Origin of the sequence: Halorhodospira sp. 9628 (genome assembly GCF_022228075.1) — a bacterium.
In the GTDB taxonomy this organism is placed as follows: Bacteria; Pseudomonadota; Gammaproteobacteria; order Nitrococcales; family Halorhodospiraceae; genus Halorhodospira; species Halorhodospira halophila_A.
In genome coordinates, this window is record NZ_JAJNRF010000003.1 from 112,657 (window position 1) to 227,999 (window position 115,343).

Here is a 115,343-nt window from a genome sequence, read left to right on the forward strand (position 1 = left end):
GATGCTCTGCGCAGCCGTCAGCCCCTTCTGGATGGTCGCGTTGACAGCGACCAGGGACTTGAGCGGCGGATTCAGCAACAGGATAGCGCCGGCAAACGAGACAAAAGTACCCACAGTTATGGTCTCAACCACCGCATCGACGGTGACAAGGTAGATCACCACCGCCAGGGCGATGCCGGCAACCAGGCGGATCAGCGGAACCGAGGCGTACTTGGTGGCCATGAATTTCATGAACTGCTTGCGGTTGCGCTCGTTCACGCGCTCGAAACGCTGCCGCTCGCGATCCGCCTGCCCGAAGGCCTTGACCACCTGATAACCGTGCACGCTCTCTTCGGCCACGCTGCCCACGCCACCGACGGCGTGGTGGATGCGCTTGCTGATCTTGCGGAAGCGCTTGGTGATGTAGGCGATGATCCCACCGACCACGGGCAGAACCCCGAGCACGATCAGCATCAGCCACGGTGAGAGGTAGGTCATGTAGCCCAGCAGAAAGACCACCCGCGCGCCGTCCTGGATTAGGCTCAAGACGGCACGCGTCACCGCACCGGCCACCTGCTCGGCTTCATAAGTGAGCTTGGAAACCAACCGGCCCGAGGACTGCTGGTCGAAGACCCAATTCGGCATGACCAGCAGCCGGTCGTGAACGTCCAGCCGCAAACGCTTGACCAGCTGGCGACCGATCCAGGTCATCAGATAGTGGGAGGTGAAGTGAGCAACGCCCTGGAAAACGATGAACACGATCAGCAGCAACGCATAAAAGCGGATCGTGGCTGCATCCTGCTCGACGAAACCGTCATCGAGCAGCGGCCGGATCAACGCCACCACGCCGGTCTGCGTGCCGGCAAGCGCCAGCATCGCCAGGATCGCCACCACTCCCACCTTCCAGTGCGGTAGGACGTACCCGACGAACAGCCGACGGAACGTCGGCCACGTCCGGCGATCCAGCTTGCGCGTCTGAGCGCTGTCGGGCAGTGGCTGCCCAGGGGCTTGTGCTTGCGTGCTCAAACCGTCTCCCTCACGGGTCGTCGGAGCGTTTGGTGGCGATAGAAACGCGATCGATACCGACCCGGCCGGCCCCATCGAGCGCACGGACCACGGCCCGGTGCGGAGCATCAGCGTCGGCGCGGACCACGATTCCGGCAACGTCTCCGGCCTCCCGCGCCTCCTCCAGTGCCCGGACCAGGGTGTCGATCTCCCGATTGACCAGGGGGCTGCCGTCGACGAAGTACTCCCCTTCGGCGCTGATGCCGATCTCGAGCAAACGGGGCTGCGCTTCCTCGGTCTCCTGTTCGGCCTCGGGCAGTGTGATGTCGAGGCCGACCTGATCGACGAAGGTGGTGGTCACCATGAAGAAGATCAGCAGCAGGAAGACGACGTCGATCAGCGGCGTCAGATTGAGATCTGGCTCGTCCCGGCGTTGGCGGCGTCGCAGGTTCAAGCTGTCCCCCGATCGCGCTGTGCCGAGCGCTCAGGATCGCTGGCCTCTAGCAGCAGCATGGCCTCCTGTTCCATCTCGACCACGCGGTCATCCACCAGCCCGCGCAGATAGCGGTACGCCATCAGCGCCGGAATGGCCACCGTCAGCCCGGAGGCCGTCGTGATCAACGCCTCGGCGATACCCCCGGAGAGCGCCTGCATGTCCCCAAGCCCCTCGGCACTGATCGCACCGAACACCTTGATCATCCCGATCACGGTACCCAGCAGGCCCAGCAGCGGGCTGATCGCAGCGATCGTGCCCAGTGTATTCAGGTAGCGCTCGAGACGGTGCGCCTCGTGTCGGCCGGCATCCTCAATAGCCTCGGCCATCACACTGCGGCCGTGGTGCCGGTTGGCCAGACCGGCCGCCAGGATCCGGCCCAGCGGTGAACTCTCCTTGAGCGTCTCTAGGTGATGGGCCTCGAGCTCATGCTCCTGCGCCAGGCGCCAGGCCCGACCGCGCAGCGGCTGGGGCAGGATCCGCCGCTGCTGCAGGGTCCAGAAACGCTCGATGATGATGGCTAGGGCGAGCACGGAGCCGATCAGGATCGGCACCATCAGCCAGCCGCCGGCCTGGATGAGCTCAAGCATGATCACTCCCCGGGGTCGGTCAAGGGCGCGCAGTCCGGAAACGGGTGGGCGTGGCGGCGGATTCTAAAGCATCCCGCCCGCCGACGCAGCCGCACCGCCCCGATGATAGATCCGGCCACTGCGCTGCAGCTCGCTGCGCAGCTGCCATGTGCGCCCATCGTCGCTAAGGATTAGTGCCCCGTGCTCGTCGGTGCGCAGCATCCGGCCATCCTCTGGCGCGACGGCCGCGCTGCACGTACCTCGGTCCTCGGCGCAGCCAGCCGCCCCCACGACCCATCCGGCAGTGTCGGCATCGAGTTCCGGTCGCAAAGACAGGTCATCCGCCCTGCCCTCCACATCGAGCCCCCATGCCCCTTCGTCGAGGGGCGTGGCCCGCAGCGTCAGACTGCCCAGGGTGATGGACCACCCATCGGTCTCCGCCTCGCGCCCGGCTCCCAACCACTCGGCGTCCGCCCAGCGCTGCCGCGCTTCGGCCACGGCCCCGTCCCAGGGGGACTGCTTGCGCGGTACCAGCCACGCTTCGAGGGTTAGCCCCCGGGCCTCGAGAAACGGCTCCACGGCCACGCTCGCCGCATCGAGCCCTCCGCCGGGGCCGCCGCCATAGACCACCGCGCGCTCCCCGTCGCAGAGCAGCGCGGTCAGCCCGGAGCCGGTGTCGAAGACCACCACCCGCGCAGTCTGCCCACCCCCGTGGTCGCCCGGGCCGAGCAGCAGCAGGGCTAGTAACGGACCGGCCAACCAGCGCCCGGGCAAGGCGTGCGGACCGAGCACCAGCGCCACCCCGAAAACCGCCAGAGCCACGGCGCCCGCCGAGGGGGCAGGCACCTCGACGGCCCCGAAGGCCTGGGCCATCCAGCCGAGCACCGACATGAGCAGGCCAAGCGAGGCCTCCGCGGCCTGCCACAACCAGCCGCCCCAGGCAGGCACCAGGGGATGCAGGGCGATACCAGCCAGCACCGGGGGCACTACCAGCAGGCTGACCCATGGCACGGCCAAGAGATTGGCCAGCGGCGAGAGCAACGGCAAGTGCCCGAACCAGACGGCAGTCGCGGGCAACATGCCGATGCCCACCAGCGTCTGGATGCGCAGCCAGGGCAGCGGGCCGCGCTGCACCGGCCGACCCGTCGTAGCCGCCAGGATGATGGCCACGGCCCCGAATGAAAGCCAGAATCCGGCCCCGAGGGGCGCCCAGGGGTCGACGGCCAGGACGGCGGCCGCGGCCACGGTGAGGCTGTGCCAAGGGCTCAGGGGGCGGCGCAGGGCGAGCGCCCCCGCGAAGACCAGCACCATAACCAGCGCGCGCTGGGTGGGCAGGGTGAAACCGGCCAGGGCCGCGTAGCCCGCAGCAGCCAGCGCTCCGGCCAGGGTGCCGGCGCCCACCGCCGGCACCCGGCGAACCAGTGGCGGGATCCAGCGCCAGAGCACGCCAGCCAGCATCCCGGCCAATCCGGCGACCAGACCGATGTGCAGCCCGGAGATGGCCAACAGATGGGCGGTCCCGGTAACCGAGAGCACGTCCCACTGATTGTCGCTGATTCCGGCGCGCACCGCGACGCCGAGCCCTTGGACCAGCCCCAGATACCGCGAATCGCCGAGCCGCTCGGCCATCACCTCGGCAATCCGCGCTCGGAGCCGATCCATCTGCCAGCGGCCAGCCAGGCGCTCGGCGCGATCCGCATCCCGCACGTAGCCCGTGGCACCGATGCGGTGCTGGAATAGCCAGCGCTGGTAGTCGAAACCCGCCGGGTTGAGGAAGCCGTCCGGGGCGCGCAAGCGCAGGCAGAGGTGCCAACGTTCCCCGGGGCCCGGCTGGCCCTCCCCCGCACCGTACCAGTCCACGCGAACCCGACGCGGCAACGGATCGGTCAGCTTGCCCTCGACCTGCCGCTCCGGACGGAACTCGAAACGCGTTCGATGACTCTCAACCTCGGGGATGGAGACGATCCGCCCTTCTAGGCAGGCGTCCGTACCATCCAGGCCCGGGTCGAGTTCGTGGGCCAAGAGCCAGCAGGCGCTGAGCAGGGCCCAAGCGCAACCCAGCAAACCGGCAGCCGGCCAGCGCCAACCACGCGGGGCGATCAGGGCCCACCCGAGCGCGGTGGCAGTCGCCGCCACGACCGACAGGACGCCGGGGGGCTCCCGTAACAAGCTCACGACCAGTACGATTCCGGCCGCGAAAGCAAGCGATCCGGCTCGCATCAGCCATCCTTGGCGTATGCGTGGTCGGTCAGGCTAGCTGAGAACCCCGCCGGGGCGCCAGCGCCCCGGCTTGGACAGCGGCCCGGTCAGGCAGGTATCGAGGAACATTCATGCGACGGTGGCTCAAGGGAACGTTACCGGATCTGCAGCGGCTCAAGCAGCAGGGGCGCTTCGGCTTCCTGGGCCGACTGCTTGAGGATCCGTTCCTGTTCCACCTAAACCGCCGCTCGACGGCCGGCGGTGTCGCGATCGGGGTGTTCGTGGCCTTCCTGCCCATCCCGCTGCAGATGCTGCTGGCCGCGGTCATCGCCATCCTGGTCCGCGTTAATCTGATCCTCGCCGTGATTCTGGTCTGGGTGAGCAATCCCCTGACCATGGGGCCGATGATCTACGCCAGCTACCGCACTGGCGCGTGGCTGCTCGGCGCGGAGTTTGAACAGTTCGACTACGACAACACCGTGCAGTGGTTCCTGGGCAATCTGAACCAGGCCTGGCAGCCGGTGCTAACCGGATCATTGGTGCTCGGGGCGCTTGCCGGGGTCATCACCTACATTGCGGTCCTGCTGATCTGGCGCTACGCCGTCCACCGCGAGCGCAACCAGCGCCGGATCCGCATCGCTCACCGACGCCGTAGTATCACCGCGCAGGAGCAAGGCGGCGACAAGCGTTGACCGCTAGCCCGACGCCGGCTCCTGCGACCGCCCCTGCTGCGCCAGCAGGTGGCCGTCCTCAAGTTTGTAGACCCGCTCGGTGCGGTGCGCCAGGTCCAGGTCGTGGGTCACGAAGACGAGCGCGGTACCGAGTTCCTCGTTAAGGCTCTGCAGCATCCCGAACACGCGCTCGGCCGTATGACGATCCAGATTCCCGGTAGGCTCATCGGCGAGGATGCACTTCGGTCGCGTCACCAGGGCGCGCGCAATGGCCACCCGCTGCCGCTCACCTCCGGAGAGTTCCGACGGGCGGTGGCTCATGCGCGCTTCCAACCCGATCCGCTCGAGCAGCCCGGCCGCCGTGGCACGCGCCCGTGCCGCTGGCTCGCGCCGGATGAGAAGCGGCATGGCAACGTTCTCCAGAGCCGTGAACTCCGGCAGCAGGTGGTGAAACTGGTAGACGAACCCCAGCGCCTCGTTGCGTAGGCGCCCGCGGGCCGCCTGCTTAAGGTCGTAGATCCGCTGGCCGGCCACGTGGACCTCGCCGGCGGAAGGGGTGTCAAGACCGCCGAGGATGTGCAGCAGGGTGCTCTTGCCGGAGCCGGATGGCCCGACCACGGCCACTTGCTCACCGGCGCGCACGCGCAGATCCAGACCGCTGAGGACCTCGATCTCCTGCGGCCCCTCGCTAAAACGCTTGGCCACCCCCCGACAGTCGATGACCACCTGGGCATCACTCATAGCGCAACGCCTCCGCAGGCTCGGTGCGTGCCGCCCGCCACGCCGGGTAGAGCGTGGCGACCAGGGACAGCACCAGCGCCAGTGCCGTAATCCGCCCCACGTCCTCGCCACGCAGTTCGGAGGGCAGATCGCTGATGTAGTAGACATCGGCGGGCAGGAACTCGAAATTGAGCAGCTGCTCCACCGCCGGGACGATGTTCTCCACGTTGAGCGCCAGTGATACACCTCCGGCGACCCCGAGCGCGGTCCCGACGACGCCGATCACCGCCCCCTGGATGATGAACACCGCCATGACGCTGCCGGGGCTCAGCCCGACGGTGCGCAGTATGGCAATATCGGCCTGCTTATCGCGGACGACCATCACCAACGTCGAGACGATGTTGAAGGCCGCCACCGCCACGATCAGCGCCAGGATGACGAACATCACCGTTTTCTCGGTCTGCACCGCCCGGAAGAAATTGGCGTGCTGGCGGGTCCAGTCCACCACCCGGTAGTGCCCCGGCAATTCGTTGGCCACCTCGCGGGCCAGCCAGGGCGCGGCCATCATGTCGTCGAGCTTGAGCCGGATGCCGCTGACCGCGTCGCCCATGCCCTGGACCCGCGCCATATCACCGATATGGGCGATGGCCAGGGTCCGGTCGTACTCGTGCATCCCCACCTCGAAGATACCGGTCAGCGTGAAACGCCGCATGCGGGGGGTAATGCCGGCGACAGAGACACGGGCCTCCGGGGTGATCACGGTAATCCGGTCGCCGATCCGTGCGCCGAGCTCGCGCGCCAGGGCCGAGCCCATGATCAGCCCGAACTCCCCGGCTTCCAGTTGCGCATCCCCGGCGATGACCTGATCCAGCACATCGGAAACACGAGGCTCCCGATCCGGATCCACGCCACGGATCAGCGTCCCGCTAACCTGGCCGCCGCGGGTCACCATGACCTCTCCGTCGATGAACGGCGCGGCCCCCACCACACGGGGATGTTGCTCGGCGCGTTCCAGCACCCCAGGCCAATCATCCACCTGGCGCTGAGCGCCATGCACCTCGGCGTGCGAGACCATGCCGAGGATCCGCTCGCGCAGCTCACGCTCGAACCCGTTCATGACCGAGAGCACGGTAATCAGGGCCGCCACGCCCAGTGCGATGCCGATCATCGAGGTCATGGAGATGAACGAGACGAAGTGCCCCCGCCGGCGGGCCCGGGTGTAGCGAAGGCCGATGAACAGCTCTACAGGTCGGAACAACGGACTACGGCTCCTCTTGATGATGGACCGGCAGGGGACAGTCGGGGCGGATCCCGGTGGCGCTCGGATGCAGCCGGATCGCCCGCAGGTCGACGCCCGCCGCTGCGGCCTCGCGCAGCGCCTCGGCATAGCGCGGGTCGATCGACTCGGCCGGACGCACCTCCAGCGCATCGCTGCGCTGCACGCAGAAGATCAAGGCGGCACGGCCACCACCGCGGACCCAGTCGGCAAGGACCTCCAGATGCCGCCGCCCGCGCTCGGTGACCGCATCCGGGAACAGCGCCCGGCCGTGCTCCACCGCCGCTGTCACGTTCTTGACCTCAACAAAGCACGGCGGTTCCCCGCCCGGATGGTCCTCCAGAAGCCAGTCGGCACGCATGGGGGCGTCCGGCACCCGGACCTCGCGGCGACGCGTGGCGTAAGCCGACAACCCGGGCAGCAATCCGGCATCCAGCGCCTCGCCGACCAGCGCGTTGGCGCGCCCAGTGTGGACCCCCACTACGATCGACCCCGGCAGCTCGACCAGTTCCCAGGTGTGCGCATACTTCCGACCGGGGCGCGCGGAGTGGCTGAGCCACACCCGCGAGCCAGGCTCGGTGCAACCGAGCATCGAGCCGGTATTCGGGCAGTGCACGGTCCACTGTCGGCCGCCAGCGTCCTCCACATCGGCAAGAAAACGCCTGTAACGGCGGACCAGTCGCGCCTCCGTCAACCCCTGCTCGAATTCCACGACACGGCTCCCCCGGGCTTGATCCGCGCTCAGTCTACGCGTCCGCGGCACATCGCTCATACCCTTTACATGACTCGGTGATCGGGTATAGTCCGTGTCGCCTTTTCGGGATCCGACCAACGCCATGTCCGCGCCCGTTCACCCCGATTGCCAACATCCGCGCCTCCCCGCCGAATGGGAGCGCCAGGCAGCGCTGATGTTCACCTGGCCCCACTCCGGCGGCGACTGGGGCGAACACCTCGCCGCCGCCGAGGCTAATCTCGAGCGCCTGGCTGCGGCTGCGGCGCAGTACCAGCCCGTACTTGTCGTCTGTCCCGACAGCCGAACCAGTGGCCGCGTGCGCAACCGCCTGCGCTCCGCGGGGGTTCCGGCGCAGCGCCTGATCTTTAGCGAAGCGCCTTCCGACGATGTCTGGGCACGGGACCACGGCCCGATCACCGTCCTGCGCGCGGGCGGCCGGGCGCAGCTGCTCGATTTCCGCTTCAACGGGTGGGGCGGGCGCTATGCCGCCGCCGAGGACGACCGCCTGACGCGGAGACTCACCGAGGAGGGCGTCGTCGGGGGGGAGTCCTACCGGCGCATCGAGTGGATCCTCGAAGGCGGCAGCATCGACAGCGACGGCGCCGGCACCCTGCTGACCACCTCGCGTTGCCTGCTCAACCCCAATAGAAACAAGGATTCCGGGCGCGAGGAAGTGGAGGCCCAGCTCCGCGCCCGCCTCGGCGTCCGCCGTGTACTCTGGCTGGAGTCGGGCTGGCTCTGCGGCGACGACACCGACGGCCATGTCGACATGCTGGCCCGCTTTGTCGACCGCCACACCATCGCCCACGCGGTCTGCGAGGACCGCGATGACCCGCATCATGCACCGCTGGAGGCGCTGCGCGCCGAGCTGAGCGCCGCACGCACCCTCCACGGCGAGCCCTACCGGCTGATCGAGCTGCCCCTCCCGGCCCCGATCCATGACGAAAATGGCAACCGCCTCCCCGCGACCTACGCCAATTTCGTCTTCATCAATGGCGCCGTGCTGGTGCCGGTCTACGACGACCCTGCGGATGCAGTGGCCTGCGCGCGGCTCGCCCAGGCCTGCCCGGATCGCGATATCGTCCGGGTGCCGGCGCGGGACCTCATTCGCCAGGGCGGCAGCATTCACTGCGCCACGATGCAGCTGCCGGAGGGCGTCATCGTCGATGGTCTGGCCGCGCCAACTGCGGGCGCAGGGAGGGTTCACGAGGCATGAGCCGCCAAACCACGCTCGGTCTGGTCCAGCATCCGTGCAGTGCGGACCGGCAAGAGAACCTGGAACGCTCGGAGGCGGGGATTGCCCGCGCCGCCGAGGCGGGGGCCGATGTGGTCCTGCTTCAGGAGCTACATTGCGGGCACTACCCGTGTTACGAGGAGCACCCGGCCCATTTCGACGCAGCTGAGCCCATCCCGGGCCCGGGGACCGAGCGGCTGGGCCGGGCGGCTGCTGAACACGGCGTGGTGGTCATCGGCTCGCTCTTCGAACGCCGGGCGGCCGGGCTCTACCACAACACCGCGGTGGTGCTCGAGCGCGACGGCACGCTGGCCGGCACCTATCGTAAGATGCACATTCCGGATGACCCGGGCTATTACGAGAAGTTCTACTTCACCCCCGGCGATGGCGGCTTCACCCCCGTGGACACCTCCGCCGGGCGGCTGGGCGTGCTGGTGTGCTGGGATCAGTGGTTCCCGGAGGCAGCCCGGCTCATGGCCCTCGCCGGGGCCGAAATCCTGCTCTACCCCACCGCCATCGGCTTCGCCCCGGAGGAGCCCGCCGATGAGCAGGCGCGGCAACTCGAGGCCTGGGAGACCATCCAGCGCGGTCACGCCATCGCCAACGGCCTACCGGTGGCAGCGTGCAACCGGGTGGGCACCGAGCCGGCCGCCCGTTTCTGGGGCCGCAGCTTCGTCTGCGGCCCACAGGGCGAGATCCTTGCCCGCGGCGGCGAGGAAGAGACCGTCCTCGTTGTCCGCCTCGACCTCCACCGCACCGAGGAGGTCCGGCGCATGTGGCCGTTCCTGCGCGACCGGCGCATTGAAGCCTACCAAGGCCTCGCCCGGCGCTACCTCGACACCCCGGGAGACGCGTAGGACGGCGCCGCGCCGGGCTGGTAATATGCTCAGCCTCTGGTATCCGCTAGTGTGAGGCGAACCGATGCAAGAGACGGAAAACGGCCAGCAGCCGCCCGCCGACACGCCCCCCGGCGTCGCCCCGTGGGCGGTCTACATCCTTCACCTGGGTAGTCTGTTCATCGGCCTGACGGCGGTCATCGGGGTGATCATCGCCTATATGCAGCGCCGTGACGCAGCGCCTTGGGTCCAGAGCCACTACCAATTCCAGATCAACACCTTCTGGATCGGTCTGCTGATCTTCGCAGTGGCCATCATCACCATGCCCCTTTACGGCCTCGGTTTCCTGCTCGGCGTGTTCCTGACCATCTGGCTGCTCGTACGCTGTATCTACGGCATGCGTCAGCTCAATGCGCGCGAGCCGATCCCCGACCCCGAGACCTGGCTGTTCGGCTGGAGCCGGAGCGGTTAGCGGCGTGTTGCTCGGCGATCTGCCCCTACCCCGACGCCCCGCCGAGCGGCGGGACTGGTCCGGGCTGCTCGGCGCGGCCCAGCCGCTAGCCATCGCGGAAGCCGCCCGGCAGCATGACGGACCAGTCATCGCAGTTACCGGAACGCCGCAGCAGGCCGCCGCCCTGCAAGAGGCGCTCGGTTTTTTCCTGGGAGACGACGCGTCCGTGCTCGGCTTTCCGGACTGGGAAACCCTGCCCTACGACGTCTTCTCCCCGCATCAGGACATCATCTCGGAGCGTCTGCTCGGGCTCTACCGCCTGCCGGGGATGGACCGCGGCGTTCTGGTGGTTCCGGTGGCAACCCTCATGCATCGCCTGCCGCCGCGCGGCTGGCTCGAGGGTCGATCGCTGATGCTGCGTCCCGGCGACCAGCTGGAGATCGAATCCATGCGCCGACGTCTGGAGGCCGCCGGCTACCGATGCGTCCCCGAGGTCGGCGAACACGGTGAATTCGCGGTCCGGGGCGCCCTACTCGATCTCTTCCCGATGGGAGGCGAAACGCCCTATCGCATCGACCTGTTCGACGACGAGGTGGAGAGCCTGCGCCGCTTCGATCCCGAGACCCAGCGCACCACCGAGAAGGTCGACGCCATCGAGCTACTGCCGGGCCGGGAGTTCCCCACCGACGAGGACGGGGTCACCCGCTTCAGACAGGCATTCCGGGCCGAGTTCGAGGGCGATCCGGGGCGCAGCTTCCTCTATCGCGCCGTCAGCGAGGGCCGCATCCCCGGGGGGATCGAGTACTACCTGCCGCTCTTCTTCGAGGGGACGGCCACGCTGTTCGACTACCTGCCGGAAGGGACCCTGTCTGTGCGTCTGGAGGGGGTCGACGAAGCGGCGGACAGCTTCTGGCGGCAGGTTCAGGACCGTTACGAGCAGCGCACTGGCGATATGGACCGTCCCCCACTGCCGCCCCGTCGAGTCTTCCTCGACGGGGACGAGCTACGCGCCGGCCTCAACCGCTGCCCCCAGGTGGCGCTGCACACCGAACCCGGGCGCGGCGCCGAGGCCGAAGTCAGCGCCCTGCCCGAGCTGGCCGCCCGGCCCCAGGCGGAAAGACCACTGGAACGGCTCGAGCACTTCCACGCCGGACACAACGGACGGGTCCTGTTCACTGCCGAGAGCGCCGGACGCCGCCAGGGGCTGCAGGAACGGCTGACCCGAGCCGGCATCGAGGCTGAGCCGGTGCGTGGCTGGCGCGAATTCCTCGACGGCGACGCGACGGCGGCGATCACCGTCGCCCCGCTGGAGAGCGGCGCGCGCATTGACGGGATGGCTATCATTCCGGAGAGCGCGCTCTACGGCGAGCGCGCCCGGCAAAGCCGGCGCCGGCGCTCCAGTGCCTCCACCGACCCGGCGGCGGTGATCCGCGACCTCTCCGACCTGCACGAGGGCGCCCCGGTGGTCCACGAGGACCACGGGGTCGGCCGCTATGTCGGCCTGCAGAGCCTCACCGTCGGGGACGTTACCACCGAATTCCTCACCCTCGAGTACGCGGGCGGCGACAAGCTCTACGTCCCGGTTTCCGCGCTGGATCGGATCTCGCGCTACACCGGGGCCGACGCCGATGAGGCCCCGCAGCACCGCCTGGGCAGCGATCAGTGGGATAAGGCGCGGCGCCGGGCGGCCAAGCGCGCCCGCGACGTGGCCGCCGAGTTGCTCGACCTCTACGCGCGGCGTCAGGCCCGGGCCGGCGATGCCTGTCTGTTCGACGACGAGGCCTATGAGGCCTTCGCCGCCGCCTTCCCCTTCGAAGAGACACCGGACCAACAAGCGGCCATCCAGGCGGTCCTTCAGGATCTGCGCTCGGATCAGCCCATGGACCGGGTGGTCTGCGGCGATGTCGGCTTCGGCAAGACCGAGGTGGCCATGCGGGCCGCCTTCGCCGGTGTGCAGTCCGGGCGCCAGGTGGCCATGCTGGTGCCGACGACCCTGCTGGCGCAGCAGCACTACCAGAACTTCGCCGACCGCTTCGCCGACTGGCCGGTGCGCATCGAGTCGCTGTCGCGCTTCACGGGCAAGAAGGGCAACGAGCAGGCCCTGGATCGGATCGCCAACGGACAAGCCGACATCGTCATCGGCACCCACAAGCTGCTCGGCAGCGAGATCCAGTTCAAGAACCTGGGGCTGGTGATCATCGACGAGGAGCAGCGCTTCGGCGTCCGGCAGAAGGAACGGCTCAAGCGCCTCCGCGCCGAGGTCGATGTCCTGACCCTGACCGCCACGCCCATCCCGCGCACCCTAAACATGTCCCTGGCGGGTATCCGGGACCTGTCGATCATCGCCACGCCGCCGGAGCGACGCCTGGCGGTGAAGACCTTTGTCCACGAATGGAACGACGGCCTCATCCGCGAGGCCTGCCAGCGGGAACTCCAGCGGGGCGGGCAGGCCTATTTCCTCTACAACGACGTCAAGACGATCGATCGCACCGCCAACCATCTGCGTGAGCTGATGCCGGAAGCGCGGATCGGTGTTGCCCACGGCCAGATGCGCGAGCGGGAACTCGAGCAGGTGATGCTCGACTTCTACCACCAACGCTTCGATATCCTGGTGTGTACCACGATCATCGAATCGGGGATCGATATCCCCACCGCCAATACGATCATTATCCATCGGGCCGATCGTTTTGGGCTCGCCCAGTTGCACCAGCTTCGCGGCCGCGTCGGGCGCTCCCACCACCGGGCCTACGCCTATCTGCTCGCGCCGCCGCCGAGCGCGATGACCGCCGACGCGCTCAAGCGTCTGGAGGCTATCTCTCAGCTCGAGGACCTCGGCGTCGGTTTCGCGCTTGCCTCCCACGACTTGGAGATCCGCGGCGCCGGTGAGCTGCTCGGCGATGAGCAGAGCGGACAGATCCAGGAGGTCGGGTTCACGCTGTACAGTCAGCTCCTCGAGCGGGCGGTCAAGGATCTCAAGGCCGGACGCGATCCGGCACCGGAGGCCGAGCTGGAGAGCGGTGTGGAGGTGGACCTGCGCCTTTCCGCCCTGCTCCCGGCCGACTACCTGCCGGATGTCCACACCCGCCTGGTGCAGTACAAGCGGATCAGCAGCGCCCGCAGCGACGCCGACCTCGAAGAGCTCCAGGTGGAGATGATCGACCGCTTCGGCCTGCTGCCCGATGCAGCACGCAACCTCTTCCGGACGGCCGCCCTCAAGCTTCGGGCCGAGGCGCTGGGCATTCGCAAGATCGAGGCCGGCCCCTCCGGCGGGACCATCCAGTTCGGCCCACAGCCCCAAATCGATCCGGCTCGCCTGGTTCAGATGGTTCAGCAGGAGCCCGACAAGTACCGCCTGGACGGGCAGCAGCGTCTCCACGTCCGTGCCGATCTCAGCGATGAGCAGACCCGCTTCGAAGTGATCGAGCGACTTCTGGAGAGGCTTCACGCCAGCGAGGAGGTGGCAGGATGAGAGGGGTGACTCCCGGCACGCGGAGACCGCGGCGCGGGCTTGCGGGCGTGGTACTGAGCGCGACGCTTCTGCTCACCGGGGGCGCGGGCGTGTCCGTGTCGGCACAGGCGGCCGAGGCGGATGAATGGTACGAGGTGGAGGTCATCGTCTTCCGGCAGTGGGAACAGGGCGGGCGCCACGCCGAGCGCTGGCCAACCCGCGCCGACCTCCCCCATTACCCGCTCTGGCAGATTCCGGCCGGATGTGGAAGCGACCAGGCGAGCCGGCGGGAACTCGGCATCGAGGACGACCCGGCCTCGGCCGAAATCGAGACCGACGATCTGGACGCCCAAGAGACCCGCCTACACTGCCTGCCCGCCGAGCGGCGGCGGTTAACCGCCCACTGGGGAGCCCTGACCCGATCCGACGCCTACCAGCCGCTGTACCACCTCGCCTGGCTGCAGCCGGGCGTCGGGCGGGACCGGGCCGTAGCGGTCCCTGTGCCCTACCACTGGACGCCGCCCACCGAGGCCGAGGCCCGGAACCAGGAACTCCGCGACCCACAGTATCAGCCCCCGGCCTTCGGGCTGATCCGCATCTATCGGGAGCGCTTCCTCCACGCCGCAGTCGATCTGCGTCTGCACTGGCGAGCGGTCGGGCGGGAGATCGATGAGGCCGAGCAGATTCGGGCCCCGCTCCACCGTATGCAAGAAAACCGCCGCATGCGCAGCGGCGAGCTCCATTACCTGGACCATCCAGCTCTGGGCGTGCTCATCATCATCCACCCAGCCGACCAACCGCCCGACGGCTGACCGAAGGCGCCCCGTTCGGGGGCCGACCGGCGACGCGTTGCGCGTCGCCGGCTTCCGTCTGGGCCGGTCGTCTAGCTCAGCGCCGCGATGATCCTGCGCACCGCCTCCATGCCGTGGAGGAGGTGATCGCGGATCTCGTCCATGGACAGCTCCGCCCCGTCGCCCATGCCGGCGGCCCAATTGGCCACCACGGCGCAGTGGGCGTAGCGCAACTCGGCCTCGCGCGCCAACGCCGCCTCCGGCATGCCGGTCATCCCCACCAGATCGCAGCCGTCCCGGCGCATGCGGCGGATCTCCGCAGCCGTCTCCAGGCGCGGCCCCTGGGTGGCGCCGTAGGTGCCGCCATCGATCGCATCGACGCCGGCCTCGCGCGCGGCGCCGAGCAGCCACTCCCGCACAGTGCCGTCGTAGGGATAGGTGAAATCGATGTGGGTAACGTGATCCAGATCCTGGTGGTAAAAGGTGGCGATACGCGAGTGCGTGTAGTCGATGATCTGATCCGGGATCGCGACCCGGCGCGGCGCGTACTCCTCCCCCAGGCCACCGACCGCCGCGACGGCGATCACCCGGTCGACGCCGACGTGACGCAGGGCCCAGATGTTGGCGCGATAGTTGACCTGGTGCGGCGGGATATTGTGGCTGTGGCCGTGGCGCGCCAAGAAGGTGACATCGTGGCCACGGAATGTGCCGTGGATCAATGGCGCCGATGGCTCGCCGAACGGAGTCCGGACCACCTCGCGACGGGTGATTTCCAGCCCCTCGAGGGAGGTCAGCCCGGTCCCGCCGATAATGCCAACACTCATCAACGCTCCTCCGTATCCGGTTCCTGTTGCGACCTTGCGGCCTGCTCGGTGCGGGCATCGATGGCGTAGATGCCATCGGCGTTGCGCCCCAGCCCCCGGCAGTCCATCCCGGCGCCGAAGACGTAGCGGTCCTCCACTTCGAGCCCGACGTAGTCGGCGCACAGCCCCTCGAACTTGCGATCGTGGCGCTTATCGACCAACACGGCGGTTCGCACCGAGCGCGCCCCGCCGTTGCGGAAGGCCTCGATGATCCCGGCCAGCGTATGGCCCTCATCCAGGATGTCATCGACGATCAGCAGGTCTCGCCCCTCCATCGGCGTCGTGGGTAGCGCATGCCACACCAGATCCTGGCCGCTGAGTTCGTTGCGGTACCGGGTGGCGTGGACATAGTCGACCTCGAGCGGGAACTCCAGGCGCGGCAGCAGCCGCCCTGCCGGGATCATCCCGCCGATCATGACGCCCAGGATCAGCGGGTTGCGCCCGCCGAGATCCTCGGTGATCTCCGCGGCCATGCGGTCCAGGGCCCGCTCGATGGCCCGCCGGTCATGGATCAGTTCGGCCCCGCGCAGATCCGGGGCATCGTCCCAAGGCATCGCAGCCCTCCTGGTACCGTTGTCTTTTACCGTTGTCGGTTTCGATGGACTCACCCCGGCGCCTCGAAGCCCGGGATCCCCTCAGTCAGCTCGCGGACCGCTGCCTGATAGGCGGCATCCTCCTGGAGTTCGGACCATGCCGGGGCCGGCCGACCATGCATACGCACCATACGCAGTCCGGATGCAGGTTCCAGCCAGCGGTCTGCCGCGACCTCGCCGAGCAGCGCCTCGGCCTGCGGCGGATCGCAGACCAGCGCTGCATCGCAGCCGGCCCCGAGGCACGCATCCACCCGTTCCAGCATGGTGCCGGCCGTCTCCGCCCCGCGCATACCGAGGTCGTCACTGAAAACGGCCCCGAGGAAGCCCACGCGACGACGCAGGATGTCACCGATCCAGCGCCGGGAGAACCCGGCGGGCCGGTCGTCCACCTCGGGGTAGACCACGTGCGCCGCCATGATCCCCGGCAGCCCGGCGGCGGCCAGGCGCTGAAAGGGTACCAGATCCCGGCGCGCGATCTCTGCCAATGGCCGCCCATCGCACGGCAGCGCAACGTGACTGTCAGCCTCAACCGAGCCGTGCCCCGGGAAGTGCTTGCCTACCGCCGCCATACCCGCCTGGCGCATACCGCGCATCCAGGCATGCCCCAACCGCGCCACCGTGGCCGGATCCCCGTGCAGGGCGCGCGCGCCAATGACGCGGCTGATCCCGCCATCGAGATCCAGCACCGGCGCGAAGCTCAGATCCACTCCGCAGGCGCGGAGCTCCGCAGCCATGACCCACGCGGTCCTCTGTGCGGTCAGCCGAGCCTGATGCGGGTCGAGATCGTTCAGGCGACCCAGCCAAGAAGCGGGGGGAAGCGGCGTGAACCCCTCGCGGAATCGCTGCACGCGCCCACCCTCCTGATCCACCGCGATCAACAGCGGCGGCTCGCGCACGGCGTGGATGTCCCGCGTGAGATCATGCAGTTGCTGCACATTCTGAAAGTTGCGGGCAAAGAGGACGACGCCACCGACGGCCGGGTGGCGCAGGAGTTCCCGCGACTGCGCGGGGAGTTCCACCCCCTCGATACCGATCATCAACGGGCCCAGCATGGCGTGCCCCTCCCTGTCGCCCCGAATCAGCCGCCCCGGGTCGGCATCGGCCGGCTCGGCCAGCGCGAACCGATCCAGACCGGGGTGCCCGCATCCACCGCGTCGAACAGCTCGATCACGTCCGCGTTGCGCATGCGGATGCATCCGTGGGAGCACGGCACACCGACAGGCTCGCTGTCCGGGCACCCGTGGATGTAGATGAACCGCTTCATGGTATCCACCGCACCGAGGCGATTCACCCCGCGCTCCAGGCCGGATAGCCACAGGATACGACTCAGGATCCAGTCACGCTGCGGGTGCTCTCGGTGCAGGGCCGGTGTCCACACCTCGCCGGTCGGGCGCCGGGCCACGAACACCGCCCGGCAGGGCTGATCGGCGCCGATGCGGGCCCGCACGGAGTGCCAGCCGCGCGGGGTCCCGCCACCGCCATGGCGCTCCCCGGGACCGCGGGCAGCCGTGGCCACCGGGAACACGCGCAGCGCGGCCTCCCCCTCGTGGAGGGTCAACCGCTGCGCCGGCAGATCAACACGCAGCCAGCGTTGCGGCAGGGCACGGCTCACCGCGCGGCCCATTGCGAGTAGGGGTTCTGGATGAGGCAGACGTTGTAGTAGCGCGGGTCATCGGAGACCTCCTCGCCGACCCAAGGGGGGCACTCGAAGTCCTCATCGGCATCGCCGAGCTCGATTTCAGCAACCACCAGTCCCGCGTTGTCGCCCTCGAAGACATCAACCTCCCACGTATGCCCCGCCCACGGCACCTCGTAGCGCACCTTCTCGATCTGCGGCCGCTCGCAGAGCTCCGCGAGCATCTCCTCGGCATCCCGCAGCGGGATCGGATACTCGTACTCACGGCGTTCCACTCCCAGGGTGGCGCTCTTGATGTTCAGCCACGCCTGCTCTCCGGCGACGCGCACACGGATCGAGGCGCGCTGCGCCCCCACCAAATACCCCTGGCGCATGCGCTGTCCGGTATCGGCATGCTCACGCCAATCATCGCCGCTGAGCAGAAACTTGCGCTCGATTTCTTGCGCCACTTCATCCTCCACTTGAACCACGTGAATGGCGTTACCATACAACCCGTAGCGTGCGCCGTCACAACGGCGCCCCCCCCTCGCCGAGGACGGCCCGAGGCATTACACTATCGGCCCTTTCCGTCACGGAGGGTGTGAACCTGATGCCGAAACTCGTTCTACTGCGTCACGGCCAGAGCATCTGGAATCTCGAGAACCGGTTCACGGGCTGGTACGACGTCGACCTGAGCGATCAGGGGATCGACGAAGCCCGGGAGGCAGGCGTCGCCCTACGCGAGGCGGGGATCACCCCGCAGGTCGCCTACACCTCGGTGCTTAAACGGGCCATTCGCACCCTTTGGTTGAGCCTCGCCGAACTCGACCGCATGTGGATCCCCGAGATCAAGGACTGGCGGCTGAATGAGCGCCACTACGGTGCACTCACCGGCCTGAACAAAGCGGAAACGGCCGAGCAGTACGGCGACGAGCAGGTCCACATCTGGCGGCGCAGCTACGACACCCCGCCCCCGGCCCTGGAGCCGGACGACGAACGCCACCCGCGCCACGATCCGCGCTACGCCGATCTGGATCCGCAGCAGCTGCCGGGTACGGAGTCGCTCAAGCTGACCCTGGAGCGCGTGCTCCCCTGCTGGGAGCGCGAGATCGCACCGGCGCTGCGCCAGTACGACTGCGTGCTCATCGCCGCCCACGGCAACAGCCTGCGTGCGCTGGTCAAGCACCTCGACGGGCTGGCTGATGACGCGATCATGAAGGTCGAGATTCCCACCGGACGGCCGCTGGTCTACGAGCTAGACGACAACCTGGGCGTGCAGCGCAGCTACTACGTCCAGGATTGACCGGAGCCCCCGCCGAGGAGGCACGCCCATGGGCGACGGGTCTGGCCACAAGGATCAAGCCGCCTCACCGCTGCCCCACCTGACAGGTAGCGGCGAGGCGCACATCGTCGATATCGGCGATAAGGCGGCCACGCGACGGGTGGCCGTCGCCGAGGGCTGGATCGCCCTGTCGGAATCGGCCTTCTCGGCCTTGGAGGCCGGCAACCTGAAAAAGGGCGACGCCTTGGCCACGGCCCGCATCGCCGGGCTGATGGCCGCCAAGCGCACGGCAGAACTCGTCCCCCTGTGCCACCCCGTGGCGTTGAGTCACGCCGAGGTTACGTTGACCCTGCAGGCGGAAAGCCACCGGGTCCATTGCCGCACCCGGGTTGAAACCACCAGCGCCACCGGGGTGGAGATGGAGGCGCTCACCGCGGTGCAGACAGCCCTGCTGACCGTCTACGACATGTGCAAGGGGCTCGACCGCGGCATGGAAATTGGCGGCGTCCGTCTCGTGCACAAGCGAGGCGGACGCTCCGGGCACTGGGGCGACGATCCGGACTAGGCGCCCAGGGCATCGACCTTGGCGGCGAGGATGAAGTCGTTCTCGTGCAACCCCTCGATCTTGTGCGTCTGGATCTGCACCTCGGCGTAGCCGTAGCCGAGGAGGATGTCCGGGTGGTGATCCTCCGCCTCGGCCACTTCCGTGACCCGATTGACGAAGGCCAGGGCATCAATGAAGTTGCGGAACTTGAAACGCCGGTAGATCATCCGGGCATCGGCATCCAGGGACCACTCGGGGACCTGCGCCAGCATGCCCTCCGCCTGCTCCCGGTCCATGGGCGCCACGCCGCCCTGGCACGGCACGCACGTCTTCTCGGTCAGACTCATCTCGACTACCTCCACGGTTGACCACGGTCCTTCCCGTCCAGTGTAGGTCCCCTCCCCGGAACCGGGACACCTTAAACGGCCCGCGGGATTTGCCTACGGGACCAGGAGCGCGCGGAAGTCGTTGACGTTGGTCAGCGTCGGCCCGGTGTGCAGCAGCCCCCCGACGGCCTCAAAGAAGCCGTAGCTGTCGTTCTCCGCCAGGTGCGCCCAGGCGTCCAGCCCTTGGGCACAGGCGCGTTCCAGGGTGGCCGGATCGACCAGCGCGCCGGCGTTGTCTTCACTGCCGTCGATGCCGTCGGTATCGGCGCAGAGCAGGTGGAAGCCCGGGATCCCGTCGGCAGCCAGGGCCGCCGCCAGGGCCAGCTCGGTGTTGCGACCCCCCCGGCCCGAACCGCGCACGGTCACCGAGGTCTCGCCACCGGAGAGCAGCACACAGGGCGGCGGCACCGGCGCGCCCCAACGCCGGCAGGAGCGACCCATGCCAATCAGTACGCGCGCCACCTCGCGGGCCTCGCCCTCGATGGTGTCGCCCAGTACCAGCGGGGTCACACCATCCGCCCGGGCCGCCTGCGCCGCGGCCTGCAGGGCTGCCTGAGCCCCGGCGACCACATGGCATGACACGCGCCGCAGACGCGCATCATCGGGCCGCGGGGGTGGCTGCGCCTGCTCCAGCGCTGCGGTGACCGAGGGGTCGCAGGGCACTTGATAACGATCCAGGATTCGGCGCGCATCCTCCGGTGTCGAAGTATCCGGGCTGGTGGGGCCGGAGGCGATGGTCGCCGGATCGTCTCCCGGCACGTCGGAGATGAGCAGAGTGACGACCCGTGCCGGGTGGGCGCGCGCAGCCAGGCGCCCGCCCTTCACTGCCGACAGGTGACGGCGGACGGTGTTGATGGCATCGATCGGTGCACCGCTGCGCAGCAGGGCCCGGGTGGTCGCCTGCTTCCCAGCCAGGGTCAGCGGCGGTGCAGGGGCGGTCAGCAGCGCCGACCCACCCCCGGAGAGCAGCACCAGGACCAAGTCGTCCGACCTCAGGCCGTCGAGCTGGCCGAGCAGCTCCTGCGTCGCTTCAACACCCGCCTCGTCCGGCACCGGATGGCCGGCCTCGCGCACCACAATGCTGCCGGTAGCCATGGCGTGTCCGTACGGCACGATCACGGTGCCGCTCAGCGGGCCAGTCCAGTTCGTTTCGACGGCTGCTGCCATCGAGGCAGCCGCCTTGCCAGCGCCCACAACCACCGTCCTGCCCGCCCCGGGCTCCGGGAGCATGGGGGGCAGACAACGGGCCGGATCCACCGCCGCCAAAGCCGCCTGGAACCAACGCTCAAGCCACACCCGAGGGTCCTGGCGCTCCGCTCCCATGGCAACCTCCGCTTCCTGCAGGCCCTAGGGGGCATCTTTGCACACCTGATCCGCAAATGCTCTAATGCGGCTCAAGACGGAAGCGGGGGTGCCCCCCGGCCAGCCGGCCGGGGGGCTGAGAGAGTCCCTTGGAACCTGATCCGGTTCGTACCGGCGTAGGGAGCTTCCGGGTGGTGCGCGCCAGCCTCGGGCTGAGCCCGCACGCTCTACACCCGCCCCGCTCCGTCTCCAAACGGCCAATGACAAGGGAGATGGAGCCTTGAACGAGATGGATTCCGCAACCACCCGTCCGCCGACCCCGGATCAGACCCGCGACACCAGCAACTGTCCGCTCAGCCAAGCCGTCCGCGAGCGTGCCTGTGCAGCCGCCGGCCCGTTCCCGGCTTCGCACCGGGTCTACCTGCAGGGAAGCCGGGAGGATCTCCGGGTGGCCATGCGCGAGATCGTCCAGAGCCCGACCCAGACCAGCGACGGGCCGCGCGAGAACCCGCCCCTGCGCGTCTACGACACCGGCGGCCCCTACACGGATGCCGAGGCCAAGCTCGACCCCGCCCGGGGCATCCACCCCGTCCGCGCTCCCTGGATCGCCGAGCGCGGCACCAGGACCCCCACCCAGCTCGACCATGCGCGTGCCGGCGTCATCACCCCGGAGATGGAGTACGTCGCCCTGCGCGAGGGCCTGTCGGCGGAGTTCGTGCGCGACGAGATCGCCCGCGGCCGGGCCGTGATCCCGGCCAATCATCGCCACCCCGAGGCGGAGCCGATGGCCATCGGCCGCCATTTCAAGGTCAAGGTCAACGCCAACATCGGCAACTCGCCGCTGAGTTCCGGCATCCCGGAAGAGCTCGAGAAGCTCATCCACGCCGTGCGCTGGGGCGCCGACACCGTCATGGACCTGTCCACCGGCGAGGCTATCCACGAGACCCGCGCCTGGCTGCTGCGCAACTCGCCGGTGCCGATCGGCACCGTGCCGATCTACCAAGCGCTGGAGAAGGCCGGACGCCCGGAAGACCTCACTTGGGAGGTGTTCCGCGACACCCTCATCGAACAGGCCGAACAAGGGGTGGACTACTTCACCATCCATGCGGGCGTACGCTACAACCACGTCGACCTGGCCCGCGGCCGTCTGACCGGGATCGTCTCCCGCGGCGGATCGGTCATGGCCAAGTGGTGCAGCCACCACCAGGCCGAGAGCTTCCTCTACGAGCGCTTCGACGAGATCTGCGAAATCCTGGCCCGCTACGACATCACCATCTCCCTCGGTGACGGCCTGCGGCCGGGCTCCGTGGCCGATGCCTCGGACGAGGCACAGCTGGCCGAGCTGCGGACCCTGGGTGCGCTCACTGAACGCGCTTGGGCGCGCGGCGTGCAGGTCATCATCGAGGGACCGGGGCACATCCCGATGAACCAGATCGAGGAGAACATGCGCCTGCAGAGCGAGACCTGCCTTCAGGCCCCGTTCTACACCCTCGGCCCCATCGTCACCGACATCGCGCCGGGGTACGACCACATCACCTCGGCCATTGGCGCGGCACAGATCGGCTGGCACGGCACGGCGATGCTCTGCTACGTCACCCCGAAGGAGCACCTGGGGCTGCCCAACGCCGATGACGTGCGCACCGGCATCGTCACCTACAAGGCGGCCGCCCACGCGGCGGATGTGGCGCGCGGCCACCCGGGGGCACGCGATCGGGACGATGCGCTCTCCCGCGCCCGCTACGAGTTCCGCTGGGAGGACCAGTTCAACCTCTCTCTGGACCCGGAGCGGGCCCGTGCCTATCACGACGAGACGCTGCCGAAGGCCTCCCACAAAGAGGCGGCCTTCTGCTCGATGTGCGGGCCCCGCCACTGCGCCATGGCGATCAGCCAGGAGCTGTGAGCCGGACCGCGGCGCCCCAATAGGTTTGTGCTATCACAGCGGTTCAGATTAAAGACTGTACGCATCGGGGCGCGATGCTTAAGGTAGGAACCGTAACGTTCGAGCTATCGCCAACGGTCCTCCGCAACATCGGCGGCCGCCCCCAGCCGCCACCAGCGTTTCCGACTCCACATGACGATGACGTTCGCCGCCCTCCGGGGCGGCTTTTTTTTGTGCGCCCTCACCGGCTGCCGCCTAGCCGAAGTCCTCGAGCATGGCCCGCAGGCCACCGCCACGCACCGTACGCTGGCGCACCGCCGCCTTCAGGACGCCCGGTTGCGACTCCAGCAACGTGAACCACTGACTGGCCCGGGTGATGCCGGTGTAGAGGAGCTCCCGGGTGAGCACCGGGCTGGGCCGATCCGGCAGCAACAGCGCCGCGTGGCGAAACTCCGAGCCCTGGGCCTTGTGCACCGTCAGGGCGAAAGCCGTCTCCACCGACTCCAGCCGATGGGGCGGGATCCAGCGGATCCGCCCGCTGCCATCGGCGGCGCGGAAGGCAACCCGCAGCACCGCCTGTCGGTCCTCTTCGGCGCCCTGCGCCTGGGGCCCCTGCACCAGCGAACGCGGGACCCGAAGGGCGATGCCGATATCCCCGTTGATCAGCCCCAGGCCATAGTCGTTGCGGGTGACGATCACCGGCCGCCCCTCGTACCAGGCCCCCTCCCCGTGGATCAGACCACGCTGGCGCAGCGCTGCCGCCAGGCGCTCATTCAGGGCCTCGACCCCGTACGGTCCGCGCCGCAGTGCCGCCAGCAACTGGAACGCCCCGTGCGTCCCCAGCACCTGCGCGGCCCAGTCGGCGTAGGCCGCGGCGGACGCATCCCGGTCCGGCCGCAGCGCCTGGATCTCCTGCAGGTAGGCCGCATGCCCGACCCCGGTCTGCCCGCCGTCCACCGCCCAGTCGATCAGCGCCGGATCGTGCTCGGCGTCGCTGAGCTTCACCCGCGCCAGGTCGCCCTCGTGCCCATAGCCCCAGGCCTCGACCGCCGCCTGGTCACCGGCATTCACCGCCCGAGCCAGGCGGCCGATGCCGCTGTCGGCACCGAAACGGTGACTGTGCCGCAGCATGACGACGTGTTGGTCGATCCCCCCGCCGTCGAAATCGATCAGCGCCGGCGGGATGCGCTGACCGCTGACCGCCTCCAGCCACTCGGCGGTCTCGGGCCGATAACCGCCCTGATCCGCCCGGGCGCAGAGCTCGCCTAGGATGGCGCCGGCCTCCACCGAGGCCAACTGATCCTTGTCGCCGAGCAGCACCAGCCGGGCCCCATCCGGCAGGGCCTCCAGCAGCGCCGCCATCAGCTCCACATCGATCATCGACGCCTCATCCACGACCACCACATCGGCGGCCAGGGGCTCCCCGGCGTGGTGGCGGAAGCGCCGCCCGCCGCCTGCGCCCAGCAGCCGGTGGACCGTCACCACCTCGGTGGGGATCCGCGCGCGCAGCTCAGCGCCGCCCTCCAACGCCTCCAGGCCCAGCCGGTCCACCGCCCCGGCGATGCTCGCGTTCAGCCGCGCCGCCGCCTTGCCGGTGGGCGCCGTCAGACGGATGCGCAGGGCCCCGCCGTGGAGCCCCTGCAGCAACGCCAGCAGGCGCAACACCGTCGTGGTCTTGCCGGTCCCCGGTCCGCCGGTGATCACGCTGAAACCGCCCCCGGCGGCCACGGCACAGGCGACCCGCTGCCAATCCGGGCCACCGTCCGCCGGCGCGCCGAACAACCCATCCAGCCAGCGCCGGACCGCGGCCGGGTCGAGCTGCGCGCGCCACTGCGCCGCTGCATCGACGCGCTGGCGCACCGCCTGGGCGATGGTGCGCTCGCAGGCCCAGTAGCGGCGCAGGTAGAGCCTCGGTCCGTCGCGCACCAGCGGTGTGGATCCGGGGCCGCTGCCCACCAATTCCGGGCACGCCAGCTGCCGCTCAAAGGCATCCCGACCGCCGGCGGCGGCCAGGAGCTCCCCGGGAGGCCTCACCGGCTCGGGGGTTTCGGCGGTCTCCGGCGGCAGGCTGAGGACCGGCTCGGCCCGCTCCCAGAGTTGATCGAGATCCAGGCAGACATGGCCACGGCCGGCCTGATGACTGGTCAGCGCCGCGGCCAGCAGCAGCAACGGCGGCGCATCGGGCACCTGCTCACGCAGGAACTCCGCCAGGGCCCCGTCCAGCGGGCGCAGCCAGCCCAGCGCCTCGGCCTCGCGCAGCCACTGGAGGATCGCCTGCTGATCGAAGCGCTCGCTCACGACGCCTGCTCCTGCTGCCCATCCGGCCCGTCGCGCAGCCACCCATCGAGCTCCTCGATCAGGGCCCGCGGCGGACGGGCGTGGAACACGCCCTGCCCCGGCGCCTGTACGCCGCGCAGAAAGAGATAGAAGCCGCCACCGACGTGGCGGTCGTAGTCGTAATCCGGCAGGCGGGCACGCAGGAGTCGGTGCAGCGCCAGGGTGTAGATCACCAGCTGCAGGTCGTAGCGGCGCTCCAGCACCTCGGCCTCCAGGTGCTCCGGGGCGTAGTGTCCATCGCCACCGCCAAGCCAGTTGGACTTGTAGTCGGCGACGTAGTAGCGCCCCTCATGGCAGCAGACCAGGTCGATGAAGCCCTTGAGCATGCCGTTGAGCCGCGCCGGGGCCACCGGTGGACGGGCCCGGCCCGGCAGCAGGTGCTGGCACACCCGTTCATCAAGCCGCTCGGCGCGCAGCGGCTGGGTCTCGATCAGGAACTCCAGTTCCGCCTGATAGGTCTGCAGCCGTCCCAGCGCGAGGGGCGTCTGCGCACCGGGCAAGGAGAGCTCGGCAGCGAGCAGCGCGCGCAGCCAGCCCTGCACCGTCGCCGTGTGATCCTCCCAACCGCGAAAGCGGCAGCGCCGCTCCACCTCGGCATCCAGCCCTTCGGGCTGCGACCCGGCCACGGCCAGCCCCAACTGCGTCGCCGCCCACTCCAGAAGGTTGTGCAGGAAGGTGCCGGCATCCGGACCGCGTGGGAAGCCGTGCCAAGAGCCGGCCGTCCCCCCGGCCTCCTGGGCCGGCGCCTGCCCCGACTCCTCGCGCAACACGTCCTCGGCCGCGCTCGCCGGCGCCGGGTGGGCGCTCCCGCCGGTATCGTGGCGGACCAGGGCGCTGTAGCTGGCGATCCACCAGGCATCCGCGGCCCGCCGCCGGGGCCGACACGGCTCGCCGAGCGGCGGCAGCGCCGGATCCCCGACGAAACGACTCGGGGCATCGAGCAGCGGCTCGCTGACAGTGATCCCCGGATCGACGGCCGCGACTCGCTCCAACACGGTCTCAAGGCCCCCGGGTTCCACCCCATCCGGCCCGGCGAGCAGATAGCCCGCCGCGCTGCGCTCGAGCAGGCTGCGCTTGTTGTTGCCCTGGGTGATCGGCGCCATGCCGACCCAGCAGGCGTGCTGGGCGCGGGTCAGGGCGACGTAGAATAGCCGCAGGTCCTCGGCCAGGCGCTCGGCATCGGCCACCTCGACGTCCTCCGCATCGAGCTCGAAACGCCAGCGCAGCCGCCCATCCCGATCCGGCACCCGGCGGGGCGCGTCCCCCGCGCTGACCGCGCGGAAGGTGCAGGCAAAAGGCAGGAAGACCAACGGATACTGCAGCCCCTTGGACTTATGGATGGTCACCACCTTGACCAGGTCCTCGTCGCTTTCCAGGCGCAGGATCTGATCCTCGACGCCGTTGCGGGCCTGCTGGCGCAGCTCCACCAGGTGGCGGATCAGCGCCTGCTCACCGTCGTGCTCCCGCGCCCACTGCTGCAACAGCTCGGCGAGATGGAGCAGATTGGTCAGCGAGCGCTCGCCGCCGCCGGTGGCCAAGAGCCGCTGCGGCACGCCGAAGTCGTGCAGGAGGCGGTGGAGCATCGCCAGCACCCCGCGGCTGCGCCAGAGTCGGCGATACCCGCCGAACTGCTCGATGCGCCGCTCCCAGGCCAGCTCATCGGTGACCAGCCGGTCGAGCTCGCTCAGCGCCAGCCCGAGGGTGGGCGTGGCCAGGGCCGCCCGTACGAGGCCCTCATCCGTCGGCTCGGCACAGGCGCGCAGCCAGCGCACCAGATCGTCGGCCTCGGCGGTGGCCAGCACCGAGTCGTTATCAGAGAGGTAGACACTGCGCACATCGCGGGCGGCCAACGCCTCCTGGATGGCGCGCGCCTCGTGGCGATCACGCACCAGCACCGCCATATCCCGCGGGCGCACCGGCTCCAGGCGACCATCCGGGTGGCGGAACCCGGTGACGGCCGGCCGCGCCGCACCGCCGTTGAGCAACGCCACCATGCGCGCGGCACACGCCTCGGCGTAGACCGGGAGGTAGGCGTTCTTCGCCACCGACACGCCAGGGTCGTGGCACCAGAGGTTCAGCGCCGGGTGCTCCGTTCCCGCCTCCTCGAAGCACTCGGCGCGCCCCTGGGCCTGCACCGGGTGGAAGGGCAAACCGCCCCCGGGGCCGCCCCGGAAGGCGAAGGCGCCCGCCGGCCAGTTCCCCTCGGCGCGCGCGAAGAGCTGGTTGACCGCGCCGACCAGCGCCTCGCTGGAGCGGAAGTTGCGCGGCAGCGTGTAGTGCCGCCCCGCGGTGGCCGCCCGGGCGCGCAGGTAGCTGTGGATGTCCGCCCCGCGGAAGCCGTAGATCGCCTGCTTGGGATCCCCGATGAGGAACAGCCCCAACTCCGGGTCGTTGTCCGTGATCCGGTAGACCGTCTCGAAGAGCTCGTACTGGACCGGGTCGGTGTCCTGGAACTCGTCGATGAGCGCCACCGGGAACTGGCTGCGGATGGTCTGCGCCAGACGGGCGCCGCCGGGGCCGCGCAGGGCATCGCGCAGCCGGGTGAGCAGATCCTGGAAACCGAGCTGCGCCCGGCGGCGCTGCTCGGCCTGGAAACGCCGGGTGATCCAACAGGCGGCGGCGCGCAGGATCGCCACCCCGGGTGCATCCAGCTCCGCGTGACGATCCAGCGCCTGGAAGGCGCGATGGAGCGAGGCCGGCAGGCTCTGGCCCTTCTTGTGTCGCGACGGGTCCGCCAGGCCGGCGGCGCTCATGCGCTCGAGCAGGCCCGGGTCGGGCTTGCCCTGATCATTCAAAGGCACCGGTTGGGCCGGATCGTCCGCCCAGGCCGCCATGCGCTCAAGCAGCTGCTGCGGTTTCCTGTACTTATTGCCGTTGAGCACCCGGCGGTGCAGATCGAGGAACTCGGCCTCCACCGCCTCGCGCTCCTCGCGCCAGGGCGCCTTGATCGCCTCCAGCGCCTCGTGCCAGGCGCCCAGGCGCTCGGCCAGACCGTCGGGCTCGAGCAGGCGGCCGTCCGCGTCGTCGACGAGCTCCTCATCGGCGCCGATCAGACGCGACAGCGCCCGCTGCAGGGCCTCCGGGTCCGCCGCCCCCACCGCGTGCCGGAAGAGCTGGAAGGCCGCCGGGTCGAGGGGATAGACGAAAGTCCGCCAGTAATCGCGGACCGATTCGGCGAGCAGATCGCCGGGGTCGGTCTCCAGATCCTGGGTGAAGAGACTGCCGCTGTCGAAGGCGTGCTCGCGCAGCATCCGATAGCACCAGGCGTGGATGGTGGCCACGGCCGCCTCGTCCATCCACTCGGCGGCCAGCTCCAGCACCCGGGCGGCCTGGGCCCGTTCCGAGTGCTGCGGATACGCCTGCAGCAGCCCATCGAGGAACGGATCCACCTCCGCGGCCTGCTCCGGATCCCGGAAGACCGCGGCCGCCTCCGCCAGGCGGCTGCGTATGCGCTCGCGCAGCTCGCGGGTGGCCGCCTCGGTGAAGGTCACCACGAGGATCTGCGGCGGGGTCAGCGATCGCCCGAACGCGGCCTCACCCCCGTGGTTGAGGACCAGGCGCAGGTAGAGCGCGGCGATGGTGTAGGTCTTGCCCGTCCCGGCGCTGGCCTCGATCAGGCGCGACCCGTGCAGCGGGAAGCGCAGCGGCTCGAGCGCGCTGGCGTCGTCAGCCGTGCCCATCGCCGTCCTCCGTGTACGCCTGGACCGCCCGCCACAGCGGCGCGTAGAGCGCCTCGCGCCAGACCGGGAAGCCCTCATCCTCCAGCCAGTCCGCCGCCCGCGGGAAGGCGCGCAGGTCGTGGGCGTCGGCGGCCGCCCAGGTGTAGTTATCGCCGACGTAGACCCGTTCGGCCGCGGCCGCCGGATCACCGCGCTCCTCGTCCTGCGCGGTCAGCCAGGCGCAGGTTGGCTGGCAGGGCACCGGCAGCGGTCGGCGCTGCGCCTGCGCCCAGCCAGCAAGCAGCTGGCTCAGGTGCTCACCGGCCTGCCCCGGCTCCAGCGGCGCCAGGGCCACGTCGAGGTCGTGCCCGACGATCACGGTCGTCAGGGGCTCGCCGGCCGCGTTGGCCATCAGGTGGGTGACCCACGGTGCGGCCAGCAGGTCAAAGCGCCAGCGCACCTCCCGGCGGTTGACCGCCAGGCGGCTGAGGTGGTGGGTCAGGCGCACACGCCGCTGCCCGTCACTGCGGATCCCATCCACCCCGCCCTCCAGCTGCCAATCCCCGTGGCGGTGCGTCAGCCGCTGCAGCGGCTCCAGCTCCTGGGCGAAGGTGGCCAGGTGCCGGTGGTAGCGCTCCAGCTGCTCATCGGCCTCGAGCTGGAGCGTCTCGGCCCAGACGGTGCCGGCCGGGCCCAGCGGCAGCGCGCCGGTACGCTGCAACCGCTGCGCCTCGGCGGCCAGGCGTTCGCGGCGCATCTCGGGATCGCCGGCCGCCTCTCGCCCGGCCAGAAAGAGCGCCTCGCGCATCTGCCAGCGGGTCAGCCCGTCGAGGCCGAAGGGCTCCTGGTCCTCACTGGCCAGCGGATCTTCGTCGAAATGGACCCCCAGACGACGGTTGAAGAAGGTCTTCACGGGCTGCTTGAGCAGCGCCCCCAGGGTTTCGGGCGTAACCGGCGCCGGCGGCTCCTCCACCGGCCGCTCGGGCAGCGTCGTGACCAGAGGTTCGGACTCGCTCTCATCGCCCTGATGGGCCGCCCACCACTCGCGGGCGTAGGTGAAGTGGCGCGCCGAGGGGTCGGTCTGGAAATTCTGGCGGCTGAACGGCTGCAGCGGGTGCTCGACGGTCAACGCCTCGAGCAGACCGCCGCCGTGCCCATCGTCGGCCAGGCGCCAGCCGGCGGCCAGGTGATCGCGCAGCTGACCGACCAGCACCGAGGGCGGACGCGGCTCGTTATCGCGTACGCTGCGTCCGATCCAGCTGATGTAGAGCCGATCCCGGGCCGAGAGCAGCGCCTCAAGAAAGAGGTAGCGATCGTCCTCGCGGCGCGAGCGATCCCCAGGCCGGTAATCGTCGGCCATCAGATCGAAATCCAGGGGCGTGGGGCTGCGCGGGTAGTCGCCATCGTTCATCCCCAGCAGGCAGACGTGGCGGAAGGGGATCGCGCGCATGGGCATCAGCGTGCAGAAATTCACCGCCCCGACCAGAAAGCGCTGGCTCAGTCGCGTATCCTCCAGCGCCTGCAGCCAGTGCTCGCGCACCACGTTCAGCGGCAGCGGCTCGGCGAACGCCCCGCTCTCGCAGTCCCGCTGCCACTTCTCCAGGGCATCGCGCAGCCGCTCCAGGGTCAACGACTCCCCCTCGCCGGAGGGCTCGAAATAGGTCTCCAATAGCCGCTGCAGCCGCTCGCCCCACTGCTGTGGGGTGGCCTCCGCGCGCAGCTCGCCCCAGGTGGCCTCCAGCGCGCCGACCAGCCGTTCCAGACGCCCGACGAGGGCGGCGTCGAGCCCGCCCACCTGCGCATACGGCTCGATCCCGGACCACGCCTCGCCGGCACCGACGGCGTAGCCGAGCAGCATACGGCGCAGGCCAAAGCGCCAGGTGTTCTGCTCCAACCCCTCGGGCAATTGCAGCCCGGCGCGCTGATCGCGGTTGAGCCCCCAGCGGACCCCGGCCTCCTCCGCCCAACCGTGCAGGGTGGCCAGATCCGCCTCGGTGATCCCAAAGCGCCGGCGCAGCGCCGGCGCCTCCAGCAGATCGAGCAGGTCACTCAGCCCGCAGCGCGACTCGGGCAGGCTCAGAAGCTGCTCCACGGCGATGAGCAGCGGATCCAGCCCCCGCTCGCCCTGGTCGGCCACCGTATAGGGGATATGGCGCGCATCGCCGGCATCAAAACGGCCGAAGACGGCCTCGATGTGCGGGGCGTAGGCGTCGATATCCGGCACCATCACGATCACATCGCGCGGGCGCAGCGACGCATCCTCCGAGAATGCGGCGAGCAGCCGGTCATGGAGGACCTCGACCTCGCGCTGGGCGCTGTGGGCGAGATGGAACTGCAGCGACGCATCCTCGCGCCCGACCGCCGGCCAGACCTCCCGGGTCTCGGCCAGCGGCCGCAGCTGGAGGATATCGTCCTGGAGCTGGCCGAGCAGCGATCCGGTCTCCGGGTTACTGAAGAGATCGATGCGCTCGCCCGCCTGGGCCAGGGCCCGGTGGGGATGGGCGTGGGGGTCTTCGTGGGCGTCCAGCAGACCGATGTAGTCGCGGCCCTGCTTGCCCCAGGCGGCGAGCAGGGGGTGGGCGTGGTTGTGCAGCTCCTCCGCCTCCAGCACCTCGGGCATGCCGGCCTTGCGCGGCCGCCGCCCGGGGCCGGCACGCAGCAGATCCTTATCGGCGATGATATCCGCCCAGTAGAAGGCGCAGGGGTTGTGGACGAAAACGAGCACCTGGGCGAAACGCGAGAGCTCCTGCAGCGCCTCCAGGGTCTGGCGCGGCAGCGACGAGATGCCGAAGACGATCACCCGCCGCGGCAGACCGGCCGGCGCGGTGTCCAGGCTTGCGATGCGCTCGCGGTAGAGCTGATGGACCGTGGCCTGGCCCGCCTCACCCGCCACCTCGGCCAGTTCCGCGCACACGGCGCGCCAGAGCGAGGCCTGCCAGCGCTGCGTCTCGGCCAGATCGCGTGCCTGTCCACGCGCATCGCGGCAGACGTCTTCGCCCCGCGACCAGTCCGCCAACCAGTCCGCACGGTAGACCTGGTACTGATCGAAGAGATCGGCGATGCGTGCCGCGAGCTGGTAGCGCTTGCGCCCATCCGGGTCGTCGGCCAGGAAGCCGCGCAGCGGCTCAAACCCTGGCTGATCACCGAGTGCGGGGAGCAGGCGGGCCAGCCGCCAGAGGAGCGTATCCTTACCGAAGGGCGATTCGCGCGGGGCGCCCTCCGGGCCGAGGACCGCGCGGTAGACCGACCAGAGAAAGCGCGCCGGCAACTGCATCGAGACCGCCGCAGCGATCCCACAGCCGCCCTGCTCCGCCTCCGGGTGTCGCGCCAGGGCCAGACGCAGCCACTGCGCCATGCCATTGCTCTGGACCAGGAAGACCTCGTCCTCGAGTGGCGCCAGCGGGTGGCGCTGCACCCACTCCACGGCCACCTGCCGCAGGTCCTCCAGGCGATTGCCATGGATGGTCAGAAAACCAGGTTCGATGGGCTCCTCGGCCGCCAAGCGGGGCTCCTTTCCGCCGGAGTCTGGACACGCACCCGCGCCTGCCCTACCCGGGTGCGGTCCAGGCCCCTGCGCCTAGCGGCAGTCCCCCTGCACCGAGCAGCTCCGGCTGTAGCGACGGCGTGCGTACCAATCGTAAAGCGGCTCCATGGGCCTGACCAGCCCCAGCCCGCGCACGATCCGCGACGCCCAACGCCAGTAAGGAAGATAGGACCAGACCAGGGCAAAGGCATCCACGCCGCTGCGCATCACGCCATCGGCGTCCCGGCAGTGGAAGCGCTGCATGGCCTGATCCCAGGTCAGCTCGGTGTCGTCGAGCGCCCCCGGTGCGTGCAGATCGCGCCACTCCACCGCCCCGGCGGTATCCAGGCGCTGATAGAGGCCGATCTCGCGGCTGCAGACGGGGCACTGCCCATCAAAGAATACGACCGGTCGTGCGGTGGATGAGGTCATCGCGGGCTCCTCGCCGTGTTTGTCTGGAACGATTCTAGATCGCAGTCTAGCATCAGACAGCCCACAAAAACCGGGGCCTCTACCGGCCCGCCACGCCGAGGGCCGCCGGGCCACCCTGGCCATCGGTGACCCCCGCGGATAAGCTGAAATCAACGTCGCGGGCCGCCGGCCCGCAGTCAGCCCCGGAAGGAGCCTGCCATGTCCGGCACGGAATCACCCGCCGCCTATCTCCTGGACGACTTCACCGCCGCGGACGGCCGGGCGGCGATCGGCACCGCCTGGCAAGGGTTTACCGACCGGGTCATGGGCGGGCGCTCGGACATGCACGCCGGCATCGTCGAGACGGACCGGGGGCCAGCCCTCCGGCTCAGCGGCCAGGTCCGGCTCGAGAACAGCGGCGGGTTCATCCAGAGCCGATTGCCCCTCGCCCCGTCCGGTGAGCGCTTCGACGCCTCCGCCTGGTCGGGTTTCGGCGTCACCGTGCGCGGGACCCCCGGCCCCTACTACCTGCACGTGCGGAGCGCCGACACCCGCCAACCGTGGCAGCACTACCGCGCGCCCCTGGAAGTCACAGAAGACTGGCAGGAGGTCGTGGTCCCCTTCACGGCCTTCGAGCCGCGGGGACTGCAGGCGGCGCTCGATCCGGCCCGGCTCACGTCGGTGGCGGTGGTGGCCTACGGGGAAGCGTTCGAGGCGCGGGTGGAGGTCGCCCGGCTGGAGCTCAGTGCGGCCCACCCCTGAGCCGCGGCGGGCGCCCGAAAAAAAGGAAAGCCCCGAGCCGGATACCGGCTCGGGGCTTTGCGGAGGACTGTATCGCCCTGCTTGTTTGGTGGAGCCAGGCGGGATCGAACCGCCGACCTCCTGCATGCCATGCAGGCGCTCTCCCAGCTGAGCTATGGCCCCGTTGCGTTATGGGTGCGTATTCTAGGGATGGCTCCGGGGGTCGTCAACACCCCCTGGCGCCAATTACCCCACATTCTCCCGAACCCACTCCACGGCCGCGCTGAGCCGTGCCACGGACTCCTCGCGCCCGAGCAGCTCCAGCGTGGCATCGATCGGCGGCGAGACGGCACCACCGGAGACCGCCACCCGAATCGGCTGGGCCACCTTACCCATCTTCACCTCGAAGGCCTCGGCCGCCTCGGTGACCACCCCGTGGATCGACTCGGCATCCCAGCTCGGCAGCCCGGCAAAGAGGTGCTGGCAGTGCTCGAGGATCTCGGCTGTGCCCTCCTTGAAGTTCTTGCGCGCGGCCTTCTCCTCGTAGGCCTCCGGGCGGCGGTAGAAGAACAGGCTGTTGTCGGCCATCTCCACCAGCGTCTTGGCGCGCTCCTGCTGGGTGCGCACCACCGCCTCCAGGGACGGCCCCTCGGCAGGGTCCACGCCCCGCTCGGCGAGGAACGGCCCCAGGTGACGGGCGATGTGATTCGGCGCCGCGCGCATGATGTGCTGCTGGTTGAGCCACTGCAGCTTGGAGGGATTGAAGGTCGACGCCGAGTGGTTGACGTCGTTGATGTCGAAGAGCTGGATCAGCTCCTCAACGCCGAAGACCTCCTGATCGCCGTGGGACCAGCCCAGCCGCACCAGGTAGTTGAGCAGCGCCTCGGGCAGATACCCCTCGTCGCGATACTGCAGCACGCTGACCGAGCCGTGGCGCTTGGACAGGCGCTTGCCGTCCTCACCCAGGATCATGGGCACGTGGGCGAAGCGCGGCGGCTCGACCCCCAGGGCCTGGTAGAGGTGAATCTGGCGCGGCGTGTTGTTCAGATGGTCATCACCGCGGATGACATCCGTCACCCCCATCTCCAGGTCATCGACCACCACGGTAAAGTTGTAGGTCGGCGAGCCGTCGCCGCGGGCGATGACCAGATCATCGAGCTCCGAATTGAGGAACTGGACCTTGCCGCGGATGGCGTCCTCCACCACCACGTGACCTTCCAGCGGCGTGCGGAAGCGGATCACCGGCTCATCGGCGACGTCCTCGGAAGGCGGCCCATCCAGATCCCGGCACCGGCCGTCGTAGCGCGGTTTCTCCTTGCGCGCCTGCTGCTCGGTGCGCAGCCGCTCCAGCCGATCCTTGGTGCAGTAGCAGTAGTACGCCTGCCCGGAGTCGAGCAGCGTCTGCAGGTGCTCGCGATACCGGTCATAACGCTCGGTCTGGTAGAAGGGGCCCTCGTCGTAATCGAGCCCGAGCCAGGCCATGCCCTCGAGGATGGCGTTGACCGCCTCCGGCGTGGAGCGCTCGCGATCCGTGTCCTCGATCCGCAGCACGAACCGGCCCCCGTGACGGCGGGTGTGCAGCCAGGAGTAGAGAGCGGTCCGGGCACCGCCGATGTGCAGGTAGCCTGTCGGGCTGGGCGCGAAACGCGTGCGGATCATGGTCATGGTGGCCTGTCTTCCTTCTTCTCCCCGTGCTGGAGGCGCGTATGCTACCAAATGCACCACCGCGCACGCGCCCCATTTGACGCAGGGAGACGGCCCCGGTACACTGGGCAGCTCAAGAGTTGGGCGGCTAGCTCAGCGGGAGAGCACTGCCTTCACACGGCAGGGGTCGCTGGTTCGATCCCAGCGCCGCCCACCAATCAAATCAGCAGCTTAGCCCACCTGCACACCCCCCTCTACTCCCCCATAGGTCCGTTTGTCACACCTATGTCACAGTGGGAGTAGATCACCATGGCAACGATTCGAAAGCGCCCAGGGCCCTCTGGGCGAAATGTCTATCAGGTGCAGGTGCGCGTTAAGGGGTATCCCCTGCAAAGCGCCACCTTCGATCGCAAGGCCGATGCTCAGCAGTGGGCCCTCAAGACCGAGTCTGAGATGCGGGCTGGGCGATACATTGATACCCAGGCCTCATCCTCGGTGCTCCTTGGCGAACTCTTCGCCCGTTACCGGAAGCAGGTTTCGCCCCAGCACAAAGGAGCCGAACCCGAGTCCTACCGGCTGGCCGCTTGGGAGCGCCGCCATCCGCTTCGAAATATCGCGCTCGCTGACTTGCGCAGCTCGGACATTGCCGCCTGGCTCGAACAGCGGGCCCTCACTGTCAAAGAAGACACGGTGCGCCGCGAACGAGGGCTCCTGCAGCAGGTCATCGAACATGCACGCAACGAGTGGGGTTACACGCTCCCGGAGAACCCGGTGGCTCGGGCAAGGCGACCTAAGCGCGGCAACTCAAGCAACGCCCGCACGCGCCGCCTGTTGCCCGGTGAAGAAGAGCGCATCCTCGAAGCATGCCGCCCGACTCCGCAGCGAGGCCGATACAATGTCCCCACCCGCAATGCCTATCTTGAGGCGGTGGTCATCGTTGCCCTCGAAACCGGTATGCGCCAGGGCGAAATCGTCAAGCTGACCTGGTCCACGATTGATCAAGACACCCGGGTTGCGACCATCCTTGACTCGAAAAACGGCGAGTCACGATCCGTTCCTCTCTCCCCGCGGGTCATGAGCACCCTTGCCACCATCCCCCGGACGAGCAAGGGGAAGGTCTTCCCCTTTGGCGGTGAAACCATCAAGAAGGCTTGGAAGAGAGCTTGCAAGCGAGCGAGAACCAATTACGAGTTCGATTGCGCCGCCTCGGGGATCACCCCTGATCCGCAGATGTTTCATGACCTGCGGTTCCACGACCTGCGCCACGAGGCCACATCCAGACTCTTCGAGCAAGGCTTCACGATGATGGAAGTCAGCAGCATCACGGGTCATAAGGATCTTCGAATGCTCAAACGCTACACCCATATGAACGCAGCCGCACTGGCAGAGCGGATGGCCGCCCCTGATCCGAAGCTCAGTAGAGCGGTGGAATCCAGTCAGCCAGAACAGACTCTCAGCGCCTGAGCGGAGAGTTGCTGTACCGCGTTGCGCATCCCGCCGCACAGGATCCGGGCCGCGGCGGGATGCACATTTTACGCTTAAAACGCCGTTGACTCGGCACGGTGACCACCCGCCTCGCGACTGGCTCTCCCCTGAAGCCGGCCATCACCCTCTACCACCCGCTTCGCATCAACACATCAAGGTCACGCCGGGAGAGAACGCGCACGCACGCTCGCCAGGCATCTTCCTCAGTATCGAGAGTCTGGTTGTAGCGCAGATCGAAGCCGTTGACCTTCTCCTGCTGCTCGATGTACTGCTGGATCTGCCTCTCCAACTCCTCCTCGTCCTCGATCCACTCATCCTCGATGGTGTCGGGAAGTGAGCCGAAGATGTCATAGCGATCGCGCATGCGCTCAGAGAGTCGGTTGTAGATCGTTTCATCAACCGTGCCCTGATAGACCAGGTTGAGCATGTCCACATCCGAGCGGGTTTGGCCGAAGCGCTTGATCCGCCCGATCCGCTGTTCCAGACGAACCGGGTTCCAGGGCAGATCCACGTTGATCAGCGTGCCGAGCTTTTGCAGGTTCAAGCCCTCACAGGCAGCATCCGTTGCCACCATCAGCCGCAGCGCCCGGTTCTGAACCTGCTGTTTGAGCGATTCCCGCTCCGCACTGCTCTCCTGATCACCGAGCAGGAGCAGGCTCTTACCTGCGCCGGCATAGAGCCCAACCGGTTGTTCGGGGTACAGCTGCGCGACCTGCCGGGCGATCCAGTGTGCGGTGTCGTAGTACTGGCTGAAGATGATGCAGCCATGGTGCTCGGCCCACCCCTCATTGACGAGATAATGGCGCCCCGCCGCCGACTTGGGATCCTCCCCGCGCATTGACTCGTCCTCGAAACCCCGTTTGGCCTAGACACCTGTCCGGGGGCATAGTCAGCGTACCCTGAGTGCCTCAGCTGCCCCCGCCTGAATCAAGACGGAGGCGTCAGATGACCAGAAACCAGAAAGAAGGCCAGGAGCAACCAAGACAAGAGCACGAATTAGTGGAAGGCATTACTCATGCGCATTGACGTAGCCCTGAAACTCGAGGCCGAGGATGACACAGCCCTTCCCCAGGTGGTGCGGCTGATGGCCGGGCGTGGTGGTTACCGGGACCGCCAGCGCAAGGCGCGCGCGCAGACTATCCAAACCGGATTCCAGCGCATTGAGGACATCGCCCGGGGCTACCAAAAGGCCCGCGCGGCGGTGCTAGGCGAACAGCGACCTCCCTGATCACGTCCAGACGACTTGCGGGGAGGCGCCAATTTGGTGACAGAGGAAGTACCGGCTGATGAATGATCTTTCGCCCAGCGACCTGAAGACAATTCTTCACTCGAAACGCGCCAACATCTATTACCTGCAGCACTGCCGTGTCTTGGTCCATGGTGGCCGCGTCGAATACGTTACGGATGAGGGCAAACAGTCCCTCTACTGGAATATACCCATCGCTAACACCACCACGGTCCTGCTGGGTACGGGAACCTCGATCACCCAGGCGGCCATGCGCGAGCTGGCGAAGGCTGGCGTCCTGGTGGGGTTTTGCGGCGGCGGCGGGACGCCTCTGTTCAGCGCCAATGAGGTCGACGTTGAGGTCGCGTGGTTCAGCCCGCAGAGCGAGTATCGGCCGACCGAGTACCTCCAGGACTGGGTTGCTTTCTGGTTCGATGACGCGCTGCGGCTGGAGGCAGCTCGCCGCTTTCAGCAAGCCCGCTTGGAGCGGATCCGGACCAACTGGCTGGAGAACCGTGCCCTGCAGGATGCCGGATTCGAGGTCGCGGGTGAGCGCTTGGGGCAACTCATCGATGCAACCCGCAGCTCGGTGGACTCGGTTGCCACTAATCCCGACCTGCTGACCCTGGAGGCGCGCCTCACCAAGGAACTCTTCGGAGTCGCAGCGCGTACCGTGGGCTATGGCGAGTTCGCGCGGGCGAAGCGGGGGAGCGGGACCGATCCAGCCAACCGCTTCCTCGACCACGGCAATTACCTGGCCTATGGCCTCGGTGCGACGGCGACCTGGGTGATGGGGATACCCCACGGCCTTGCCGTTCTCCACGGCAAAACACGACGGGGTGGGCTGGTCTTCGATGTTGCGGACCTGATCAAGGACGCGGTGATTCTGCCGCAGGCCTTCATTTCGGCCATGCGGGGCGATGACGACCAGGAGTTCCGCCAAGCCTGTATCGAGCAGTTGACGCGAACGGAATCGCTGGACTTCATGATCGATACCCTCAAGGCCGTGGCACAGGAAATGGGGCATAAGGCGCGATGAATATCCTGCTCGTTTCCCAATGCAACAAGAACGCCCTCAAAGAGACGCGACGGATCCTGGACCAGTTCGCCGAGCGCATCGGCGAGCGCACTTGGCAGACACCCATCACCCGGGCCGGCCTGGATACCCTGCGGCAGATGTTGCGACGTACCGCGCGAAAGAACACGGCGGTGGCCTGCCACTGGATCAAGGGGCGCGGCCATAGCGAGCTCCTTTGGGTGGTGGGTAACACCAGCCGATTCAACGCCCAAGGTGCTGTGCCTACCGAGACGACCACACGCGATATCCTCCGCCAGGATGATGAGAACGACTGGCACACCGGAGAGGACATCCTGATCCTGGCCAGCCTGGCCGCGTTGTTCCACGACCTGGGGAAGGCCTGCGCTGCCTTCCAGGCCAAGCTGCGGGGTCAGCGCGGTAACCGTGCAGACCGTTACCGGCACGAATGGATCAGCCTGCGCCTGTTTCAAGCTTTTGTCGGCGACGACGAGGATCATGGCTGGCTTCAGCGCCTGGCCCAGTTCTCAGCCGAGGATCATGACGAGTGGATCAAGGGGCTCCTGCGGGATGGACTGGATTCCGATGCGGATGCCCCGTTCCGGAATATGCCACCTCTGGCCGCGGCCATTGGTTGGCTGGTGGTGACGCACCATCGTCTGCCCCAGTGGCCGAGGCAGGGACGGGAGGAAGGTTTTCGCAGCGACCATCTTGAGGCTTTCCCCGCAGTCATATCGGCCGACTGGAATCAGTTGCTCCGCGAACGGGCTGAAGAGGATGTCCTCAACGACTACTGGCGCTTCGAGGGCCCGCTACCCGTGGTCACCGAGCGCTGGCAGCGGCGAGCCCATCACCTGGCAGAGCGTCTCATTAGCCGGCTGAGGCATCATGCCCAGTCGTGGTTGGATAATCCCTACATCATGCACCTTGCCCGCATGTCCCTCATGCTGGCGGATCACCACTACTCGAGTCTGACCGCGTCCGATCGGCGTCTGCGCGGCGAAACCGGGTATTCCCTTTATGCCAACACAGACCGTGAGACCCGCGAGCTCAGCCAGCCCCTGGATGAACACCTGCTGGGAGTCGAGGCGGACGTGCGCGCCATTACGCGCTCACTATCGACCATGGATCGTGCCCTCCCGCGTCTGGCTCGCCACAAAGGGTTCCGCAAGCGCAGCGCCGACCGACGCTTCGCTTGGCAGGATCACGCCTTCGATCTGGCAACTTCTCTTCGAGAATCGGCGGGGCAGCGCGGTTTCTTTGGCGTAAACATGGCCTCCACCGGCTACGGCAAGACCCTGGCCAACGGCCGGATCGCCTATGCCCTGTCTGATCCCGGGCGTGGCGCGCGTTTCTCGGTGGCTTTGGGTCTGCGGACGCTGACGCTCCAGACCGGTGAGGCCTTCCGCGAACTGCTCGGCTTGGGGGAGGATGAACTGGCCATCCGGGTCGGGGGCACTGCAAGCCGGGAGCTGTTCGATTTCTTTGCTGATCAAGCCGCCGAGAGCGGCTCGGCCTCAAGCCAGGCGCTCATGGACGAGTATGGCCACGTCTATTTCGAGGGCGATTTCGAGAATCACCCCGTTCTGCGTCGGCTCCGTCATGACCCTGGGGTGCGCAAGCTATTGTCGGCGCCGGTCCTCGTCTCCACCGTCGATCATCTCGTGCCGGCCACCGAGGGTACGCGGGGCGGTCGCCAGATCGCGCCCATGATGCGGCTGATGAGCAGCGACCTGATCCTGGACGAGGTGGATGACTTCGGCCTGGAGGACCTGCCGGCTCTTTCCCGGCTGGTTAACTGGAGCGGGATGCTGGGCGGGCGGGTTCTGCTGTCATCGGCCACGCTGCCGCCTGCCCTGGTCGAGGGGCTTTACCGTGCATACCGGGCAGGGCGGGCGATCTATCAGAAAAATCGGGGCGAACCCGGGGCGCCCGTGGATATCCCCTGTGCCTGGTTCGACGAGCACGACCGTCGGCATGTCGATTGCGCGGACCAAGAGCGCTTCCGGTCTGCTCATCAGGACTTTGCCGTCAAACGACAGCGGCGCCTCTCTCGCCACGAGGCGCGTCGCCGCGCCGCCATCGTCCCGGTATCCACGCAGCCAGGGAAGTCTCAGGAGCAGATCGCGACGGAGCTTGCAGACGTGCTTTTGGAGCAGTCCAAGGAACTCCACGAATGCCACCGTAGCCTGGACCCGAGGACCGGCCGACAGGTCAGCTTCGGGCTCGTACGCATGGCCAACATCGAGCCATTGACGGCTGTTGCCCGGGCGCTCATCCGCAATGGGGCGCCGGCGGGTACGCGTATCCATCTCTGCGTCTACCATTCCCAGTTTCCAAGCCTGTCGCGCTCGGCCATCGAGAGCCACCTGGACAGCGTATTGGATCGGCGGGAGGAGTTGGCCGTCTTCGAGAAGCCGGACATCCGGGCCGCCATCGATGGTCATCACGAGGCGAACCATATGTTTGTTGTCCTAGGTTCGCCGGTCACCGAAGTCGGGCGCGACCACGACTATGACTGGGCCATTGTGGAGCCCTCTTCCATGCGATCTCTGATCCAGCTTGCGGGGCGGGTTCGGCGTCACCGGTCGGAGCCCTGCAAAGTGCCCAATATCCATCTCCTCCACACCAATGTCAGGGCGCTGAGACAAACCGAAGGAGCCGCGTTCACGCGGCCCGGTTTTGAGGGTGCGGGCCGCTGGCAACTGAACAGTCATGATCTGCGAGAGCTACTGCGATCCGAAGAATACGAGGTCGTTGACGCCCGTCCCCGCGTGCTGCCGCCCGAGGAGCTTGCCCCTAATGACTTCCTCGTGGATCTGGAGCACGCCCGCCTAGCGGATACCCTGCTGCCGCAGGCTGCCTCTCCGGGGGGTGATGCGCAGCGCCGTGGCCCGGCTCGCCGAGCCGTACGGCAGCGGTCGGTGCCGCGACTGAACGCCTCCAGCTGGTACGAGCTGCCGCGGGCCACTCTGAGCGGGGATCTTCCGCGCCAGCAGCCCTTTCGCCACCAGGATCAAGAGCAGGTTGAGTTGGTTCTTATGCCCGATGAGGCTGGCGAGGACTGGTTGCCGAAGAAGCTCTGGTATCAACGCGGCAAGCGCACTCCGGAAGCCCTGGTCGATGCCTCGGAGGAGGTGCGCAAGCTTGATCTGTCCGAGGAAATCGGGCAACGGATCTCCCCTTGGGCGGTGGTGGACTACTTGGAGAAGCTCGGTGAGCTGGCCGAGGCGCGGGGTGCATCTCTTGAGGCCTGCGCCCACTCCTTCGGGCTCGTCCAGGTCCCGCAGAGGAAAGAGGGGACTCGGGGCTGGCAGTGCCATCCCTGGCTGGGCTTCTTTCGCTGGGCATGAAAGAAGGGCCGGCCGGCCGGGGTGGTTACTTCTGCCTGCTCGGCAGCGAACGTTGTGATCACTAGGTCTAATTTCTGAGCTACCTGCTCGGTAGGCGTCGGTCAATGTATCACCCTTGTTCAGTTACGCGAAAATTATTTGTAGTAATAACTAGATCTAAGGGTTGCAACATAGCGGCGGGCGGTCTAGGCTGGGTGCCAATGGTCGTGTAGGCACCATTGGCAGAAATTGGCTGTAGGCCGCACGGGGGCTTCCTCTCCGCGCCGCAGCGGGTAAGGGGGTGAGTGTGGCTGGCCGTCAACGTGTGTCATCAATGCTTGTCCCTCGGGTGCCGTCAGTAGGCCCGCGGGACGCTGCGGGCTTGCTGACGCCAAGTCCGCAGCCGTCCAGGTGCGCGCCCTCCTTTTGGACTTGCCCAGGAAAGGACTAAACGATGCAGGATCAGAATGTTCAGGCTCTCCGGCAACGAATAACGGAGTTCCTAGACGAGCGCCTGGAAGCCAAGCTCAGCACCCTGAAGGCTGATGCCCCCCAAAGGGCCGCCAAGGAGCAGGCGCTTCGCGATAAGTTCGAGCGTGAGGCCTGGGTTGAAGATGCCGCCCGCCGTGTGTCGCAATTGCAGCTCGTCACCCACCCAACAAAAGCTACACACCCCGATAGCAAGGCGACCAGCCTCTATACACCCCCCCATGAGCTGCCGAAGCACAGCCTGGTGGGCAGTCATGTCCTGGGCGAGGACTTCCCGACCGATGTTGTCGGTAATGCCGCCGCCCTGGATGTGTTCAAGTTCCTGAAAATCGAGCATGATGGTCGCACCATACTGGCCCGGGCCCTGGAAGGGGACACAGAACTGGCGCGTGCCCTCAGTGATGATGTGGATCAGGGTGAGGCGTGGCTTCGGAGTTTTGCCGGAATCACTGAGGCCAGCGATTCGACCAAGGCCGATCCCCGGATCAAGCAGCTCTACTGGCTGGTTGTGGACGAGCCAACCCGGGATGAGGAGTTCCACCTGCTTGCACCACTCTACTCCACCGTGCTCGCCCACCGTATTCACTCGGCTATTAGCCACGCGCGATTCAGCGAAGAGGCTAAGGCGGCCCGCAAGGCTCACTGGAACGGGGAGTACAGCGAGCACGAACATCGAGAATACCCTGGTGTAGCCGCTCAGAGCTTTGGTGGATCTAAACCGCAGAATATCTCCCAGCTCAACAGCGAGCGTGGCGGCACGAACTATCTCCTCAGCTCCCTGCCACCCAACTGGCGCTCGGCCGATGTAAAACCCCTACTACGCACGAATTCGGCGTTGCGCACGTTCGGGCGGCGAGAGAGCGTGCGCCAGACGCTGCGCGAGCTGGAGCGCTTTCTCGTCGCGGACCCACGCCCGAACCAAGAGACCCGCCAGCGACGCGACGCCCTGGTTGCCGCGCTGGTTGATGAGCTGCTCCTCTTCGCCGCGGAGTTACAGGAACTGGAGCCAGGCTGGAGTGCCGATCCGGCCTGTGAGCTTCCTGAAGAAGAGGCCCTGTGGCTTGACCCGGAGCGTGCCAGCATCGACCCGGAATTCGCGCAGCGCCGGGAAAGCCTGGACTGGGTGAGCGAGGTTCGCGACCGCTTTGCGGCCTGGCTCAATCAGCGGTTGCATAAGAGCCTTCCGGTAGGGGATGCCGAGCACGATCACTGGGAAGAGCAGCTCAAAAACGAGACCGCCGCGCTGGAGGAGATACTGACCCATGCATGAGATCCCCTACCTCCTGGAGATCCCGCGGCTGCGTATCCAGAACGCCAACGCCATCTCCAGCCCGCATACCTGGGGCTTCCCGGGCATGAGCGCCTTCGTAGGCCTTATGCACGCTTTGGAAAGGCGTCTCCACGCGGAGGGTGTCGAGCTGAACCTCGATAGCGTCGGCGTGATCTGTCACCGGCATGAGCCTCAGGCGAGTCGGAACGGCTCTGTCCACGCCCTGCATCTCACTCGTAATCCGGTGGGCAAGAAGGGCGATACCGCTGCCATCGTGGAGGAGGGGCGGACCCACCTGGAGATCACCCTGGTCTTTGCAGCCAGCGGTGCCGGTGCCGATGCCCACAAGCAGGGAAGCGGTCCTGACATCGAGGAGTCTATTGCCGAGATCCTGCCCACCCTTCGCGTAGCGGGCGGGACCATTCAGCCTCCTCTGAACCGGCGGGGCACAACCCCCCGGCCCCAGCTCATCTCGGTTGCCGAGACCGAAGAGGAGCAGGCAAAGCAGGCCCGGTGGCTACTGCGCCGGTGGCTGCCGGGATTTGCGCTCCTCGGTCGGGATGACCTCCTCCATGACCACCACTCCGAGCTCCAAAAAACCGATCCGCAAACCGATCTTCTGGATGCTTGGCTGGACCTGGTCCGATTCAATTGGGCCGCCCGCAGTGAGGGCCCGGAAGCGGGAAAAGAGGGGAAGGTCCACTGGGAGCGGCGCGGCCCGGCCCGAGGCTGGCTCGTCCCCATTCCGGTGGGATATGGCGCCCTCGGCCCGCTCCACGAGGCAGGAGCTGTGGCGGGTGCTCGCGATGATCGCACGCCCTTTCGCTTCGTGGAGAGCCTCTACTCCATCGGGGAGTGGAAGAGCCCTCACCGCCTAGAGAGCCCCGCCGAACTGCTCTGGTACGTGGATAACCAAGAGTCCGACGGCCTCTACCGCCTTCGCAATGACTACGCCCGCATCATCGACTGAAACGAGAAGGAGCCTCGAACATGGCTGAAAAGACCGACCTTAAGACCGCTTCCGTCCTCGCCTTCGAGCGCAAGCTGGACCCCTCCGATGCCCTCTTCCGGGCCGGCAACTGGGAAGAGCGGGAGCAGGCCAGCGAATGGGTGGCCATCCCCGTTCGCGAAAAGTCCGTCCGCGGGACGATCAGCAACCGGCTCAAGACCAAGGATCAGGACCCGGCCAAGCTGGATGCTGCCATCGAAAATCCCAATCTTCAGACGGTCGATGTCGCGGCGCTGCCGAGTGATGCCGACACGCTTATGGCCCACTTTACCCTCAAGGTCCTTGGTAATGTGGGGCGCCCTTCTGCCTGCAACAACGCCGCCTACAAGAAGAGGCTGCAGTCCCTGGTGCAAAGCTATATCGACCAGGAGGGCCTCGGCCCTGTGGCGTACCGGTACGCGCAGAATCTGGCTAATGGCCGTTTCCTTTGGCGCAACCGCATGGGCGCGGAAGATGTGGAGGTGCGGGTGAGCCGCCTGGAAGGCGGGGAGCCGGTGGAAAGCTGGACCTTCGACGCCTTGGATGTCTCTCTGCGGGAGTTTGGTGCCGAGGGTCAGGCCGCCTCGGATCTGGAAGCCCTGGCTGAAGCGATCCGCCAAGGCCTCAGCGGGGAACGGTTCGTCCTGCTGGAAGTCGTCGCTTTCGCCCGCATGGGTTGCGGCCAGGAGGTCTTCCCCTCCCAGGAGTTGGTCCTGAATCGCAGCAGAGGTGACAAGAGCAAGACGCTCTACGCCGTCGATGGCGTGGCCGGTATTCACTCCCAGAAGCTCGGTAACGCCATTCGGACCATTGACACCTGGTATCCGGCGGCCAGCGAAGCGGACAGTCCCGGGCCCATTGCCGTGGAACCCTACGGCTCGGTCACGACTCAGGGCACTGCCTACCGCCAGCCTAAGGAGAAGATCGATTTCTACTCTTTGCTGGATAACTGGGTTCTCAAGGACAAGGAGCCGGAGCGGGACCAGAAGCATTTCGTTATGGCTACGCTCATCCGTGGTGGCGTCTTTGGTGACAAGGTGGACTGAGGCCATGGATCACTACTTAGATATACAGGTCCGTCCCGATCCCGAATTCCCTGTGAACACCCTGCTGGGGGCGCTCGTCAGCAAACTGCACCGTGCGCTAGTCGAACTGGAGGCCGATGACCTCGGTATCAGCTTTCCCGAGCACGAGAAGGAGCCGCCTTTGGGGAAGACCCTCCGGCTCCACGGCACTGACACGCGCCTGGGGGCATTGATGGAAACCGAGTGGCTGCGGGGGATGCGGGATCACCTGGAGGTCGGTGAGGTCCAGGCGGTGCCGGCCGAGGTTGCCCACCGCGTTGTCAGGCGGAGGCAGTATAAGACGAACGCTGATCGCCTTCGGCGGCGTCGCATGAAACGCCATAACCAGAGCTATGAAGAGGCGGCCAGCCACATCCCCGACAGCGTGGAGCGGAAGGTATCGACTCCCTACGTCAGGGTCCGGAGCCAGAGTTCCAGGCAGGCTTTTAGCCTCTTCATTGAGCATGGCGAATGCCAGCAGAAGCCGGTGGCCGGAGTCTTCAGCGCATACGGTCTGAGCCAGGAGGCGACCGTCCCCTGGTTCTGACCCTTTTTGCAGAGGCCATCGTACCGCCCTTATTATCAGTACCTTATAGAGCGTCTGATGAAGAGGGTGGCGGTGACCTCGCCGTTCTTTGTTCTTTAAAAATCAGGAAGGTAGCCGACAGAGGCTGTAGTTCGCTGCCGCGTAGGCAGCTCAGAAATCCCGGCGGATCTTCGCCCGCCATCGCTTCCCGTTCGCTGCCGCGTAGGCAGCTCAGAAAACTTTCACGACCTGCGAGCGAAGGCGCTCACCGTTCGCTGCCGCGTAGGCAGCTCAGAAATCCACAGTAAGCTCGCATTCAGAAATCGACGGGTTCGCTGCCGCGTAGGCAGCTCAGAAATGTGCAGGCGATCCGCTGGCCATCTCCGTCGAGTTCGCTGCCGCGTAGGCAGCTCAGAAAAGTAGTGCATAGCCACTTCGCAGATGATCGGCGTTCGCTGCCGCGTAGGCAGCTCAGAAATCTAAGACCCCCCGCCCGAAGGCGGGGGGCGGGTTCGCTGCCGCGTAGGCAGCTCAGAAATCCCACAACGTGCCGTTCTCCGTTGCGTAGACGTTCGCTGCCGCGTAGGCAGCTCAGAAAACCACGGCCCGATCAAGGAGATCGAATCATGAGTTCGCTGCCGCGTAGGCAGCTCAGAAATGTGAAGTCCAGACTCCAGCTACCCGCAAACAGTTCGCTGCCGCGTAGGCAGCTCAGAAATTGAGGCTGTTGCCCGGCTCGCCGTTCACGCTGTTCGCTGCCGCGTAGGCAGCTCAGAAAATCTCGCTGGACGGGCGCCGAAACACCGTGGCGTTCGCTGCCGCGTAGGCAGCTCAGAAATCCACCTCGCCCTGCAGCAACTCCGGGTCCGCGTTCGCTGCCGCGTAGGCAGCTCAGAAAACCGCGGCTTCATCGTCAAAGACGAGTGCCTAGTTCGCTGCCGCGTAGGCAGCTCAGAAAATTGGCCTAACGGCGCTGACTGGCACCTCCATGTTCGCTGCCGCGTAGGCAGCTCAGAAAATGCAGAGCGAGACAAGCGGAGTGAAGCGGACGTTCGCTGCCGCGTAGGCAGCTCAGAAAATTTTGCCCTCATTCTCGCTTGCATCGGGCAGGTTCGCTGCCGCGTAGGCAGCTCAGAAAACTCGAGGTCGGCCTGGAAGGGCCGGCGCCCCGTTCGCTGCCGCGTAGGCAGCTCAGAAATATTCTAGTTCTCCGCTCTCGCCACCAGTACCGTTCGCTGCCGCGTAGGCAGCTCAGAAAACTGTCCGCGTGGACGGTATCGAGTACGAAGTGTTCGCTGCCGCGTAGGCAGCTCAGAAACGGATGCCATCGGCAAGGTGATTGACACCGACGTTCGCTGCCGCGTAGGCAGCTCAGAAAAGTTCAGCGCGTAGTTCCTCCGCCGTGGCATCGTTCGCTGCCGCGTAGGCAGCTCAGAAAACCTTCATCGTAAGGATTCTGCGGCGGGTCGTGTTCGCTGCCGCGTAGGCAGCTCAGAAACGTCTTCCCGCGGGCTTTCCCCGATGACGCTCTGTTCGCTGCCGCGTAGGCAGCTCAGAAATTCTTCGCCAGCCGGTGCGCGAGCTGATACGCGTTCGCTGCCGCGTAGGCAGCTCAGAAAATTGTTCGCGTTGGCGTTGGGTGCCGGTCATTGTTCGCTGCCGCGTAGGCAGCTCAGAAAACTCCTTGTGCGTGCGCAGACCGCAATGATACGTTCGCTGCCGCGTAGGCAGCTCAGAAATCTACGCCGAGGAAGGCGACCACCAGGCCGGCGTTCGCTGCCGCGTAGGCAGCTCAGAAATGTTCCTGATTGGCCGCCAGCATCCTGAGCAGGTTCGCTGCCGCGTAGGCAGCTCAGAAAAGCACCTTGTGCAGCTGCTCCTGATCCTCGCTGTTCGCTGCCGCGTAGGCAGCTCAGAAAAATTGTAGATACCATTACCCACGCCAGCCAATGTTCGCTGCCGCGTAGGCAGCTCAGAAAGGACGGCGGCAGCGATAGCAAGAGTGCGCCCGGTTCGCTGCCGCGTAGGCAGCTCAGAAATTCGTTCTCCAGGGCCTCCCGGGCCAGGTAGAGTTCGCTGCCGCGTAGGCAGCTCAGAAAGTTAGCCTTCCAGTAAGCGATACCCGAAACCTGTTCGCTGCCGCGTAGGCAGCTCAGAAAATCGGTATCCCGCGCGAATCGTGGTCGCGGCAGTTCGCTGCCGCGTAGGCAGCTCAGAAATTCGACGGAGCCTTGTCGCCAGTGCCGGCAAAGTTCGCTGCCGCGTAGGCAGCTCAGAAAGTCGAGGACATCCCGAACGTCGCCCTCGTAGTGTTCGCTGCCGCGTAGGCAGCTCAGAAATGGATCCGATGGCAGCGACCTGGCCCCAACTCGTTCGCTGCCGCGTAGGCAGCTCAGAAAGCCGTGGCCGGCAAACCCGACCACGACGTTTTGTTCGCTGCCGCGTAGGCAGCTCAGAAAGATGCCGAGTCGATGCACGATGAGTGCCTAGACGTTCGCTGCCGCGTAGGCAGCTCAGAAAGGCCCCACCGCCCGCTCGGTATGGGGTGTTGAGTTCGCTGCCGCGTAGGCAGCTCAGAAACAGCTGTCTCGCACTCAGGGAGGCGCCGGCCCGTTCGCTGCCGCGTAGGCAGCTCAGAAACGTGATCTGCGAAGTGGCCAACGCTTATTGGCGTTCGCTGCCGCGTAGGCAGCTCAGAAATGGATTGGCGGGCCTTTCCACTCACACAGGAGGTTCGCTGCCGCGTAGGCAGCTCAGAAATGCCGCCTTACTCAATCTTCGCCTTGCACTCATGTTCGCTGCCGCGTAGGCAGCTCAGAAATCGTCGAGATCAAGTGCCCCGCTCCGCACACCGTTCGCTGCCGCGTAGGCAGCTCAGAAAATTGCGGTCGGGCCTACCCGTGAAACTTCGCCATTCCATCTGGATTGACTCTACACCGTGCATGGTCATGCTGGAAGGTGCAGAAAGCCGCAGAGTCTCCTATACGCTCGCGGGTCGAGGCATTCCCAGCTGCCTCAGTCACCGACTTGGGCTGCCCAACGAGAACCACCAGCCTCCGGGCTCGCGTGATGCCGGTTCGGCCCGGCTTGCCCCTGATCACCTTCCTGGCCAGTTACGGCAGCGAGTCCCAGCGCGTGGCGGCGCTCGACAAAAGGCGCTGACCCACAGGACTTTGTGTGCTCGCGCTGTGGCGGTAGCCACCCCCGCACCTTCCGGCACCGTGACCAGCCCTGCTGGCTGTGCCAGGGTGCCTCGCCTTAGGGCCACTGGCCTTTGCCGTGGCTAATCGGCCACCCCCCGGGGGCGGCTTCGGGCGCGGTGACTGCGATCAGGTCAGACCACCGAGGCTCCTCCCTTCCCTGGCGGGGCCAGAAGCGGACTGCCCACTCGGGCTCCGACTTCGCCCAGCGAAGCCCAGCTCGTGGCAAAAATCCGATGATTCAATCCATGCGCATCGATCGAGGATCACGTGCCCAGGCACTCTATAACCCCGCCAGGAACGCAGCGCGCCAGGAGGCTGCGATACCCCACCCCTCGCGTTCATGGGCAGGCAGCAGAGCCCCGATTTTACGATCCGCGGCAAGCGCCCCGCGCACTACTGCGGCTCATGCGGCAGACCGCGAAGGGTTCTGCTATCGGTAGAGCATTCGCAATAGATTGCCCCAGTCTATCGGCGCATAAGAAAGCTGATGCGGAATACCCCCCTTTCGAGAGAAGGCGGCGAACGGCACTTGCTTTCCCGCGGGGGTGCTCTAGGATTCGTACACCTCCCACTCGATCGGGGGCGGTCCACCGGAAAGGAACCCGTGCTGGGCTGTTTGCCGCACACAACAGGGGGTGTCATGTTCCGCCGTTTCCTTACTTCCCCTGTTCTGCTTTCTCTTGTGTTGCCACTGCTTGCTTCCCCGGCGTATTCCTCCGAGGCCATGCGGCTATGCCAGGCGGCCTCCTCTGAGGTCAATCGAGGTCTGCCCACTCAGGTGGACAGCCTCACGATCATCCAAAGCACCTATTGCACGCAGACGGGACCAACCCCCACGTTCATCTACTCCGCGCAGATGCTCGTTGATGGGGCTGATCTTTCGGTAGCGCGGTTTCGCAATGAGGCCATCCCCTTTCAGCGCAACTTCCTTTGCACAGACCCTGACACTAGATATCTTCTCCGATACTTTGATGTCGAGTATCGTTACCGGGACATCAATGGGCGGTTCGTCACCCGGATCCAGCACTCTCAATCCGGTTGCCGGTGACGGTCAGGTAAGACACCCCAAGGGCTAGCAGGGTGCTGAGAAACTCAGTGCTCGAGGCCGTTGGGGCCCCGGAATGAGGCCGCTCGTAGACGATTATCGACGAGGTGAAGGGTGCCGGCAGGGAGGATGCCCTGCCTCCGCGCCCGTTGGGCGCCTGCGTGCAAGGGGTGGAGGCACACCACCCCCATCTCAGCAGGCCCCGAGTAGCTTCGGCGTGCGGACCAGGTTGTAGGCCAAGGCATGGAAGCTGAACTCCCACCCCACCCGGTCCGGGCCAATGAACCTTGTCTTGCGCAGGCTACCGACCGTCTTGGACCAGCCGAAGAACTCCTCGACACGCTTGCGGATGCGTTGACTGACCTCGTACCCCGGATGACGCGTCGTGCGCTGGTCGATGGCATTGAAGCGGCGTTTCTGGGCGACATGGGGCGTAACCTCGCATTGGCGCATGCGGCGGACGAACTCCCGGGTGTTGTAGCCGGCATCGGCGGCGAGTGTCAGACGGCCTCTTTCCGAGGGGATGTTGCGAATCATCTCCAACGCCGACTCGCGCTCGGCGGTGCCACTGGCCCGGGTCAGCCGCGTGTCCACGATCAGTCCGTTGCGGTTCTCCATCAGCGCATGGCCGATATAGCACAGCTGCGCCGGCTGCCCGTCCGCCTTGCGGTAAAGGCGAGCATCCGGGTCCGTGCTCGAGGCGTGGGTGTCGTTGCTCCGCTTTTGGCCGCGGAAGTTCACCGTCGGATTGCGCCCGCCGCCTCGGGAGTCACCATCGCCTGGATCCTCATCATCACTGCTGACCGGCTTGAAACTCTTCATCGAGGCCCAGGCATCGATCAGCGTGCCGTCGACCGAGAAATGCTCATCCGAGAGCAGCGGGCGGACCTGCGGGATCTCCGTGAACGCCTGAAGCAGCCGCTGCGCAACGTCTGCTTCGATCAGCCGGTCGCGATTCTTGGTGAAGGTAGTCGGATGCCAGACCGGGTCATCGATCTCGAGCCCGACGAACCAACGGAACAGGAGGTTGTAGTCGAGCTGTTCCATGAGCAGCCGCTCCGAGCGGACGGAGTACAGCGCCTGGAGCAGCAGCGCCCGGACCAGTCGCTCAGGCGGGATCGAGGGTCGACCCGTGTACGAGTACACCGCGTCCAACTCTTCCGAGACGGACTCAAGCAACTCGTCCACCAGCGCGCGGATATGGCGCAGCGGGTGGTTGGCAGGTATGCGGGATTCCAGGCTGACATAGCTGAACAGGTGCTGCTGACCAACGTCTTCACCGCGCATCCGTCTACCTCATGCACGGCTTCCAACGACCCCGCCTATGATACCGGGACACCGGGTTTTTCAGCAGCCTGCTAGGCGTAAAGCCTTCTGCGTCCGGCCGATGATCGCACCACGGTGCGCCTGCACAGCTCCCTCTAGTCGAGTCAACAATCAACGACCAGAGCGAGAGCGAACATGCGCCAGGCACTTGCACGGCTTCAGGGGTGGGAGTTCCTCCTTTGCCTGGCGGCCTACCAACTCCAGCGCCCGCGGCTCTCGCGCTGCGTCTTTGTAACCAGCCAGCCGACTCTATGACGGACCGATCTGGGGGGCTCTGGTTCTGGGGATCCTGGCCGCCGGCAACTATGCCGCGGTCCTGCATGGCCCCACGTATGGCAGACTAGGCAACGCCACGCGGAGAGGTTGCTCGCTCCGCTAGACCAAGAAGCTAACAAGGGCACCGCTACCGCGCGGAGGTTTACAGTACCTTCTGTGATGCCGTCTCGCGTTGGTGCATCCGCCATGCGGCATAGATCACTCTGAGGAGGAGCGATCCTCCGGAGCCCGGGAGGCATCGTTTGGCCCAGCTTGCTCGGCAGATGCTTGGTCGAGGCGGGACCACTGCCTCGGCCGAGACCCCCGATCTGATGATCGAGCCCCACCATGCTTGAATTTAAGGGTATCCTCATCACCATGTTGACGATCACACGGCGACCGTCGCCCCCGCCTCACCGCCAGGCAGGTGATCCTCCGGGGATCCGGGCTTCGCGGCCACGCCGACCACCTTTATCGGTTCTGCCTTTGACTGGCCGCAGTTTCTACGGGTCATTGCACTACATAAATCTTTTAGCCGCCCAAATAGCGGCCTGAAAGACCTAGGCCCCGATCATAATCAACGGAATGATAAAACATGACAGATAAAAAAAAGAAAAATCCTCTCAAAAATTTCGGGCGCTTTTTGACCGCGGCGTGGGACAACCCACAAGAAGCGAAACAGCGGGCAACTGAGCGTTTCAAGGAGACAACGCACCGCGCAAGAGATATAGTTGACGGGGCCTCTGAATACGCCCGAGAACAATTCAATAACCAAACGTCTCTAATTGCGACCGACAGCGTCAAAAAAATACGCCACTCCGACAATCCGCTTGTTCGACTCGAAACCCAAAACGTACCAAGCCATGTCCGTGCCGCACTCGTATCCGGCCTCGCTGCTACCGGCGTGTTTGCCAACTCAGACGAGATCTCTCAATTCACTCGTGCTTACATGGATCACGACCATGCCGCCCTTCAGAACCTATTAAGAAATGTCTTTGACCCCGATGAGGCACAGGCAATAAGCCTTTGGATGGACACGGATCCTTCCAGCCCCATTGCGGGAGGCTGGGCGCACCGTGTCCACCACGGCCATGACCTCAATGCAATGATGACCCTGATGGACGAACATGGACATATCGGAGTCATCGAGTGGGCCAATCACGTATGGCTACGGGATTTTTGGACGCCTCATGGAGTCCCATACCTACCAGCTGGCTCTGGCAGCGTATATGACTGGCTGGTTGAACGAGGTGTTTCCCCCTCCACAGCAATGGGACTTTTGACGGTCAACGCTGCAGAAGTGACTTCTGGCCTGCTCGCTCTGTATAGCGGAAGACGCCTTCTAAGGGGTATCGATAAAATAAGAAGCGCTCGGCTTTATAAAAAAGCGCTCGACGAAATCGAAGCCTTATCAGAAGAAGGAAGCGAAGAAGCCGCACTGAGAAGAATCGATGAGACCGAAGCCTTTTCCAGCACCGAGCCGGCGCCACATCTCCGTCTTCACCTTGCACTGTTTTGCCTCGGGAAATCGCAAACCACCAGCGCAGAGAGCGCCACCGAGTGGGGAGTGCGGGCTTTCAGTATCGCCGCTGACTTATGCCGATCTTCGTCTCACCTTCCCGCGGAGGTGCCTTACCATGGGGGAACCCAAGTAAGTTTCCAGGGGATCGCTGCTACCGTCATGGCGTCAGCATGCTCCGCTCATATACAAAGCTCTCAGCTGAGACCGAGCTATATTTCTAATAGAATAAACTTTGGAATCAAAAGATTCCTAGAAATCTCTGAGCGTCAGTGCAGGCCAAAACGCCTAGAAGTCCAAGGAAAGCCCGCTTGGGGTTATCGACCATTTTCGGCGCTCACAAATCAATTGCTAGCCCTTGAACTCGCTCTTGCCCAAGGCAGCCTATACTCCATCGACGTGAACCCGCTCACCATCAGAAGAAAACTGAATGAACTCCTCCATCAGCTTCAGACTGATAGCGGCCCAAGCGCATCTTTAGCAGAAAACATCGAAAGCAACGTCCTAAGACTTTACCCGATAAGATCTTAGAGGGCCCCCTTACCTCTCTAATCCCGCGGCCCACCAAAGAGGAGTTCGGCATGAAGCTCAAGGACGCTAATATTGCCAATAGTATATTCCCTGGCCTCAACGACCAATACGGGATTATGCTATGTGGCTATGAATGGGGCTACGCCAAGGCAGACCAAGAAGCCGACCAAAGTCAGTCTGCTCGTGTAGAGTTCGATACCGAAACCAAAGTCACCTTCGCCAACAAAGCACCAAAGTACGGCGATAGCGCCCTGCGCTGGCCCTACGACAACGAGATAATCACTTGGTTTAGGTTGTGGGGACACCCCCTCGATAGGGAGCAGCCAGGTGATTTCGAAAAGAGCATCATTCAGACCAACTGGTGCAGGTCACAAGGTCACGACATGGATGGCGAGGCCAAGAAAAAGATAAAAATGGATGAACACAAGAAAAATTTCTTGGAGCACATAGAGGCTTTTAAGCCAGCAATCCTGTTCTTTTTCGGATCTGAAATGATTAAAGCCCTGCAAAGGCAAGACATACTAAAAGGCTTTGAATCCGTGATGGGAGCGCACGGCCGGCTTGTCACCAAACAAAAAGAAGGGCTGGGAACAAGATTCGTCATATCCTTTCAGAAGTTTGAACAATGCGATGTTATATCGCTACCGCACCCGAGCGGTTCCCAGGGGATTCGGCATGATTATATTGCATCCTTCAAGGATGATATAGGCGGCATCATTTCTGCGTACCGCTCTAAACGAGGTATTTAGCGACTTCCACCTTCGCGCTCATTGATCGGCAAGGACTATGCGCTGTTCGTAGCCTAGCTGGCATCGTGGGGACCGCGCGTATCCTGAAGGACGAAAGACGAGATCGCCAATCAAGCCGAAGCAAACATTCTTTATTCTTCTGCGCCATCTCCTCGCACACGCCGAGGCACACGACAGTTTCGAGGCGCCCCCTGGCCGATCTGATTCGGCCTCGCTGAGACAAAGAAAACTTCATGCCCTGTAAAGGCGCAGAGTGAGTTCGAAATGGCTGGCAAGAGCGCCGGAAGGGGCGGTGCATGCTGGGCAATGGGTTCGCTCATCCCCAGCCTGCTTTGGAACCGGTCGCGCCCAGCCAGAAACCACGGTTACGTTCGTGCTGGATGCACACCTGCTCCTGGCCCCGGCTATGGATTAATTGTTCTGAGCCGTTGAGAGCCGTTACCTTTCCTTGTTGGGGGTTGCGGCCTTGGGGCACCCTCCGCCTCCCGTTGGCCATGAGGCGGAGTACGCGCAAGGCACCGGGCGGCGGCGGCAGTGACCAGTAGTGGGCGTTCAGCGTGGGCGATGCGCCGGCAAGCACGTCGCCGGCGTTGGACGAGAGTCTGTCTATGAAGGAGGTGCCGTTCTTGTGGCCCCCGCCACGAACGCGGCCCGCGCGGAGGTGCGGATGCCCCACCCCCTGGACTCATGGCCCAGCAATAGAGGCCCCTTCGCGGATCGTGTGGGTGTCAGCGGCTTGTAGTGGGGTAGCCGTCCGCCGGCGTGACCCTATATGTTGTGCCTCGCCGTCTTGACCAAGCGAGGAGTTGCCATGGCCACCGAGCACGCCCTGTTCACCGCCGCGCTGGGGCTGAGCGCGCCCTGGGAAGTCAGCGACATCCGCTTCGATGCCGAGGCCAAACGCATCGACTTCGATGTCACCTTCGCCAGCGGCAGCCGCTTCGCCTGCCCGGCCTGCGGCGCTGAGAGGCAGCCCGTCCATGACACCCGTCAGCGTACGTGGCAGCACCTGCATTTCTTCGAACACCAGGCCTACATCCACGCCGCCGTGCCGCGGGTGTGCTGTCAGGACTGCGGGAAGACCACACAGGTCGAGGTGCCCTGGGCGCGACCGGGTAGCGGGTTCTCGCAGCTGTTCGAGGCCATGGCCGTCACGCTCTGCCGCGAGATGCCGGTGCGCAAGGTGGCCGAGTTGCTCTGCGTCGGCGATGACGCGCTGTGGCGGATCCTCGATCACTATGTCGGCGCTGCCCGGGCCCAGGAGGACTACAGCGAGGTCCGCGCCGTGGGCATCGATGAGACGGCCGCGCGGCGGGGACAGGACTACATCACCATCTTCCAGGACCTGGATGCCCGCCGGCTGCTCTTCGCCTGCCCGGGGCGCAGCCAGAGCACGGTGGCGCGCTTTGCCGAGGACCTGCGGCAACATGGCGGCGAGCCGGAATCGATCGAGGCGGCCTGTATCGACATGAGCAAGGCCTACATTGCCGGCGTACAGCGCCACCTGCCGCAGGCGGCCATCACCTTTGATGCCTTCCACATCGTCAAGCTCGCCAACGAGGCTGTCGACGAGGTCCGCCGCGCCGAGGTGCGCATCGTGCCGGTGCTCAAGGGATCGCGCTGGCTCTGGCTCAAGGACGCCTATCGCTTCTCCATTCGTCAGATCACGGAGCTGCACCACCTCTCGCGGATGCGCCTGAAGACCGGTCGCGCATGGCGGATCAAGGAGATGCTGCGGGACATCCTGACCAAGTCCCGCGACCGTAACGAAGCCGAGCGGGCGCTCAAGAAGTGGTACAGCTGGGCCCGGCGCTGCCGGCTGGAGCCGTTCAAACGCTTCGCCCTGACCGTCAAAGCCCACTGGCAGGGCATCCTCAATCGCTTCGACTCGCGCCTGTCGAACGGCGCTGTCGAGGGGATGAACGCCCAGATCCAAGCGGCTAAGGCGCGTGCCCGCGGCTTCCGTCATCTGCGGAATCTGATCACGATCAGCTACCTGGTCTGCGGCAAGCTCACCCATCTGCCGGCCTCACCCTATCGCACAACATCTAGTGCTGCCGCGGCCTGACCTGATGAAGCCGTCACCCACACAGATTTGGATAGCGCCGCAATAGAGGCATGACCTTTTCCAGATGAAGGCCACCGATGGCTCAGTTAGCCCCCTGCCCTCTTGCCACAGCCCCGGGCTACGAGAACAATCCCAGTCACCCTGCTAGAGGGGGCCTAGGAGCTCATGGAAGTACCGCAGCAAGTGACCCCAAGCCACGGGTGCGTACCCGCCACGCCCCCCCCTAGAGCACGGGCCCCTCTCCAGTAGACACTCAGTCGCCCAGAGACCCAATAGTGCTAGACTCACTGTGCCGTGAGATGGAGTATTCGATATGGAAATGGTGATTGTGTTTGCGTTGGGCGCCGTGATCTTCACCGTAGCCTGGTTTGCTGTCCGAATTTTCAAATCCATGACTGGTGGAGACCCAAAAACCACTGCTGTTGGATTTCTTGTTCAAGATCTATCTAACTACGGCATTGACACAAAAAAATACCGCGAAAGCTCCTCGAGGACGATGCGGAGTGGGCTATTTGGATGACTGAGATCGAAACGGGAAGTTCGCGCTACGAACGAGGAAACTGGGAGCAGTGGAACGCCCTTATGCAACACTACATTCGTTTTTCATCCGCCGGTATCGCGATGCACGTGAAAAATCCCGACAAGACTGACGAAAGGCAGCGCGAGCGTTATTTAAGCTACGGCTTGATACCAGAGAATGAAAAATGAGATGTACTTTTGAGATCAATCATAAATGTCATTTTTGAACCAATGCGATGAGCCCCATGCGTGGATCAAGAATGATTGGACTGGTCAGCAACACCGACCGCCACTGGGCTTACCCCCTGACGCGCTCGTTGAGGTTGAGTTGCGCGATGGCGAGCGCGAGACAGACATAGCCACCCGTTTCGTTTGGGGATACATGGGAAGCCACGTGGATATCATCAGATATAAGAAGCTTGCGCCACGCTGACATGTCGCTCTCGGGATTCCTCGCGCTTTCGTAGAAGCCTTAAAATTTTCTATTTTGGACTTTCCTAGAAACAAACCTCCGATTCAACTCCCCGCATCAGCGGCATGGGGGCGCCAGCGACCCTGTACGCTCGAAGCAGATGTCAGAGGGCTACCCAAGTAAGCGCTTCGCCAACCAAGTCGCCGAAACCCCAAACAACGGTGCCGGTAATCGAAATACCGATGCCGGCCATTACCCGGCGACCGAGCCGCCGGTGTTCCTCCGTGGTCAGTATCGGGCGCTGCTTTTCATCGACATCGACCAAGACGCCCGCGAAGGCTCTCAAGGCCACTCGTTATCACACGGTCCCTTTCCATGTGCGGAAGGGGCACGCGCAGCCCCCGCCCCCAGATTGAAGGTGCCGGATCACGGCGCGTACGCTGTGGCCGGAAATAAAAAGAGGGCCAGCGTCTCCAACTGGCCCTCTAGCCGCCCGTAGGGCGGGAAACTACTTCTTTAAGCCGCCCGTAGGGCGGGAAACTTCATCTTCCAATATAACACAAACCCCTACTGGCGCAACCTTCTGAAGTGGTCGTCTTGCTACTTTAAAATGGACAACGCTTAGCGCTGCGAGTTCCGGCGAACGTGACCGCTCATTCCGGCACCGTGACCAGCGATTCCGCAAACCACCTCGGAATCGGTCAAGTTCAGCCGGAAAACGTGGCCTCGATCGTCCGGAATACGCAATTGGCCTTGGATTGCTTCCTCCTGTTTTCGACTCGCAACAACCGTGGCCGCTGGATCCTCTGGTGCTGATCACACTCCTGCCCCCATCACTCCTGACCGACTCGTCGGTATCCGTTAAACCCTGAGGGCCTTTCCGCCCTCCCCAACAGCAGGTGCCCCACGACCCATCAACATCGACCACCGACCTTGGTCGGGGCTACGGCACTCGCCCCGGCGCCATGCAACCGCCCTTGCCCGCTAACGGGCAGACCCCAGCCTCATCCTCCCCGCTAGGGCGAAGCGTGCCCACGAGCCGGTGAGACATGGCTCAGCAGGCGCTATACTTAGAGTACGACTGCAGTGCAGATGCCGACTCCCCCGGCTCGCAGCCCGCCCACCATGGCAGCAAGCCAGCAGCCGCGCGCCGGCGGCGCCTGACCAAGAATTTGTCCCTTTTTCCGAAACCAACCCCGTGCATTCAGAAGGTTGCACCACCCTTTAGATGGCTTCTAACCTCAGCAGCCCAGCCATAAGTTGGATCTTGACGGACACGACATCTACCAGCAGATCGAGAATTCAACGAATAATCAGGATGATATAGTAACCGAGCGCACAACGAGCCAACGGATTGCCCGATCTAGACCGCGGGGTGGGCCGGTTAATAAAGGGACAGATTCTGTGTTCTGCCGTGATGAAGTGCCCTGGGTACTCGCAGACACCGGGGAAGAGATCTATCGGGCGGCGAGCTGCAGCGCGGTTGGCAAGGGCCTCAGAAGGGGCTTCAAAGGGGCTTTCAAGGGCCTTCAAAGCGGCTTCCGAGGGGGCTTACAAGGGCGCAAACCCCCTCGGAAGGGCCTTCGAGGGGTGTGCATGCAGGGCGATAGATTCGCTCTTCCCCAGCCTGCTGGCGGAACCGGTCACGTTCAGCCAGATAATGCGGTCATGACCGCGCGCGGAATGCGCGCCTGCTCATGGCCCGGCGCTATCGATTGTCGGAGCGGGTGAGAGCCGCCCCTCCTCTCCTGGCGGGGCCAGAGGCCGACTGCCGCCCTTGGGCTCCGAGTTCGCCCAGCGGAGCCCGGCTCGTGGCAGAAGACCCGTTGATTCGACCTATGGGCATCGAACGAGGCTCACGTGGCTGGGTACTACTGGTTGAACTCCCCGGAATAACGCCCCAGCACAGGAGACAGGAGGTCAATCGAGCCCCCGACATAGTCCGAGTCGATACCAGGCGAGGCCTGAGAGGTGCTCGAGGTTCGCGCGCAAGCTTACGCCGCTGGCTCGCACCGCCTCAATGGCCAATTGGTGGCTCGTACTTGCCCGCGCCCACCATGGGATGTTGCTGAGCGGACCATTCCTTCGCCTCCAGCGTTGGCGCCCGCCCCCCCCAAAATGAATTGCCCACAAGCCACCAAATCCTTTAAGGCCTTAACAGAAGTCATATCACCATTCCTGAATAGGTGATCAGTTTCTTCGGGCTACGCCCCACGACAGGATGCCACCGGGGGTGGGGCCGAGCAGCCCAAGGACCTTCAAGCGCTGGAAGACCTGGGCGTCGGAGCTGCTCATGCTTACCCCGCGTGATGCCAGCTTGGCCGATAGGACACGGATCAGGGAACTGAGTCAGCCATCCCGCGTTCGGCGAATATTGATGAGGCGTTCGGCTCACCAAAGATGGACGGAAGGACTCGCGTACCAACGGCCATCACTCCCGCACCCTTCGGCCATCGAATGCACAAACTCGAGCACTCGCTGACCATCATCCGGCCCGCCGACTCGGGTCCGAACACACCCGCCGCCAAGGCTCCCAGCTTCCAGCCCGAAGCTGCGCCCCCGAGCCAAAGACTCCGGGCCACCGGCCCAGTCAATGCCAACGGCCGATCCGCCGTTGGCCATTTTTTTTGCCAAGACAGCCAGATTTTCTGCACAGCCTCACCTAGTCCCTACAGAGCTCCAAACAGCTCGACGAGGCCTCAAGCATGAACACAGAACCGAGGGATCTACCAAATGACTAGGAGCAGGCAAAACGATGACGCAGGTACAGATACAGCACCCAACAAGCGAAGCACCAAGCAATCCATCTTGGACGCAGTCTTCTAAGACCAACAGGGAAGATGTTCTGCGCATGAAGGCCATCCGTGGGAACCCACCTTTTGGAGGTTGACAGCGCAGAGAAACGCTTTCTATGTTAAATCAAATGGCACAAAAAAGAAAACGCCTACCTTGCTCGCAAGGTTCTATTCTCTAGAAGCGGAAGTGTGGAGTTGCATGATTTTGCCACCCCATGGGTGGTTAAGGTGTCTCTTCAAAATTCGGAAAATGATAGAGGGTTTTTTATGAGCAATGAAATCAAAGTTGGTCGATCGGGTTCGTTTTATGTTCAAGAAGATGGGTGCGCTGTCCTTTCTCTTGAGATTAAGTACTGGTCGGGTAGGCCGAAATTAGAGCGTTTTATCGAATATGATAAGAAGGTCACAGTAAGTCCGCATTCGTGTCCTCGAAGCAACAGCGGAAACGGTATTGACCAATATACGCTAGAGCAATTCGGAGTCTATGTCGCGCGTGGCGTGATCGCGACGAGCCGTGATGTGGCCACTAAATACCTTCTTTTTAATGAAGACGGTGTCGAAGAGCTGAGCGATCAAGACCTGGACGATGTGCTAAGAGATCAGTTTCCGGCGTCAGCTCAAGCTTATGAGCACGAAGTAGCGCGCAGGAAACGTCTTGAGGAAGAGCGGAAGCGCTTGGAGCGTGCGATTGTTGAAGAGCGCGATCAGTTCGAGGAAGTGGTTTCTGAAGAAGGCTATACAGCAACTCCGGAATTTCCACAAATACCGGCAAACATAGCGGAGCGGCAGGAGGATGAGGAGGAGTTGGTTGTAGAGTTTGGAACGCCAAGCGCGTACGTTGTTAACACACCGTGCTATGCTTCTGAAAAAACGGCGGAAGAGGCCATAAAAAAGGCACGCGAGAAATATCAGCAGCGCGAAGAGAATATTGCGAAATCAAAAGAGATCGCGAAACAAAAGAAATGGCCGAAACTGAAGGGCTCGAAGAGGCAAGTCCGGTGGGCTGAGCAAATTCGTGTTATCGGTTTCGAGAAAGGGTGTGTGAGTGAGGATGAGCTAAAGAATAAAAAGGAAGCGAGCTTCTGGATTGATAGTTATAAACACCTAACAAGGTAGCTTACTAAGATTTCAGCAGGTATTGTCATGCCCGAGCATATTGGCACTCCGGTTGACGGAAAAACGACTGAATCAAGGCGGGTAGCTTTTGGAGGCGCCAGAGCGCCGAGAGGGCCATGCGCTTCATCCGCTCGATGTTCTGAACCCCGCGGCGGCCGATATCCCGCTTGACGTGGGCCCAGACCTGCTCGTCCGGATTGAGCTGCGGGGAGTACGGCGGCAGGAAGAAGAGCCTGAGCATGCCGTCGGTCGAGTCCACGAACTCGCGGACCAGCTTCGCCTTGTGCGCGGGATGACCGTCCACGATGACGAATACCGGACGCTCCGCGCCGACGAGCAGTCGCCTGAGGAACTCGCGGAAAACTCGGGCGTTCACGGTGCCCTGGTGGACCATGAAGCGCATCTCGCCGCGTGGGCTGACGGCGGAGATCATGTTCACCGCAAAACGCCGGCCGGTGGCTTCCACGACCGGGGTCTCGCCAACAGGCGACCAAGTGGTGCCGGTGTGGTAATCCGAGCGCAACCCCGACTCGTCGGCGAAGTAGATGGTCGCCCCCTCGCGCTTGGCCTGTTTGCGGATCTCCGGATAGGTCTCCGTCTCCCACTGACGAACGAGTTCGGGATCCCGTTGCCACGCCTGGTACAAAGGCTTCTGCGCCGAGAAGCCCAGCGTCTTCATCAGGTTGTGGACCGACGCGCGGGAGAGCTTCTTGCCCAGGTGGCGCTCGATCAGCTCCTGGATCAGCGACAGTGTCCAGAGCGCGTACGGCAGTTTCAGCTGCTGCGGGGTCTCGTCGCGGACGGTGCGGGCGACCCAGCGCATCTGCTCCGGGGTCAGCTTCCGAGGCCGTCCAGACTTGGGCTTGGAATGGAGCGCCTTCTGACCCCCTTCGGCGTAGCGCTATAACCAGCGGTACAGGGTGCGCTCATTGACCCGAAGGCAGCGGCTACATCAGCGACCGTTCGACCATTGCGCACCGCCTTGATCGCCTGCATCCGCAGGGCGTGCGCCGCCGACTTGTCTATCGCGCGGCCATCGTTCGAACGTTTACATTTCATCTAGGCAGGCTACCACATACTGGCAACACTTTCTCGACTGTTAGTAACTCTACACGGGGCTCCGTCACGCCGGAAGACGCAATAGATCGCGCAGCCTTGTATAGCGCTTGCGGCTCGAGGCATTGCGCGCCGCCATGGCCACTGCCTTGGGCTGGCCAACCAGAACCACCAGCTCGCGGCCTCGCGTGATGCCGGTGTAGAGCAGGTTGCGCTGGAGCATCGGATAGTGCTGGGTGAGCACCGGGATGACCACCGCCGGGTACTCCGAGCCCTGGGACTTGTGAATGGTCGCTGCAAAGCCGGGGACGACCTGATCGAGTTCGCCAAAGCCATAGGCCACCGAGCGCCCCTCAAAGTCGATGGCCACCTCCTCCTCATCCGGATCCACGGACTCGATCCGGCCCATGTCCCCGTTGTAGACCTCCTTTTCGTGGTCGTTCTGCGTCTGCATGACCTTATCGCCGGGGGCAAAGCGCCAGCCGAAACGCTCTACCGCCGGCTGCCCCTCGGCGGGATTGAGCACCTTCTGAAGCTCCAGATTCAGTGAGCGCGCGCCCACGCCACCGCGATTCATCGGGCATAGCACCTGAATACCATCGATCGGGTCGAACCCGAAGCGCCCGGGGATGCGGTTTTTGACCAGCTCCAGGATCTTCGTCCCCGCCTCTTCAGGCTCGGCGGCCGGGACGAAATAGAAGTCCGACTCACCTCCCGGCGGATCAAGGTTGGGGATCTGGCCCTGGTTGACCCGGTGCGCGTTGGTGATGATCTGGCTGCGCGCAGCCTGGCGGAAGACCTCGGTCAGGCGCACCACCGGGACCGCCTCGGACTGGATTACATCAGCCAGGACTTGGCCCGGCCCCACCGATGGGAGCTGATCGATATCACCGACGATCAGAAGTGCTGCATAATCCGGCATCGCCCGCAACACCGACTGCATCAGCCGCACATCGACCATCGAGGCCTCATCGAGCACGAGCAGGTCGCACTCTAGGGGATTGTCCTCGTTTCGTTTGAAACCACCGTGACTTGGGTCGATCTCCAGCATCCGATGGATGGTGGTCGCCTCCCGCCCGGAGGTCTCGCTCATACGCTTGGCCGCCCGGCCGGTCGGAGCGCACAGGAGCATCTCGACTCCCTTGGCAGCAAGGATGGCGAGGATGCTATTGACCAGCGTGGTCTTCCCCACGCCCGGGCCGCCGGTGATCACGGTCACCTTGCTCTGGAGCGCCTGGCGCACGGCCTGCGACTGCTGCTCGGCCAACGAGAGCCCGGTTTTGGCCTCCACCCAGGGCAGCGCCTTATCGGCATCGATCTCGGGCCAGTTCGGCGCGCCCACGCAGATCTGGCGCAGCCGCTCGGCGATCACCTCCTCGGCACGGAAGAGCGCAGCGAGAAAGACACAGCGCTTATCCCCCAGCGGCGCTTCAATCACCTCGCCCTCGTCAATCTCCAGCGCCAGCGCCTCCTGCAGACGCTCCTCATCCACCTCCAGCAGCTCAGAGGCTTTCGGTAGGAGTTCGCCGACCGGCAGACCGCAGTGGCCCTGATCCGTAGCTTCGAGCAAGGCGAAAGCAATCCCCGCGCGCAGCCGGATGAGTGCATCCGGCTCAATGCCCAGGCGCATGGCGATGGCATCCGCGGTCTTGAACCCGATACCGCGGATGTCCCGGGCGAGCCGGTAGGGGTTCTCCGACATCTTCTCCACCGCATCCACCCCGTAGGTCTTGTAGATGCGCACGGCCCGGGCGGTCCCCACCCCGTGGCTGTGGAGGAACATCATGATCTCGCGGATGACCTTCTGATCGGCCCAGCCCGAGCAGATGCGCTCGGCGCGCTTAGGACCGATGCCCTCGATCTCCTGAAGCCGCTCGGGCGTGTTCTCGATGACCTCGAAGACGGCCTCGCCGAAAGCCTCCACGAGCTTCTTGCCGTAAACCGGGCCGATGCCCTTGATCATCCCGGAGCCGAGGAACTTCTCGATGCCCTCTGCCGAACTGGGGGCGGAGACGCGCAGAAACTGGACCCTGAACTGCACCCCGTGCTTTCGGTCGTTGAACCACTCGCCGGAGGCGGTCACCCACTCGCCCGCCGAGACATTGGCCGCATGCCCGATCACGGTCACCAGATCCCTCTGCCCGCGCGCCTTAACGCGCAGCACGCAGAAGCCGTTTTCCGCGTTGTGGTAGGTCACCCGCTCAACCGAGCCGGCGAGCACCTCGCGGTGGGGCTGCGTTTCCGGAGCCGATTGGCCCATCGGTCAGTCCATGCTCTCCATCTTCCTCGCCCACCGCGGCCAAGAGCCAGCCGAGGTCCTGCGGCCTGGTTTGTGCCATTTCCAAGCCCCGCCCCGCCAAGGAGAGCGGGTTCAGCCGCACGGCTCGGCCCGATAACCCGCCGAGTCCGGGGCTCTCAGCGCTCAGATCAGGCCGGCATCAACTCCGCTCCAGCTTCCTTCGAACAAGCGTCACCCATCATCAGCCGGCCGTTTTGCGTACCCCGGGCACCCATCAACTGCCCCCGAGAAAAGCTCATCAAAGGACACATCCAGCAGGGTCACGTCATCACGAACCTCACCGGCACCACGCCATGCGGTCACATCGCTACACAGTGCATCGAAGGCCTCTTCCGGCGGCACCCGCTCGAGCGTGGCCTCCGCATTGCCCTCTCCGAACTGCTCCCCAGAGGCGGATTCGATCTCAAGCAATCCATCGGAACAGGCGATCAGGTGCAAGCCCGCAGAGAGCGGGTAGTCAACCAGCCGCCGGTTCTCCACCGTCCCGCTCGGCACGGCAGCCAGCGGCAGCCCTCTGGGATCCAGCCTTTCCTCGATCCCTTCCGGGCCAACAAGCCATGCCCGCGGCATCCCGGCGTTCCAGACCCCCAGACGCTGGTTACGACAATCGACCTCAAACAGAGTCGCCGCGAGGAAGATTTCCGGCGGCAGGTTGCGGTAGAGCTGCTCATTGATCGTCTCGAGCACCGTGTTGCTATCCACCCCGCGCCTGACCATGTCATCGAAAAGGGTCGCCAGTGCAGGCACGCCCACCGCAGAGTCGATCCCGTGGCCGGTAAAGTCTCCAAGAAGCAGGACGAGCACCCCATCACCCCGGCGCTCGGCGAGGAACACATCCCCACCGAGCATCGCCGCCGGCTGATAGCAAAACCGCACGCCGGGCGCTTGCCGGGCATCGGAGGATGTTGCCCGTGCGATGATCCGCTGAGCACTCTCCTGCTGCTCTTCCAGCTGGCGCTGGTGGGCATCGAGAATCGCTTTGTCCGCCGCCACCGACCGCAACCTTCGAATGAGCGCATCAACCTGGTGCATGACCCGGTTCAGCTCTAAGAAACCTAGGTTGATCGCTTTCGGCTGGAAACTCTCAAGATCCCGAACGGCATTGACCTGCTCGACCTGAGCACTAAAGCGTTCCAGTGAGTGGGTCAGGCGCAGATTCACCCAGTGGGCCGCACCCGCACCCGCGAGAAGGGCCAGAGGGACAACGGTGAAAAACAGCCATGCATAGCCGGTGCGAGCCTCACTGAGCACCGGGTCGAGATCCTGCGTGACCCCGACGACCCCGAGAACCTCGCCAACTTCGGCATTGGTATGACAATCCAGACACTCGCTGCGTGCCTCGACGGGCATCACGTGGCGCTGCTGCCCCCCATCGCTGCGGCGCTGAGCCTCACCCGTGCTAAAGGCCTGATCAACGACCGGATCCGGCTCCACCGAGCCGTCAACGCGGCCATAGAGCTCGTCAACCAGCTCACCACGGTAAAGCTGAACCCAGAGCGGACTTTCTTCGTAGGTCTGCTCCAGCGCCCCGATGTACTCTTCCAGATCCTCCCGCCCCCAACCGCGACGCATGACCTGGAACATCGAGCTGAAAGTATGCTCGGCGGTCACCTCTGCAGTGCGCTGTGCCTGATCTCGTAGAAGGTTCTCGTAGATGAACAGACTCACCGCAGCGGTCCCTGAGAGGGTACCCAGAGCGACCAGGATCACGACCAAGGCCAACAAGGCCCGTAGACTCAACCTCTTGCGGAATCGGCGAAGCGTTTTCAGTACGTTCACTCCCTAACCAGAAGCAGCGGCACCGTGAGCTGCTCTCCTTTACCTCTCTGTGGACATCCAGCTATCAGGCCAGCGCAGCCGCTGGACACTGATGGCGCGCCAGATCCCGACCGCTGGGCTCAGTCCCCAGGCGCCCTGACGCGCGGCACACAGAACCTTCTCTGGAAAAATGCGTGCGCCGGCCAGCTCAAAAACCAGTGAGCCACTTCGCAGCTCCGCCCGACGCCACCCTCCAAAACGCCCCATCCTACCAGCACTTTGGGGTGGCCCCTTCGCGGATCGTGTGGGTGTCAGCGGCTTGTAGTGGGGTAGCCGTCCGCCGGCGTGACCCTATATGTTGTGCCTCGCCGTCTTGACCAAGCGAGGAGTTGCCATGGCCACCGAGCACGCCCTGTTCACCGCCGCGCTGGGGCTGAGCGCGCCCTGGGAAGTCAGCGACATCCGCTTCGATGCCGAGGCCAAACGCATCGACTTCGATGTCACCTTCGCCAGCGGCAGCCGCTTCGCCTGCCCGGCCTGCGGCGCTGAGAGGCAGCCCGTCCATGACACCCGTCAGCGTACGTGGCAGCACCTGCATTTCTTCGAACACCAGGCCTACATCCACGCCGCCGTGCCGCGGGTGTGCTGTCAGGACTGCGGGAAGACCACACAGGTCGAGGTGCCCTGGGCGCGACCGGGTAGCGGGTTCTCGCAGCTGTTCGAGGCCATGGCCGTCACGCTCTGCCGCGAGATGCCGGTGCGCAAGGTGGCCGAGTTGCTCTGCGTCGGCGATGACGCGCTGTGGCGGATCCTCGATCACTATGTCGGCGCTGCCCGGGCCCAGGAGGACTACAGCGAGGTCCGCGCCGTGGGCATCGATGAGACGGCCGCGCGGCGGGGACAGGACTACATCACCATCTTCCAGGACCTGGATGCCCGCCGGCTGCTCTTCGCCTGCCCGGGGCGCAGCCAGAGCACGGTGGCGCGCTTTGCCGAGGACCTGCGGCAACATGGCGGCGAGCCGGAATCGATCGAGGCGGCCTGTATCGACATGAGCAAGGCCTACATTGCCGGCGTACAGCGCCACCTGCCGCAGGCGGCCATCACCTTTGATGCCTTCCACATCGTCAAGCTCGCCAACGAGGCTGTCGACGAGGTCCGCCGCGCCGAGGTGCGCATCGTGCCGGTGCTCAAGGGATCGCGCTGGCTCTGGCTCAAGGACGCCTATCGCTTCTCCATTCGTCAGATCACGGAGCTGCACCACCTCTCGCGGATGCGCCTGAAGACCGGTCGCGCATGGCGGATCAAGGAGATGCTGCGGGACATCCTGACCAAGTCCCGCGACCGTAACGAAGCCGAGCGGGCGCTCAAGAAGTGGTACAGCTGGGCCCGGCGCTGCCGGCTGGAGCCGTTCAAACGCTTCGCCCTGACCGTCAAAGCCCACTGGCAGGGCATCCTCAATCGCTTCGACTCGCGCCTGTCGAACGGCGCTGTCGAGGGGATGAACGCCCAGATCCAAGCGGCTAAGGCGCGTGCCCGCGGCTTCCGTCATCTGCGGAATCTGATCACGATCAGCTACCTGGTCTGCGGCAAGCTCACCCATCTGCCGGCCTCACCCTATCGCACAACATCTAGTGCTGCCGCGGCCTGACCTGATGAAGCCGTCACCCACACAGATTTGGATAGCGCCGCAATAGAGGCATGACCTTTTCCAGATGAAGGCCACCGATGGCTCAGTTAGCCCCCTGCCCTCTTGCCACAGCCCCGGGCTACGAGAACAATCCCAGTCACCCTGCTAGAGGGGGCCTAGGAGCTCATGGAAGTACCGCAGCAAGTGACCCCAAGCCACGGGTGCGTACCCGCCACGCCCCCCCCTAGAGCACGGGCCCCTCTCCAGTAGACACTCAGTCGCCCAGAGACCCAATAGTGCTAGACTCACTGTGCCGTGAGATGGAGTATTCGATATGGAAATGGTGATTGTGTTTGCGTTGGGCGCCGTGATCTTCACCGTAGCCTGGTTTGCTGTCCGAATTTTCAAATCCATGACTGGTGGAGACCCAAAAACCACTGCTGTTGGATTTCTTGTTCAAGATCTATCTAACTACGGCATTGACACAAAAAAATACCGCGAAAGCTCCTCGAGGACGATGCGGAGTGGGCTATTTGGATGACTGAGATCGAAACGGGAAGTTCGCGCTACGAACGAGGAAACTGGGAGCAGTGGAACGCCCTTATGCAACACTACATTCGTTTTTCATCCGCCGGTATCGCGATGCACGTGAAAAATCCCGACAAGACTGACGAAAGGCAGCGCGAGCGTTATTTAAGCTACGGCTTGATACCAGAGAATGAAAAATGAGATGTACTTTTGAGATCAATCATAAATGTCATTTTTGAACCAATGCGATGAGCCCCATGCGTGGATCAAGAATGATTGGACTGGTCAGCAACACCGACCGCCACTGGGCTTACCCCCTGACGCGCTCGTTGAGGTTGAGTTGCGCGATGGCGAGCGCGAGACAGACATAGCCACCCGTTTCGTTTGGGGATACATGGGAAGCCACGTGGATATCATCAGATATAAGAAGCTTGCGCCACGCTGACATGTCGCTCTCGGGATTCCTCGCGCTTTCGTAGAAGCCTTAAAATTTTCTATTTTGGACTTTCCTAGAAACAAACCTCCGATTCAACTCCCCGCATCAGCGGCATGGGGGCGCCAGCGACCCTGTACGCTCGAAGCAGATGTCAGAGGGCTACCCAAGTAAGCGCTTCGCCAACCAAGTCGCCGAAACCCCAAACAACGGTGCCGGTAATCGAAATACCGATGCCGGCCATTACCCGGCGACCGAGCCGCCGGTGTTCCTCCGTGGTCAGTATCGGGCGCTGCTTTTCATCGACATCGACCAAGACGCCCGCGAAGGCTCTCAAGGCCACTCGTTATCACACGGTCCCTTTCCATGTGCGGAAGGGGCACGCGCAGCCCCCGCCCCCAGATTGAAGGTGCCGGATCACGGCGCGTACGCTGTGGCCGGAAATAAAAAGAGGGCCAGCGTCTCCAACTGGCCCTCTAGCCGCCCGTAGGGCGGGAAACTACTTCTTTAAGCCGCCCGTAGGGCGGGAAACTTCATCTTCCAATATAACACAAACCCCTACTGGCGCAACCTTCTGAAGTGGTCGTCTTGCTACTTTAAAATGGACAACGCTTAGCGCTGCGAGTTCCGGCGAACGTGACCGCTCATTCCGGCACCGTGACCAGCGATTCCGCAAACCACCTCGGAATCGGTCAAGTTCAGCCGGAAAACGTGGCCTCGATCGTCCGGAATACGCAATTGGCCTTGGATTGCTTCCTCCTGTTTTCGACTCGCAACAACCGTGGCCGCTGGATCCTCTGGTGCTGATCACACTCCTGCCCCCATCACTCCTGACCGACTCGTCGGTATCCGTTAAACCCTGAGGGCCTTTCCGCCCTCCCCAACAGCAGGTGCCCCACGACCCATCAACATCGACCACCGACCTTGGTCGGGGCTACGGCACTCGCCCCGGCGCCATGCAACCGCCCTTGCCCGCTAACGGGCAGACCCCAGCCTCATCCTCCCCGCTAGGGCGAAGCGTGCCCACGAGCCGGTGAGACATGGCTCAGCAGGCGCTATACTTAGAGTACGACTGCAGTGCAGATGCCGACTCCCCCGGCTCGCAGCCCGCCCACCATGGCAGCAAGCCAGCAGCCGCGCGCCGGCGGCGCCTGACCAAGAATTTGTCCCTTTTTCCGAAACCAACCCCGTGCATTCAGAAGGTTGCACCACCCTTTAGATGGCTTCTAACCTCAGCAGCCCAGCCATAAGTTGGATCTTGACGGACACGACATCTACCAGCAGATCGAGAATTCAACGAATAATCAGGATGATATAGTAACCGAGCGCACAACGAGCCAACGGATTGCCCGATCTAGACCGCGGGGTGGGCCGGTTAATAAAGGGACAGATTCTGTGTTCTGCCGTGATGAAGTGCCCTGGGTACTCGCAGACACCGGGGAAGAGATCTATCGGGCGGCGAGCTGCAGCGCGGTTGGCAAGGGCCTCAGAAGGGGCTTCAAAGGGGCTTTCAAGGGCCTTCAAAGCGGCTTCCGAGGGGGCTTACAAGGGCGCAAACCCCCTCGGAAGGGCCTTCGAGGGGTGTGCATGCAGGGCGATAGATTCGCTCTTCCCCAGCCTGCTGGCGGAACCGGTCACGTTCAGCCAGATAATGCGGTCATGACCGCGCGCGGAATGCGCGCCTGCTCATGGCCCGGCGCTATCGATTGTCGGAGCGGGTGAGAGCCGCCCCTCCTCTCCTGGCGGGGCCAGAGGCCGACTGCCGCCCTTGGGCTCCGAGTTCGCCCAGCGGAGCCCGGCTCGTGGCAGAAGACCCGTTGATTCGACCTATGGGCATCGAACGAGGCTCACGTGGCTGGGTACTACTGGTTGAACTCCCCGGAATAACGCCCCAGCACAGGAGACAGGAGGTCAATCGAGCCCCCGACATAGTCCGAGTCGATACCAGGCGAGGCCTGAGAGGTGCTCGAGGTTCGCGCGCAAGCTTACGCCGCTGGCTCGCACCGCCTCAATGGCCAATTGGTGGCTCGTACTTGCCCGCGCCCACCATGGGATGTTGCTGAGCGGACCATTCCTTCGCCTCCAGCGTTGGCGCCCGCCCCCCCCAAAATGAATTGCCCACAAGCCACCAAATCCTTTAAGGCCTTAACAGAAGTCATATCACCATTCCTGAATAGGTGATCAGTTTCTTCGGGCTACGCCCCACGACAGGATGCCACCGGGGGTGGGGCCGAGCAGCCCAAGGACCTTCAAGCGCTGGAAGACCTGGGCGTCGGAGCTGCTCATGCTTACCCCGCGTGATGCCAGCTTGGCCGATAGGACACGGATCAGGGAACTGAGTCAGCCATCCCGCGTTCGGCGAATATTGATGAGGCGTTCGGCTCACCAAAGATGGACGGAAGGACTCGCGTACCAACGGCCATCACTCCCGCACCCTTCGGCCATCGAATGCACAAACTCGAGCACTCGCTGACCATCATCCGGCCCGCCGACTCGGGTCCGAACACACCCGCCGCCAAGGCTCCCAGCTTCCAGCCCGAAGCTGCGCCCCCGAGCCAAAGACTCCGGGCCACCGGCCCAGTCAATGCCAACGGCCGATCCGCCGTTGGCCATTTTTTTTGCCAAGACAGCCAGATTTTCTGCACAGCCTCACCTAGTCCCTACAGAGCTCCAAACAGCTCGACGAGGCCTCAAGCATGAACACAGAACCGAGGGATCTACCAAATGACTAGGAGCAGGCAAAACGATGACGCAGGTACAGATACAGCACCCAACAAGCGAAGCACCAAGCAATCCATCTTGGACGCAGTCTTCTAAGACCAACAGGGAAGATGTTCTGCGCATGAAGGCCATCCGTGGGAACCCACCTTTTGGAGGTTGACAGCGCAGAGAAACGCTTTCTATGTTAAATCAAATGGCACAAAAAAGAAAACGCCTACCTTGCTCGCAAGGTTCTATTCTCTAGAAGCGGAAGTGTGGAGTTGCATGATTTTGCCACCCCATGGGTGGTTAAGGTGTCTCTTCAAAATTCGGAAAATGATAGAGGGTTTTTTATGAGCAATGAAATCAAAGTTGGTCGATCGGGTTCGTTTTATGTTCAAGAAGATGGGTGCGCTGTCCTTTCTCTTGAGATTAAGTACTGGTCGGGTAGGCCGAAATTAGAGCGTTTTATCGAATATGATAAGAAGGTCACAGTAAGTCCGCATTCGTGTCCTCGAAGCAACAGCGGAAACGGTATTGACCAATATACGCTAGAGCAATTCGGAGTCTATGTCGCGCGTGGCGTGATCGCGACGAGCCGTGATGTGGCCACTAAATACCTTCTTTTTAATGAAGACGGTGTCGAAGAGCTGAGCGATCAAGACCTGGACGATGTGCTAAGAGATCAGTTTCCGGCGTCAGCTCAAGCTTATGAGCACGAAGTAGCGCGCAGGAAACGTCTTGAGGAAGAGCGGAAGCGCTTGGAGCGTGCGATTGTTGAAGAGCGCGATCAGTTCGAGGAAGTGGTTTCTGAAGAAGGCTATACAGCAACTCCGGAATTTCCACAAATACCGGCAAACATAGCGGAGCGGCAGGAGGATGAGGAGGAGTTGGTTGTAGAGTTTGGAACGCCAAGCGCGTACGTTGTTAACACACCGTGCTATGCTTCTGAAAAAACGGCGGAAGAGGCCATAAAAAAGGCACGCGAGAAATATCAGCAGCGCGAAGAGAATATTGCGAAATCAAAAGAGATCGCGAAACAAAAGAAATGGCCGAAACTGAAGGGCTCGAAGAGGCAAGTCCGGTGGGCTGAGCAAATTCGTGTTATCGGTTTCGAGAAAGGGTGTGTGAGTGAGGATGAGCTAAAGAATAAAAAGGAAGCGAGCTTCTGGATTGATAGTTATAAACACCTAACAAGGTAGCTTACTAAGATTTCAGCAGGTATTGTCATGCCCGAGCATATTGGCACTCCGGTTGACGGAAAAACGACTGAATCAAGGCGGGTAGCTTTTGGAGGCGCCAGAGCGCCGAGAGGGCCATGCGCTTCATCCGCTCGATGTTCTGAACCCCGCGGCGGCCGATATCCCGCTTGACGTGGGCCCAGACCTGCTCGTCCGGATTGAGCTGCGGGGAGTACGGCGGCAGGAAGAAGAGCCTGAGCATGCCGTCGGTCGAGTCCACGAACTCGCGGACCAGCTTCGCCTTGTGCGCGGGATGACCGTCCACGATGACGAATACCGGACGCTCCGCGCCGACGAGCAGTCGCCTGAGGAACTCGCGGAAAACTCGGGCGTTCACGGTGCCCTGGTGGACCATGAAGCGCATCTCGCCGCGTGGGCTGACGGCGGAGATCATGTTCACCGCAAAACGCCGGCCGGTGGCTTCCACGACCGGGGTCTCGCCAACAGGCGACCAAGTGGTGCCGGTGTGGTAATCCGAGCGCAACCCCGACTCGTCGGCGAAGTAGATGGTCGCCCCCTCGCGCTTGGCCTGTTTGCGGATCTCCGGATAGGTCTCCGTCTCCCACTGACGAACGAGTTCGGGATCCCGTTGCCACGCCTGGTACAAAGGCTTCTGCGCCGAGAAGCCCAGCGTCTTCATCAGGTTGTGGACCGACGCGCGGGAGAGCTTCTTGCCCAGGTGGCGCTCGATCAGCTCCTGGATCAGCGACAGTGTCCAGAGCGCGTACGGCAGTTTCAGCTGCTGCGGGGTCTCGTCGCGGACGGTGCGGGCGACCCAGCGCATCTGCTCCGGGGTCAGCTTCCGAGGCCGTCCAGACTTGGGCTTGGAATGGAGCGCCTTCTGACCCCCTTCGGCGTAGCGCTATAACCAGCGGTACAGGGTGCGCTCATTGACCCGAAGGCAGCGGCTACATCAGCGACCGTTCGACCATTGCGCACCGCCTTGATCGCCTGCATCCGCAGGGCGTGCGCCGCCGACTTGTCTATCGCGCGGCCATCGTTCGAACGTTTACATTTCATCTAGGCAGGCTACCACATACTGGCAACACTTTCTCGACTGTTAGTAACTCTACACGGGGCTCCGTCACGCCGGAAGACGCAATAGATCGCGCAGCCTTGTATAGCGCTTGCGGCTCGAGGCATTGCGCGCCGCCATGGCCACTGCCTTGGGCTGGCCAACCAGAACCACCAGCTCGCGGCCTCGCGTGATGCCGGTGTAGAGCAGGTTGCGCTGGAGCATCGGATAGTGCTGGGTGAGCACCGGGATGACCACCGCCGGGTACTCCGAGCCCTGGGACTTGTGAATGGTCGCTGCAAAGCCGGGGACGACCTGATCGAGTTCGCCAAAGCCATAGGCCACCGAGCGCCCCTCAAAGTCGATGGCCACCTCCTCCTCATCCGGATCCACGGACTCGATCCGGCCCATGTCCCCGTTGTAGACCTCCTTTTCGTGGTCGTTCTGCGTCTGCATGACCTTATCGCCGGGGGCAAAGCGCCAGCCGAAACGCTCTACCGCCGGCTGCCCCTCGGCGGGATTGAGCACCTTCTGAAGCTCCAGATTCAGTGAGCGCGCGCCCACGCCACCGCGATTCATCGGGCATAGCACCTGAATACCATCGATCGGGTCGAACCCGAAGCGCCCGGGGATGCGGTTTTTGACCAGCTCCAGGATCTTCGTCCCCGCCTCTTCAGGCTCGGCGGCCGGGACGAAATAGAAGTCCGACTCACCTCCCGGCGGATCAAGGTTGGGGATCTGGCCCTGGTTGACCCGGTGCGCGTTGGTGATGATCTGGCTGCGCGCAGCCTGGCGGAAGACCTCGGTCAGGCGCACCACCGGGACCGCCTCGGACTGGATTACATCAGCCAGGACTTGGCCCGGCCCCACCGATGGGAGCTGATCGATATCACCGACGATCAGAAGTGCTGCATAATCCGGCATCGCCCGCAACACCGACTGCATCAGCCGCACATCGACCATCGAGGCCTCATCGAGCACGAGCAGGTCGCACTCTAGGGGATTGTCCTCGTTTCGTTTGAAACCACCGTGACTTGGGTCGATCTCCAGCATCCGATGGATGGTGGTCGCCTCCCGCCCGGAGGTCTCGCTCATACGCTTGGCCGCCCGGCCGGTCGGAGCGCACAGGAGCATCTCGACTCCCTTGGCAGCAAGGATGGCGAGGATGCTATTGACCAGCGTGGTCTTCCCCACGCCCGGGCCGCCGGTGATCACGGTCACCTTGCTCTGGAGCGCCTGGCGCACGGCCTGCGACTGCTGCTCGGCCAACGAGAGCCCGGTTTTGGCCTCCACCCAGGGCAGCGCCTTATCGGCATCGATCTCGGGCCAGTTCGGCGCGCCCACGCAGATCTGGCGCAGCCGCTCGGCGATCACCTCCTCGGCACGGAAGAGCGCAGCGAGAAAGACACAGCGCTTATCCCCCAGCGGCGCTTCAATCACCTCGCCCTCGTCAATCTCCAGCGCCAGCGCCTCCTGCAGACGCTCCTCATCCACCTCCAGCAGCTCAGAGGCTTTCGGTAGGAGTTCGCCGACCGGCAGACCGCAGTGGCCCTGATCCGTAGCTTCGAGCAAGGCGAAAGCAATCCCCGCGCGCAGCCGGATGAGTGCATCCGGCTCAATGCCCAGGCGCATGGCGATGGCATCCGCGGTCTTGAACCCGATACCGCGGATGTCCCGGGCGAGCCGGTAGGGGTTCTCCGACATCTTCTCCACCGCATCCACCCCGTAGGTCTTGTAGATGCGCACGGCCCGGGCGGTCCCCACCCCGTGGCTGTGGAGGAACATCATGATCTCGCGGATGACCTTCTGATCGGCCCAGCCCGAGCAGATGCGCTCGGCGCGCTTAGGACCGATGCCCTCGATCTCCTGAAGCCGCTCGGGCGTGTTCTCGATGACCTCGAAGACGGCCTCGCCGAAAGCCTCCACGAGCTTCTTGCCGTAAACCGGGCCGATGCCCTTGATCATCCCGGAGCCGAGGAACTTCTCGATGCCCTCTGCCGAACTGGGGGCGGAGACGCGCAGAAACTGGACCCTGAACTGCACCCCGTGCTTTCGGTCGTTGAACCACTCGCCGGAGGCGGTCACCCACTCGCCCGCCGAGACATTGGCCGCATGCCCGATCACGGTCACCAGATCCCTCTGCCCGCGCGCCTTAACGCGCAGCACGCAGAAGCCGTTTTCCGCGTTGTGGTAGGTCACCCGCTCAACCGAGCCGGCGAGCACCTCGCGGTGGGGCTGCGTTTCCGGAGCCGATTGGCCCATCGGTCAGTCCATGCTCTCCATCTTCCTCGCCCACCGCGGCCAAGAGCCAGCCGAGGTCCTGCGGCCTGGTTTGTGCCATTTCCAAGCCCCGCCCCGCCAAGGAGAGCGGGTTCAGCCGCACGGCTCGGCCCGATAACCCGCCGAGTCCGGGGCTCTCAGCGCTCAGATCAGGCCGGCATCAACTCCGCTCCAGCTTCCTTCGAACAAGCGTCACCCATCATCAGCCGGCCGTTTTGCGTACCCCGGGCACCCATCAACTGCCCCCGAGAAAAGCTCATCAAAGGACACATCCAGCAGGGTCACGTCATCACGAACCTCACCGGCACCACGCCATGCGGTCACATCGCTACACAGTGCATCGAAGGCCTCTTCCGGCGGCACCCGCTCGAGCGTGGCCTCCGCATTGCCCTCTCCGAACTGCTCCCCAGAGGCGGATTCGATCTCAAGCAATCCATCGGAACAGGCGATCAGGTGCAAGCCCGCAGAGAGCGGGTAGTCAACCAGCCGCCGGTTCTCCACCGTCCCGCTCGGCACGGCAGCCAGCGGCAGCCCTCTGGGATCCAGCCTTTCCTCGATCCCTTCCGGGCCAACAAGCCATGCCCGCGGCATCCCGGCGTTCCAGACCCCCAGACGCTGGTTACGACAATCGACCTCAAACAGAGTCGCCGCGAGGAAGATTTCCGGCGGCAGGTTGCGGTAGAGCTGCTCATTGATCGTCTCGAGCACCGTGTTGCTATCCACCCCGCGCCTGACCATGTCATCGAAAAGGGTCGCCAGTGCAGGCACGCCCACCGCAGAGTCGATCCCGTGGCCGGTAAAGTCTCCAAGAAGCAGGACGAGCACCCCATCACCCCGGCGCTCGGCGAGGAACACATCCCCACCGAGCATCGCCGCCGGCTGATAGCAAAACCGCACGCCGGGCGCTTGCCGGGCATCGGAGGATGTTGCCCGTGCGATGATCCGCTGAGCACTCTCCTGCTGCTCTTCCAGCTGGCGCTGGTGGGCATCGAGAATCGCTTTGTCCGCCGCCACCGACCGCAACCTTCGAATGAGCGCATCAACCTGGTGCATGACCCGGTTCAGCTCTAAGAAACCTAGGTTGATCGCTTTCGGCTGGAAACTCTCAAGATCCCGAACGGCATTGACCTGCTCGACCTGAGCACTAAAGCGTTCCAGTGAGTGGGTCAGGCGCAGATTCACCCAGTGGGCCGCACCCGCACCCGCGAGAAGGGCCAGAGGGACAACGGTGAAAAACAGCCATGCATAGCCGGTGCGAGCCTCACTGAGCACCGGGTCGAGATCCTGCGTGACCCCGACGACCCCGAGAACCTCGCCAACTTCGGCATTGGTATGACAATCCAGACACTCGCTGCGTGCCTCGACGGGCATCACGTGGCGCTGCTGCCCCCCATCGCTGCGGCGCTGAGCCTCACCCGTGCTAAAGGCCTGATCAACGACCGGATCCGGCTCCACCGAGCCGTCAACGCGGCCATAGAGCTCGTCAACCAGCTCACCACGGTAAAGCTGAACCCAGAGCGGACTTTCTTCGTAGGTCTGCTCCAGCGCCCCGATGTACTCTTCCAGATCCTCCCGCCCCCAACCGCGACGCATGACCTGGAACATCGAGCTGAAAGTATGCTCGGCGGTCACCTCTGCAGTGCGCTGTGCCTGATCTCGTAGAAGGTTCTCGTAGATGAACAGACTCACCGCAGCGGTCCCTGAGAGGGTACCCAGAGCGACCAGGATCACGACCAAGGCCAACAAGGCCCGTAGACTCAACCTCTTGCGGAATCGGCGAAGCGTTTTCAGTACGTTCACTCCCTAACCAGAAGCAGCGGCACCGTGAGCTGCTCTCCTTTACCTCTCTGTGGACATCCAGCTATCAGGCCAGCGCAGCCGCTGGACACTGATGGCGCGCCAGATCCCGACCGCTGGGCTCAGTCCCCAGGCGCCCTGACGCGCGGCACACAGAACCTTCTCTGGAAAAATGCGTGCGCCGGCCAGCTCAAAAACCAGTGAGCCACTTCGCAGCTCCGCCCGACGCCACCCTCCAAAACGCCCCATCCTACCAGCACTTTGGGGTGGCCCCTTCGCGGATCGTGTGGGTGTCAGCGGCTTGTAGTGGGGTAGCCGTCCGCCGGCGTGACCCTATATGTTGTGCCTCGCCGTCTTGACCAAGCGAGGAGTTGCCATGGCCACCGAGCACGCCCTGTTCACCGCCGCGCTGGGGCTGAGCGCGCCCTGGGAAGTCAGCGACATCCGCTTCGATGCCGAGGCCAAACGCATCGACTTCGATGTCACCTTCGCCAGCGGCAGCCGCTTCGCCTGCCCGGCCTGCGGCGCTGAGAGGCAGCCCGTCCATGACACCCGTCAGCGTACGTGGCAGCACCTGCATTTCTTCGAACACCAGGCCTACATCCACGCCGCCGTGCCGCGGGTGTGCTGTCAGGACTGCGGGAAGACCACACAGGTCGAGGTGCCCTGGGCGCGACCGGGTAGCGGGTTCTCGCAGCTGTTCGAGGCCATGGCCGTCACGCTCTGCCGCGAGATGCCGGTGCGCAAGGTGGCCGAGTTGCTCTGCGTCGGCGATGACGCGCTGTGGCGGATCCTCGATCACTATGTCGGCGCTGCCCGGGCCCAGGAGGACTACAGCGAGGTCCGCGCCGTGGGCATCGATGAGACGGCCGCGCGGCGGGGACAGGACTACATCACCATCTTCCAGGACCTGGATGCCCGCCGGCTGCTCTTCGCCTGCCCGGGGCGCAGCCAGAGCACGGTGGCGCGCTTTGCCGAGGACCTGCGGCAACATGGCGGCGAGCCGGAATCGATCGAGGCGGCCTGTATCGACATGAGCAAGGCCTACATTGCCGGCGTACAGCGCCACCTGCCGCAGGCGGCCATCACCTTTGATGCCTTCCACATCGTCAAGCTCGCCAACGAGGCTGTCGACGAGGTCCGCCGCGCCGAGGTGCGCATCGTGCCGGTGCTCAAGGGATCGCGCTGGCTCTGGCTCAAGGACGCCTATCGCTTCTCCATTCGTCAGATCACGGAGCTGCACCACCTCTCGCGGATGCGCCTGAAGACCGGTCGCGCATGGCGGATCAAGGAGATGCTGCGGGACATCCTGACCAAGTCCCGCGACCGTAACGAAGCCGAGCGGGCGCTCAAGAAGTGGTACAGCTGGGCCCGGCGCTGCCGGCTGGAGCCGTTCAAACGCTTCGCCCTGACCGTCAAAGCCCACTGGCAGGGCATCCTCAATCGCTTCGACTCGCGCCTGTCGAACGGCGCTGTCGAGGGGATGAACGCCCAGATCCAAGCGGCTAAGGCGCGTGCCCGCGGCTTCCGTCATCTGCGGAATCTGATCACGATCAGCTACCTGGTCTGCGGCAAGCTCACCCATCTGCCGGCCTCACCCTATCGCACAACATCTAGTGCTGCCGCGGCCTGACCTGATGAAGCCGTCACCCACACAGATTTGGATAGCGCCCTTTGGGGTTCCTCCGAGCCGGAGGCTAAGTGATCCAATCACCCGCAGTGCGCCCTCTTCTCAACGCCGAAATTGCGCGACCCTCCTGTCCTAACCTCAACCCGATTCATGTATCGCCCGCCGGATCATTTTCAATGATCTGAATTCCCGCGGCTTCCAACGCTTCCACAACGCGGCAAACGGCGAGGTTCCGTGGCGTGCCTTTTCCTTGTTCAAGGCGCGCAAGCGCCACCGTTGAGATCCCAACGCAGTTTGCCAAACATTGTTTCGATCACCCCAGAGTCAACCTCTCTGATCACACTTTGGACATCGCCCGGAACCTCTGCGCTCTTTTTTCTTGCCAGATCGAAAAACTCGGATTACTTTAAATAGACGGGCACATCAAATCGAAACAAGGCGAAATCGTGAGCGGATACCTCTGATACGCAGCCCCTCTCGCCGGCGTGATTTCGGCCATGACCACAGGAGCAGGATCTGGATGAACACTTACAACCTCCGAACCGCCGACCAGGGCCGCCTGCGCATCACCCTGGATCGTTTCTTCGGCGAGCTACTTGCCCTGCACCTGGGCTTTGAACCTGAAACGCCGGAAGGCTACATGGCCGTTTACGTCTGGCTCCAACGGGAACTCCAATCGTATCCAACAGGCTCTGCCTACGAGGCTCGCCAGCGCCTCCATGCCCGAGTCCTGCAGACCATCATCGACCCGCAGCTGCAGCACTGTCTCGAGAGCTGGCTCGATGAGCTCGCCCCGGACAACTTGCCCCCGCCGCGCTCTTTCCGGGCCCTGGATGGCACAAGCTTCATGGCCGCCGGGCGCGCTTAAGCGCTTCTCAACCAACAGTAGAACGCACAGTGCAGAAAACGGAGGTGGCCATGAGCCCCAGGATCATCCGCAGGGAACTCCTTGATGAACTCTCTTTCGAGCGGCTTCAACGCACGATCGGCCCGCCGCTCCTGGCCGAAGCTTATGCTCGGCGCGGCGTCCGCGAGGCCACACAGCTCGAGTACGACATCAATAAACTGCCGAGCCCCGAGGGCCTCCCGGGGCTGATCCCGGCAACGCAGAGGCTGTTCCTGGCTCTCAACAATGGCGAGCGGGTCGCGCTCATCGCGGACTGTGCCCCGGGCGCCGCCTACTCCTTGGCCGTAGCCTATCGCGGACTCCGGGATATGGGGATGGATGTCCGTTACTACCTGCAGAGCTCAAAGCACGTGCGCTTCGGCCTGAGCCGGCAGATGGTCGACCAGGCTTTCGAGGATCACGCACCGCATCTGATCGTGGCCATCGACCACGGCACCGGCCCCAGCGAAGGCGTGGCGCATGCCAATGGCTTGGGCGCCGAGGTCATCATCTCGGACTACCACCACCCCGGCGAAACGAGGCCAGATGCCGTGGCTATCGTTAACCCTGCCCTGCCCGAGAACACGTTCCCGGCCCAACACCTGTGCGGCGCCGCCGTTGCCTACTCCATAGTTTCCGCGCTCCGCGCGCTGGCTCATCACCGCGAGCACCCGGCCGGAGACTACGAGGCGCGCTGGCTGCTCGATATCGTTGCCACAGCAACGATCGCCGCGAAGATGCCACTTGACCAGTGCAACCGGCATTTCGCAGGCAGCGGTCTGAGGATCATCGGAGCCGGGCTCGCCTGCCCCGGCCTTCAAGCCCTTTTTGACGTTGCCCAGCGCCCGATGTTGTCGGCGAGCTCTGCAGATCTTAGTGAAGAGATCCACCCTCGCATCAGCGCCGGATTCCATTTTGGCGATCCCCACCTTGTGATCGACTGCTTCCTGAGCGAGGACGAGGAACTGGCCAAGACGCTGGCCCGGGACCTCGATGACAGCTATGCACGCGCGACGGCCCTCGAGCAGAGCATGCTTGAGGAAGCCATGGAGCAGCTCGACGACCCCACACGGCTCTCGGCTACCGTCTATGCCGAGCACTGGCCGGAGTCGATGATGAGCACCCTGGCCGGGCGGCTTGCCGAGAGACTCCATCGGCCGGTGATCGCGCTTACCTCGGTTACAGGCTGGCTCCAAGGCGCTGCGTACTCACTGAGTCCGTTCGACCTTTGCGATGTCTTCGATACGCTCCAGCACCAGGGCAGACGGGTACTGATCGATCACCGGCAACTACGCAACCACGCGGAGCTGTCCGCCGACCACTGGAATCGGCAACGGCTGGCCGATCGCTTTGAAGAGGCCGTTGCCGAGCAGGTGGGTGGCAAAGTCCCCGCACCGGTCATCTATTCAGACGGCGACCCGGGCCTGGAGAGCTTCTCGCTCGACCTGGCTCTGGCTGTCGAGGCCGGCGGCCCATGGGGCGATGGGTTTGAAGAGCCGACTTTCGACTCCCGCTTTCTCGTAGTCAATCAGCGCCCCACCGGGGCCGCAAACGAGCATACGCTCTACAACTTGATCCCGGCCGGCACGTCCGAGCCCACAAAGCATCAGGTCGAGGCCATCCACCGTTATTGCCCGCGAAGCATGGCCGCCCAGGTCGGCCAGACCGTGCGGATGGTCTATCGGCTTCGTGTTGCCCGGCACGAGGGTCGGAAGCGGCTTCAACTACAGGTCCTTGCCATCGGCTCGATTGAAGAGATCACCGAGGTTGCGTAACGGCATGCCCCGCCCAGGGGCAGCAGCTCGGGGACGTGGCCCTTGGTTCACTGTCCGCGGACTGGACAAGGTGTCTGAGCAGCCTCTGGCGCAGCACGGCCGGCCCCGGATTCAGGCGCCCTCCGCGGATCACCACGTGATCCCAGAAGGTGCAGACCTCTCCATAGCTGAGCTCAGCGCACGATGCACCATCCGGGCGCAGGATCTCCGTTCTGACCACCTCAACGAAGAACGATCCATGCGCACGCGCCGCTTCATCCTGCTCTGTGAGCAGATGGCTGGAGTGGGGTGTAAGCAGCCGGAGCTGCCCGGCGCGAACAGCCCGAGTGAGCCGTGCAAAAAGTGAGCGCTTCTCAGCAGCGAAGCTCCATGGGCCCCCTTTCGGGATGGCCGGTTCGCAGCCCCGTTCGCGAAAGAATTCGCAACCTCGTTCGCGAAAGTGTTCGCGGCAAAACCGAAGCTTTTCGCAAACCCGTTCGCGTGGCGCGCGAAATCGTTCGCGCTCGCCTGGTGCGTGCTGGCGGGGTCGGTGTTCGAGGGGCATGTTTGCATCGCACCTGTCTCGTCATTCAGTGACGTTCTTCGTCGCCTGCTGATGGCATCGGGAAGCATCGAAAACACCAGGATGTTTTATGATCAACTATGAAAATTCCATAACTCAGATGATGACAGGAGGTGAAGGACCATCATTAAAAAGCAATTCGGCGTGCAATCTATCGCTAGCCCTCTTCGGACTTCCCTTGATTTTTTCTCGACTCTAGCAGATACTTTTTCATGTGAACATTTTCCACTTCTCAAGCAAACGGGAGCAATCTGTGAGCAAGCAAAATCGCAAGCGCGGCATCGGCCTGTCTATTGATACCACGGAACCAGGTTATGCTTTGGTTCGCATGCTTTTTGATGAGGCGAGCACTCGTGGCGATGACCATGCCGTTCTCGCAGACAGATTCGGCGTTTCTCATGGGTATTTTACCCACCTGCGCGCTGGACGAATCACGGGCGACAAGATCAGCAAGAATGTGATTCGCCGGATCGCCCATTATCTCGGCATTTCACCGATTGGTGCGATGATCCTGGCTGACCAGATCCCGCCGGATTTCTTCTCGCCCGCAGATCGCTCGGCCGAGCAGGATTTGGATCGGGCCCTGCGGTTTATTGCTCAGGACGAAGAGATGGGCCCGCTGTTCCCGGCTGAGTTCTATGAAGAGGGACACACCGATGCCAAGGTCGCGTTCGTGCGGATGTACGAGAAGGCCAAGGGCACCGTGCTGCTGCCTCAGGATGACCTCGAGGATCTGATCAAGGGGCAGGAGCAATTCCGGGCTGACCACCCCTCTGCGTACCAGGGCGAGAAGGTCACGCCGATCCACGGAAATAGCTAGAGCCAAAGGGCCGGAATGAACCCCATCTCAGGTGGGGGCGCTTGACCAAGGTTCGCGATGATTTATTTCTAAGGTTAGCGCCCCCACCGAAGATGGGTAGCTTTGTGCTCCTGGAAACACCCCCAAAACACCTTCACTCGACCCTGCGCTGAACCCCCCTCACGGCGGCTCCTCTCTCCCCCGCCTACCGGCACCCCTGAGAGCGCTCCAGATCCTTCCTGAAAGCAACTTCTCTCTCCACCCGAGGGCACCTTCGCTCTGACTGCTGCGATCGATTTGAGACCCCTCTGAGAGCGCCTTCGATCTCCGGGCTGGGCGCCTGTGGGTCGTGAGCGTGGGTAGCTGTGCTGGCGGCTGGGGCTTTTCGGCGGGGGAGCAGCTATTCTCTGATGGATTTGGAATGGGAATATGAGGGCAACTTCACTCTCCGGCGCTGGCGGCTATTGAACCCATTATGGATAGATGAAGCACTGGGCGCATTGCAGCCTCCCTCCGAGGGCCTGATATTGATAATTGCGTGTCTGTCTCCGGGGGATTCGGCGCATTTTGCGTGGTGCCTGGGTTCGATTTTCGTGCCGGGGTTCTTGCAACTGCTCTCTGAGGGATTGGAATGGGTATCTGAGGGCAACTTCACTCTCCGTCTCTAGCGAACCGTAAACCCCTTTGGTCGCATTGAATCTTTGCCTTGCGTTGCGCTTATGGGCCGAGGGATCTTTGGGTTTTGGGCGATGGCTTCTCCGAGGCATGGATGAGCCTGGGTGCGGTGGCGCGGGAGGGCTGGTGGCGGCGGCGTTGTGTGGTGGTTCGGCGGGGTTTTGCGACTGTTTTCTAAGGGATTGGGAATGGAAATATGAGGGCCCCTTCATTCTCCGGTGCTGGCGGTCCTTAAACCCCCTGCGGGGCCTTTGAGGGGTGCGGCGCGCTGCATCCTTACGGCGGTTCTGTGGGTGGTTGTCTACCCCCCTTCTTCCTGGCGGGGACCTCTATCCGGGGTGCCCTCAGGGGCGGATGAGTGGTCGGGTTCTCTCTTTGTGGGAGCGTTGGGATGGGGTGTGGTTTTGCATGCGAACGCTGCGAACGATGGCTTGCGAACGCGGTCTTTTGCACGGGTGCGGTGGCTTTGCAAACGCTTGGTGTTGGGGGGGGTGCGAACGGTTTGTTGGTGAGTCTGCGAACGCTTGGTTCTGCCCCTCCCTGGGTGTGGTGGTTCTGTCTTGCGAAAAGCGGTCTGGGTGCGTGGCTCAAGAAGGTTCGGTGGCTCTCTACTGTGGGGGGTTCTTTGGTTCCCCTCCAGGGGGAAGGGGTGGGGGTGGATGAGCGTAGGAGGCAAAGCCTGGACCCGGGGCTCAACTGGCATCCCGAGGTGCGCCATGGGATCACGGCCTGATATGGATAGCATCATGCTGTGATTCTAGAGCGACCAAAGCCTGCTACAATCACGCGCTGTGGTCGTCCACCATCTTGGCCAAACTCGGTTGCTGATCGGTCATCTACCCGCGGTCACACCAGCAAATCCTCGCCGGGGATAGCAGCACTGAAAAGAAACCCCTGACCCTGCCGGCATCCGGCACCGAGCAGCGCCCATCGCTGAGCCTCCGTCTCGACCCCCTCAGCCAAAACCTCCATACCGAGGCGCTCACCCAGCGTCACGATCGACTCGACAACAGCTGCCTTGCGTCGGCACTCGGCAATGTCGGCGATGAAAGCGCGATCGATCTTGACCCGGTCCACCGGCAGCTGGGTGAGGTAATGCAACGATGAGTAGCCGGTGCCGAAGTCGTCCACGGCGACCCGCACCCCGTGTTCACGCAGAAAGGCCAGCTCGTCGACGATCACCGCTGAGGGTTCGACCACGAGGCGCTCGGTGATCTCCAGCTCGAGCGCCTCCGGCGCCATCCCAACCCGAGAGAGTTGCGCCAGCAGCTCATCGCTCCAGCCGGGCACTTCCATCTGCGGCGCAGCCAGATTCACTGCCAGCCAACCCGGGGCAACCCCCTGCTCGCTCCAGACCCGGTATTGCTCACCGGCCCGGTCGAGCACCTGCTCGCCCACGCGCCGGATCAGGCTGGCCCACTCAGCCACCGGGATAAAGCGCCCCGGCGAGATCCACCCCTCTTCGGTGTGGTGCCAGCGCACCAGCGCCTCAACACCGAGCCACCTGCGGCTGCTCAGTTCGACCTGCGGCTGAAAATGCACCGTCAGATGCTCCGCATCCAGGGCACGTCGAAGCTCCGTACTCAGATAGACCTGCTCCCGCGCCCGCTTGGTGAACTCATCCCGGAAGAACTCGTAACGCGACCCTGTCCGCTTCGACTCCCGCCGCGCGGAATCGGCCTGAGCCATGAGCTCGTGCGCGGACTCCTGGGTGGAGCGGGTGAGCGTGACACCCGCCCGCAGGCCGACGTGAATCGCCTCACCCGAGACCTCAAGCGGAGCACCGATCTTCCCGACGATGCGCTCGACGAAATCCACCGCCGCATGACTGCTGCGCAGCTGGGGCAGCAGAATCCCGAACTGATCCCCACCGAGCCGGCCGATCGTGGCCGTCTGGGGCAGCAGCTCGCGCAGCCGGGCACCAAGTGTTGCCAGTACTTCGTCCCCGAAGTCCTGCCCCCGGCTGCCGTTGATCGAAGCGAAGCCTTTGAGATCGCAAGCAATCACAGCCAACCAGGGATCATCTTCGCCCTGGAGGATCTGAGCTTGCTCGATTCGGTCATGGAAGAGCATGCGGTTGGGCAATCCGGTAATCGGATCACGGTAGAGCAGCCGCTCGATCTCCGATTCATGCGCATGCCGCTCGGTGAGATCACGCATCAGGGTGGAGTAGCGCACGACCGCGCCCTGCTCATCGCGGTGGGCCATCAGCAGCTGCTCCACCGGGAGTTCGGTGCCCAGCCCCCGGTGCCTCAGGCGCGTATGCCCACGCCACACCCCGATCTGCTCGGCGGTCGGGATCGCCTCATTGAGAAGGCCCTGCAGGCTCTCGGCATCATGGGCCTCGGACAGCCGGGCGGAGAACGATCCCACCTCATCCGCCTGCCCCTGAGCGCACCGAAGGGCGTGGTTGTGGTAGAGAAGTCGGCCGCTGGCGTCCGCAATCCCTATGTAATCCGGAACCGCCTCAAGGAACTCGAGCAGGAGCTGATGCTCCCGTTCGGCGCCGGAGGGCTCCGTTCGGTCCACAATCGCCACCAGCACCTCCGGCCCCACCCTGCCCTCGCCATCATACCTCGCCGCGTGGCAGCACAGCGTGCGAGTCTCCTGCTGTTGTGGACCGAGGACGTAAAGGGTCTCTTCAATGGCCGCTTCTGTTGCTTGGGCATCGAGCAGCCGCTCCCAAGGCCACCTCAGGACAGGATCTTCCGCAGTGGCTTGCAGCTGAACCCCCAACCGGCGCGCCGGAACAGCGACCTGGCTCTGCTTGAGACCAAAGCGTTCCCGCCCTGCCCTGTTCAGGGGCGTGATCTGGTGCTGCTCGTCTACGAGGAGCAGACCAACCACAGGGGAGCGGGGCGGACCATTGCTCCGCAAAAAACGCCAATTTCCGTTGACCATCTGCAGCCACCCCGCCGGCTACCTGCTTTCCCATCTTGATTTTACGCAATCACAGCCATCATCCGTTGTAAAGACTCGGACACACCAGCTGTCCTTCCCGGAAGGCCCGGTCCAACACAGCCTGTTCGGGCCATCCTTAAGCCCCGAACAGGCGCCATGGCGCCCGTAAACAAGGACGTTTTTTGTGGTCATGGGCCGGTTGGGGTACTCTGCCGCTTGTCGGGTTATCATCGCAGGATCAACGCACGGGTGGACAGGCTCAGAGAACAGGCGCCGGGAGACGCGCCATCAGATGCGCAGACCCAGCTCAGCCTGCTCCGCGAAGCCCTAGGGGCCGGCTTCTGGCAGCTGGATCTTGACTCGGGCCGAGTGACGGCCGATGCGCAACTCCTCGCGCTTTACGGGTATCCGGGGACAGACGCATCCGCTGATCATGCTCCGTGGACGGAGGCGATCTGGCGTGAGCATGTTCACCCGGAGGATTGGGCACGGGTGGAGGCCTGCTATCGCAAGGCTTTTGATCACTATACGCCCTGGGATCTGACCTACCGAATCCGGCGCCCGAATGGAGAGATCCGGCATCTACGCTCAGTCGGCCGAGTGGAATGCGATGCCGAGGGCAACCCCACTCATTTGGTCGGGCTCGAGCACGATGTCACCGAACAGGAGCGCCAGCGCCAGGCGCGTGATCAGGCCCTGGAACGCGCCGGGCGAACCGAGAAGATCGGTGCCATCGGACACTGGGTTGCCTACCCGGAGACCGGGAAGCTGATCTGGTCGCCTATGACCTACGAGCTTTGCGGCTTCGACCCGAAGGGACCACCACCGGATTGGGAATCGTTCATCGCCCGGGTCGCCGAGGGGTATCGAGACCAGGTCGCCGAATTCCAGTTCGAGAACAATCCCTCCCTGCTCTCCTGCGAGGGCGAGTACCGCATCGTTCACCCCGGAGGGCGCACGCTTTGGGTCCGTGAGATCGCCCAGCGCTGGCAGGATGAGCACGGCCAGTGGATCATCCAGGGGACTATTCAGGACATCACTGAGCAGCGCGAGGCGCTGGATCGCAGTGACGCGCGCCGCCAAGAGTTGGAGTCAATCCTCGAGGCCATACCGGGCGTCAGCGTGGCCCAGGTTGATCTGGATGGTGTGGTGCGCGAGGCAAGCCGCAGTGCCGAGTGGATCCTCGGTTGCTCGCGTGATGAGTTGATCGGCAAAAGCTTTCTCGACTTCCACAAGCCGGGGGATCGGGCACAGGTCGCCGAAGCGGTAAACGCCCTGCAGAAGGCCGGCCAATCTCACTCCGGTGAGTACGAGCTGATCCGTGGCAACGGTGAACGATTCCGAGCCCAGGTGAATGTCGTTCCCCTGTTGGATGAACGCGGGCAGGTTGTCGGCAGGATTGGTGCCTGTATCGATCTATCGACTCAATTTGCCCATGAGCAGCGTCTGTGCATGGCTCAGGAGGCGGCCGGTTTCGGGGTCTGGGAGTGGGACGTTGCCGCTGATCGAGCCACTTGGGACGCGGCCTCCTGGCGGATGCTCGGCTTTGACCCCGAGCAACAGGGCGCTCTGACTTATGCCCAGTGGCGGGATCTCGTCCACCCCGAGGACTTGGAGCGCATCCTTCCCACCTTCGAGCGCCACCTATTTGCGGGCACCCCTTTTACCATGGAGTTCCGCTACCGGTGTGCCGATGGCAGCTGGCTCTGGGTGCAGAATCGTGGTCAGACCCTGCGCCGTGGCGCCGACGGCTCGCCGATCTACATGGTGGGTACGCACGTAGACATCCAACAAATCAAGGAAGCCGAGCACGCACTACGCGAGCATGAGCGGGATCTACGCGAGGTCAAGCGCATCGCCCGCCTCGGGCACTGGATCCTGGATGTGGAGTCGAAGTCGCTCTTTTGCTCCGGCGAGGTTTACGAGCTTTTCGGGATCGACCCGCGAGAGAAGACCCTGGATCTGGAGACGTATCTCGCCCGGATCCTTGAGCCCGACCGCTCACAGCTCCAATCAGCCTTGGAGCAAGCCTTATCTGGCCAGGCTTTCGAGGTCGAGCATCGCATCACTGGCTCGGATGACAGCGAGCGCATTCTGCTTGGGCGCGGATATACAGAGCTCGATGCCTGGGGGCAGCCCCGGATGGTGCGCGGCACCACCCAGGATGTCACCGAGCAACGGACACTGCAGCATCAACTCACCGAAGCGCTGAAAGCCAAGAACACCTTTCTCAACGCGGTCAGTCACGACTTGCGCAACCCGCTCAATGCGTTGACCGGATTCATGGAGCTGCTCGCCGAACCGAATCTGGACGAAGAGCAGCGCCAGGAGTATGTAAAGCATTGCCGCCGAGCCAGCGCTCGCCTGCTGGAGCTGATCGACTCGCTGCTCGATCTCGGCCGGTTGCAGGCTGGCCGGCTGGAACTGCGCCCGGCGCCTTTTGATCTGCATGCGGCGATCGAGAGCCAGCGCAGCGTGTACGACTCCCTGGCTAGAGAACACGGCTTGGTATTCTCTTGCAGCATCGACCCTGGCGTGCCCCAATCCGTGGAGGCCGATGCCACCCGGCTGGGACAGATCCTTTCGAACCTGCTCAGTAATGCGATCAAGTACACCCATGAGGGCCAGGTCGATCTGACGGTATGCGCAGAGCCCGATGAACGGATCAGCTTCCGGGTGCGCGATACCGGGCCGGGGCTCTCCCCGGAGGATCAGGAGCACATCTTTGCGGCCTTCGATCGCGCCGGCTACCGTGGCTCGCGCAGCGGCCATGGCCTGGGACTGGCCATTGTGCGCGAACTCACCGAGCTTTTCGGCGGGGAGATTTCTCTTCAGAGCACACCCGGGGTGGGCTCCACGTTCACCGTGACGCTCCCGTTGCCGCCGGCGGCACAGGAAACGGAGCGCGATACCGACACTGGCGTCGATAGCACCCCTCCTCCGCTTGGCGGGGATGCTCCGGCCAGCGCACTGAATGTGTTGGTGGCCGATGACGAGGCGGTCAATGTCTTCCTCGCCCGGACTCTGCTCGAGCAGCTCGGCTGCACGGTGACCACGGCCGAGGATGGCGCCAGCGCTCTAGAGGCCTGGCAAACGCAGCGCTTTGATGCCCTGGTCCTCGACCTCCACATGCCCGGAGTCGATGGCGATGAACTCGCCGAGCGCATCCGGGCTGAGGAGAGAGCCCAGCGGTGCACCCGGGTGGCCATTGCCCTTTACACTGCCCATGCCCGCAGCGAAGTGGAGTCGGTCCTCGAGACCGGTCTCTTTGATGCATTCCTAAGCAAGCCGCTGGGTCGCACGGAACTGCGACAGTGGATCAAGTCGCTGGTGCCGCGGAAGGACCCCGATGACGGCACCACGCCAGGAGCGCCCGATGGACGCGAACCCCACTCTTAGCTGGGACGATGCCATGGATGCCATGGGGCATCCGATCTTCCTCCACGATCAGGAGTATCGCATCCTGCGGGCGAACCGCGCATACCTCCAGGAGGCCAGCGCCACGCTCGAAGAGGTAATCGGCCAACCCTACTGGTACGTCTTCCCCCGCGGCGTGGGTTCCCTGCCCGGCTGTCAGTCGGCCATGGCCAAGGTGTCGGCCGGGGAGCGCACTGCTTCCGAGACCGGCTGCGCCGAGACCGCCGAGGAGTTCTCCGTGCCGGATGGCCGGTCCTTCCTATCGCGCTCGTATGTCGCTCGGGACGGACTGGGGGCTTACCGGTACTCCGTCCATATCCTTGAGGACATCACCGCCAGGCGCCATCTCGAACAGGCGCATCAAGCCGCCGAAGCCAAATTCCAGGCAATCACCACCGCCGCACGCGATGCCATCGTGCTGATCGATGCCGAGGACCGGCTGGTGTACTGCAACCCGGCCTTCGAGAAGCTGCTCGGCTATCGCGCTGAAGAGCTTGAAGGAGCACCTTTCCATGACCGCTTCGTCCCCGAGCGCCACAGGGCGGCCATGCAGGCGGGTATGCGCTATTTCCGAGAGTCCGGCGGCAAAACCCGCGTGGGCCAACAGACTGAGGTCGTGGCCATCCACCGTGACGGACACGAGGTCGCCCTGGAGCTGACCCTGGCACCCGTACAGATTGCCGGGCGCTGGCACGCCGCCGGAATCCTGCGCGATATCAGCGAGCGCCGGACTTTGGAAGAAGAGCGCCAGCGCACGCTCGAGGACCAGAGGATATTCCTCGCCGCGGTCAGCCACGATCTGCGCACGCCGCTCAATGCCATCCATGGGTTTCTGGATCAGCTGGCTCACTCCGAGCTTGATCCGCAGCAGCGTCAGCATGTTGACCTTTGCCGAGCCGGCGGCCGGACCATGCTGGGGCTGATCGAGACCGTCCTGGAGCTCTCGCGGCTGGAAGCCGGCCGTGTTCAGCTAAGCGAGCAGGATTTCGATCTGTGCGAATTCATGAATGCCCAGCTAGGCTTTCTCGCACCACTGGCTGAACAGAAGGGCCTGTATCTGGAATGGTCTTCCAGCACCAACGTGCCCTGCCGGGTCCGAGGTGATCCGGTGCGCCTCGGTCAGGTGCTCTACAACCTGGTCAGCAATGCCCTGCGCTTCACCGAGACCGGCGGCATCCGCGTGCAGGTCGAGCGGGCTTCACCGGAGAATGAGCTCCACTTCACCGTCGCGGATACCGGAGTCGGCATCCCCGAAAAGGATCAGCCCCAGATTTTTGAGGCGTTCCGGCAGGCCGGCCCTGCCCTTGCCCGCAAGGAAGGCAGCGGGCTGGGGCTGAAGGTCTGCAAGGAGCTGGTGAAGCTAATGGGTGGGGACATCTCGGTGGAGAGCGAGCCGGGCCGCGGAACGAGCTTCCACTTCACGGTGATCATGCCGCCGGCCGCCTCGGCCACCCCGGTGCAACACACTTCTCAGGAGACCGAGGTTGATACAAGCACGTCTCCCGGCAGCGGCCTGCGCGTCCTTGTTGCCGAGGATGAGCCAACCAACGCCCTGTTGATCCAGTCTTTGCTCACTCAGGCCGGCTGCGAGGAAGTCACCTGGGTGGAGACCGGCCGGGAGGCCATCGAGCACTGGGAGCACTCGAGACCCGATGTCATCCTGCTCGATCTCCAGATGCCCGAGATGGATGGCCGTGATGCGCTGCGGCAAATCCGGGCACAGGAGGCTGAGCACGCCCTGGCGCACACGCCCATCGCTTTGGTCACCGCCCATGCGCTCGAGCACTTCCAGCAGGAGTGTTTCGGCCTCGGCTGCGATGCCTATCTCAATAAGCCGCTCGAGCGCAAAGAGCTCTGGCTTTTTCTCGATCGACTTCGGTCAGAAGCGGCGTGAGCAACCCTCTCTCTCCCCCGCCAGGGATGAGGGGCATGACCGAGAACGGGCGCAGCCGGGCGTTCCGGGCGCGTTGCTGACGAACCGGGCCAGGCTCATGGGATACCAACGCGTGCCCCGGGCATGGCCCTTACCGTCTGGAGTTCCTCACCAGCCCTGCCACAGCCCTCGCTGCAAGCCCCTCAACCCGGTGGCAGTGTAGCCGGATCAAGGCCAGCGCGCGCCGGTCGCCTCTCCTCAAAGCCTTCCCCGATCTCGATCACTCGCTTTTTTCTGCACTCCCTTCCCTTATCACCACAGCGGGGATCTTGAGTACCTACCTGCAGCCTGGACGGCCGGCGGACCGGCGGCCCTTCCAGCTGCGGCCACCGGCACCGAGGTTTCTGCGTGAGATGGGCCGAGGCAGCCGAACTCAAGGGCGTCGCGCTCCCCATGCCTGACCGGTTCTCAGCATGGACGAGCGCAAGAGCGGAGAAGTATCCGATTCAGGGCTTTCCGCCGGGTCTTGAGAAGGCATGCCCTCAACGTATGGACTTTGATAAAGGAGTGACGAGATGTGTTCAGACGATAGCTCAATTGACCAGAATGGCTCCGAATCCGGCGGGGTTGACCGCCTAATCGAGCGAATGGAGTACTGCATTGCATTGGTGGCGTTGATCACGCAGCAGCTCCTATACATCGAGCAGCGACTGCGGGCCGCCCAAGACAGAGTTCCGGGTGCCGTTCTTTTGTATATGAACTCTTGCGGCCGAAACTGCGCCGGTTGCCCGCACCCGACGTGGAAGCAATGGTTTGCGAAGCCGAGCAAGAAGAATATCAGGGGCTCCTCGCCTCGGGACGGGCGATTGATGGTCTGGTCCGCAAAGACCATCCGTTATCCAATCCGAAGCATCCGTAATAGCCCGACCTATACCCCTGAGACTGAGGAACTCATCCACGAGGCTCTGCGGCTGATCCGCAAGCGAGAGGACCTCTTGAAGCGTTTCAAGGCTGTTTGGCTGTGTGCGCAGAACCAGGAACATGCCTTCACGCGGGACCAGGATGACGACTAGCACAACATCTCCTCTTTAACGTGACCGCGGAGCGGTGGCACTGCCTACCGCTCCTTTCAGAGCGCGCGAGCACCTTCGACAGACCTTCAAGACTCCCCATCCAGCCAGAAACCTAAGCTCCGACTTCCGGATCGCCGGAGCGACTACACTCCACTTTTACAGCCAAGTGCTTGCGTACCAACGGCAATAACTCCCGCACCTTTCGGCCATCGAATGCACAACCTCGAACACTCGATGACCATCATCCGGCCCCCCCCGACTCGGGGCCGAACACACCCGCCGCCAAGGCTCCCACCTTCCAGCCCGACGCGGCACGCCCGAGCCGAAGACTCCGGACCATCGGCCCAGTCAATGCCAACGGCCGATCCGCCGATGGCCATTTTTTTTCCCAACACCCCGGATTCTCTGCACAGCCTCACCTAGTCCCTACAGAACCCCAAACAGCTCGACGAGGCCTCAAGCCTGAACACAGACCCGAGGCATCAACCAAACGACTAGAAAGAGGCAGGATCATGCTGAAATCACAGCTAAAGCAACCTACAAGCGAAGTGCGCGGCGGCCCACTTTGGCCGCAGTCTTCGAAGAAAAACAAGGACAATGCCCTGCAGGCCATCCGTGGGGACATGTCTGTTTCGCCCTTGGCACTCTTCTGGGGTGGCTCGGTCACGGGAGCCTATTGGAAGCCTGAAGATGACGATGATACCTTCGCAGAAAAAGCAGCACGCCTCCAAAGTGTGATCAAAGAAACAATGTGTCGTGAGCTGGACATTGACGAGGAGGAAGACGCTGACAAGCTTGAAGCCCTGAACATCGACAAAACGCCCATCCAGAACGCTTTCCAACGGTGTTTTTTCGACATCTCGAGATATGATTTTTTCTGTATTAACGATGACGGTTCTTATGTCGTTTTGAAGGAGAAGGATGTCCTTCGCTTTCTCAAAGACCGCTTCGGAGATATTGCAAACACCGAATTCATCAAGTCGCGTGTTATTTCTATACAGCCCCCCAAAACTTCTCGGGACAAAACACAAAGAGAAGTGCGCCGTATCACCAGGATGCCGTGGGATGAGTTTTTTACCGAGCTCAAGTCCACAGCCCAGGCAAGCAGAAGCATGTGGCGAGAAGATATGTTCGCCTCCAAACCCGGAGTTAGAGTCAAACAAAACAGTGTACATATTACAATCCCACACACCGGTTTTAAAAAGACCACCGAACCAGACCCAAGCATCATCAAAGATTTCAAGGAGCACTTCCCGGAATGTGTCGACGTGCTCAATATGTTTGCCGCCGCCCGCTTTTCTAGGGACAGAAAAAAAGCATTTCTTTGGCTGCGTGCAGACTCTGATTGGGGGAAAGGGTTTTTCACTAGCTGCTTAGCCGATCTCGGCCTTGTGGTGGAGCTCTCTGTCACGGAGATCCAAAAAATGTTCCAAGGGTCGCCGGTCGCTAAAACGCCTCGCGATTTCATACGTTCATGGGTGCTCGTTGTAAACGAGTTCAATTCCATAAAACCCGAAATCAAACAGCTTGAGCACACACTCGAGCTTGCACCGAAACACCAATTGGCATCGAGAGTCCCCGTTTTCGCGAAGCTTTTCACCTCCGCGGACAATGTTCCGGATATGGCCACTGATCATGGAGTCGAGGAACAGTTCTCTCGGCGTTTCAGCTTCATCCGTAAGACCGGGACCCTTAACGAGCGGGATCTCTTCAACGAAAACACCACGAGCTACCGGAGCACAGTTACGTCCTGGATGGCGGAGCACCTCAATAACCAGGTGGCGCTTTATCGTTCTATGGGACGAGACTTGGCAGACCGAGAGGCAACGAAGTACCTGAATGATTTTCATAGAAGGCACAGCATTTCTCAAGAGCTCAGCGACCTCAAGGATTCCTTTGAAGCGATTTCCGATGAGTTCCGGACATGGCTTTTAACCGAACGATTTCATTCTCCGTTCCTGATTCAAGACACTGCGAAGAAGCGCCTTTTTTTGAAAAACCCGGCTAAAATGCTGCACGATTTTCTTATCGAGAGCAAAGCACCTGAGGAGATCCCACACCTGAAGAACAAAAAGACTGAGATCTTTAAGAACTTGTCAGCGGATGGAACGGGAGTCAAGTCATACAGGATAAACGGCAAACCAACAACCTCGGTGCTGATTCAAGACGGCCCCTAGGCTTTCAAAGAATTCAATTTTTTCAGCTGACGCAGGATTTCATTTCAGAGGGAGTTGCTACTTCTGCGTAGGCCCAGACGACTAAAGGCATCACCTCAGAAGGCGGAGATTGCAGCTATGTTAAGAAACTTAACGCCACTTGCCAGGTCACCACCTACTTGTCTGTTGGTGATTTCGGATGACGCTAGGTGTAAGACTGGTGGCTGCTTCGGAGAGAAACCTTAGGCGCGATTCAGATAACCCCGGCCCCATTCGGCTGTTGCGATGACCGCCTGGTTTGCACAGCCGGGCAGGCATGCTAACAACCCTTTACCACGCGGCGCATTAGAGTTGTCCGAACCCCCTCTAGAGAGAGTTGCCGCGCCGATGTTTGTTGTAAACCCAAAAGGTCAGGCGGTCGGATATCGCCCACGCGTCCACGAGCAAATAAACAACCTGATTTTGTACGCAGCTGAAAATGCCTGTCGCCGGGCCGGAAGTGTCCGTATATATATTTTTATCACCCCTCCACCGGAGCTCTGCCCATGCTTGCCCCCTGACTCGCCGTACCGCTTCTGCAGGCCAAGCCCAGCATCAGGCGCACGCTGAGCTACGCACATAACCAAGAACAACATGTCGTAGGCGAACTGTAATCTTGTAATCTTGTAATCGCCTCTTTCTTCGCCATCTGTGATACAGATACCTTGTCTATGACATCTCGCCACTTCAGTGCACCCGTTAGATGGAATCTGGTTCGCTTGTCTCAATTTTATAGATTACGAGATTACAGGATTACAAAAACAACAACAATCGTAGGAACAGGTACTTACGAACAGCCTGAAGGGGGTACAAGGCGAATTACAAGGATTACATACCGCATGGAAAAGGTACGCGATGATCCATGGTTGGTTCCGGGTAGGCATGCCCCCGCCAAGATGAACCGACCTTGGTCGGGGCAAAGGTAGCGTAAAAGAGGGGCGGCAACTCCTGTGGCCGGCAGGGACAAAACCTGTGGTCAGTGTAGTGGTATCTTGTGCTCGGCCCGCTTGATACGGAAAGGCCTATCTCTATGGGCATGACCAACACTGACTAAGGACCCAAGACCACCCCGCCAGGGAAGCAGGGGTCGCCACCTGTGTGCCCTAGGCAAACCCCGCTAAGCAACCCTGATCCAGAGCGGATCGTTTATCTTCTGATTTCAGCCGCGGGGACCGGCAGCATAACTGAAACTAACCCGCAGAGCGCGAGGTAAAGTCAGTTATGGAACCGCGCTTGCCAGCGAGATCAGAGTATTAGCCCTAGCAGTATCGCAGAACGCCGATGAACTTGATTGAAATCCAGGAGGATTCGCGGCCCCTTTCTCCTGGCGGGGGGAACGATGACATCCAAAACGCCAAGACAACCAGCGCAGTCAGCGGAAAGGCCCGGCAGCCGGACCCGTATCTGATCTCGTACTCCACCGGCGCTTACACCCTGGGAAACAAGCCCGCTTAGACGCAGCCGATCCTAGGTCGCCAAGAACCGCCCCGCCAGGAGGAAAGGGCGGCCTGCCCTTCCTCCTCGATTGCAACCCCGCTCATCGAGTTTCACCGGCTGTACCCGATTCGCCACATTCAGCTCGGCCCGCCAGCTTTCTCTCCTGGCGGGGCGGTGACCGTGATCAATCAGCATCGATCCTACCGTTCGGAGCCTCTGATCCAGCATGTTTTGCCGTGACTGCCGGGCCTGCACAGGTCTCTCTACTTCTACTTGAAAGTCCAACATCCACAGGCTCACCAGTGAGGCCAACAATGCGAGGCCCAGTAAATTGAAGCTGCAGAACCACCTGCTTTGAAAGAACGTAGCACAGAGCGCCGTTCGCTTCTGGCCTGCGGTGATACCTGTATCAAATAAACCGAACCAAAAACATCATTCGACTTACAGGGAGAATATCATGCACATGAACAAAAAGACTGAAAAGGGAGAGCTTTGGTACAACGTGGAGGTGCGCGAGGACCTCTTTGATGCCGCTGTGCTTGTTTGCCGCTGGGGAAAGGTTGGCTCTTTTGGGCGCCAGGGCCCATCAAAACCTTTTCCATCCATGCGGGCGGCAGAGGATGAACAGATCCGGATCATCGAAAAAAAAGAGCGCCTCGGTTACGAACTGGATAGCCTGTGATCCGCACGGAAATTTCCATGCGTGGTGGTCGAAAAACTGCCACTGCAGAGCGGGGGCGCAGCCCCGTGGTCGTGCCGGCCAGGCCGAGCGGCCAAGGGCGTGAGTTGAACGATGAGCACTGTTGCTGTATATATGCTCAGGCTTCTAACAGGGTCGAAGACTGCCGCGATGCTGCAGCCACTGGCTGGGTGGTCTGCTTTCCGGCGCACCACCATGGAACGAGGGCCCAACGACATGTCCAACAACGATGATGCCGCCACTCTCCGCAGTTGGTGCTCCCAGTTGGCCCGAGATATCGATAGGCTGAGCACGTTTGTCATCTCACAATCGCATTCCTGCCCGACCTTTCGAGAAGCCTGCGCAGAGCTGGAGGGCTGCACCCGCGTCGCGTATCGGCTTCAGCGGTGGATCAGCGGCGCGAGCAGAGACAAGGCGCTCGACCCCGATGGTGGCAGTGAAGCCCGGTTGGTGGAGGCTCAGCTGCTACTTGAGGGTCAGTGTGCGGTGTTCCGCGCGGTGGCCGACTCGTTTCTCGCTAGCGAAGGCGTGGACCCAGCGGTCCGGGATGAGGCGCTTGGCGTTCTCGCCGAGGCCCTGCAGATCCATCAGCGCTTAGAAGTAGCAGTTGAAGGTGTCCGGATTTTACTGATCGAGCATGATGCGGATTACCAGCTAGGTAGAGTGTCAGCGGAGGTGTCCAGGATCACTCGGAAGATCATTGGCGAACTCCAGCCCTGATCGCCGCCCTGAGCATACCGTTGCCAACGGTCACCGGTGCCGAGGGAGCATCCCAAAATCAGCGGAGTTCTGGTCAACACAGACACTTCCCCCCCTCGAGAATCGCTTCGCGTGGGGGATTCGCAACTTTCGAGGGCCTAAAGGCGGCGGCAACCTGCATGGAGACTGCGGCTCGAACCGGCGGTTTGGACTTCATCATCGCATCAGTGCAACAGCGCGGTTACGGCCAGCGGCCTTTGCCTGGTAGAGCGCCCGATCGGCGCGCTCCAATAGAATATGACCGGGCTCGCCGGCATAGTGAGCCGTCACGCCCAGGCTCACGGTCACATCGCGATCCACAGGGAATCTCTGAGCGGCCACGCGCTGGCAGAGGTCTTCGGCAAGGCTAATAGCCTGGGAAAGGTTCGTAGCCGGACAGATGAGGATGAACTCCTCACCACCCCAGCGTCCGAGCGTGTCAGTCTCGCGCACGCGTTCCCGAAGAACCGCCGCCAAGGCCCGCAGCACCTCGTCACCGGTATGGTGTCCCCAAAAATCGTTGATCGGTTTGAAGTGGTCCACATCGAGCAGGATGATGGCCAGGTCGGAATCGGCGCGAGCGCGGCGAGCAAGCTCGTTGCGCAGGACTTCGTCTGCGTGATACCGATTATGCAGCCCAGTGACGAGGTCGGTCGTGGCCAGTCGATGCAGCTTCTCGTGCGCGGCTTCAAGTTCCTCCGTGCGTTGAGCAACCATGCGCTCAAGCACGGCCGCCCTGTCTTCAAGCTCCTTCAGCGGGTATGCCTCGCCGTAGCCGTGGACCGTACTCGGTTGTGATAGGTGCTTATGGCAGAGCTGCCACTGATTCCCCTCTTGCCGAAACACCAGTGAGAACCGGACCTCGCGCATGATGACGTTCTGAGCGGCCAGATGAAGGTGCCAGTCCATCTCGCCCATGACCAGTCCCATATCCTTCGACAACAGAAACGCCTTGCTGCGTCGGAGGGTGTAATGTACTGGTGAGGGAACTTGCTCCACATCCCGCGCATAGAGCGCGGCAGCGTCCTCGATTTCGTAGACCTTCTCGTCAATGCCGGTGCCAAACCCCGAGATCTCGGGCGCCGCGAGGGCCTTGGATGACTCGGAATCTCTATCGTGAAAAAAGGTCGTGAGGTAGTGCTCGCATGCCGCATGTAGCTCCGCTGGCCCTCGCTTCGGCATACCCCCTCCCCCCTGTCGCGACGATCCCCAACCTGTTCACCCCGGACATTCAGCGCAGGCAGGCAGATCGATTGGCGTAGCGCCGAAAGGTCCAGTTACTCATAACGTTGGGACAAAATGAACCAATGCCTACACACTCCATAGCTAACGCTACCGCTGTCCGAGGCAACGTTCAACGACACGATCCGCATCCGAGACACGGCCGGTATGGCTGAGCTCTTTGCCGGGACCACCTCCAGCGCGTGACCCTTGAGCACACCGGACTCGCGGACTGATTGAATGCCCACCGTGCGGCATGATCTTCGCCGGCCCCGACATACGAGCAGTTAGCTGCTACCCAACAGCCTGGTGCTAATCGGCTGCGCATTCCGGCGAACGTGACCGCTCTCATTCCGCTGATCGTGACCGGTCTGCACATCGGTTCCGCACTGGAATGGATTTTCTACGTGGACCGGTCACGATCCGTCAACGCTTGGCTTCACCTCCTTCGTTACTGCGTAACGCTGGTTCGAGGTCGAGGAAGGCGTCCTGCGCCGGTCCATCGAGGGTGTTCAGGACGCGCCCGACGGCATCGTCAAGGACCCACTCGAGCACGGCTCGCTGGGTCATGCCGTGATGGCAGGCCAGGCGCTCGAGGTTCCGCTTGGCCGCGAAGTGGACCAGGGCGTTGATGCGCTCGAGCATCTCGATGTCTTCGTCGATCCCTTTGAGGTGGCGTTGTCGGAAGGCGCTTTGGCGCTGTGCATTGGTACGGGCCATGGTGGCGATCTCCGTTACGCAGTAACGCTGTCGTCAGGGGTGGCGGGGTCATCGGCGGGCTCTGGGGCGCCGGGCGGAGGCTGTTTGCGCATCGACTCACCGCGCAGCTCCAGTCGGTGCGCGCCGTGGAGCAGGCGGTCGAGGATGGCGTCGGCCAGCGTCGCCTCGCCGATCAGCTCGTGCCAGTGCTCGACGGGCATCTGGCTGGCAATCAGCGTTGAGCGCCGGCCGTGGCGATCTTCGATGACCTCCATCAGATCCTGGCGCTGAGCGGCGCTGATCTTTTGAATACCCCAGTCATCGATGATGATCAGCTCAGTCTTGAGCAGTCGGGCCATCAGCCGGGGGTAGGAGCCATCGCCGTGGGCGATGCGCAGCTGCTCGAAGAGCTTGGGCAGGCGCAGGTAGCGCACGGATAGCCCCTGCCGGCAGGCCTGGTTGCCGATCGCGCAGGCCAGCCAGGTTTTACCGCACCCGGTCGGTCCGGTCAGGCACAGGTTCTGCGCCTGGCGGATCCAGTCACATTGGGCCAGGGCGGCCATACGAGGCTTCTCCAGGCCGCGGGGGTGGCGGTAGTCGATGTCCTCGACACAGGCCGGCACGCGCAGCCGAGCCTGCTGGAGTAGCCGGGCGAGGCGGCGGTTCTCGCGGTGCAGACGCTCGCGTTCGACGAGCATGGCCAGGCGCTGCTCGAAGGACAGCTCGTGGGTCTGGGGCTGCGCCTGCTGCTGCTCCAGGGCCTCGAGCATGCCGGTGAGCTTGAGCGTGCGCAGTTGTTCGATCGTCTGTTGATGGAGCATGGCTTCGTCCCCTCTCAGTGGTAGTACCCGGCGCCGCGGACATTGGTGTGGACCGGCAGTTCGTCCTGCGCCTCGCTGTCGTCGGGCAGCGGCTGCTGATCGAGCCCCTGCTTGAGCATGGAGGCGACGCTCTTGTAGCGCGGCGCCCCCAGCGCCAGGGCTCGGGCGCAGGCCGCCTCCAGGCGCGGCTGGCTATAGCGGCGAGCCAGGTTGAGCAGGCCCAGGCAGGCGCGGTAGCCGTGCTCCGGGTGAGGCCGGTCCTGGAGCTGGAAGCGGACCAGTGCGGCGGTGGCCGGGCCGATCGCCGCGGCCCAGCGCTGGAAACGCCCCGGTGACCACTCGCGGTGGGCCTGGTGGGACTTGGGCATGTGCTCCGTAATGGTGGCGTACCGCCCCTTGCCGCAACGGGCGTGGACGGCGACCCGCTGGCCCTTGTGCAGGATCTCGACGGCCGTGGCGGTGACCCGCAGCTCCAGGGTCTGGCCGACCAGGGCATGGGGGACGCTGTAGAGCCGCCCTTCGAAAGCGACGTGGTAGTCGATCCCCGGCTTGGCCTTGTGCCACTCGGCGAACTCGTAGGCATCTGCCGGCAGCGGCTTGAGCGCGGGCCGGTCGATGGCCTCGAACAGGTCGCGGCGGCTCTCCGTGCGCCCCTGGAAGGGCCGCTCGTTGAGATCGACAAGCAGCGCCGAGATCGCCTGGTTGAGCTGCGCAAGGGAGAAAAAGCGCTGATGGCGCAGTCGCGCCAGGATCCAGCGCTCGACCAGCTGCACAGCGACCTCGGCCTTGGCCTTGTCCTTCGGCTTGTACGGCCGCGCCGGTAACACGGCGCTGTGGTAATGCGCGGCCATCTCCGCGTAGGTGTCGTTGACCTGCGGGGTGTACCGGTTGGCCCGGGTCACCGCCGCCTTGAGATTGTCCGGCACCAGCAGCGTCGGCACTCCGCCGAAAAAGCGCAGCATGCGCTGATTCGAGCCGATCCAGTCTGCCAGGGACTGGCTCCAGGTGGCCTCGGCAAAGGTGTAGCTCGAGGCGCCGAGCACACCGACGAAGATCTGCGCACGGTGCAGCTCACCGGTATCGGGGTCGATGACCTCCACCGTCGTGCCGCAGTAGTCGATGAACGCCTTCTCCCCGGCGCGGTGGAGCTGGTGCATGCTGCGCCGTTGCCGAGCCCGCCACTGTCGGTAGCGGTGGCAGTACTGGCTGTAACGGTAGGCGCGTTCGCCGTGGACGGCGGCGTACTCGCCCCAGAGCAGCTGGAGCGTAACCCCCTTGCGCTTGAGCTGCTGATGGATCTGGAAGCAGTCCGGCTCGGCGAAACGCTCCGGCGGTCGCTGAGCCGGGTAGAGCAGCGCCTCAAGCCGCCCCTGATCCGTGCCCTCGGGCAGCGGCCAGCTCAGCCCCTTGGCCTGGGCCAGGCTGACGTACTTGCTCACCGCCCCCTTGGACAGCCCGCAGGCCCGGGCGATCTGCGCGTGACTGAGCTTCGCCTCGTGCTTGAGGCGCAGTACCTCGACGATCTTCTTCATTGGAACCCTCTCCCCCGGCATGGCCGCCTCCGCTCGGGCAAAGGCAACCGGTATGCCGGATCAAGCTGAAGGATTCCAGTCGGTTGGATGCGATTCCGCGATCGTGACCGCCGATTCCGCCACCGTGACCAGCGATTCCGCAAAGCACCTCGGAATCGGTCACGTTCACGCGGAAAACGCGGTCACGATCGTCCGGAATACGCATCGGCCAAGGCTGGGACGACCAGCGCGATCCGACACCCTGCGCCGCGATCCGGTTCTCGGCGCATGTGGCAGTGATGGCCGAGGCGAGCGAGGTCACCCACCGGATCATCGCCGAGGGCACCCAAACCGAGGGCGAGCGCGCGGAGCTGATCACCGAGGGCTGTCGGCAGGGCAGGATTTCTGCTTCGTTCGCGCCCCCAGGCCCGCTCGAGGCGCTGATCGACCATCCGCCGAGTCGAGATGGCCGCTGAGGCCCCCCCCCCTGACCACGGCGCTGGCGATCAAGGGACCGGATCATCTACCCTCGGCCATATCGAGGCGCTGACAGGGAGTCTGACCTACGATGATCATGGCCCAAACGGACGGCGCCGTAGAGGGGCTCCGGGCGCTCACTGACTTGCTGACAGCGCGGGACGGCCAAAGCCTGCTGGAGGCGGCGATCAGCCAGGCAGGCGAGTCGATCGTCATCACCACCGCAGAACTCGAGCCGCCAGGGCCGCAGATCATCTACGTCAACGAGGCCTTCACGCGCATCACCGGCTACACCCCGGACGAGATCGTGGGGCAGACGCCGCGCGTGCTGCAGGGGCCGGACACGGAGCGCGAGGTACTGGACCGACTCAAGGCGGACCTGCGCGACCACGGCTGGTTCGAAGGGGAGGCCTGGAACTACCGCAAGGACGGCTCCCGCTACCGGGCGTGGTGGAACATCGCCCCCGTCACTACCCCGGACAGCGAGGCCCGCTACCTGGTCGCGGTACAGCGGGAGGTCACCGAGCTTCGCCGCCTCGAGGCCGAGCGACTTCACTACCACGCGAACTTTAATCCCCGCACGGGGCTACCCAACCGCAAGTACACACTGCAGCTACTCGAAGATGCGCTGCACCGCGCCGAGCGGCTCGACCAGGAACTCGCCGTGGCGGCCGTCGAGATCCGCGACTTCGCTTCCATCACCCAGGGCATGGGCGAAGAGCCCGGCGATGCGCTGCTCGAGGCCCTAACCTTTGGCCTGCGCAAGCAGCTCGCTGGCCAGTCCCACTTCCTTGGCGTTGCCGCTCGCGGGCGCATCATCGCCGTCCTTGAGCGGCCCTCGGACGCGGAGCAGCAGTTCACGGACCTCCTCCGCAAGCTACTCGAGGGGGTCAACCGCGAGTTGGCTACCCAGCGCGACCAAGCCCCGCTCGCCTCGGCGTGTGCCGGGGCGGCACTCTTCCCCAAGGACAGCCTGGAGTCTGGCGCGCTCCTCGGGCAGGCGGAGGCGGCCGCGGCCAAAGCCCTCGCCACCGGTACCTCCAGCATCAGGCTCGCCGACGCGCAGACCAGCGAGCGGCTCCGGGAGCGGCTCACGCTCCGCGCCGAGCTCCGGCGGGCGGTGGACAAAGGGGAGCTTTACCTGGCCTACCAGCCGCAGATTGATCTCGCCTCGGCGCGCATCGTCGGCGCCGAGGCCCTCCTGCGCTGGGACCACCCGGAGCGCGGCCCGATCTCGCCCGGAGTCTTCGTCCCAATCCTTGAGGCGTCGGGGCTGATCAACCGGGTTGGTGAGTGGACGCTGGAGACGGCGGCACGCCAGGCCCGAGGCTGGCTGGACCAGGGGTATCCGATGCAGGTGGCGGTCAACCTCTCGGCGCGGCAGGTGCACGCCAGCGACCTGGTCGGCTCGGTCTCCCGAATCCTCGACGAGACCGGGGTACCCGAGGGCACCCTGGAGCTGGAGCTCACCGAGACGCTGCTCCTCGACCTCGACGCGGGCACCCAGGCGGTCTTCGAGGAGCTCTCAGCCATGGGCGTCCAACTAGCGCTGGATGACTTCGGCACCGGCTACAGCGCCCTGGCCTACCTCCAGGCCCTGCCACTGACCACGCTTAAGATCGATCGCGCCTTCGTCAGCGGCATAGGCAGCTCCGCCAAGTCCGAGGCCCTGGTCCGCGGGATCGTGAGCCTCGCCAAGGGGCTGGGTATGCCGGTAGTGGCGGAGGGAATCGAGACAGACGCGCAGCGCGCCTTTGTCCAAGGGCTCGGGTGCGAGCGGGGCCAGGGCTTCGGTCTCGGTCGCCCCATGGGGGCAGATCAGCTCACCGAACTCCTTGAGCGCGGCGCGAGGTCCACCCCCTGAGGGGCCCCGCCGCCTCTGCGCCTCTGGGCACCGGCACTTCAGGAATGGATCACCGTGCCAATCTCGGGTCGGGTCAAGGTCAGTCCCTTTGCCCGCTGCAACCTTCACTTTCGACTGCTCCAGTCTTCCTATAGCTTCCAATGCTTCGGTGCGCCCCCCAGGAGACTCACTCCACTATACGGCTGCTCCCAAGATCGACCACCTGGCGCGCTTGAGCACCGTGAGAGTCGAGTTCGTACACGCTTCCTCAATGGCCTCGAACTCGGGTTCCCCCTCAGCATCCGGCCCGCGGCCAAATTCGGCGATCAGAGCTGGCATCAGGAGAGGGCAACCTCCGCCCTAGCGAAACAGCTACCGGTAACCGGGCTGTGGCGCAGGGAACGCGGCGGTGGGCATGCCCCGTGAATCAGCCAAGAGGCCGACCAGGGGGCCCCTCACTCCTGGCGGGGGTCTCGAGCGAGCGATGCACTCAGTCGCGGAAACCGCACATCCCGCCGTTGATGCCCTGTCCCGATAGATTGACGCTGCCGCCTCGGCACGCGAGTTGCGTCTCCACTGTATAGAGCAGCTCGCCATAACCAGCTGCAAATCTCCGGGTACGCCGCAGTAACCTGCTACCCGCAGGAGCGCAACCGCGGCCGGCCCCTTCGGACTGACGGTGACACCTGATCTTCTGTTTGTCGGCCCAGCCATTCCTCTACGTCCTCTGGGCGCCAACGCAGGCTCCTGCCAAGCCGCACCGCCGGGGGCAGCGATCTCGGATCACGCTCTCGGCGGCGATCCAGACTGCGTGGCGTAATACCCAAAAGATCGGCCAGCTCAGCTTTGTTCATCAAACGGCGCATATTGGATCCCTTTCCCCTTCAGCAAGTGACGCGGACAATGGCCCTCCTCCCGGAGAGCCACACTCCCCTGAGTAAATCCGCCTGTGCAGATGTGGGTTTCATGCCCGCCGGGAGAACGCGCCTGAAGCCTTCGACAGCATCAAGCTCTCAGGGCCTGGCCGCGCTCCTCACCTCGGATCTAACTATCGAGCCTGCGCCAGGCGCTGGACAAATGAAGCTCGGGCGATGAGTAGCTTCCCAACCTGCAAGGTCAACACCGCCTTGGAGCTGTGTCACACCTGTGTCACAGTGAACCTCCGGAGCCACGGGGGAAAGAGGGGATAAACGGGGACTGGTGATGAATGCAACGCCTTGTTTTTCGGGCGTTTCCTAGCTAAGCGTTTGATGAGACTGGCACGCGCCTTTGCCTTCACACGGCAGGGGTCGCTGGTTCGATCCCAGCGCCGCCCACCAACCAAATCAACGGCTTAGAGCCGTCTCCGAGTCGGAACCCTTCGCTTCACAGACCTTTGCAGGGCGCTGAGGAGCGGGTTCGATCTGCGCTCAACGAAATTCGGTGTGATCGAAGATCCCTTCCCTCTCCTGGACGGTGGTGTCCACCGTAATCCGCTCCAGGCTCTGGCGTTTGACCAGACCTTCGCGCCGGGCGGTCTCAATCGTCTGGGCGAGCAGCTCTTCAACGCCTTCCTCGCCGATGCGCTTGCGCCAGCGCGTCATCGATGAGGGGTCGATGGGCAGTTCGTGCTGGAAGTACTGCTCACCGCAGAAGTACTGGAAGTACGGCGACTCCAGCCAGCGCTCAAGGACGGCCTCATCGGAGAGGTTGTAGGCGTGCTGCAGGTAGAGCAGCCCGGCGATCAGCCGTGGTGGTGCAGCCGGACGGCCGGTGGTGGAGGGAAAGAACCCTGCCCACTTTTGCTCGAACACGCTCCAGTCGATCCGCTCGGCGAGCTGGACCAGCGGATGCCGCGGGTTGATGAGGTTGGCCAGCTCCATGCCGAAGAGATCGTGCTGCGGCGTCTGTCGATCATCCTTGGGCCCCATCACAGCCGTCCACGTTTGCAAGGTTTCGAATCGCAGGATACCAAAACCCGGTGATCCCAGCCGCCCTCAAGGGCCGAGAACCCGCGACAGATCAGCACCTTGCTGAGTTTTTCAGGACCGACTTGTTCGTCTTCCCTTACTCCGCCACAGGCCCAAGACTCGATACGGGTGGGTGTCTAACCCTACCCGACGGGGACTTCCACCCCGCAAGATGCGCCGAGCTTTGTTCGGCGCGATAACGCCCAAACTCAGAAGCGCCCGTCAGCGCGTCTACTGCAGCGCCTTGTTAGCGGCGTACTGACAGTCTCATGATCTGGTCGTTTGCTGCCTTCGAAGTGCCTCGACGCCATCTACGATTCCGCTCTCAATGGCCTCTTCCGCCCAGCGATCCCAGAAATCCACCGTTGCGCTGGTCGGACGCTTGTTCGGCTCGTCAACGCGGATGCGGCTGGGTAAGATGGCCGCGTCACCAACTACCAAAGCTTCACCAATGTCCAAAATCGGCAAAAGGTCCGCGAAGCTCCCGAGTGTGTCCGGCATTAAACGACGGATGACCGCTTGGTCTTCCGCGTTGGTCAAGCGCATCGCCACGAAGTTATTGCACTGGCTCAATACCGTTCGGTTCACTTCCGCCGGACGCTGACTGATAACGGTCAGTCCCACACCGTACTTCCGCCCCTCCTTTGCGATGCGCTCAAATGATTTCAGTCCTTCTTCGGAGACACCGGATTCATGTCGTTCCGGGATATAGAGGTGGGCTTCGTCACAGAGCAACGCAACCGGATGTTGTTTGTCCTTCTCGGTCCATTGCTGGACCGAGAATACCACACGCGCCACCAGGCCGATAATCAGGGGCAAGATGTCGGAGGGAACCTCCGAAAAGTCGATAATCTTGACGCCTCCCGCCCCCCGGACGGCGGTGCTGCCAAGCAGGACCGTCGCGAGCTCCTGCATCCATTCGTACCGCATGGCGTCATCGCCCGCACTGAAAAGGAAGCCAAGGCGGCGGTCCCCGGTTTTGGACTGAAGTCGCTGAATGAATCGTGTCAGCTTTCCATGAAAAGGGCCCTGTTTCTCTCGGTTGTTCGCGCCAGGGACCATCTCGGTATCGCATTCACAAAGCTTTTCCAGAACGGCTTCGATGCTATACGGAACTGGGCTATCAATGGTGAAGTTAGCAAGCACGTCTTTCTTTTTATTTTCTTCAAGATAGGCCCGTTTCGCGTCGATCACCTCGCGGTTGAAGATCATCGCCTGGTTGGGCGCGTTTTGGTCGCTCCGATCAAGGAGCATGGCAAGCATTTCCTCGTACGTCAGCAACCAATAGGGCAGATAGAGCACGCCATCTGTGAGGGTTCTGCCTGCGGCTAAATCGCCCGGCCCAGCCACTTTCAGTTGGCTGATGCCGTCACCGTCCAATGTGGTGTACTCACCGTGAATGTCAAAAAGGAGAGCGCTGGCATTCGGTAGTCGGGCGACCTGCTCGAGTATTCGGGCAACCGTCCACGACTTCCCGGACCCTGTGCTACCGACCACAACAGCATGGCGCTGGAAGAAGCGGTTTCCGTCAATCCAAGCGTCGGCTTCCTCGTCGAGCGTATACTTGCCCAGACTCAGCGGCTCCTGGCCCTCGACAATTTGCTTAGAAATCGCACGCATGAACGCCGTGAGCCTTTCGCCGCCTAGCATGAAACATGGCGCATCAATCTCGGGTACCGTCTCGAGTGTTCGCCGGAAGACGTTCTGCTCGGTGCCGACGGCATCAACAAGAGTGCCGATGAGTGTCACGCGGACGATGTTTTCGACGACAGCACGGTCGTCCTGGATCTCGTCGCCATCCTGCTCGTTCTCACTTACCCCAACGAGGGCCTTGCGCATGATCTTGTTGATCAGCCCAATCAAGTGTTGGCCCGCGCGCGAACTGCGCAGAACGACAAGATGATTGACCTGCATCCCGCGAAGTGCATCGATATCCGACACACTAACCAGTACGGTGCCGGTGTCCACGCTGTACACCGAGCCGATGGCGTCGTCGGCGTTATAGTCAAAAATCGGCATTCGCTAACCCCCTCCTTCTCCGGTGATCATGTTCATGAAGTTCTGCAACTGCCAGACGGACACACCGTCCAAGACGACTCCGCCGGGGTCGGTCGGTGTGTACACCATGGTACCGTTGGGAGCTTCCTCCACGAACAGGAACCGTTTCGGCGGTTGGTTCAAAAAAGCAGTTCTGGTTTGCGTCGTGAGTTCCTTGGTGACGACAACGAGAGGAATGTCCTCTTTCATGACACGGTTCAGCAGCACAGGCTGCACATGCTCGTCGTTGAAACCGTATCCGATGCACACGTAGCATGTAGCTTTGCGGAGAACGGTATCAGCCGCGCTCATCACGGTTCGGAAAGGGTCCTTGTGGACCTCCCTGTACTTGCTGACGCCGGGAGTTACGACAAGGGGCTTCATCTTCTCAGGAACCGCTTGTGCAAGGGGGACCGCTATCACGTCGTCCGTAGCATCACGAAACCAGTCGAGGGAGCCGTGAACCTTGAGGATCGTCACAATTCCTTCAAATCCGGGTGAAGGCGCTCGCTCTCGATCAACGGATGTTGGGACGAAACGCTGAAGCCATCCGGCGGTGACGCCCGTAGACGCATACGCCCCGACCGCGTTCGCAGCATACTCCGCAACGCGGTCGTAATTCGTGGTTACAACCCGGAGATGAGAGTCCGCAGTTCGCAGAAGGTAGGCGAACAAGTCGGATAGCGGAAAGGCTACTTCGCCTTTCAGGAGCTGATTGTAAAGTCCGATGTCTTCTGCCGAAACAATCTCCCAGGTTGCCCGAACCAGATTCTCGACGGTGTCTTGTGGCAGCGGCACATCGTGAAGGGCTTGCTCAAGGTCTTTTGTCGCGAGCAAACGCTCGGCAAAGGCATCCCAGCCCTGGGGGTTGTCTGTGATGGCGGTGAGCAGCCCGTCGGCAAGGGCTGACATGGACGGGAGACCATGAGGAATCGTGGCTCCCGTACCGAGCACGACAACCGGACGCTCAGCAAGAAATCTCTGGGCGTGCCTTGCTAGCTCTTCATATGTCATTTCTGAATCCGCGGTTGCCATTGTTCTTGATCGTTCTTGCCGCTAACGCTTAGCTAACCGGCGCGAGATACGAGCGTCCGGTTGAGCGTCTTGTTGGGATGATGCTATCCGGAGAAATGTTTACTCACCACTTCTTCAAAGAAACTCTTCACAATCTCCTCAAGTTTCTCGACTCTCGTTCGACGGTTCTCATGGCGGACCACAAATCGTTCTTTACTCATCTCATACCCCAACTCAAAAAACGGCGGAACGTTGGGCTTTCCAAGATTATCCAGTCTCTCATAGTGATACGAGCCCTCTGGCTCCTCACGTGCAACAAAAAGGGTTACATCGCATCTATCCCGCAAGCGCGGCGATGCATGACCAAAGAAGAATAAATAACGCGCTGACCGATCCCCTTGGCGGAAGTCCGTCCGCATGAACCAGGTACGTTTCGCGGAATCCCCTAACCGAAGAGCCGAGTATTTGGCGAAATCGAGCGTACCGAAATCTCTAAAATAAACCTTTGCGTAATCCGCTTGGTCGACCAGTTCGGCGGCCTGTCGAAAGTAGCTTTTTAGCAGCTCCATCGCGTTCTTCCACACTTCGTACTCGTTGTGCGCTCGAACGCGCTCCGGTTCGCTAAACTTCTGTGCTAACGATTCCGCCCATTCGAAATGCTCGCGCTGCTCCTCCGCCGCTCGTTCGTACTCTTCTAAACTCTCGCATACAGACTCGTTTAAAAGGGAGATAAAACCGGTAAGATCGCTTCCTTGCGATGTTTCAAGCGCATCGTAGTACCGTAGCCGATCCTCATTTGTGATAATCGCAATCGGGTAGCCGTACCGCATAAGAATCAGGTTCATAAGTAACCGACCCACACGGCCGTTCCCATCGATAAATGGATGGATCGTTACGAACCATGTATGCGCCGCGGCTGCGGCGATCAACGCATCTTCTTGGCCAAAAAGTTCCCCAGGGACGCTGGCACTGGACAGCCATTCTCCCAAGCGGTTCATCTCGGCCCTTAATGACTCGGGGCCCGGGGGCGCAAACTCCGAACCGCTGATTTCTACATTGACCGTTCTATAGGCGCCGGCCTCGTCGTCATTGATCCCTTTCAGCACGAGACCATGGATCTGGCGAATATCGGGCTCCCGTATGGGCCTTGTCGAATCCGCCGCAAGCTCTTCAAGGAAATCCAACGCTTCCGACAAATTCCTGGCTTCTGCTTGGTCTTTGAGAGGCTTACCGGTGATCGTTAACCCCATCTCCACTACTTGCCGCGTCTCTCCGACGTCTAGGATATTCCCCTCGATGGCGTTAGAGTGGTAAATGTTTTTGATTTTGAAGAACCGCCGAATACGATGGAGAACTTCGGGTGATAGACTTCCCTTTTCCCGCAGACCCGCCACCCGTTGCGCCGTCGACTGAATTTCCTTCGATTGGAACTCTTCGTACTCGTACGGAGTTCTCGTGATCTCAACCATCTAAAAGCCTCCTGGTTACATCCCAACAGTGGTATCGACAGATTCTGTGTATCCCCGTGGGCCGTGATTCTGTATATCCCGCAACTGGGAGATGAGGCGATTGCGTCGGTGGTCCGGTGCCGTAAGAACAAAACGCCCGGCACCAAGCAAGCCAGGGCAACGGAGATAGCTGGAAGACACTTGGAAGGCGCGCACCGGCGGCGGTGCTGGAAGCAGTACCTCCAAGGGGTGGTATATCGCCACGGCGCCCCCGCTGGCAGGTCGCCGGGTACCGGCCTCACGCGCGGGCCCCTGGGCCTATCGACACGCATGGTGGTGAAGCGCTTCGTGGTTTCTGTGCCGCTGGGGTGGGTGCTGCCCCCAACAAGGTGCCGGGGGTGAAGGCGAGATGCATCAAACGACCGTCCTTGTCTCCTGATAGTGTCGCTGGGTGGCCCGTTGCCTCGGCCGACGCAAGATATCCTTAAGTGACTACGGTATCGGCTTGCACCCAGCGCTGCAATGCATGCGGCATCAACCGTTCACTGGGGCCCGAGTCAGGTCCTGGGCCGCAATCGCGGAACTCCGCACTGGCACCGACGTTCAGGGTCGGCTACACCCCGGCATCGTCATGAGTGCTGCGCGGCCTTCTCCGCTTTCATAAACCGCACAAGCAGCCGCGCCAGGGCATCGAAGTTGTCGTTGCTCTCCAGGGCCTTGGTGGCCATCTGCTCACGCTCCTGGATGCTGTCGATGAGGATCTTCTCCAGCACCTTGGGGAAGCTCCCGTGCATGATCTGGTCGACATCGTAGGTGTCGATCTGGCGGTCGACCTGCTCGTGCCGTCGCGCCCGGATGCCGAGTTCCTGCAGCCAGGTCAGCTTGTCCTCGTCGGCAGTGTCGTGACCGAAGAGATCGTTGAGCCGGTCGATGATTTCCTGGAGCGGTTTCTTTTCAGGCTCCCGCGCCTGCCCTGACCCGGCCTCGCTGACCGGGCGGAGGGCGTACGCGCCCTGATCTTCTCCCAGTCGAACGGCCTGCTCGGCCTGCTTCTGGATGCGGTAGTGGGTCAGCTCCAGTTCCGAGACGTCGACCTCATCCTTATCGATGGCTTCCAGGCGTAGGAGCGGACCCAAGTAGCGGCCGAAAACGGCCAGGGCCTCCAGATCACGGTCTCCGTATTCGATCACCTGCGAGAGAAACTCGTAGATGCGCACGAAGCTGTTGAGGTCCTTCTTGAAGAGTTCCAGAGACTCCCTCGCCTCGTTCGCTTCCTTGAGCTCGTATTCCGCACGCTGCTGTCCGGCCTGATCGCCTTGGCACTCGGCACGCCTGCGCTCGGACTCCCAGTTGCGCATCGCCTCGATGGCGGCCTGGTAGCGCTTCTGGAACCGGTCCTGCGCGGGGCGGACGTAGTAGCTGAGCTTCGAGTCCTTGGCCTTCGAGTCGTAGAAGGCGTGGGCAAACTGCGTGACCTCCTCCCACTGGTAGATCTGCGCGTCGTTGAGCTTGCGCATCAGGTCGTAGACGACCTGGGCGTCCGAGACATCCTCCAGCTCGGCGGTGTGGTAGTACGGCTCGAAGGCCTTGCGCACCTCTTCCGGGTCATTGACGAAATCGAGGATGAAGGTGCGCCCCTCCTTGCCCTCGAACGGGCGGTTGAGGCGGCTGAGCGTCTGGACGCAATCCACCCCCTGGAGTGGCTTGTCGACGTACATCGCGCAGAGCTTCGGCTGGTCGAAGCCGGTCTGGAACTTGTTGGCCGCGATCATCACGTTGAAGTCATCGGTGTCGAAGGCGTCCCGATGGTCGCGGCCCTTGAGCCCCGGATTGAGGAGGCTGCTGCGCTCATCCACTGCCTGCCGAATCACCTCATCCGGCTCCACCTGCCCGGAGAAAGCCACCAGCGGGTGGACATCGGCGTAGCCCTGCTGGTCGATGTACTTGCGCATGGCGATCTGGTAGCGCACCGCCTCCCGGCGGCTGCTGGTGACCACCATGGCCTTGGCCTGGCCATCGAGCAAGTGGCGCACGTGCTCGCGGAAGTGCTCGACGATGACCTCCACCTTCTGCTCGATGTTGTACTCGTGCAGCCGCACCCAGCGGGCGATCTTCGATGAAGCCTCGCGGGCGTCGACCTCGTACGCCTCACCGTGGGGGTGCGCCAGCCGGAAGGCCGTCTTATAGGTGATGTAGTTCTGCAGCACATCGAGGATGAACCCCTCCTCGATGGCCTGGCGCATGGAGTAGACGTGGAAGGGTGCCGGCAGGTTGTCCGAGGCCGGCCCCCGGGAGGGATCAGGCGGGCGGCCGAACGTCTCCAGCGTCCGCGCCTTGGGCGTGGCCGTGAAGGCGTAGTAGCTGATCCGATCCGTGTGGCCGCGGGCCGCCACCGCCTCATCAAGCAGTTCCTCGGCACTGACCTCCTCATCCTCACCGCGCTCGACACCGAGCAGCGCCTTGAGCTTGTGCGCCGAGGTGCCGGTCTGCGAGGAGTGCGCCTCATCGGCGATGACCGCGTACTTGCCGGCGGCCAGATCCTTGTGCCGATCCAGTGCCTCAAACAGCGCCGGGAAGGTCTGGATGGTGACCACGATGATCCGCGTGCGCGCCTTCAGCGCCTCGGCCAGCTGCTCGGACTTGCTGCGGCCCTCGCTACCGGTGATCGGGCGAACCACCCCGCTGGCGTGCTCGAACTGGTAGATCGTCTGCTGCAGCTGCTGGTCGAGGACGTTGCGGTCAGTGACGACGATCACCGAATCGAAGAGCTTCTCACCCTGGTCGTTGT

The 115,343-nt window shown here is 63.6% G+C and carries 77 protein-coding genes, 3 tRNA genes, 3 pseudogenes, 1 CRISPR repeat array and 1 riboswitch (2 of these 85 only partly in view); of the genes and pseudogenes, 42 read left to right on the forward strand and 41 right to left on the reverse strand.

All coding sequences use genetic code 11. The features are described from left to right. From msbA to LRG10_RS04905, 4 genes are all read right to left on the reverse strand, one after another. Positions 1–1,005, reverse strand: partial view of a lipid A export permease/ATP-binding protein MsbA gene (gene msbA, locus LRG10_RS04890; RefSeq protein WP_238632609.1) — the 5' portion only. It extends 816 nt beyond the left edge of the window; the window shows 1,005 of its 1,821 coding nt (coding positions 1–1,005); the start codon lies at positions 1,003–1,005; the stop codon falls past the left edge of the window. A 10-nt stretch (positions 1,006–1,015) separates the two neighbouring features. Further along, on the reverse strand, positions 1,016–1,438 hold the full coding sequence (locus LRG10_RS04895) for a biopolymer transporter ExbD (protein WP_238634820.1): 423 nt from the start codon (positions 1,436–1,438) through the stop codon (positions 1,016–1,018). Next, complete coding sequence (locus LRG10_RS04900; RefSeq protein WP_201167161.1) at positions 1,435–2,067, reverse strand: MotA/TolQ/ExbB proton channel family protein; 633 nt, start codon at positions 2,065–2,067, stop codon at positions 1,435–1,437. The genes LRG10_RS04895 and LRG10_RS04900 overlap by 4 nt, the downstream gene beginning before the upstream one ends. A gap of 63 nt (positions 2,068–2,130) precedes the next feature. After that, complete coding sequence (locus LRG10_RS04905; RefSeq protein WP_238634821.1) at positions 2,131–4,266, reverse strand: ComEC/Rec2 family competence protein; 2,136 nt, start codon at positions 4,264–4,266, stop codon at positions 2,131–2,133. A 110-nt stretch (positions 4,267–4,376) separates the two neighbouring features. On the opposite strand from LRG10_RS04905, the gene LRG10_RS04910 reads away from it, so the two are divergent. Beyond that, on the forward strand, positions 4,377–4,937 hold the full coding sequence (locus LRG10_RS04910; protein WP_201167143.1) for a DUF2062 domain-containing protein: 561 nt from the start codon (positions 4,377–4,379) through the stop codon (positions 4,935–4,937). 3 nt (positions 4,938–4,940) lie between these two features. Here the strand turns inward: LRG10_RS04910 and lolD are convergent, their stop codons facing one another. The 3 genes from lolD to sfsA are packed head-to-tail and all read right to left on the reverse strand — an operon-like array spanning position 4,941 to position 7,624. Beyond that, entirely contained in the window at positions 4,941–5,657 is a 717-nt protein-coding gene (gene lolD, locus LRG10_RS04915) for a lipoprotein-releasing ABC transporter ATP-binding protein LolD (RefSeq protein ID WP_201167141.1), read from the reverse strand. Beyond that, a complete protein-coding gene (locus LRG10_RS04920; protein ID WP_238632611.1) occupies positions 5,650–6,894 on the reverse strand; it encodes a lipoprotein-releasing ABC transporter permease subunit in 1,245 nt (414 codons plus the stop codon). The genes lolD and LRG10_RS04920 overlap by 8 nt, the downstream gene beginning before the upstream one ends. A gap of 4 nt (positions 6,895–6,898) precedes the next feature. Continuing rightward, positions 6,899–7,624, reverse strand: a complete 726-nt coding sequence (gene sfsA, locus LRG10_RS04925) for a DNA/RNA nuclease SfsA (protein WP_201167138.1) — start codon at positions 7,622–7,624, stop codon at positions 6,899–6,901. A 124-nt stretch (positions 7,625–7,748) separates the two neighbouring features. On the opposite strand from sfsA, the gene LRG10_RS04930 reads away from it, so the two are divergent. From LRG10_RS04930 to LRG10_RS04950, 5 genes are all read left to right on the forward strand, one after another. Further along, on the forward strand, positions 7,749–8,861 hold the full coding sequence (locus tag LRG10_RS04930; protein ID WP_238632613.1) for an agmatine/peptidylarginine deiminase: 1,113 nt from the start codon (positions 7,749–7,751) through the stop codon (positions 8,859–8,861). Then, positions 8,858–9,736 carry a carbon-nitrogen hydrolase gene (locus LRG10_RS04935; protein WP_201242497.1) on the forward strand — a complete coding sequence of 293 codons (879 nt, stop codon included), beginning with the start codon at positions 8,858–8,860 and terminating at the stop codon, positions 9,734–9,736. Before LRG10_RS04930 ends, LRG10_RS04935 begins: the two co-directional genes overlap by 4 nt. A 64-nt stretch (positions 9,737–9,800) precedes the next feature. Beyond that, complete coding sequence (locus tag LRG10_RS04940) at positions 9,801–10,187, forward strand: DUF4870 domain-containing protein (RefSeq protein ID WP_201167132.1); 387 nt, start codon at positions 9,801–9,803, stop codon at positions 10,185–10,187. 4 nt (positions 10,188–10,191) lie between these two features. Beyond that, positions 10,192–13,635 carry a transcription-repair coupling factor gene (mfd, locus tag LRG10_RS04945; protein ID WP_238634822.1) on the forward strand — a complete coding sequence of 1,148 codons (3,444 nt, stop codon included), beginning with the start codon at positions 10,192–10,194 and terminating at the stop codon, positions 13,633–13,635. Positions 13,636–13,724: 89 nt separating this feature from the next. After that, positions 13,725–14,426 (forward strand): peptidoglycan binding protein CsiV, encoded by a 702-nt coding sequence (locus LRG10_RS04950; protein ID WP_201167127.1) that lies wholly within the window; start codon positions 13,725–13,727, stop codon positions 14,424–14,426. Positions 14,427–14,497: 71 nt separating this feature from the next. Here the strand turns inward: LRG10_RS04950 and LRG10_RS04955 are convergent, their stop codons facing one another. From LRG10_RS04955 to LRG10_RS04975, 5 genes are read right to left on the reverse strand one after another with little or no spacing between them, the layout of a single operon-like run. Further along, the gene (locus tag LRG10_RS04955) at positions 14,498–15,229 is read right to left on the reverse strand and encodes an S-methyl-5'-thioinosine phosphorylase (protein WP_201167117.1); all 732 of its coding nucleotides are present in this window, start codon (positions 15,227–15,229) and stop codon (positions 14,498–14,500) included. After that, entirely contained in the window at positions 15,229–15,822 is a 594-nt protein-coding gene (locus LRG10_RS04960) for a hypoxanthine-guanine phosphoribosyltransferase (RefSeq protein WP_201242495.1), read from the reverse strand. Before LRG10_RS04960 ends, LRG10_RS04955 begins: the two co-directional genes overlap by 1 nt. Positions 15,823–15,872: 50 nt before the next feature. Further along, positions 15,873–16,913 carry a beta-N-acetylhexosaminidase gene (gene nagZ / locus LRG10_RS04965; protein WP_201242494.1) on the reverse strand — a complete coding sequence of 347 codons (1,041 nt, stop codon included), beginning with the start codon at positions 16,911–16,913 and terminating at the stop codon, positions 15,873–15,875. A 26-nt stretch (positions 16,914–16,939) separates the two neighbouring features. Continuing rightward, the gene (locus LRG10_RS04970) at positions 16,940–17,485 is read right to left on the reverse strand and encodes a L,D-transpeptidase (protein ID WP_238634823.1); all 546 of its coding nucleotides are present in this window, start codon (positions 17,483–17,485) and stop codon (positions 16,940–16,942) included. Next, positions 17,470–17,946, reverse strand: a complete 477-nt coding sequence (locus tag LRG10_RS04975) for a CYTH domain-containing protein (RefSeq protein ID WP_201167104.1) — start codon at positions 17,944–17,946, stop codon at positions 17,470–17,472. The genes LRG10_RS04970 and LRG10_RS04975 overlap by 16 nt, the downstream gene beginning before the upstream one ends. Before the next feature lie 140 nt (positions 17,947–18,086). Here LRG10_RS04975 and gpmA point away from each other — a divergent pair, with 140 nt between their 5' ends. Together gpmA and moaC are read left to right on the forward strand one after the other, a co-directional pair. Beyond that, positions 18,087–18,779 (forward strand): 2,3-diphosphoglycerate-dependent phosphoglycerate mutase, encoded by a 693-nt coding sequence (gene gpmA, locus LRG10_RS04980; protein WP_201242492.1) that lies wholly within the window; start codon positions 18,087–18,089, stop codon positions 18,777–18,779. 28 nt (positions 18,780–18,807) lie between these two features. Continuing rightward, a complete protein-coding gene (gene moaC / locus LRG10_RS04985; RefSeq protein WP_238632618.1) occupies positions 18,808–19,323 on the forward strand; it encodes a cyclic pyranopterin monophosphate synthase MoaC in 516 nt (171 codons plus the stop codon). On the opposite strand, the gene LRG10_RS04990 is transcribed toward moaC, so the two are convergent. Further along, entirely contained in the window at positions 19,320–19,649 is a 330-nt protein-coding gene (locus LRG10_RS04990) for a 4a-hydroxytetrahydrobiopterin dehydratase (RefSeq protein WP_201167095.1), read from the reverse strand. The two genes, moaC and LRG10_RS04990, sit on opposite strands and share 4 nt — an antisense overlap. Positions 19,650–19,742: 93 nt before the next feature. Beyond that, positions 19,743–21,011 (reverse strand): glycerate kinase, encoded by a 1,269-nt coding sequence (locus LRG10_RS04995; RefSeq protein WP_238634824.1) that lies wholly within the window; start codon positions 21,009–21,011, stop codon positions 19,743–19,745. A gap of 74 nt (positions 21,012–21,085) precedes the next feature. Then, a riboswitch (TPP riboswitch) is annotated at positions 21,086–21,190 on the forward strand. Between the two features lie 89 nt (positions 21,191–21,279). Between LRG10_RS04995 and thiC the strand changes: the two genes are divergently transcribed. Beyond that, on the forward strand, positions 21,280–22,890 hold the full coding sequence (gene thiC / locus LRG10_RS05000) for a phosphomethylpyrimidine synthase ThiC (protein ID WP_201242487.1): 1,611 nt from the start codon (positions 21,280–21,282) through the stop codon (positions 22,888–22,890). A gap of 234 nt (positions 22,891–23,124) precedes the next feature. Here thiC and recD read toward each other — a convergent pair whose 3' ends face one another. The 4 genes from recD to LRG10_RS05020 all read right to left on the reverse strand — a co-directional run bounded on the left by recD (position 23,125) and on the right by LRG10_RS05020 (position 32,820). Beyond that, positions 23,125–25,167 carry an exodeoxyribonuclease V subunit alpha gene (gene recD, locus LRG10_RS05005; RefSeq protein WP_238634825.1) on the reverse strand — a complete coding sequence of 681 codons (2,043 nt, stop codon included), beginning with the start codon at positions 25,165–25,167 and terminating at the stop codon, positions 23,125–23,127. Further along, entirely contained in the window at positions 25,164–28,886 is a 3,723-nt protein-coding gene (recB, locus tag LRG10_RS05010; protein WP_238634826.1) for an exodeoxyribonuclease V subunit beta, read from the reverse strand. Before recB ends, recD begins: the two co-directional genes overlap by 4 nt. Then, the gene (gene recC / locus LRG10_RS05015) at positions 28,873–32,367 is read right to left on the reverse strand and encodes an exodeoxyribonuclease V subunit gamma (protein WP_238634827.1); all 3,495 of its coding nucleotides are present in this window, start codon (positions 32,365–32,367) and stop codon (positions 28,873–28,875) included. Before recC ends, recB begins: the two co-directional genes overlap by 14 nt. Positions 32,368–32,442: 75 nt before the next feature. Beyond that, a complete protein-coding gene (locus tag LRG10_RS05020) occupies positions 32,443–32,820 on the reverse strand; it encodes a thiol-disulfide oxidoreductase DCC family protein (RefSeq protein ID WP_201242483.1) in 378 nt (125 codons plus the stop codon). Positions 32,821–33,018: 198 nt separating this feature from the next. Here LRG10_RS05020 and LRG10_RS05025 point away from each other — a divergent pair, with 198 nt between their 5' ends. Further along, a complete protein-coding gene (locus tag LRG10_RS05025) occupies positions 33,019–33,561 on the forward strand; it encodes a CIA30 family protein (protein ID WP_238634828.1) in 543 nt (180 codons plus the stop codon). Between the two features lie 86 nt (positions 33,562–33,647). Here LRG10_RS05025 and LRG10_RS05030 read toward each other — a convergent pair. Both LRG10_RS05030 and gltX read right to left on the reverse strand, forming a co-directional pair. Continuing rightward, a tRNA-Ala gene (locus LRG10_RS05030) sits at positions 33,648–33,723 on the reverse strand. 63 nt (positions 33,724–33,786) lie between these two features. Continuing rightward, the gene (gene gltX, locus LRG10_RS05035) at positions 33,787–35,205 is read right to left on the reverse strand and encodes a glutamate--tRNA ligase (protein ID WP_238634829.1); all 1,419 of its coding nucleotides are present in this window, start codon (positions 35,203–35,205) and stop codon (positions 33,787–33,789) included. Between the two features lie 121 nt (positions 35,206–35,326). Here gltX and LRG10_RS05040 point away from each other — a divergent pair. Both LRG10_RS05040 and LRG10_RS05045 read left to right on the forward strand, forming a co-directional pair. Then, a tRNA-Val gene (locus LRG10_RS05040) sits at positions 35,327–35,401 on the forward strand. A 92-nt stretch (positions 35,402–35,493) separates the two neighbouring features. Then, positions 35,494–36,648, forward strand: a complete 1,155-nt coding sequence (locus tag LRG10_RS05045) for a site-specific integrase (RefSeq protein WP_238634830.1) — start codon at positions 35,494–35,496, stop codon at positions 36,646–36,648. A 148-nt stretch (positions 36,649–36,796) separates the two neighbouring features. Here LRG10_RS05045 and LRG10_RS05050 read toward each other — a convergent pair whose 3' ends face one another. Then, a complete protein-coding gene (locus LRG10_RS05050; protein WP_238634831.1) occupies positions 36,797–37,507 on the reverse strand; it encodes a C-terminal helicase domain-containing protein in 711 nt (236 codons plus the stop codon). Positions 37,508–37,684: 177 nt separating this feature from the next. On the opposite strand from LRG10_RS05050, the gene LRG10_RS05055 reads away from it, so the two are divergent. The 7 genes from LRG10_RS05055 to cas6f all read left to right on the forward strand — a co-directional run bounded on the left by LRG10_RS05055 (position 37,685) and on the right by cas6f (position 46,620). Next, positions 37,685–37,897, forward strand: a complete 213-nt coding sequence (locus LRG10_RS05055) for a hypothetical protein (protein WP_238634832.1) — start codon at positions 37,685–37,687, stop codon at positions 37,895–37,897. A gap of 58 nt (positions 37,898–37,955) precedes the next feature. After that, positions 37,956–38,933 carry a type I-F CRISPR-associated endonuclease Cas1f gene (cas1f, locus tag LRG10_RS05060; protein WP_238634833.1) on the forward strand — a complete coding sequence of 326 codons (978 nt, stop codon included), beginning with the start codon at positions 37,956–37,958 and terminating at the stop codon, positions 38,931–38,933. Next, positions 38,930–42,283: a type I-F CRISPR-associated helicase Cas3f gene (gene cas3f / locus LRG10_RS05065; protein ID WP_238634834.1), complete on the forward strand. Its 3,354-nt coding sequence runs from the start codon at positions 38,930–38,932 to the stop codon at positions 42,281–42,283. Before cas1f ends, cas3f begins: the two co-directional genes overlap by 4 nt. 433 nt (positions 42,284–42,716) lie before the next feature. Beyond that, positions 42,717–44,021, forward strand: a complete 1,305-nt coding sequence (csy1, locus tag LRG10_RS05070) for a type I-F CRISPR-associated protein Csy1 (protein WP_238634835.1) — start codon at positions 42,717–42,719, stop codon at positions 44,019–44,021. Then, positions 44,014–44,991: a type I-F CRISPR-associated protein Csy2 gene (csy2, locus tag LRG10_RS05075; RefSeq protein ID WP_238634836.1), complete on the forward strand. Its 978-nt coding sequence runs from the start codon at positions 44,014–44,016 to the stop codon at positions 44,989–44,991. Before csy1 ends, csy2 begins: the two co-directional genes overlap by 8 nt. Positions 44,992–45,011: 20 nt before the next feature. Further along, positions 45,012–46,055, forward strand: coding sequence for a type I-F CRISPR-associated protein Csy3 (gene csy3, locus LRG10_RS05080; RefSeq protein ID WP_238634837.1), 1,044 nt, complete (start codon positions 45,012–45,014; stop codon positions 46,053–46,055). A gap of 4 nt (positions 46,056–46,059) precedes the next feature. Further along, the gene (gene cas6f, locus LRG10_RS05085; RefSeq protein ID WP_238634838.1) at positions 46,060–46,620 is read left to right on the forward strand and encodes a type I-F CRISPR-associated endoribonuclease Cas6/Csy4; all 561 of its coding nucleotides are present in this window, start codon (positions 46,060–46,062) and stop codon (positions 46,618–46,620) included. A 129-nt stretch (positions 46,621–46,749) separates the two neighbouring features. After that, positions 46,750–49,480: a CRISPR direct-repeat array (repeat unit 28 nt; unit sequence GTTCGCTGCCGCGTAGGCAGCTCAGAAA). Between the two features lie 1,559 nt (positions 49,481–51,039). On the opposite strand, the gene LRG10_RS05090 is transcribed toward cas6f, so the two are convergent. Continuing rightward, on the reverse strand, positions 51,040–52,134 hold the full coding sequence (locus LRG10_RS05090) for an IS5 family transposase (protein WP_238634839.1): 1,095 nt from the start codon (positions 52,132–52,134) through the stop codon (positions 51,040–51,042). 889 nt (positions 52,135–53,023) lie between these two features. Here LRG10_RS05090 and LRG10_RS05095 point away from each other — a divergent pair. The 5 genes from LRG10_RS05095 to LRG10_RS05115 all read left to right on the forward strand — a co-directional run bounded on the left by LRG10_RS05095 (position 53,024) and on the right by LRG10_RS05115 (position 58,003). Then, positions 53,024–54,478 (forward strand): hypothetical protein, encoded by a 1,455-nt coding sequence (locus LRG10_RS05095; protein ID WP_238634840.1) that lies wholly within the window; start codon positions 53,024–53,026, stop codon positions 54,476–54,478. A 50-nt stretch (positions 54,479–54,528) separates the two neighbouring features. Further along, complete coding sequence (locus LRG10_RS05100; RefSeq protein ID WP_238634841.1) at positions 54,529–55,227, forward strand: hypothetical protein; 699 nt, start codon at positions 54,529–54,531, stop codon at positions 55,225–55,227. A gap of 811 nt (positions 55,228–56,038) precedes the next feature. Continuing rightward, the gene (locus tag LRG10_RS05105; protein ID WP_238634842.1) at positions 56,039–57,295 is read left to right on the forward strand and encodes an ISL3 family transposase; all 1,257 of its coding nucleotides are present in this window, start codon (positions 56,039–56,041) and stop codon (positions 57,293–57,295) included. Positions 57,296–57,608: 313 nt separating this feature from the next. Further along, positions 57,609–57,815 (forward strand): hypothetical protein, encoded by a 207-nt coding sequence (locus LRG10_RS05110; RefSeq protein WP_238634843.1) that lies wholly within the window; start codon positions 57,609–57,611, stop codon positions 57,813–57,815. Continuing rightward, complete coding sequence (locus tag LRG10_RS05115; RefSeq protein WP_238634844.1) at positions 57,812–58,003, forward strand: hypothetical protein; 192 nt, start codon at positions 57,812–57,814, stop codon at positions 58,001–58,003. Before LRG10_RS05110 ends, LRG10_RS05115 begins: the two co-directional genes overlap by 4 nt. A 386-nt stretch (positions 58,004–58,389) precedes the next feature. On the opposite strand, the gene LRG10_RS05120 is transcribed toward LRG10_RS05115, so the two are convergent. After that, complete coding sequence (locus tag LRG10_RS05120) at positions 58,390–58,572, reverse strand: hypothetical protein (protein ID WP_238634845.1); 183 nt, start codon at positions 58,570–58,572, stop codon at positions 58,390–58,392. A 2,716-nt stretch (positions 58,573–61,288) separates the two neighbouring features. Between LRG10_RS05120 and LRG10_RS05125 the strand changes: the two genes are divergently transcribed. Next, a complete protein-coding gene (locus tag LRG10_RS05125) occupies positions 61,289–62,137 on the forward strand; it encodes a hypothetical protein (protein WP_238634846.1) in 849 nt (282 codons plus the stop codon). A gap of 25 nt (positions 62,138–62,162) precedes the next feature. On the opposite strand, the pseudogene LRG10_RS05130 reads toward LRG10_RS05125, so the two are convergent. The 3 genes and pseudogenes from LRG10_RS05130 to LRG10_RS05140 all read right to left on the reverse strand — a co-directional run bounded on the left by LRG10_RS05130 (position 62,163) and on the right by LRG10_RS05140 (position 67,160). After that, positions 62,163–63,196, reverse strand: a pseudogene (locus LRG10_RS05130) (IS630 family transposase). A 64-nt stretch (positions 63,197–63,260) separates the two neighbouring features. Further along, positions 63,261–65,453, reverse strand: a complete 2,193-nt coding sequence (locus LRG10_RS05135; RefSeq protein ID WP_238634847.1) for an ATP-dependent RecD-like DNA helicase — start codon at positions 65,451–65,453, stop codon at positions 63,261–63,263. Positions 65,454–65,663: 210 nt separating this feature from the next. Continuing rightward, positions 65,664–67,160 carry a PP2C family protein-serine/threonine phosphatase gene (locus tag LRG10_RS05140; RefSeq protein WP_238634848.1) on the reverse strand — a complete coding sequence of 499 codons (1,497 nt, stop codon included), beginning with the start codon at positions 67,158–67,160 and terminating at the stop codon, positions 65,664–65,666. Between the two features lie 484 nt (positions 67,161–67,644). Here LRG10_RS05140 and LRG10_RS05145 point away from each other — a divergent pair, with 484 nt between their 5' ends. The 3 genes from LRG10_RS05145 to LRG10_RS05155 all read left to right on the forward strand — a co-directional run bounded on the left by LRG10_RS05145 (position 67,645) and on the right by LRG10_RS05155 (position 69,609). Continuing rightward, positions 67,645–68,901 (forward strand): ISL3 family transposase, encoded by a 1,257-nt coding sequence (locus LRG10_RS05145; RefSeq protein WP_238634842.1) that lies wholly within the window; start codon positions 67,645–67,647, stop codon positions 68,899–68,901. Positions 68,902–69,214: 313 nt separating this feature from the next. After that, positions 69,215–69,421, forward strand: a complete 207-nt coding sequence (locus LRG10_RS05150; protein WP_238634843.1) for a hypothetical protein — start codon at positions 69,215–69,217, stop codon at positions 69,419–69,421. Further along, positions 69,418–69,609, forward strand: coding sequence for a hypothetical protein (locus LRG10_RS05155; RefSeq protein WP_238634844.1), 192 nt, complete (start codon positions 69,418–69,420; stop codon positions 69,607–69,609). The genes LRG10_RS05150 and LRG10_RS05155 overlap by 4 nt, the downstream gene beginning before the upstream one ends. A 386-nt stretch (positions 69,610–69,995) precedes the next feature. On the opposite strand, the gene LRG10_RS05160 is transcribed toward LRG10_RS05155, so the two are convergent. Further along, on the reverse strand, positions 69,996–70,178 hold the full coding sequence (locus LRG10_RS05160; RefSeq protein ID WP_238634845.1) for a hypothetical protein: 183 nt from the start codon (positions 70,176–70,178) through the stop codon (positions 69,996–69,998). A gap of 2,716 nt (positions 70,179–72,894) precedes the next feature. On the opposite strand from LRG10_RS05160, the gene LRG10_RS05165 reads away from it, so the two are divergent. Then, the gene (locus LRG10_RS05165) at positions 72,895–73,743 is read left to right on the forward strand and encodes a hypothetical protein (RefSeq protein WP_238634846.1); all 849 of its coding nucleotides are present in this window, start codon (positions 72,895–72,897) and stop codon (positions 73,741–73,743) included. Between the two features lie 25 nt (positions 73,744–73,768). Here the strand turns inward: LRG10_RS05165 and LRG10_RS05170 are convergent. The 3 genes and pseudogenes from LRG10_RS05170 to LRG10_RS05180 all read right to left on the reverse strand — a co-directional run bounded on the left by LRG10_RS05170 (position 73,769) and on the right by LRG10_RS05180 (position 78,766). Next, positions 73,769–74,802: pseudogene (locus LRG10_RS05170) on the reverse strand (IS630 family transposase). A gap of 64 nt (positions 74,803–74,866) precedes the next feature. Further along, complete coding sequence (locus tag LRG10_RS05175; protein ID WP_238634847.1) at positions 74,867–77,059, reverse strand: ATP-dependent RecD-like DNA helicase; 2,193 nt, start codon at positions 77,057–77,059, stop codon at positions 74,867–74,869. Between the two features lie 210 nt (positions 77,060–77,269). Continuing rightward, a complete protein-coding gene (locus LRG10_RS05180) occupies positions 77,270–78,766 on the reverse strand; it encodes a PP2C family protein-serine/threonine phosphatase (protein ID WP_238634848.1) in 1,497 nt (498 codons plus the stop codon). A 484-nt stretch (positions 78,767–79,250) separates the two neighbouring features. On the opposite strand from LRG10_RS05180, the gene LRG10_RS05185 reads away from it, so the two are divergent. From LRG10_RS05185 to LRG10_RS05200, 4 genes are all read left to right on the forward strand, one after another. Beyond that, a complete protein-coding gene (locus LRG10_RS05185) occupies positions 79,251–80,507 on the forward strand; it encodes an ISL3 family transposase (protein WP_238634842.1) in 1,257 nt (418 codons plus the stop codon). Between the two features lie 517 nt (positions 80,508–81,024). After that, positions 81,025–81,372 (forward strand): hypothetical protein, encoded by a 348-nt coding sequence (locus LRG10_RS05190; protein ID WP_238634849.1) that lies wholly within the window; start codon positions 81,025–81,027, stop codon positions 81,370–81,372. Between the two features lie 50 nt (positions 81,373–81,422). After that, the gene (locus tag LRG10_RS05195; protein WP_238634896.1) at positions 81,423–83,165 is read left to right on the forward strand and encodes a DHH family phosphoesterase; all 1,743 of its coding nucleotides are present in this window, start codon (positions 81,423–81,425) and stop codon (positions 83,163–83,165) included. An 815-nt stretch (positions 83,166–83,980) separates the two neighbouring features. Then, positions 83,981–84,547: a hypothetical protein gene (locus tag LRG10_RS05200; RefSeq protein WP_238634850.1), complete on the forward strand. Its 567-nt coding sequence runs from the start codon at positions 83,981–83,983 to the stop codon at positions 84,545–84,547. Between the two features lie 1,500 nt (positions 84,548–86,047). Here the strand turns inward: LRG10_RS05200 and LRG10_RS05205 are convergent. Then, positions 86,048–87,739, reverse strand: coding sequence for an EAL domain-containing protein (locus LRG10_RS05205; RefSeq protein WP_238634851.1), 1,692 nt, complete (start codon positions 87,737–87,739; stop codon positions 86,048–86,050). 612 nt (positions 87,740–88,351) lie between these two features. On the opposite strand from LRG10_RS05205, the gene LRG10_RS05210 reads away from it, so the two are divergent. The 6 genes from LRG10_RS05210 (at position 88,352) to LRG10_RS05235 (ending at position 99,517) form a co-directional block, all read left to right on the forward strand. After that, positions 88,352–91,501: a PAS domain-containing protein gene (locus tag LRG10_RS05210; RefSeq protein ID WP_238634852.1), complete on the forward strand. Its 3,150-nt coding sequence runs from the start codon at positions 88,352–88,354 to the stop codon at positions 91,499–91,501. Next, positions 91,479–93,413 carry a PAS domain-containing sensor histidine kinase gene (locus LRG10_RS05215; protein ID WP_238634853.1) on the forward strand — a complete coding sequence of 645 codons (1,935 nt, stop codon included), beginning with the start codon at positions 91,479–91,481 and terminating at the stop codon, positions 93,411–93,413. Before LRG10_RS05210 ends, LRG10_RS05215 begins: the two co-directional genes overlap by 23 nt. A gap of 554 nt (positions 93,414–93,967) precedes the next feature. Then, positions 93,968–94,465 carry a hypothetical protein gene (locus LRG10_RS05220; RefSeq protein ID WP_238634854.1) on the forward strand — a complete coding sequence of 166 codons (498 nt, stop codon included), beginning with the start codon at positions 93,968–93,970 and terminating at the stop codon, positions 94,463–94,465. 512 nt (positions 94,466–94,977) lie between these two features. Then, entirely contained in the window at positions 94,978–96,642 is a 1,665-nt protein-coding gene (locus tag LRG10_RS05225) for a hypothetical protein (RefSeq protein ID WP_238634855.1), read from the forward strand. A gap of 1,912 nt (positions 96,643–98,554) precedes the next feature. Continuing rightward, a complete protein-coding gene (locus LRG10_RS05230; protein ID WP_238634856.1) occupies positions 98,555–98,779 on the forward strand; it encodes a WGR domain-containing protein in 225 nt (74 codons plus the stop codon). Positions 98,780–99,013: 234 nt separating this feature from the next. Beyond that, positions 99,014–99,517, forward strand: coding sequence for a hypothetical protein (locus LRG10_RS05235; protein WP_238634857.1), 504 nt, complete (start codon positions 99,014–99,016; stop codon positions 99,515–99,517). A gap of 195 nt (positions 99,518–99,712) precedes the next feature. On the opposite strand, the gene LRG10_RS05240 is transcribed toward LRG10_RS05235, so the two are convergent. The 4 genes from LRG10_RS05240 to istA all read right to left on the reverse strand — a co-directional run bounded on the left by LRG10_RS05240 (position 99,713) and on the right by istA (position 103,829). Beyond that, positions 99,713–100,717: a diguanylate cyclase gene (locus LRG10_RS05240; protein WP_238634858.1), complete on the reverse strand. Its 1,005-nt coding sequence runs from the start codon at positions 100,715–100,717 to the stop codon at positions 99,713–99,715. Between the two features lie 465 nt (positions 100,718–101,182). Next, positions 101,183–101,476, reverse strand: coding sequence for a hypothetical protein (locus tag LRG10_RS05245; protein ID WP_238634859.1), 294 nt, complete (start codon positions 101,474–101,476; stop codon positions 101,183–101,185). A 14-nt stretch (positions 101,477–101,490) separates the two neighbouring features. Beyond that, the gene (gene istB / locus LRG10_RS05250; protein WP_238634860.1) at positions 101,491–102,276 is read right to left on the reverse strand and encodes an IS21-like element helper ATPase IstB; all 786 of its coding nucleotides are present in this window, start codon (positions 102,274–102,276) and stop codon (positions 101,491–101,493) included. A gap of 14 nt (positions 102,277–102,290) precedes the next feature. Continuing rightward, positions 102,291–103,829 (reverse strand): IS21 family transposase, encoded by a 1,539-nt coding sequence (gene istA, locus LRG10_RS05255; protein ID WP_238634861.1) that lies wholly within the window; start codon positions 103,827–103,829, stop codon positions 102,291–102,293. Between the two features lie 257 nt (positions 103,830–104,086). Between istA and LRG10_RS05260 the strand changes: the two genes are divergently transcribed. Both LRG10_RS05260 and LRG10_RS05265 read left to right on the forward strand, forming a co-directional pair. Continuing rightward, entirely contained in the window at positions 104,087–104,263 is a 177-nt protein-coding gene (locus tag LRG10_RS05260; RefSeq protein ID WP_238634862.1) for a hypothetical protein, read from the forward strand. 92 nt (positions 104,264–104,355) lie between these two features. Further along, positions 104,356–106,128, forward strand: a complete 1,773-nt coding sequence (locus LRG10_RS05265; RefSeq protein ID WP_238634863.1) for a bifunctional diguanylate cyclase/phosphodiesterase — start codon at positions 104,356–104,358, stop codon at positions 106,126–106,128. 614 nt (positions 106,129–106,742) lie between these two features. Here LRG10_RS05265 and LRG10_RS13235 read toward each other — a convergent pair. Continuing rightward, the gene (locus LRG10_RS13235) at positions 106,743–106,973 is read right to left on the reverse strand and encodes a helix-turn-helix transcriptional regulator (protein ID WP_370645231.1); all 231 of its coding nucleotides are present in this window, start codon (positions 106,971–106,973) and stop codon (positions 106,743–106,745) included. A gap of 360 nt (positions 106,974–107,333) precedes the next feature. On the opposite strand from LRG10_RS13235, the gene LRG10_RS05270 reads away from it, so the two are divergent. Continuing rightward, positions 107,334–107,426 (forward strand) — tRNA-Val (locus tag LRG10_RS05270). Between the two features lie 123 nt (positions 107,427–107,549). On the opposite strand, the pseudogene LRG10_RS05275 reads toward LRG10_RS05270, so the two are convergent. From LRG10_RS05275 to LRG10_RS05295, 5 genes and pseudogenes are all read right to left on the reverse strand, one after another. After that, positions 107,550–108,017 (reverse strand): annotated as a pseudogene (locus LRG10_RS05275) (transposase); the annotation flags it as partial. 306 nt (positions 108,018–108,323) lie between these two features. Then, entirely contained in the window at positions 108,324–110,075 is a 1,752-nt protein-coding gene (locus LRG10_RS05280; RefSeq protein ID WP_238634864.1) for an ATP-binding protein, read from the reverse strand. Positions 110,076–110,078: 3 nt separating this feature from the next. After that, the gene (locus LRG10_RS05285; RefSeq protein WP_238634865.1) at positions 110,079–111,107 is read right to left on the reverse strand and encodes an SIR2 family protein; all 1,029 of its coding nucleotides are present in this window, start codon (positions 111,105–111,107) and stop codon (positions 110,079–110,081) included. Between the two features lie 104 nt (positions 111,108–111,211). Continuing rightward, positions 111,212–112,576, reverse strand: coding sequence for a Fic family protein (locus LRG10_RS05290; protein ID WP_238634866.1), 1,365 nt, complete (start codon positions 112,574–112,576; stop codon positions 111,212–111,214). Positions 112,577–113,184: 608 nt separating this feature from the next. After that, on the reverse strand, positions 113,185–115,343 hold the 3' portion of the coding sequence (locus LRG10_RS05295; protein ID WP_238634867.1) for a type I restriction endonuclease subunit R. It continues 1,012 nt past the right edge of the window; 2,159 of the gene's 3,171 nt are visible here — the last part of the coding sequence; its start codon lies beyond the right edge, outside the window — the gene reads right to left on this strand; the stop codon is at positions 113,185–113,187.

Bases quoted from the DNA above. Each gene is read 5' to 3' on its own strand.
- LRG10_RS04900 (WP_201167161.1), bottom strand. From the start codon at position 2,067: ATGCTTGAGCTCATCCAGGCCGGCGGCTGGCTGATGGTGCCGATCCTG.
- LRG10_RS04905 (WP_238634821.1), bottom strand. From the start codon at position 4,266: ATGCGAGCCGGATCGCTTGCTTTCGCGGCCGGAATCGTACTGGTCGTG.
- LRG10_RS04910 (WP_201167143.1), top strand. From the start codon at position 4,377: ATGCGACGGTGGCTCAAGGGAACGTTACCGGATCTGCAGCGGCTCAAG.
- lolD (WP_201167141.1), bottom strand. From the start codon at position 5,657: ATGAGTGATGCCCAGGTGGTCATCGACTGTCGGGGGGTGGCCAAGCGT.
- LRG10_RS04930 (WP_238632613.1), top strand. From the start codon at position 7,749: ATGTCCGCGCCCGTTCACCCCGATTGCCAACATCCGCGCCTCCCCGCC.
- LRG10_RS04935 (WP_201242497.1), top strand. From the start codon at position 8,858: ATGAGCCGCCAAACCACGCTCGGTCTGGTCCAGCATCCGTGCAGTGCG.
- LRG10_RS04940 (WP_201167132.1), top strand. From the start codon at position 9,801: ATGCAAGAGACGGAAAACGGCCAGCAGCCGCCCGCCGACACGCCCCCC.
- LRG10_RS04955 (WP_201167117.1), bottom strand. From the start codon at position 15,229: ATGAGTGTTGGCATTATCGGCGGGACCGGGCTGACCTCCCTCGAGGGG.
- LRG10_RS04960 (WP_201242495.1), bottom strand. From the start codon at position 15,822: ATGCCTTGGGACGATGCCCCGGATCTGCGCGGGGCCGAACTGATCCAT.
- nagZ (WP_201242494.1), bottom strand. From the start codon at position 16,913: ATGCTGGGCCCGTTGATGATCGGTATCGAGGGGGTGGAACTCCCCGCG.
- LRG10_RS04970 (WP_238634823.1), bottom strand. From the start codon at position 17,485: ATGGGCCGCGCGGTGAGCCGTGCCCTGCCGCAACGCTGGCTGCGTGTT.
- gpmA (WP_201242492.1), top strand. From the start codon at position 18,087: ATGCCGAAACTCGTTCTACTGCGTCACGGCCAGAGCATCTGGAATCTC.
- moaC (WP_238632618.1), top strand. From the start codon at position 18,808: ATGGGCGACGGGTCTGGCCACAAGGATCAAGCCGCCTCACCGCTGCCC.
- LRG10_RS04990 (WP_201167095.1), bottom strand. From the start codon at position 19,649: ATGAGTCTGACCGAGAAGACGTGCGTGCCGTGCCAGGGCGGCGTGGCG.
- LRG10_RS04995 (WP_238634824.1), bottom strand. From the start codon at position 21,011: ATGGGAGCGGAGCGCCAGGACCCTCGGGTGTGGCTTGAGCGTTGGTTC.
- thiC (WP_201242487.1), top strand. From the start codon at position 21,280: ATGGATTCCGCAACCACCCGTCCGCCGACCCCGGATCAGACCCGCGAC.
- recB (WP_238634826.1), bottom strand. From the start codon at position 28,886: ATGGGCACGGCTGACGACGCCAGCGCGCTCGAGCCGCTGCGCTTCCCG.
- LRG10_RS05020 (WP_201242483.1), bottom strand. From the start codon at position 32,820: ATGACCTCATCCACCGCACGACCGGTCGTATTCTTTGATGGGCAGTGC.
- LRG10_RS05025 (WP_238634828.1), top strand. From the start codon at position 33,019: ATGTCCGGCACGGAATCACCCGCCGCCTATCTCCTGGACGACTTCACC.
- gltX (WP_238634829.1), bottom strand. From the start codon at position 35,205: ATGACCATGATCCGCACGCGTTTCGCGCCCAGCCCGACAGGCTACCTG.
- LRG10_RS05045 (WP_238634830.1), top strand. From the start codon at position 35,494: ATGGCAACGATTCGAAAGCGCCCAGGGCCCTCTGGGCGAAATGTCTAT.
- LRG10_RS05050 (WP_238634831.1), bottom strand. From the start codon at position 37,507: ATGCGCGGGGAGGATCCCAAGTCGGCGGCGGGGCGCCATTATCTCGTC.
- LRG10_RS05055 (WP_238634832.1), top strand. From the start codon at position 37,685: ATGCGCATTGACGTAGCCCTGAAACTCGAGGCCGAGGATGACACAGCC.
- cas1f (WP_238634833.1), top strand. From the start codon at position 37,956: ATGAATGATCTTTCGCCCAGCGACCTGAAGACAATTCTTCACTCGAAA.
- cas3f (WP_238634834.1), top strand. From the start codon at position 38,930: ATGAATATCCTGCTCGTTTCCCAATGCAACAAGAACGCCCTCAAAGAG.
- csy1 (WP_238634835.1), top strand. From the start codon at position 42,717: ATGCAGGATCAGAATGTTCAGGCTCTCCGGCAACGAATAACGGAGTTC.
- csy2 (WP_238634836.1), top strand. From the start codon at position 44,014: ATGCATGAGATCCCCTACCTCCTGGAGATCCCGCGGCTGCGTATCCAG.
- csy3 (WP_238634837.1), top strand. From the start codon at position 45,012: ATGGCTGAAAAGACCGACCTTAAGACCGCTTCCGTCCTCGCCTTCGAG.
- cas6f (WP_238634838.1), top strand. From the start codon at position 46,060: ATGGATCACTACTTAGATATACAGGTCCGTCCCGATCCCGAATTCCCT.
- LRG10_RS05090 (WP_238634839.1), bottom strand. From the start codon at position 52,134: ATGCGCGGTGAAGACGTTGGTCAGCAGCACCTGTTCAGCTATGTCAGC.
- LRG10_RS05095 (WP_238634840.1), top strand. From the start codon at position 53,024: ATGACAGATAAAAAAAAGAAAAATCCTCTCAAAAATTTCGGGCGCTTT.
- LRG10_RS05100 (WP_238634841.1), top strand. From the start codon at position 54,529: ATGAAGCTCAAGGACGCTAATATTGCCAATAGTATATTCCCTGGCCTC.
- LRG10_RS05105 (WP_238634842.1), top strand. From the start codon at position 56,039: ATGGCCACCGAGCACGCCCTGTTCACCGCCGCGCTGGGGCTGAGCGCG.
- LRG10_RS05110 (WP_238634843.1), top strand. From the start codon at position 57,609: ATGGAAATGGTGATTGTGTTTGCGTTGGGCGCCGTGATCTTCACCGTA.
- LRG10_RS05115 (WP_238634844.1), top strand. From the start codon at position 57,812: ATGACTGAGATCGAAACGGGAAGTTCGCGCTACGAACGAGGAAACTGG.
- LRG10_RS05125 (WP_238634846.1), top strand. From the start codon at position 61,289: ATGAGCAATGAAATCAAAGTTGGTCGATCGGGTTCGTTTTATGTTCAA.
- LRG10_RS05135 (WP_238634847.1), bottom strand. From the start codon at position 65,453: ATGGGCCAATCGGCTCCGGAAACGCAGCCCCACCGCGAGGTGCTCGCC.
- LRG10_RS05145 (WP_238634842.1), top strand. From the start codon at position 67,645: ATGGCCACCGAGCACGCCCTGTTCACCGCCGCGCTGGGGCTGAGCGCG.
- LRG10_RS05150 (WP_238634843.1), top strand. From the start codon at position 69,215: ATGGAAATGGTGATTGTGTTTGCGTTGGGCGCCGTGATCTTCACCGTA.
- LRG10_RS05155 (WP_238634844.1), top strand. From the start codon at position 69,418: ATGACTGAGATCGAAACGGGAAGTTCGCGCTACGAACGAGGAAACTGG.
- LRG10_RS05165 (WP_238634846.1), top strand. From the start codon at position 72,895: ATGAGCAATGAAATCAAAGTTGGTCGATCGGGTTCGTTTTATGTTCAA.
- LRG10_RS05175 (WP_238634847.1), bottom strand. From the start codon at position 77,059: ATGGGCCAATCGGCTCCGGAAACGCAGCCCCACCGCGAGGTGCTCGCC.
- LRG10_RS05185 (WP_238634842.1), top strand. From the start codon at position 79,251: ATGGCCACCGAGCACGCCCTGTTCACCGCCGCGCTGGGGCTGAGCGCG.
- LRG10_RS05190 (WP_238634849.1), top strand. From the start codon at position 81,025: ATGAACACTTACAACCTCCGAACCGCCGACCAGGGCCGCCTGCGCATC.
- LRG10_RS05195 (WP_238634896.1), top strand. From the start codon at position 81,423: ATGAGCCCCAGGATCATCCGCAGGGAACTCCTTGATGAACTCTCTTTC.
- LRG10_RS05215 (WP_238634853.1), top strand. From the start codon at position 91,479: ATGGACGCGAACCCCACTCTTAGCTGGGACGATGCCATGGATGCCATG.
- LRG10_RS05220 (WP_238634854.1), top strand. From the start codon at position 93,968: ATGTGTTCAGACGATAGCTCAATTGACCAGAATGGCTCCGAATCCGGC.
- LRG10_RS05225 (WP_238634855.1), top strand. From the start codon at position 94,978: ATGCTGAAATCACAGCTAAAGCAACCTACAAGCGAAGTGCGCGGCGGC.
- LRG10_RS05230 (WP_238634856.1), top strand. From the start codon at position 98,555: ATGCACATGAACAAAAAGACTGAAAAGGGAGAGCTTTGGTACAACGTG.
- LRG10_RS05235 (WP_238634857.1), top strand. From the start codon at position 99,014: ATGTCCAACAACGATGATGCCGCCACTCTCCGCAGTTGGTGCTCCCAG.
- LRG10_RS05240 (WP_238634858.1), bottom strand. From the start codon at position 100,717: ATGCCGAAGCGAGGGCCAGCGGAGCTACATGCGGCATGCGAGCACTAC.
- LRG10_RS05245 (WP_238634859.1), bottom strand. From the start codon at position 101,476: ATGGCCCGTACCAATGCACAGCGCCAAAGCGCCTTCCGACAACGCCAC.
- istB (WP_238634860.1), bottom strand. From the start codon at position 102,276: ATGCTCCATCAACAGACGATCGAACAACTGCGCACGCTCAAGCTCACC.
- istA (WP_238634861.1), bottom strand. From the start codon at position 103,829: ATGCCGGGGGAGAGGGTTCCAATGAAGAAGATCGTCGAGGTACTGCGC.
- LRG10_RS05260 (WP_238634862.1), top strand. From the start codon at position 104,087: ATGGCCGAGGCGAGCGAGGTCACCCACCGGATCATCGCCGAGGGCACC.
- LRG10_RS05265 (WP_238634863.1), top strand. From the start codon at position 104,356: ATGATCATGGCCCAAACGGACGGCGCCGTAGAGGGGCTCCGGGCGCTC.
- LRG10_RS13235 (WP_370645231.1), bottom strand. From the start codon at position 106,973: ATGCGCCGTTTGATGAACAAAGCTGAGCTGGCCGATCTTTTGGGTATT.
- LRG10_RS05280 (WP_238634864.1), bottom strand. From the start codon at position 110,075: ATGCCGATTTTTGACTATAACGCCGACGACGCCATCGGCTCGGTGTAC.
- LRG10_RS05285 (WP_238634865.1), bottom strand. From the start codon at position 111,107: ATGACATATGAAGAGCTAGCAAGGCACGCCCAGAGATTTCTTGCTGAG.
- LRG10_RS05290 (WP_238634866.1), bottom strand. From the start codon at position 112,576: ATGGTTGAGATCACGAGAACTCCGTACGAGTACGAAGAGTTCCAATCG.